Raw genomic sequence first — 115,343 nt, forward strand, 5'->3', positions numbered from 1 at the left:
CACGCCTTCGCCCACGTACAGGAGGACACCTCCCCTCACGTACGGAGCAGGGTGCCCCACCGGCCGCCCCCGGGGCCCTCCGCGGCCGGGCGGTACGGCGTCGGCGTGACGCGGGGCACAGTCGGTGCGGGTGTGCCGCGGGCCGCCGTCACCCTTGACCGGGACCCTACGGAGGCTTTTGCCTTCCTTTACTTCTGCAAGCCCATTTTCGTTTGCCTGCGGCAACCAACGAATCTATGGTTGCCCTAAGCAACAAGATGTCGGTGAGTCTGTCTGGGGGTCCCGTGGCCAAGCGGAGCCAGTACGAAGAACTGGCCCGGCAGCTCAGCGCCGTCGGAGCCGTCAAGCGCGGACTCGCCCGGATTCTTCCCTCCGAGTGTCCCGGTGGCTCCGCCGCCGTGCTGGCGCTCCTGGCTCAGCACGGCGAGATGCGCATCAGCAGACTCGCCGAGCTGCTGGCTGTGGACATGTCGGTGACCAGTCGTCATGTCGCCCATGTGGCAGAGCACGGCTGGATCGAACGGTCTCACGACCCTGCGGACAAGCGGTCCCGCATCCTGCGGCTGACCCCCGCCGGCAACGAGCAGCTCGACGAGCTGACCCGGCGGACCACCGAAATGTTCGCCCGCAATCTTCAGGACTGGTCCGACGAAGAAGTCGGACAGCTCAACTCGCTGTTGGCCCGGCTGCGCGACAGCTTCGCCTGTCGCGGCTCCGGCGGATGCGCCCCCGGGACACACACCGGTGACTGCCGCACCCGGCCCTCCGACGACGCGCACACCCGTACACCTGTGTAACAGAAGCAAAGAGAAGGAACTCCATGGCTACGACCACACCAACCGGTGTGCGGGGCGGCCACGCCAAGCACGGCGGCGCCGACGCCGCCGACGGCACGCCGATGACACACCGGCAGATCATGGAAGCGCTGACCGGGCTCCTGCTCGGCATGTTCGTCGCGATCCTGTCGTCGACGGTCGTCTCCAACGCCCTGCCGGAAATCATCTCCGACCTCGGCGGCGGCCAGAGCGCATACACCTGGGTCGTCACGGCCTCGCTCCTGTCCATGACCGCCACCACTCCCCTGTGGGGCAAGCTGTCCGACCTGTTCAGCAAGAAGCTGCTGGTCCAGATATCCCTGGTCATCTACGTCGCGGGCTCGGTCGTGGCCGGCATGTCGACCAGCAGCGGCATGCTCATCGCCTGCCGTGTCGTGCAGGGCATCGGCGTCGGCGGCCTCTCCGCCCTCGCCCAGATCGTGATGGCCGCGATGATCGCCCCGCGTGAGCGCGGGCGCTACAGCGGTTACCTCGGCGCCGTCTTCGCCGTCGCCACCGTCGGCGGCCCGCTCCTCGGCGGTGTCATCACCGACACCAGCTGGATGGGCTGGCGCTGGTGCTTCTACGTGGGTGTGCCGTTCGCGGTCATCGCTCTGATCGTGCTCCAGAAGACCCTGAAGCTCCCGGTCGTCAAGCGCGAGGTCAAGGTCGACTGGTCGGGCGCGTTCTTCATCAGCGCCGCCGTCTCGCTGCTGCTGCTCTGGGTGACCTTCGCGGGCGACAAGTACGACTGGGTCTCCTGGCAGACGTACACGATGCTCGGCGGCACCGTCGTCCTCGTCGGCCTCTTCCTGCTCATCGAGTCCAAGGCCAGCGAGCCGATCATCCCGCTGCGCCTCTTCCGCAACCGCACGATCACGCTGGCCTCGGTGGCCTCGCTGTTCGTCGGTATCGCGATGTTCGCGGGCACCGTCTTCTTCAGCCAGTACTTCCAGCTGGCGCGCGGCAAGTCGCCGACGATGTCCGGCGTCATGACGATCCCGATGATCGCGGGTCTGTTCCTCTCCTCGACCGTCTCGGGCCAGGTCATCACCAAGACGGGCCGCTGGAAGGCCTGGCTGGTCAGCGGTGGCTTCCTGGTCACCGCCGGTCTCGGGATGCTCGGCACCATCCGGTACGACACCGAGTACTGGCACATCGCCGTCTACATGTTCGTCATGGGTCTCGGCATCGGCATGATGATGCAGAACCTGGTCCTCGCCACTCAGAACCAGGTCGCCCCCAGCGACCTCGGCGCGGCCAGCTCCGTCGTCACCTTCTTCCGTTCGCTCGGTGGCGCCATCGGTGTCTCGGCGCTCGGTGCCGTCATGGCGAACCGCGTCACCCACTACGTCAAGGACGGCCTCGCGGACCTCGGTCCCGAAGGTGCCGCCATGGGCCACGGCGGCACCGGCGGCGGGGGCATCCCCGACCTGGACGCTCTGCCCGGCCCGATGCGTACGGTCGTCGAGGCCGCGTACGGCCACGGCGTCGGCGACGTCTTCCTCTACGCCGCTCCGGCCGCGCTCATCGCCTTCATCGTGACGATCTTCATCAAGGAGGTCGCGCTGAAGACGAGCGCCGCGAACGACGCCCCGGCCACGGCCCAGTCCTCCGCGCCGGTGCCCGCCCGGTCCTCCGCCCCGGTCCCGGCTCCGGTCCCCGCCCACGCCCTGGTCGGGGCAGACGCTCCGGCGCCGGCCACGGCCTCGGCTACGGCACCGGCCCCGGCGCCCCTCGCCGGTACGGGTCCGGCGGCGGGCTCGCCCGAGGCTCCCACGGCCACCGTTCAGGGCATTGCGGTGCGCGGTGTGGTGCGCGGCGCCGAGGACGCACCGGTCGCCCGCGCCGCCGTCACCCTGATCTCGCTGGACGGCCGGCAGCTCGGCCGCTCCGTCGCCCGCGCCGACGGCGGCTACACCCTGGACGCGCCGGGCTCCGGCAGTTACGTCCTGATCGCGTCCGCCGACGGTTTCCAGCCGCAGGCGACCACCGTGGTCGTCGGCGAGGAGCCGCTGGCCTTCGACATCCTGCTGGTCGGTACGAGCGGCCTCGCCGGAACCGTCAGGGCCGCCGAGTCCGGTACGCCGGTCGAGAGCGCCATGGTCATCGTGACCGACGTGCGCGGCGACGTGCTGGCCACCGGCACGTCCGGCGGGACGGGCGAGTTCGCGTTCGGCGAGCTGGTTCCCGGTGCGGTGACCGTCGCGGTCAACGCCGCGGGCTTCCGCCCGCTCGCCCTGCCGGTGGAGATCGGCGGCCAGGGTGTCACCCGGGTCGACGCCGCCCTCCGGGCCGGTGCGCTGGTCCAGGGTGTCGTACGGGCCGGTGCCGCACGGGCCCCGCTGCCCGACGCACGGGTCACGCTGATCGACGCGGCGGGCAACGTGGTCGCCACCTCGACGACCGGCCAGGACGGGGCGTACGCCTTCGCCGACCTGGACGCGGGCGAGTACTCGGTCATCGCGACCGGCTACCCGCCGGTGGCCGGCTCGCTGACCGTGGCCGGTCACGGGGTCGACGGCCACGACATCGAGCTCGCCCACCCCGGCGAGTGAACCGGTGGCCCGCGGCGACGCGGGCACCCCGGGATCAGAGGTAACCCGGGTGACAAGACCCCTGGCGGTACGGCACTCCCAGCGGAGAGGCTGTCCCGGCCGGTGGAAATGGGCCCCGGCGGTGGGGACGGCAGGCAGGGGACGGCCTGCCGCCCCCGCCCCGGGGCCCGACTCATTGACCCACCGGGTCAAGAAGCAAGGAGAGAAAACGGGATGGCACTTCGCGCACAGGTACGGACGCGGGACGGCTGGGCGGTCCAGCACGCGATCGTCACGGTCACCGACATGACCGGCACCCAGGTGCTGCGGGCCGCCGCCGACGAGAACGGTGCCGTCCGTACCGACGGCACCCTGCCGGCCGGCGCGTACACGGTGATCGTCACCGCGGTCGGGTACGCCCCCGCCGCCTCCACCGCACTCGTCACGGCCAGTGGCCTGATCTCCGGCGGGCAGATCGTGCTGGCCCGGCAGGGCGGCGTGGAGCTTCCGCCGCCGGGCGCCTGGTCGCTGGACCCGGCGCACTGCTCGGTGGCCGCGGTGGCCCAGCACCTGGGGTTCTCCAGCGTGCACGGCCGGTTCACCGAGTTCGGCGGCCGGATCGAGATCGCCGAGGACGTCTCCCGGTCCCGGGTGGACGCCGTCATCGGTGCGGCCAGCATCGAGACGGGCAACGGCATGCGGGACAAGCACCTGCGCTCGCCCGACTTCCTGGACGTGGACCGGTTCCCGGAGATCACCTACCGCTCCAGCGGGCTGTCCCCGGCGGGGCCCGACCGCTGGACCGTGCACGGCGAACTGTCGATGCACGGCGTCGCGCGGGCCATCGACCTGGACCTCAGCTACCTGGGCACCGGCCCCGACCCGTGGGGCGGGGTACGCGCGGCCTTCCACGCCACGGCCGAACTGCGCCGCGACGACTTCGCCATGAACTACAACCAGGTGGTGCAGGCGGGGATCTCGGCGATCGGAACGACGCTGCGCGTGGAGCTGGACATCCAGGCCGTACAGGGCGAGGTCCTGCCGTCGTAGAACGCCGCCACGGCGGGAGGCGGCCCCGCGTCGCGGGGACCGCCGCCGCGGGGGACCGCATCCGGCCGGGGCCGCCGCCGGCCGGGGCCGCCGCCGTAGGGTTGGCCCCATGGCACCCGCACCCGACATCGCGACCAACACCGCCGTGGAACTCGACGAGTTGCTGGCCTTCGTACGGCCCAGGCACCGGGCGGTCCTGCTGACCACCCGGTCCGACGGCCGCCCCCAGGGATCCCCGCTGACCTGCGGCGTCGACGACGCGGGCCGGATCGTCATGTCGACCTACCCCGAACGGGCCAAGACCCGCAACGCGAAGCGGGACGACCGGGTCAGCGTGATCGTCCTGTCGGACGAGTGGAACGGGCCATGGGTGCAGATCGACGGCTCGGCCGAGGTGATCGACTCACCGGAATCGGTCGAGCCGCTCGTCGAGTACTTCCGGAACATCTCCGGTGAGCACCCCGACTGGGACGAGTACCGGGCGGCGATGGTGAAGCAGGGCAAGTCGATCATCCGGGTCACCCCGGAGCGCTGGAGTCCGATCGCCACGGGCGGCTTCCCCGCCCGTCTCGCCCCGGGAAACTGACGCTCGCGTGGCTGTTCCTCCCGGTGGCGTCCCGGATCCGGACCTGCTCGCGCGGGCCCGGCTCCTCACCGCGCCGTCCCTCGGCGCCTCCCTGGTACGCGAGGTGGAACGGATCACCGGGCGCCGCGCGGAGCCGATGGGCAGTGCCCCGCCGGACGGTCCCCATCTCTGTGTCGGCGCCTCGCTGCCGGACGCCTGGCGCACCGGACGTCTGGTGTGGTTCCACAGCGTCAACGCGGGGACGGACGCGCTGCTCGCCGCCGGCCCCTGGCCCGCCGGGGCACTGCTGACCCGGACGGTCGGGCGGATGGGCGAGCGGATCGCCCAGTACGTGCTGGCCTGGATCCTCGCCGAGTGCCAGTCCGTACCCGAGTTCGCGGCGCAGCACGCGCGGGCCGAGTGGCGTCGTCTGCCGTCCGAACTCGCCGCCGGGCAGACGGCCCTGATCTACGGGACCGGCCGGATCGGTGCGGCCGTCGCCGGGCTGCTGCACGGGTGCGGAATCCGGACGGTGGGCGTGGCCCGTACCGCGCGCGCCGTCCCGCCGCCGGGTTTCGACCGGGTGATCGGGACCGGCGGGGACACCGGCGCACTCGCCACCGCGCGGTGGGTGGTGTCCGCCCTGCCGCTGACCGGGGCGACGGCAGGGTTCTTCGGAGCGAACCGGTTCGCGGCCGTGCGGGGGGCCACGTTCGTCAATGTGGGCCGGGGCGCGACGGTGGACATGGGGGCGATGGAGGCCGCGCTGCGGGACGGCTCGGTGCGGCGGGCGGTGCTCGACGTGCTGCCCGAGGAGCCGGCCGCGCCCGGGGACCGGTGCTGGCGGCTGCCCCGTACGGTGATCACCTCGCACTCCGCGGGGATCACCGCCGACGAGGACGTGGCCACGGACTTCGGCACCTGCTGGAGCGACGTCCGCGAGGGCCGCGTACCCCGCCTGGCCGTGGACGTGGGCCGGGGGTACTGAGAAGCGCCTCCGGGCGGGGAGGTCACGGGGATGCCGTCGCCGCGTCCGCGTCCGTATCCACCGCCACGTTCCTGTCCACCGCCACGTCCGTGCCCGTGCCCCTGCCCGTGCCCGCGCCCTTACCCGCGTCGGCGCCGGCCTCGGCGCGGTCGCGGTCGCGCATCGCCTCGATGCCCGCGATCAGCATGTCCATCGCGAACGCATAGTCCAGTTCCCGCATGTCCGCGACCGTGTCGCCGCCGCGGGCGTCCATCAGATCCTGCGAGTGGGTGACGATCTTCCTCAGATCCGGCTGGGCCCGGACAGTGCCCATGGCCTGCTGGTAGTAGGCGTCCTCGGTGAGCCCGGCACCCCTGGCCCGCTCGACGAAGTGGCCTTCGATGGTGCCGAACCCGTGCACGAACTGGAAGACGGCCGACAGCGCGCCGGACTGGTGCTTGAGGGGCAGGCCGGTGGCCCGGATGACGTCCTGGACGGCGTACGAGAAGAGCATGGCGTGCGGGCCGATGTTGAGGAAGTGGCCCGCCAGTGGGGACAGCCAGATGTGGCGGACGATCAGTTCGCGGTAGCTGCGTGCCAGCGCACGCAGCCGGTCGCGCCAGTCGCCGTCCTCGGACGGGCGCCCGATCTCGGCGTAGACCAGGTCCATGGCCAGCTCCAGCAGGTCGTCCTTGGTGTCGACGTACCAGTAGAGGGACATCGCGGTGACGTCCAGTTCGGCGGCCAGCCTGCGCATGGAGAACTTGGCCAGGCCCTCGGCGTCCAGCAGCCGGATGGTCGCCGCGGTGATCTTGTCCCGGTCCAGGCCCGCCGGGGAGTCGGTCCTGCGGGCGCGCGAGGTGTCCCGTTGGTCCAGCCATACGCTGGTCCTCGCGGGGTTGTTCGCACGATCGGCCGCGGACACCATGGCGCACTCTCCTCGTCTTGCCGGCGGAACGAGCCGGTGGCGGAGGCATGAACCGGAAAGTGAACGTCCGGTCCATGCGTCCCATCCGATGCTATGCCGCCGGCCCGGTCGAGTCTGCCTGGGCGGATACCTCCCGGTCAGCACCGGTACCGGAAGCGGCACCGGAACCGGAACCGGAGGCAGGACCCGAGGCGAAACCGGAACCGGAAGCTGAACCCGCTCCCGCGCCCGCGCGCGCCGCTTCGGCACGTTCGGCCCGGCGCAGCAGGTACGCGGCGGTCAGTCCGCCGATCAGCACCGCCGCGGCACCGACCAGCTGGCTGGTCTCCAGACCCGAGGCGAAGGCGTCCCTGATGCTCTGCGCCTCCGACTCGCTGTCGGCGGCGGCGAGCGCGGCGGGCAGCGAGGCCGCGCCGACGGCGGCGGGCACGAGAGCGGCGAACCGGGAGTTGAGCACGGCGCCGAGAACCGCAACCCCGAGCCCGTTGCCGAACTCGCCGAGGGTGCCGTTGACCCCGGCGCCCACCCCCGCCTTCTCCGGTGGGATGGCGCTCATGATGGCGTTCGCCATCGCTGGCATGGCGAACGAGATGCCCGCCCCCATCACGACCAGGCCGAGCAGCATGCCCGCGTAGTCATGGCCGCCGAGCAGGGCGATCGCCGCGAGGCCGGCCGCAAGGCAGGTCATCCCGGCGGCGATGGTGAGCGGCGTCCCCAGCTTGGGTACGAGCCGGGCGCCCACGCCGGCGAGGTTGAGGATGACGACGGTGATCGCGAGCGGAGCCGTACGGAGACCGGCTTCCAGGGGCTCGTACCCGAGCACGAACTGAAGGTGCTGCGTGAGCAGGAAGAGCGATCCGCTCATCCCGAAGGCGACCAGGATCGAACCGCCGACCGCGCCGATGAACCTCTGGTTCCGGAAGAAGTGCATGTCGAGCATCGGGTTCGGGATGTGCAGCTCCCACAGGACGAACCCGGCGAGGACGGCGGCCCCGATGGACGCGGTCAGCAGCACCTGGCCGGAGGCCCAGCCGTGTTCCGGCCCGGAGATGATCGCGTACACGACCGCGGTCATCCCGATGGTGGAGAGCACCGCGCCCAGCAGGTCGGGGCGGTCGCCCTGGGAGTTCTTGGACTCCGGTACGAGACGGACGACGGCGATCAGACCGATCACCGCGACCGGGATGTTCACGAGGAAGATCGCGCCCCACCAGTAGTGGTCGAGCATGAACCCGCCGAGGAGCGGGCCGACCGCGAAGCCGAGCGAGCTGACGGTCGCCCAGAGACCGATGGCCTTCACCCGCTCGCTGTCGTCGAAGATCTGGACAATGACGGCGAGGGTGGTGGTGATCAGCAGCGCACCGCCGATCCCCATCCCGGCACGGGCCGCGATGAGCTGCCCGGAGGACTGCGAGAGCCCGGCCGCCAGCGAACCGATCCCGAACAGGGCGAGACCCGCGACCAGCATCTTCTTGCGCCCGTAGCGGTCGGCCGAGCTGCCCGCGGTGAGCAGCAGACCCGACTGCACGAGCGAATAGGCGTTGATCATCCACTGCACATCGGCCGTGGAGGCGTCCAGTTCCGTGGTGAGGGAGGGGATCGCGACGTTCAGAACGGTGTTGTCGAGCAGCACGGTGAGCTGGGCGAGGCAGATGACGCCGAGGATCAGCCAGCGCTGCGGGTGGCCCCGGGGGGCAAGGTCTTTGGGCTCGGCGGCGGTTGCCGTCATGCGGGCTCCTTGGGCTCCAGCGCGACTTGTACAGCGTATGGGAGGGACGTCATACACCGTATGGGATGCCCTGTACGCCGTACAACTCGATTTCGCGTGAGCGCGCCGGGCCGGCGGGGAGCGCCTGACCCGGAACCGATAGGTCCGGCTCCGGGTCAGGTCGTGGGAGGGGGCAGGTTGTGCCGTGGGCCGGGTCAGGTGGCGGGCTCGGTCAGGTCGTAGAAGGTGGCGCTGCCGACGGTGACCTCCTTGAAGTTCTCCGTCACCCATGAGGAGATCTGCGAGGACGTCCCGGCGCCGCCCATACCGCCGCCACCCATACCGCCGCCTCCGCCACCTCCCGAGATGAAGTAGTGGATCCTGCCGTCCGTCACGTACTTCTTGAACTGTGCGAGCGTCGGGGAGGGGTCACTGCCGTTGAACCCGCCGATCGCCATCACCGGGTCCCCGGTGGCGAGTTGATAGCTCGCGGCGTTCTGGGATCCGATGGCGGCGGCCGACCAGGTGTAGGCGTCGGCGCTCTTCTCCAGGAGTTTCCTGGCCTCGGCGCTGACGGACGCACCGTTCAGCAGCCCACCCATGCCACCGCCGCCCATGCCGTCCATGCCGCCCGGACCGGCCGGGCCGCCCTCGCCCATGGCCCCGGGCGGGGTGCCGGCAACAGTGCCCTGACGACTGTTGCCCTGGTTCTGGCCCTGTCCCTGGTTCTGGCCCGGACCGCCGCCGGTCGGTGGCTGTCCCACACCGCCACCCCGCTGGTTCGGCTGTCCCGGAGGCTGCGTACCGCCGCGCATTCCACCGCCGTCGCCCCGGGCACCGCCGCCACCGGGACCGCCCCGGCCGCCTCCGCCCGGCCCGCCGAAACCGCTCGCGCCCGACGGTCCCGCCGTGACGATCGACCCCTGGTGCCCGGTGTTCAGCGTGCTGACCGTGTACGCGGCCGGCCCGGCCAGCGACGCGACGGAGCTCAGCGCCACCGCGGCCAGCGCGAGCCGGCGCCCGGCCCGTCCGGCGAGCAGCAGCCCGGCCGCACCCACCAGGCCGGCGGTCAGGACGGCCCACCGCAGCCAGGGCAGATGGTCCGGGGTGCGCCCCAGCAGGACGTACGACCAGATCACCGTGACGGCGACGGTGGCGGCGAGCCCGCCGCGCGCCCACCACCTGGACCGTTCCTCCCACAGGACCGTGGCGCCCATGCCGACGAGAGCGGCGATGTACGGCGCCAGCGCCACCGTGTAGTACTGGTGGAAGATCCCCGCCATGAAGCTGAAGACGACCGCGGTCATGAGCAGCGATCCGCCCCAGGCGAGGAAGGCCGCACGGGCCGTGTCCGTCCGCTTCGCCTTCCAGGTCAGCCAGACACCCGCGGCCAGCAGGATCAGCGCGGCGGGCAGCAGCCACGAGATCTGGCCGCCGATCTCGGAGTTGAACATCCGGCCGATGCCGGTCTCCCCCCAGCCGCCGCCCTGGCCGCCGCCCTGGCCGCCGCCTCCGACGCCGCCTCCGACGCCTCCGACGCTGCCGGTCTCCTCGCCGTTGATCCGGCCGAGACCGTTGTAGCCGAAGGTGAGTTCCAGGAACGAGTTGTTCTGGGAGCCACCGACGTACGGTCGCGAGGAGGCGGGCCACAGCTCGACGATCGCCACCCACCAGCCGCCCGCGACGACCACCGTGAGGGCGGACAGGGCGAGTTGGCCGAGCCTTGCGCGTACGGAACCGGGCGCGAACACCGCGTACAGCACCGCCAGCGGCGGCAGGACCAGGAAGGCCTGCAGGGTCTTCGTCAGGAACGCGAGCCCGACGGCGGCCCCCGCCCGGACGAGCCACTTCGTGCTGCCGTTCTCCATCGCCCGCAGGACGCAGCAGACGGTGACGGTCATCAGGAGCGCGAGCAGGGCATCCGGGTTGTTGAAGCGGAACATCAGCGCGGCGACCGGGGTCAGTGCGAAGACCACCATGGCGGTCAGCCCGGCGGCAGCGCCGAAACGGCGTCGTACGGCGGCGTACAGCACGGCGGCCGTGGCCACGCCCATCAGCACCTGCGGGACGAGGATCGCCCAGGAAGTGAGTCCGAAGAGACGCACGGACAGGGCCATCGGCCAGAGGGTCGCCGGGGGTTTGTCGACGGTGATGGCGTTGGCGGCGTCCAGCGAGCCGAAGAAGAACGCCTTCCAGCTCTGGCTGCCGGCCTGAACGGCGGCGGAGTAGAAGGAATTGGCGTAGCCGGAGGCGCTGAGATTCCACAGGTACGCCAGCCCCACGAGAAGCAGCAGACCGAGGAACGCGGGCTTCACCCAGCGGGCGTCGGCGGCCACCGGAGGGCTCGGTGCGGACGGCGGCGCGGGGAGCGGTGGGGGAACCGGCGGGGTGGTGCTCGTGGTCATCGGGTGTTCCTCATGTCATCCGTACGCGGGTCGGCGCGCCGGTCCGGGAAGACCCAGGCGCGGAAGAGCAGGAAGCGCAGCACCGTCGCCGCGAGGTTGGCCGCGATCAGCACGGCGAGTTCCGTGCCGTGCGAGGGCGAGCCGGTGGCCGCCCCCAGCGCGGCGAGCGAGCCGCTGGTCAGCGCGAGGCCGATGGCGAAGACCACGAGCCCCTGCGCCTGATGGCGTACGGCGCCGCCCCGGCCGCGTACGCCGAAGGTGAGCCTCCGGTTGGCCGCCGTATTGGCGACGGCGGCCACCAGCAGCGCGCCGCCGTTGGCGGTCTGCGGGCCGAGACCCACCCGGAACAGCGAGTACAGGGCGAGGTAGAAGAGTGTGGACAGGACGCCCACGACGCAGAACCCGACCAGTTGGCGGGCCAGTCCGCCCGGCACCCCGGGCAGTGCGCGGTCGCGCGGGTCGTCCCCGAAGGGCCGGGCGAGCCGGTCCAACGGCAACGCGCCGACGGCCAGCGCCCGCCCCACCCGCCACACGCCCTTCAGGTCCTCGGTCGCCGTCCGCACGATGTGGACGCTGGAGTCGGGGTCGTCGACCCAGTCGACCGGCACCTCGTGGATGCGCAGCCCGGCCCGCTCCGCGAGCACCAGCATCTCGGTGTCGAAGAACCATCCGGTGTCCTCGACCATCGGCAGCAGCCGTTCGGCGACCTCGCGCCGTACGGCCTTGAATCCGCACTGGGCGTCGCTGAAGCGGGCTGCCAGCGACGAGCGCAGGATGAGGTTGTAGGCCCGCGAGATGAACTCCCGCCTCGACCCGCGCACCACCCGCGAACCGCACGCCAGCCGCGAACCGATGGCCAGGTCGGAGTGGCCCGAGATCAGGGGGGCGACCAGCGGGAGCAGCGCGTTGAGGTCGGTGGAGAGGTCGACGTCCATGTAGGCGAGGACCGGGGAGTCGGAGTGCGACCACACGGTACGCAGCGCCCGGCCGCGCCCCTTCTCCTCCAGCCGGTACGACCGCACCTCCGGGAGGGCCGCGGCGAGGGCCGCCGCCACCTGGGGCGTGCGGTCGGTGCTCGCGTTGTCCGCGACGGTGATACGGAAGCGGTACGGGAAGGTGCGGGCCAGATGGTCGTGCAGGCGCAGGACGCAGGGTTCGAGGTCCTGCTCCTCGTTGTGGACGGGGACCACGACGTCGAGCACGGGGACACCGGCCGCATCAGCCTCGCCGGCCTCGCCGGCCTCGCCGGCCAGGAGATGCTCTCTCGCCGGCAGGCTGCCGGTGCCTCTGCCGATACTGCCGCTGTTGCCGCTACTACTGCTGCTGCTGCTCCGGAGGCTGTCGGTTCGCATGTCATCGACAGTCGCCAACCGCCCTGTCACACCGGTGTGCTGAGCCTGTGCCCATCCTGTGAGTCACCGGCTCCGGACCGCGTGCCCGCTCCGTCGCCCGGTCCCGCGTCCGCCGGGCCGGCCGGCAGCTCGACGGCGAAGACCGTGCGCCCCGGCTCCGAACGCACCCCCACCCGCCCGCCGTGCGCGGCCACGACGGCCCGCACGATGGCGAGCCCCAGCCCGGTGGAACCCGCGCCGCGCGAGCGGGACGCGTCGCCCCGGGCGAAGCGTTCGAAGACGTGCGGCAGCAGCTCGGCCGGGATACCGGGACCGTCGTCCCGGACCTCCAGCGTCACCCGGGGCCGTTCGGCGGAGGCCGCCAGCACCCGGACGGTGACGGTGGTCCCGGGCGGGGTGTGCGTACGGGCGTTCGCCAAGAGGTTGACTAGCACCTGCTGCATACGGGTCGGATCGGCCCGTACGGCCGTGGGAGCGTCCGGCAGCTCCAACCGCCATTGATGCCCGGCCCCGCCCCCCTGCCCGGCGCCCCCTGCCTCACGTGCCTCGTCCGCCATGCGCACCCCGTTCACCTCACGCGCCCTGTCCGCCACGCGCGCATCGCTGACCGCGTCGACGACGAGCGGCAGCAGATCGGTGCTCTCATAACTGAGCGGCCGCCCGGCGTCGAGCCGTGCCAGCAGCAGGAGATCCTCCACCATCCCCGTCATCCGCCGCGCCTCGGACTCGATCCGCCCCAGCGCGTGGCGGGTGTCGGGGCCGGTGTCCTCGCGGCCCCGCCGGGTCAGCTCGGCGTACCCGCGGATCGAGGCCAGCGGGGTGCGCAGCTCATGGCTGGCGTCGGCGACGAACTGCCGTACCCGTGTCTCGCTCTCCTGCCGCACCGCCAGCGCCGAACCGACGTGCCCCAGCATCCGGTTGAGCGCGGCGCCCACCTGCCCGACCTCGGTACGGGGGTCGGCCTCGGTGTCCGGGACCCGGTCGAACAGGGCCACCTCGCCGCTGTGCAGGGGGAGTTCGGAGACCCGGGTCGCGGTGGCGGCGACCCGGCGCAGCGGTCGCAGGGCGACCCCGACCATGGCGGCGCCCGCGATCCCGGCGGCGATGAGCCCGGCGGCGGTGACGCAGACCTCGACGAGAATCAGGGTGGTGAGGGCGCGGCTCACCTCGTCGCCGGGTATGCCGACCAGGACGGTGTGCCCGTCCGAGGTGGCGACGGCCTCCACCCGGTACGCGCCGAGGCCGGGCAGATCGATGCCGCGCGCCTCCCCGCCGGCGCCGGGCCCGGCGCTGTCCGTCCCGTCCGGCAGCCCGTCCATGAGCCCATCGGCCAGCGCGTTCTCCAGCGCGGCCCGCTGGGCGCCGGTCAGCGGCTCGGCGCTCTCCTGGGCGCGCTGACCACTGTCCTCGACCACCTTCGAATCGGTGACGGTCCCATCGACGATCACGGCCCCGAAGGTGCCGAAGGGCTGGCCGCCCCCGCCGATGAAGCCCAGCGTCCGGGTGCCGCGCGGACCGGCGGGAAGCGGCGCGGGGCCGGGCGGCCGCTCCGCGCGTACGGCGATGGAGTGCAGCTGCTCGTCGAGCTTGCCGTACATGTAGCTGCGGAAGGCGATGGCGGTGACGGAGCCGATGACGGCGGCGACGACCGCGATGAGGGAGACGGCCGACACCACGAGCCGGGTCCGCAGCGTCCACGGCCTCCGCACGGCACGGCCGACCGGCCGCACACGTCTCCGCACGGCACCACCGACCGGCCGCACACGTCTCCGCACGGCACCACCGACCGGCCGCACACGTCTCCGCACGGCACCACCGACCGGCCGCGCACGTCTCCGCGGAACACCGCCCGCCCACCGCGCCCGTCCACTACTCACCGGGCTTGATGAGATACCCCGCCCCGCGCCGGGTGTGGATCATCGGCGTCCGTCCGGCATCGATCTTCTTGCGCAGATACGAGATGTAGAGCTCGACGACGTTGGCCTGGCCGCCGAAGTCGTAGTTCCACACCCGGTCCAGGATCTGGGCCTTGCTGAGCACCCGGCGCGGATTGCGCATCAGGAAGCGCAGCAGCTCGAACTCGGTGGCCGTGAGGTGGATCGAGTCCCCGCCCCGGCTCACCTCGTGGCTGTCCTCGTCCAGCAGCAGATCGCCGACGGTGAGCGTCGACTCGGCGCGTACGGTCGCCGCCGCCGTGCCCGACCTCCGGATCAGCCCGCGCAGCCGCGCCACGACCTCCTCCAGGCTGAACGGCTTGGTCACGTAGTCGTCGCCGCCCGCGGTGAGCCCCGCGATCCGGTCCTCCACCGCGTCCCGGGCGGTCAGGAAGAGGACCGGGACGTCGGAGTACTCCCGCCGCAGCCGGCCGAGGACGGACAGGCCGTCCATGTCGGGGAGCATCACATCGAGCACCACCGCGTCGGGGCGGAAATCGCGTGCCGTGCGTACGGCCCCGGCACCGTCCCCGGCGCTGCGCACGTCCCAGCCCTCGTAACGCAGGGCCATGGAGAGCAGCTCGGCGAGCGGCGCCTCGTCGTCCACGACCAGTACGCGCACGGGGCTGCGGTCCGGCCTGAGCAGTTCGGTACGCCCCTGGGGCGAGGTCGTCGTCGTCATGACCCCACCCTGTGAGGCGCGTCTGAGAGACGCCTGACCCGTTCCTGTGAATTCCCTGAGAAGCCCCGCCGGTATCCGCGCGCGGTCTCAGCCGAACAACGCGCTCGCGTTCCCGTGGCACACGCCCCGCAGCCACGCGTCCCCCAGGTCCAGCCGCTCCAGTGCGTGCAGCTGATGGACGTACGGATAGGGGATGTTCGGGAAGTCGGTCCCCAGCAGGACGCGGTCGCCGAGGTCCGCGAGCCGCGCCCGCTCCGCCGGCGGGAAGGGCGTGAAACCCTCGGTGAAGTCGGTGAACGCCATCGTCGTGTCGAGCCGCACCTCCGGGTACGCCGCGGCCAGCGCCAGGAACTCCGCGTACTCCGGCATCCCCATGTGCGCCACCACGAGCCGCAGCCGGGGGTGCCGTGCCAGCAGTCGGCCGATCGGCTCGGGTCCGGTGTACGCCCCCGGGGCGGGCCCGGACCCGCAGTGCATGACCACCGGGACCCCGGCCTCGGCCAGCAGCCCCCAGACGGGTTCCAGGAGCGGGTCGTTCGCGTCGTACGCACCGACCTGGAGGTGCGACTTGAAGACCCGGGCCCCCGCCTCCACGGCCTCCCTCACATACGTCTCCACGCCCTCCTCGGGGAAGAAGGTGGCGGTGTGCAGGCAGTCGGGCACCCGCGCGGCGAAGTCCGCGGCCCAGCCGTTCAGCCAGCGGGCCATCCCCGCCTTGTGCGGATAGAGCATCGAGGTGAACCGGAGGACACCGAACGACCGCAGCAGGGCGAGCCGTTCGTCCTCGTCGTGCCGGTAGGTGATCGGCCACTCCATGCCGGTCAGCGGCCCGGCGGAGTCGAAGTACGCCCACACCTTGCGCAGCACCCGCTCCGGCATGAAGTGCGTATGGACGTCGATGATCCCGGGGAGCCCGAGCCGCTCCCAGAAAGCCACGACCTCGTCCCGTTCCTGCCCCACGCGCGCACTCCCTCGCCCTTCACCGGCCGCGGACCGGCCTGCCTTCAGAACAACCCACCCTGCACGCCGCCGCCCGTAATGTCGATGAGTGGGACACGTACTTCGCTTCCCACGAGGCGCTCCGGGTCCGCCGAAGCCGCAGAAGTCAACGAGCCCGCCGTGGAAGTCGAGGCCCCTGAGGCCCCCGGAGCCGCCGGAGCCGCCGGAGCCGCCACGAGATCCCAGCCGGTGATCAGCCGGGTGTCCAGCACCACCACCCCGCCGGCGCCCGCCCCGGCCGGCGCCAGATGCAGATCGGGTCCGGCCGCCGCGACGAGCCGCCCCGCGACGACACCGCCGTCCACCAGCGCGCTCACGGCCCTGACCGCCGCCGGCGCCCCCTCCAGCCCGAACACCCCCACCTGGTCGACCGCCTCGAACGGCAGCCGCTCCAACGACTCCGGCCAGCCGCCGCCCTCCAGCGCGACCGCCCGCCCGTACAGCTCCGCCACCTCGGCGGCCCGCTCCGCCGCCCCCGGCAGGGCCCCGCGCACGGCGCGCTTCCTCGCGTACGGAATCCGGTCCGGCACCCCCAGCGCGGCCCGCAGCAACTCCTCGGTACGCCGCGCCGCCATCAACGGCCCGCGCCCCAGCCAGCTGAACACCACGGCCCCCTGCTCCCGCAGCCGCGCCGCCCCCCGCTCCTCCCCGGTGATCCCGACCTTGACCATCCCGGGCCCGAACCACGCGAGATAGACGCGGTACGTGCGCGGGTCATCGGCGATCGTGTCCGCGGCCACCGAATGCGCCCGGTCCAGCCGCGCGCACTCCGCGCACCGCGCACCGGTACTCCGCGCCGGCACCACCGCCCCCACCGGACACACGTTCCCCCGTGCGCCCACGCAGTACCGCTCCCCCACCGCACGGAACCCGAGCTCCGCCCCGTACACGAGCACACTCACCCGCCGGGCGTCCCCTCTGCGCCACCCCAGCTCGGGACTCTCCCCCGGCCACCGCAGCCCGGTGCACAGCCACCCCATGAGCCGATACCTGCCCTCCACGGATCAAACGCGAGAGGCCCCCAGGATTTCTCCTGGGGGCCTCTCGCCTGCTGTGCACTCGGCAGGATTCGAACCTGCAACCTTCTGATCCGTAGTCAGATGCTCTATCCGTTAAGCTACGAGTGCTTGGCGTTCCGGGCTTTTCTGCCTGGTCGGCGTTGCGAGAACAACATTACATGACCTGTGCCGTGACGCGAAATCCATTAGCCATACCGCCTCCGACCTGCGAAAACGCTGTTTCGAGGCGGATCTCGGCCACCTTCTCGCGCGCTTGCGCCCCCTGCGCCACTGGGGCGACGGCCCGAGGACGACCGAAGCCCCGTGCCGGTGGCACGGGGCTTCGGTGTTCGAGCGGAGGCGGAGGGATTTGAACCCTCGATGGGCTTTAAAACCCAAACCGCATTAGCAGTGCGGCGCCATAGACCGGACTAGGCGACGCCTCCAGCACACCCCGCGCGGACGCGAGTGGTGCGTGCAGATGATGACACAGACGAGCGCGCTGTCACCAATCGCCGCCCACGGTACTAGGCATGCGGGTGCCAGGGCAAAGCATCTTCCCCGCACCGGTGCGCAACGTCGGGGCCCGCGGCGCGTTAGAGGAGACGGGGTCACGGCCGCCGACGGCTGTCCGCCGTCCACCGCCGCCCTCCACCGAGTCCGTCGAGTCCACCAAGCCCGTCGAGTCCGTCGAGTCCGTCGTGTCAGAGCACAGGAGCCCCGCATGCTGCGTCGTCTCACCCTCACCGCCGCCATTTCCCTCGCCTCCCTCGCCGCGCTGTCCGCCGGCGCTCCCGCCGCGACAGCCGCGGGGCCGCTGTCCATGCCGATCCCGCCGCTGCCGGTGTTCCACGACCTCGGGGACGGGCTGGGGAACGGGCTGGGCGGTGGCCTGGGCAACGGGCAGGGTGCCGGGGCCGGGCTCGGCCGCTGGCTGGACGGGGCCGGTGCCGCGGAGCCGACCCGGCTGACCGTGACGGTCTCGGAGTCCGGCGACCGGGCGGCCGACGGGGTCTTCGAGCTCCAGTGCGCGCCGACCGGGGGCAGCCACCCGCAGCGTCAGCAGGCCTGCGACCGGCTGACGCAGGCGGCGGGGGCGGACGAGGAGCTGTTCGCGCCGACACCAGCGGACGCGATGTGCACCCAGATGGACGGCGGGCCCGCCGCCGCGCGTGTCGTCGGGACCTGGCGCGGACGCCACATCGACACGACGGTGAGCCGGAGCAACGGCTGCGAGATCTCGCGCTGGAACAGGCTCGTTCCACTGCTGCCGACGGTCAAGTAGCCGCCCCGGCCCGGCCCGCCGCCCTGTGTCCGCGCACGTCACAGGGCGTGCGGTCGGGCACGCCACCGGCCCCCGGCGTACACGGCGCGCACAGAACCTTGGTGAGAGCTCCCCCTCATCCGCCGCCCCTCGGCGCTCCTCAGCCTTTAGACTCCTCCAGTGACAGCCTGCGGCCCGAGGGGCAAGATGGGGCCCGCTGTCGGCAAGGTGCGGTAACCAGGGAGGAAGCGTCGTCGTGAGCAGCAGGCCATCCCGAGGCGCTGCTCGCCTCGCAGCCATACTCGACGCCCTCCCGGACGGGCTTCTGCTCGTCAATTGCAACGGCACGGTCGTCAACGCCAACACCATCGCCCTCGAAATGTTCGAGACCCCGGGCACCGCGCTCGTCGGGCGCGGACTGCTCGATCTGCTTCCGGAGTTCGACTCCAAGCTGATCCCGGGGTCGATGCGCCGGCCGGAGGCTGCGGACGAGCAGGGCAGGACCAAGCCGACGCGGATGACCGCGCGGCGCACCGACGGCAACGAGTACCCCGTCGAGGTCACCAGCGCGAGCCTGGACAGCGGACAGGCCGAGTACAACGACATCCACCACTCCAGCTACACGGGCGACGAGCTGCTGATGCTCGTCGTACGGGATCTGTCGGGCACCGTCGACACCGAGGCCGAGCTGGCCCGTTCGCAGCGCCAGACCGAGATGATCCTGCGGGCCGCCTCCGAAGGTGTCGTGGGCACGGACACGGACGGCAGGGTCGTCCTGGTCAACCCCGCCGCCGCGCAGATCCTCGGCTTCCGGGCGAGCGACCTGGGCGGCCAGGAGCTGCACCCGCTGATCCTGCACTCGCGTGCGGAGGGCGAGCCGTTCCCGTACGAGGAGTCGCCGCTCGCCGACACCCTCAGGTCCGGGCGCAAGCACCGGGTGCGCGGGCAGGTGCTCTGGTCCAAGAGCGGCGCCCAGGTGCCGGTGGACCTGACGACCGCACCGGTGCGGGACGGGGACCAGCTCGTCGGCGCGGTGATGACGTTCACCGACCGCAGGCCGCACCAGGAACTCACCGAGCAGCACACGGCGTCCGTCGCCGAACTGACCGCGAGCCACACCGCCGAGGTCGAGGCGCTCACCGAGCGGCATGCGGCCGAGGTCGCCGCCCTCACCGAGGCACACGCCGCCGAGCTGGCCGACCGGACCGAGCGCTACGCCTCCGAGCTGGAGGAACAGGCCGAGCGCATCGCCGCGCTGACCGGCCGGCACACCCAGCTCACCGCCGTACTCGGCGAATCACTGCGCGGACCGCTGGAGGAGCTGCGCGGCGAGCTGTCCACGCTCGCCGCCGATCCGGCGGGCCAGCTCTGGCCCGAGGCCAACCAGATCCTGCATCACCTGGCCGCCGGATACGCCCGGATGACGACACTCGTCGACAACGTGCTGGGCTACCAGCGGCTCGACGCCGGTACGGAGGGCCTTGCCAAGGTCCCCGTGCTGCTCGACGCCATCGTGGCGGCGGGCGTCGACGGGGCGGTCGAGCTGATCGGCCCGGGGCGCGCGCAGTTCGCGGTGCACGCTCCGCCGATCGAGGCCGAGGTGGACGCGCGACAGCTGGCGACGGCCCTCGCCCATCTGGTGGCGGACGTGGCCGGTGTCGACTCGACCGGCAAGACACGGCCGGTCCCGGGCGGCGGCTACGTCGACTCGACCGTGGTCGTGGCCGCGGCGCAGCGCGGTGACGTCGTACGCATCGAGGTGCGCGGGCCGTTCGCCGGTGGAGACCCGGTGCATGTGCCGATCGTGCGCGGGATCGTACGGGCGCACGGCGGCGTGCTCCAGACGCACGAGGTGCCGGGGATGAGCGGCAGCGCGTACGTGCTCGAAGTGCCGCTCGGCTCCGGTTCGGGGACAGTCACGTCCCCGGCCGCGTCCCCGGTCGCCCCGGAGGAGTTCGGCGCGCAGGTGGCCGGTGCGGGGACGGGTGCTCCGGAGAGCGTTGTTCCGGAGGCCGGTGCTCCGGAGGCCGGTGCTCCGGAGGCCACGAGTGGGGGGCGGCGACGGGCGCGCCGGTCGTCCACGGACGCGTTCCTGGAGAGTCCCGTGGGAGCGGCGCAGGCCGAGGACACCGCGGCTGCCGAACCGACGGGGCGGCGCAGGGCGCGTCGCGGGCCCGCCGCGACGGACGAGCAGCAGCAGGCCCAGGAGCTGATCCCGGCTCAGCAGGGCGAGGGTTCAGGCCGCAGGCGCGGCCGTCCCAGCCCGGCGGAGACCGGAGCGGTGCAGACCGGGGCGGCGGAGACCGGATCCGTGGCGACCGGAGCGGCGGAGACCGGAGCGGTGGCCGTTCCCGGAGGTCCGGCCGGGCAGTCGCCCCAGCAGACACCCCAGCAGTCGCCCCAACCGGCACAGCAGCCGGCAGGACAGCAGGGGCAGGCCCTCGCGTTGCCCGCGGCGGCCTCTGCGGCCCCGTCGGCCGCCGTCTCCCCCGCACCCTCCGAAGGGTCCGTCGTCACGGCGGCCGAGGGGGCCCAGGCCGGCGGCGGGCGCCCGCAGCGAGGGCAGACCGTACCGCCGCAGGGCGTGCCGTCCGAGGCGCAGCAGCCGGTACCGCCCACGGGGCGCCGCGCGCGCCGCGACGGGGAGAACCGGCCCGCGCTCCCGGCTCTCACCTCCGGCGGCCAGGACGCCGAGGTGCCCGGCAACGCCCTCGCCGAAGCTCCCGTCCCTGCCGACGCCGATGCCGGGCAGCACTCCGCGCAGGCCCAGCAGCCGGGTGGGCGGCGGGCCCGGCGGGCGCTGGCGGCGGCGCAGGAGCGTTCCGCGCAGGCCGAGGCGGCCGGGCCGCGCACCACGTTCGCCCTTCCGCCCGCCGATGCCGACCGGGTCCCGCCGGTTCCGCCGGTTCCCTCCATGCCGTCCGTGCCGCTCGCGCCCCAGGAGGTCCGGGAGCCCCGGGTGGGCCAGGAGCGCCACGATGCCGTCCGCACCGCGCCGGACGCCGACCACACCCCGCCGCAGGCACACCCCGCGCAGTCCGACTGGGGGCGTGGCGGTACGTCCGGTCAGGGACTGGCCGCGCTGACGGTGTACGACGACGTCGACGTACCGGAGAGCCGGCCGTCGGCACCGCCCGTCGCGCCGCCCGCCGCACAGCCCACGGCCACACCGCCCGGAGGAACCCCCTCCCCGGGGACGCCTTCCGCAGGGACGCCGTCCGCGGGCGCACCGAGTCAGGCGCCGGACGACGTGTCCTGGGCCGCTCCCGGCCGCACCACGCACACCACGGGCACCACGGGCACCCCCGCCCCTCCGCACCCGGCCGACAGCGGCGCGGGCGCCCCCGTACCGGACGCGCGACGGCAGCCGCTGCCCGCGGAGGCACCGATGCCCGGCGCGTCGTCGGATTCGACGCAGGGGCGGGCGTTCAGCGTGCGGACCCTGGGGCAGGGTGTGCCCTTCGCGCAGCACCTCGCGCACCAGCAGAACCAGAGCCTCGGCGGTGCGGGACGGCGCCGTAAGCTCGCCGCCCCTCCGGAGGCCGACCCCACGGCCGCCGACCAGCCCGGCACGGTCCCCGCGGGCGGCACCCCGGCAGGCGGTACCCCGGCGGCCGGCGCCCACCCCGGCGCCCCTCAGGCCGGTGGCACCCACTCCGGCGGCCCCCGCCCCGCTGGTGGCCCCCAGGCCGCCGCCACCGGAACCGGAGCCGGTTCCGGCTCGGGCCGGCTGCTGGCTCCCCCGGCCGCCGAGGGGCGCGCGTACGCCATAGGCGCCCCCGACGAGGGTGCCGAGGGGCCGGAGCCGCTGGACGGCCCCGGTGGCGCGGTCGAGGTCGCCAACCGCCCCCAGCCGCGACCGGTCGACGACGAGCTGCCCCCCGAGCCGCTGGACAATCCGCGCCGGCTGCTCGTCTGGCCCGCGCCCGACGTCTCCACCCAGCAGGCGCTCAGCGACCGCGGCTACCGCCCGGTGATCGTCAACTCCCGCGAGGAGGTCGACGCCCAGATCGCGGCGTTCCCCGCCGCGCTGTTCGTCGACCCGCTGACCGGGCCGATCACCCGTACGGCCTTGCAGTCGCTGCGCCAGGCGGCGGTGGCGGCCGAGGTTCCGGTGCTGGTGACGGCCGGACTGGGGCAGGCGACCCGGGAGGCCGCCTACGGCGCCGACCCCGCCGTACTCCTCAAGGCACTCGCCCCGCGGGACAGTGAGCAGCATCCGCCACGGGTGCTCCTGATCGAGGAGCACGAGGAGATCGCGCTGGCCCTGACGGAGACGCTGGAGCGGCGCGGGATGCAGATCGCGCGGGCCTCGGCCGACAGCGAGGCCGTCGAACTCGCCACCCGGATGCGGCCGAACCTGGTGGTGATGGACCTGATGCAGGTACGCCGCCGGCGCGCCGGGATCATCGACTGGCTGCGCGCGAACGGCCAGCTGAACCGCACCCCGCTGGTCGTCTACACCTCGGCCGGTATGGACCGGGCGGAGCTGCCGAGGCTCAGCTCCGGCGAGACCGTTCTCTTCCTGGCGGAGCGGTCCACCAGCGACGAGGTGCAGTCCCGCATCGTCGACCTGCTGGCGAAGATAGGGACCAACTGAACAACGGGTACAGCAGGTACACGAGGTACAGCAGGTACAGCGGCGTGGGACGAGGGCGGTACGGAGCAGGCTCCCGTACCGCCCTCGTCCCTCTGTCCCTCGTCCCTCTGTCCCTCGTCCCTCTGTCTCGCTGATCCGCGCTTCCGCTGTCGCGTCAGAGCTGGGTGATGTCCAGCTCGCCGTCCGCGTACTGCTTGCGGATCACCTTCTTGTCGAACTTGCCGACACTCGTCTTCGGCACCGCCGGAATGATCGTCCAGCGCTCCGGCAGCTGCCACTTGGCGATGCCGGACTCCGCGAGAAACGCCCGCAGCGCCTCGTACTCGGCGACGGCCCCCTCCTTGAGGACCACGGTCGCCAGCGGACGCTCGCCCCACTTGTCGTCCGGGACGGCGACGACGGCGGCCTCGGCCACATCCGGGTGGGCCATCAGCGCGTTCTCCAGCTCCACGCTGGAGATCCACTCACCGCCGGACTTGATGACGTCCTTGGCCCGGTCGGTCAGGGTGAGGAAGCCGTCGGCGCTGATCACGCCGACATCGCCGGTCTTGAGCCAGCCGTCCTCGCTGAACTTGTCCTCGGGGCGCAGGTGTCCGCCGTCCGCGCCGCCGTAGTACGCCCCCGCGATCCAGGGACCGCGGACCTCCAGCTCACCCGCCGCCTCGCCGTCCCACGGCAGGTGCTCGCCGCCGGGGCCCACCAGGCGCGCCTCGACTCCGGCCGGGAAGCGGCCCTGGGTGACGCGGTAGGGCCACTCGGCCTCCTCGTCGAGCCCGGCGGGCGGGTTGGCCATGGTGCCCAGCGGCGAGGTCTCCGTCATTCCCCAGGCGTGGCAGAGGCGGACGCCGAGCCTGTCGTACGCCTCCATGAGGGAGGGCGGACAGGCGGCGCCGCCGATGGTGACGTTGGTCATCGAGGTGAGGTCGCGCGGGTGGGCGGTGACCTCGGCGAGCAGGCCCTGCCAGATGGTGGGCACCGCGGCGGCGTGGGTCGGCCGCTCACGCTCGATCATGTCGGCGAGCGGGGCGGGCTGGAGGAAACGATCCGGCATCAGCATGTTCACGCCGGTCATGAATGTGGAGTGCGGCAGCCCCCAGGCGTTCACATGGAACTGGGGGACCACCACAAGGGTGGTGTCCTTGTCGGTCAGTCCCATGGACTCGGCCATGTTGACCTGCATGGAGTGCAGGTAGATGGACCGGTGGGAGTAGACGACGCCCTTGGGGTCACCGGTGGTGCCGGAGGTGTAGCACATGGCCGCGGCCTGGCGTTCGTCCAGCTCCGGCCAGTCGTACGTGGTGGGGCGGCCCGCGATCAGTTCCTCGTACTCGTGCACGCGCGGCGCGACCCCGGCGAGGGCCGCACGGTCACCGGGGCCCGAGACGATCACATGCTCGACGGACGGCAGGTGGGGAAGCAGCGGTACGAGGAGCGGCAGCAGCGAACCGTTGACGATCACCGCCTTGTCGTCCGCGTGATTGACGATCCAGACCAGCTGCTCGGCGGGCAGCCGGAGGTTGAGGGTGTGGAGCACGGCGCCCATGGAGGGGATGGCGAGATACGCCTCCACGTGTTCCGCGTTGTTCCACATGAGGGTTCCCACCCTCTGGTCGCCGTCGATTCCCAGCTCGTCGCGCAGGGCGTTGGCCAGTTGCGCGGCACGTGCGCCGACCTCGGCGAAGGTGCGTCGTTGCGGCTCGGGTTCGCCGGTCCAGGTCGTGACCTGCGACTTCCCGTGGATGGTCATCCCATGGGTCAGGATGCGGGTCACAGTCAGCGGTACGTCCTGCATGGTGCTCAGCACGGCGTCCTCCCGGTGGGCGCTACGCGGCAGTAAGGTTCCGCTGATTCTGCTCACATACCACTCGGTATGTCACTACTTCCGGGAGTACGAATCGGTGTCGGCCGAAGGAAGCCGAAGAAAGCCAAAGGAATCGGACGGTTCGGACCCGCCCGCTCTCGCCGGACCGCCGGATCAGCGGACCGCCGGATCACCGGACCGCCGGATCACCGGACCGGCGTCAGCTCCGGGTCCTCGCGGAGCTTGCCGAGCGCCCGTGACACGGCGCTCTTGACCGTGCCGATGGAGACCCCGAGCACCTCGGCCGTCTGTGCCTCGCTGAGGTCTTCGTAGTAGCGCAGGACGACCATCGCACGCTGCCGGTCCGGGAGCTTCAGCACGGCACGCCACATCGCGTCGTGCAGCGTCTGCTGTTCGGCGGGATCGGCCGCCGGGACGCCCTCCTGTTCGGGCAGCTCGTCGCAGGCGAACTCGTCGACCTTGCGCTTGCGCCACTGCGAGGTACGCGTGTTCAGCAGGGCCCGGCGGACATAGCCGTCGAGCGCCTGGTGGTCCTCGATCCGCTCCCAGGCGACGTACGTCTTGGTGAGCGCGGTCTGCAGCAGGTCCTCCGCGTCGCAGGGATTCGCGGTGAGGGAGCGGGCGGTGCGCAGCAGTACGGGACCCCGCGCCCGTACGTACGACGAGAACGACGCGTAGGGCGGGTGTCCGGCGGCGGCAGTGGCTGCCCTGGAGGCGCCCGTGCAGACTGGCGTGGTCATGGCTCCACGCTAGGAGCGGGGGCCGCCCTGGGGATCGCCCCCAGGTCCCGAAGCCGGGTCCGCCTCAGGTTGTAGGGGCGGGGTGGACTACACCTCCTGTAGGTGGAGGGGCCGCTACCGCCGGTCAGGGTCCACCCCTGAGACGGGGGCCGGACACCCGGCCGTACGTTCCCGGGGCCCGCGCACGCCGGGCGCTCAGCCGTCCCGGCCCAGGATCAGCCCCGATGTGGGGACGCCGGTGCCCGCAGTGACCAGGGTCCTGGCCGCGCCGGTGACCTGGTTCACCGAGGTGGAACGGATCTGCCGGACCGCCTCCGCGATGCCGTTCATCCCGTGCAGATACGCCTCCCCCAGCTGGCCCCCGTGGGTGTTGAGGGGCAGGGCGTCGTCCGCCACGAACCCGGCGGCCTCACCGGGCCCGCAGAAGCCGAACTCCTCCAGCTGCATCAGCACGAACGGGGTGAAGTGGTCGTAGAGGATGCCCACGTCGATGTCGGCGGGGGAGAGCCCGGAGGTCCGCCAGAGCTGCCGGGCGACCACACCCATCTCCGGCAGCCCGGTCAGCCCGTCCCGGTAGAAGCTGGTCATCTGCTCCTGGGCCCGCCCCGCCCCCTGCGCCGCGGCGACGATCACCGCGGGCGGCCGCGGCAGGTCCCTGGCACGTTCGGCGCTCGTCACGACGATCGCCTGACCGCCGTCCGTCTCCTGGCAGCAGTCGAGCAGCCGCAGGGGCTCCACGATCCAGCGCGAGGCGGCGTGGTCGGCGAGCGTGATCGGTTTGCCGTAGAAATAGGCCGCCGGGTTGCGCGCCGCGTGCCGCCGGTCGGTGACCGCGACATGGCCGAAGACCTCCGGCTCCAGTGTGTACGTGTGCAGATACCGCTGGGCCGCCATCGCCACCCAGGAGGCCGGGGTGAGGAGCCCGAAGGGAAGGTTCCAGCCGAGCGCCGCGCCCTCGGCGGTGGGCTCGCGCCGCTGCACCCCGGAACCGAACCTGCGCCCGGAGCGCTCGTTGAAGGCGCGGTAGCAGACCACGACGTCGGCCACCCCGCTCGCCACGGCGAGGGCCGCCTGCTGCACGGTGGCGCAGGCCGCGCCGCCGCCGTAGTGGACGCGGGAGAAGAACGACAGCTCGCCGATACCGGCCGCCTGGGCGACGGTGATCTCCGGACTGGTGTCCATCGTGAAGGTGACGAGACCGTCGACGTCGGAGGGCGACAGCCCGGCGTCGTCGAGCGCGGCCCGCACGGCCTCGACGGCCAGGGTGAGCTCGCTGCGCCCGGAGTCCTTGGAGAACTCGGTCGCCCCGATGCCGACGATCGCGGCCTTCCCGCCCAGCGAATCGGCCCTGCGCACGCTCATGCCGCACCTCCGGGCAGGGCGACGGTGACCGTTCCGGCGACATGCCGGCCGAGGCCGTTCGTACCGACGACCGCCACCTCGGCCACCGGGTCCGGGCCGGGGGTGAGTGCGGTGACGGTACCGGTGAGCACCATCGTGTCCCCCGGGTAGTTGGGGGCGCCCAGCCGGATCGCGACCTTGCGGAGGACGGCCGAGGGGCCGAAGTGGTCGGTGATGTACCGGCCGACGAGGCCGTTGGTCGTCAGGATGTTCATGAAGATGTCCGGCGAGCCCTTCTCCCGCGCGAGCTCCGCGTCATGGTGCACGTCCTGGTAGTCCCGGGAGGCGACGGCCCCCGCGACGATCAGGGTCCGGGTCACGGGGATCTCCAGCGGTGCCAGCTCCTCGCCCACCCGCGTACCGCCGTCTTCCGCCCGCTTCACGACGCCTCCCTCTCCTCGTCGGCCAGTGACTCCCCCAGCTCCTGGAGCACTTCGCCGCCACCTCCCAGATACGCGTCGAGCTGACGGCCCCAGAGGAAGTGCCGGTGGACGGGATGGTCCAGGTCCGCGCCCGTCCCGCCGTGCAGATGCTGCCCGGCGTGCACGACCCGCCTACCGGCCTCCGCGGCCCACCAGGCAGCCGTCAACGCCTGTGTGAGGCACGGCAGTCGCTGATCCCTGCGCCAGGCCGCCTCGTACGCCGTCACGCGGATCGCCTCGACGTCCATATGCGCGTCGGCCGCGCGCAGCAGGACCCCCTGGTTGGTGGAGAGCGGGCGGCCGAACTGCTCGCGTGTCGCGGTGTGTTCGACCGCACGTGCCAGTGAACCGGCGCACACTCCGGCCTGAAGTCCGGCGAAGGCGGTACGGGCGGCGGCCAGCACGGAGGCGTACGCACCGGAGCGCGCCCTCTCCGTACGCTCCCCGGCGCCCGAACTGCCCCCGACGGCCGAACTCCCCCCGGCGCCCGCCTCGCCCAGCCGTTCGCCACGCGCGCCGTCGAGGACGAGCCGCGCCGCGGACCACGGTGCCGTGGTCTCCACCGGAAGCACCGTCGCCCCCGGTTCACCGGTCCGTACGATCCACAGGACCTGGTCCGCGTCGGCCACCAGTACGTGGGTCGCGTCCCGCAGCCACGGCACGTACGGCACCACGCCGGAGAGTTCCGCGTCGGCACCACCGGCTCCGGCCGAGCCCGCGCCGACCGCACCCGCGCCCCCTCCCGCTCCCGCGCTCACCGCCGCCGACCGCACCCCGCTCCGCGCCGGGAAGGCGCCGGTCGCCACCGCCGTACCGTCGCGCAGCGCGGGCAACAGCCGCTCCCGCTGCTCCGCCGTACCGTGCTCCGCGACGGCGAGCAGCCCATAGACACAGGTGACCGCGAACGGCACCTGCGCCGTGGTCCGGCCCTGCTCCTCCAGGAGCAGTACCAGGCCGAGCAGCCCGATGTCCTCGACGGCGGCGGGCAGCCCCGCCGCGCACAGTGCCTTCCACAGCTCCGCGTCCGTCCCGGTACCGGACGCCGCCAGCCGCTCGGGCGTCGACAGATCACCGAAGATCCGCGCGGCGAGCCCCTGTGCCTCGGCCTGCTCCTCCGTGGGCGTGAAGTCCATGTCAGGCCTCGCTCTCCCGGAAGCTCTCCTCGGACCGCTCCCGTACGTCGCCGCGGAAGACGGGCAGTTCCAGTTCGGGGTCCGTACGCAGGAACTCCAGCCGTACCGGCATGCCCGTGCGGACCTCGTCGTACGGCACACCGATCACATTGCTGACCATGCGGACGCCCTCGGCCAGTTCGATCAGGCCGACGGCGTACGGGCCGCCCTCGGCGGACGTGCCGAAGGCGGGAAACGGCGGGTGGTGCATCACCACATGGCTGTAGACGGTCCCCTCACCGCTCGCCTCCACGGTGTCCCAGTCCCGGCCGCCGCACGCGTTGCACCCCGGCAGCCAGGGAAAACGCAGGGTCCGGCAGTCGCCGCACCGCTGGATCAGCAGCTTGTGTTCGGCGACTCCGGCCCAGAATCCGGCGTTGTCCCGGTTGATCACCGGCCGGGGCCGCAGCTTCGCCCCGGCAGCCCCGGCAGCCCCGGACTGTTCCTTGTCCGCGGGCTGCGTGGCCGTCGCCGCGGTCCGTGTGGCCGTCGCCGTGGGCCGCGTGGCCGTCGCCGTGGGCCGGCCCGCCGCCGCGGGCGCGTACTTGAGGATCCGGAACCGGTGCGTCCCCGCCGGCTCCCCGTCCGCGCGGACGTCCATCCGGGTCGTGACGAAGTAACCCGCCCCGAGCTTGGTGGACTTGCATCGCGACACCGCCTCGATGACCGCGTCGAAGGTGATCCGGTCGCCGGGGCGCAGCGGTCGCAGATACTCCTGCTCGCAGTCGGTCGCGACCACCGAGGTGTACCCGGCGCCATCGAGCAGGCCGAACAGTTCCTCGTACGCCGGTGAGCGGTCCGAGTGCCCCGAGAGCCCGCCCATCGTCCAGGCCTGGAGCATCGTCGGCGGGGCGATCGCCCCGGGCCCCCGGTAGGCCGGCCCGCTGTCCCCCATGGCCTCGCACCAGTGCCGGATCATCGCCTCGTTGACCAGGTCCTTGCCGACGCCCGCCGTGGCGGCGGAGCACCCCTCGTACGCCTTCAGCCGCTCGTACAGCCCCTCCGGCCCGGCAGCCGCGCTCATCGGTTCCGCCCGGCCGCCCGTCATCGTTTCCCCCGCTTCATGCCGAGCCGCATCGTCGCGACGATCTCCCGCTGCACCTCGCTGACACCGCCCCCGAAGGTGTTGATCTGTGCCGCCCGGTTCATCCGCTCCAGTTCACCGTCACCGGCCCCGGCCCCGGCCCCTTCGTCGGTACCGGCCCCGGCGTCGGCCCCGGCCCCGGCATCGGCACCGAAGGAGCCGAGGGATCCGCCCCGGATCAGCCCGGCCTCGCCCAGGACCTCCTGGCAGATCCGGTACACCTCGACGGCGCTCTCGGTCCCCGCGAACTTCACGCCGCTCGCCTCGCCCGGCGCCAGCGACCCCGCCCCCACCGACCCCACCAGGCGCCAGTTGAGCAGGCGTGTCGCCGCCAGCCGGGCATACGCCTCGGCCAGCCGGGACCGCACCCACGGCTCGTCGATCCGGCGCCGCCCGGTCACGGGGTCGGGGGTGCGGGCGTGCGCGAGCGCCGCCCCGTAGAAGTCCTCGGCCTGCATCCCGATCGCGGCGAGCGCCACCCGCTCGTGGTTCAGCTGGTTGGTGATGAGGCCCCAGCCGGCGTTCTCGGCGCCGACGAGGTGGGTGGCGGGCACCCGGATGCCGTCGTAGTACGTGGCCGTCGTGGTCAGCCCGCCCACCGTCTCGATGGGCGTCCAGGAGAAGCCCGGGGCGTCCGTCGGCACCAGGACGATCGAGATGCCCTTGTGCTTGGGCGCCGCCGGATCCGTACGGCAGGCGAGCCAGATCCAGTCGGCGTGCTGGGCGTTGCTGGTGAAGATCTTCTGGCCGTCGATCACCCAGTCGTCCCCGTCCCGGACGGCTCTCGTCCGCAGGGACGCCAGATCCGTACCGGCCTCCGGCTCGCTGTAGCCGATCGCGAAGACGAGGTCTCCGCTGAGGATCCGGGGCAGGAAGTACGCCTTCTGCTCGTCGGTCCCGTACTTCATCAAGGTCGGCCCGACGGTGTTGAGCGTGACCATGGAGACGGGGGCGCCCGCCCGGTAGGCCTCGTCGAAGAAGACGAACTGCTCGTCGGGGCCTCGGCCCTGTCCGCCGTACTCGACGGGCCAGCCCAGCCCGAGCATGCCGTCGGCGCCGATCCGGCGCAGCAGGCCGCGCTGCTCGGCGCCTTCCCCGGGCCTTCGGCCGGGCATCACATCACGGAAGTACGTGCGGAGTTCGGCGCGCAGCCGCTGCTGGCGCTCCGTCGGGGCGAGGTGCACGGCGGCGGCCTCCCGGGCGTACGGCTCAGGGCGGATCAAGGGACCTGACAGGATTCTGACTGTCCGTCAGATTCAGGTGTCCTGTCAACCCCGACACCACAACGCCCGCACCCGCGCCCACCTCCGTCGCGCACCCCACCCCACGCCTCGCGCCCCCCGAAGCGCCGCATCACCACCCTCGCGCCACCCACCCCCCTTCCCTTCTTCGAACGCTTGTACGAAAATGAAGGCATGGCCACCATCGACCGGCAGACCGCCACCCTGGCCCTGGCCCACGCCCTCTCCGCCGCCGGGCGCGGGCTCCCCGTCTTCCCCCTGTCCGCCACCAAGCTCCCCGCGCTGCGCTCCCCCCACCGCGGCGAGACCCCGCCGGTCCTCTGCCGCGGCGCCTGCGGCCTCCCGGGCCACGGCGTCCACGACGCCACCACCGACCCCGCCGCCGTCCGCGCCCTCTTCGCCGCCGCTCCCCGCGCCACCGGCTACGGCATCGCCTGCGGACGCGCCCCGCACCGCCTCATCGGAGTCGATCTCGACATCGACACCACCGGCGGCAACGACTCCCTGGCCGCACTCCACCAGCTGGCCTTCCAGCACCTGTTCACGGTCCCGCCGACCGTCACGGTGCTCACCCCGAGCGGCGGCCGCCACCTCTGGCTGACCGGGCCTCCCGACGTCTCCGTGCCGAACTCGGCCGGACGCCTCGCCCCGGGCATCGACATCCGCGGGGCCGGCGGGTATCTGGTCGGCCCCGGGTCGGTCACCACCCACGGCATGTACCGGCTCGCCCCCGGCGCGGCGGCGCTCGCCCCCGCCCCCTGCCCCCGAGCCCTCCTGCGCCTGCTCACGCCCCCCTCACGCCCCCGCCGCACCACCGGCCACGCCTCGCGCAGCCGGCAGGGTCAGGGCCTCATCCAGTTCGTGCTCGCGGCGCACGAGGGACAGCGCAACACCCGGCTCTTCTGGGCGGCCTGCCGGGCGTACGAACACGGCTTCGGCGACGAACTCGCGGACGCCCTCACCGACGCGGCCGTCCGCACCGGTCTCACCGCACACGAGGCCCGAGCCGCCATCGCCTCCGCCGCCCGCCTCACCGCGGGCCGCCCCGAACACGCCTGACAGCAGGGCCCATCCGGGCTCATCGAGCAACCGGCGGAGGCCGAGCGGACACCCGGCTGTCGGCTCCCGGTGATAGAACGCACGTATGACGTACAGGTTCACAGCACGGATCGCTTGCGGACTCGACGATCCGGACGCCGACGATTGTGTGATGGCGGGCGTGGCCGAGTCGGACGACGAGGAGGGGTTCTCCCTCCTGTTCATGTGCGACTTCGAGGAGCCCGATTCCCAGGAAGTGGCGCTCGGGATGGACACGCACTGCCTCGTCACGCCGGACCAGGGCACCGCGTACGGCTGCGTACGCGAAGTGGAGTTGAGCGGTGAGGTGCTGCGGGTGACCCTGGACCCCGCGTCCTTGGACGCGCTCGGCCTGAGCGACCCCGTCGTCGAGGCGGTGCTCCACGCACCACCGGCGGACGTGGCCCGCCTGCGCGAGGTGCTGCCACGCGTCCTCGCCTTCGGGCGCCCGGACGCCCGCCCGGCCCTGATCACGCGGTAGCCGAACCGGCGGCCGGCACGCATGAGTACGGCCCCTGACCGTTTCGACCGGTCAGGGGCCGTACTCATGGCGGTGGGTGTGGGATTTGAACCCACGGTCACATCGCTGCGACGACGGTTTTCAAGACCTCTTGCCGATCACGGGCGGTGGGGACTCCGCTGCAGTTCAGATGAGCATCGAAGTGCCAGTGGAGCCGTTGTCATCGCCGTCGTGCCCCTTACGTGCCCCATCGGCAGTGTTGCGGCCATCGTCATGCTCCTCACTGACCGACCGCTGGTCCGCCTTCAGGCCAGGCGCACACACAGACCGGATCGAGATGCAGTTAGTTTGGGCCCATGCAGTCGGCCGCTCAGGCGGCCAGGCAAGAGCCGCAGAAACCTGCCAGGTTGGGGCCGCGAGGGCCAGCGGGCCGGCAGCGACTTCGCCAGTTGCCCCCGAGCTGGGCGGGTTTGAGACGTGGCAGGACATCGTCCGGGTGGACGACGAAGCTGCCACGACACCCGGCGGATACTGAGCTCATTCCAACCTGGCATTTGTGCCGGCCAGCGACCCGCTAACGACTGAACACGCCACCACACAGTGAGGCCATGATCAGCGGTGCCGAAGGTCAGACCGAAAAGAATCACTACCGCGACAAAATTCACCTGCAGACCATGGATGAAAACTCGCAGGCAAGGATTCAGCCGCGCGGAAATTTCCATTTATCACTCACCGCAGAAAATTCGATCACACCCTCTCATCGAGATGCGCGGCAGCGACTCTAACAAAATCCCTGACCTTTACTCCAAGACACTCCCAGGCATCCTTCATGCCCGAATAAGCAGGAGGTTCCAGACTGATCCCCAATTCTTCATTTTCGCAAAATTCCCACGCCTGAATCCAGAAACCTCCCAGCGCTTCAGCGCTCACCGATAGCTCGCGAGCCGCCTTACGCACATCCCCCGGCCCTTCCAGCTCTGCATGCAGAGCGGCATTTTTCAGTGGATCCAAACCCCTGACGGCAGGCATAAACTGCCCATATGGCTCCCTTTCTTCGTTATCCAATTCCCAATCCCCTGGATTTGCATATCCACCCCATTCGATCTCCATAGCCATCTCCAACTTTTCCAAGGAATCGAGAGCCGTTGACGCGTCGCGTGAGAATTCCTGCGCTTTACCTAGCAGACTTCCGTAAACAGCCCGCCGGGCCGCGCGATGCGCCTGTTCCAGCACCGCCATATGATTCCTGCGTGAGGTCTCTAGCGCCGCCTCCAACGCTTTCACCCCTGTCGCCTTTGCGGCACTTGAGGCTGCTTTCCATGCCCCAAATCCGCCAATCAAAGCGCCAACCAAACTGGCGGAGCCACCGACCAAAGCCGCAGCCATTTCTCCACTCATGCAGCGATTATTTCAACCCCGCAGGAGAGGGGGCGACAGATTGCCAAATCTTTGCTAAAGTTGACTTGTTTGCGACGCTCCGGGCGCCCACTCATATGCAGGATGAGTGATAGTGCGGCTCCCATGCTCTTGCTCTGCGTCATATCATTGGCTGCTGGCGCCGCCCTCATCACGACTACGCGATCAGCAGCCGAGATTGCGGAGATCTTCAAGGGCGCGAAACGCTTCCAACCGAGAGCCGGCGAGATTCATCAGCGACGCCAATGGCGCACCTCATGGCTTCGGATCCACGAAGGAATGTCCGCGGGGAACGGTGGAAGCCCGACTGGTCTTCTTGTCCCGACCGTGATCAAAATCGTCAACCGGCGGATCGGCCAGCATCCCCACCAGCTCACCGGCGAGCACGGTCCCGCACTTGGCACAGCAGAAAACGGTCACACATCTGGTTAAACCGCGAGTCAGGCCGAGACGTCCGAGAGCGGGCAAGAGGGCAACCCCCGACCAGGTGCATGGTCAGGGGCCGTTCAGCTGGGTGCCACAACAGTCAGTCCTCAGCGGCGTCTCTAGAGCCGCCTTCAGTATCCACCTCCGTGAGCCAGGTATCCGCTGCTTCCGCCACTTGGTCGTCGCGTCCGGCAACCGGCCGGGCGTAGTGCCGAGTCGTCACGCTGGCGTTCGAGTGCCCGAGCCGGTGCGCGGCGGTCATCACCCCGTACCGGTCGGCGACCCACGTCCCGTGCGAGGCACGCAGGTCGTGCGGCGTGACGTCAGTGAGCCCGGCCGCCGTCACAGCGGGATCGAAGTACGCCTTGCGCCACTGGTTGTAGCGCAGCGGCTTGCCGCCGGGTGTGATGAAGAGGAGAGCGTCCTCCCCACCCGACAGCGTCTCCAGGTGCTGGCCGATCCGCGTCGCGAGTGACGGCCCGATCCGCAGGACCCGTTTCTGATGGGACTTGGGGGTGTCGAAGACGAGGGTGCCGTTCGCTTCGGCGAGGTTCTCATCGACCAGGACCAAGCCGCCGGACACATCAATGTCCGCCCGCCGCAGCGCGAACGCCTCACCAACCCTCAGACCCGCGTAGGCGAGCAAGGAGATCAGCAGGTCATGCGGTTTCGTCGCGCTCCGCACAATCCGTGAGGCTTCCAGCGGGGTGAGGATGTGCGGTTCGGTCTGCGGCATTCGAGGCAGCTTCACACCCCTGCACGGGGTCTGCCCGATCATCTCGTTGTCGACGGCCGCCCGCATGATCTGCGAGAGCACCCGGTAGGCCTGCCTGATCCGCGATGCGCTGAGACCACGGGTCTTCATCGCCCCGACCCATTCGACGATGGTGATCGGCCGGAGGCTGGAAAGCTCACGATCACCGAGCGCCGGAACGATCAGCGAGTTGATCAGGGATCGGTACGACGCCTGTGTCTTGTGCTTGAGCTGCGGGGAGACCGCGGTAAGCCATCGTGCCGACCAATCGCGGACGGTGGTCCGTCCCTCGGCGGGGTCGAGCCAGCGGCCCTCCTCCATCTCGATTCGCTTCCGTGCCAGCCAGCGATCGGCGTCCGTCGTTGTGGCGAACGTCTGATCAGCTGCACGCAGCACGCCGTCAGGCCCCGGATACCGAGCCTGGAACCGGCCGGACGGCAGCTTCCGGATCCGGCCGAAGGCGCGGCGGGCCTTACGCTTGGCGGCCATCAGGCAGCCCTCCGGTACGAGTACGCCGAGGTGGGCCGTAGGACAATCGGCGCCACCGTGTGGGCACTGACGTACTCCTCCACGGCGCTCTCGGGGATGCGGACGTGTCGGCCGACCTTGACGAACGTGATGCGGCGTTCCTCGATGAGCCGGCGAGGGAAGCGGAGACCGGTGCCGAGGCGTTCGGCGACCTGATTCACGGTAAGCAGTCGGTCCGCCACGGTCACCACTCCCCCTCGTCGGTAGTGCGCCCCTTCAGCACATCGCGGGCGGTCTCGCGGTTGGTCTGGAGGTCACGGGCGATGGTGGCGGCGAGAGCTCCTTCGCCGGGGGTGTGCCCGTGGCCGACGTACTGCCAGTCCGCCAGGACGAGGACGGTGTCCGGTTCACGGTCGGCCAGACCGAGGACGGTCGCTTCCTGTGAAGCGCGATAGTCGGCGCGTTCCTGGCGGAGGGCACCGAGGGTGGTCGAGTAGGTGCGGGACTTGGACGAGAAGTGGCCGCGAAAGCCGAGCATGTGAGCCCAGGCCCAGAGGCGCCGGTCCGGATAGAGGCTGTCGAGCTCACGGCATGCGGTGATGAGCCGCCGGGTGTGCTCGGGAACGCGGTGGCGGTCGAGTTCGGCGAGTTCCCCGATACGGCGGTCCAGGGTGCCGGTGTTCTCGGCGGCTTTGGTGGCGTACTTGGCCACGTACGAGGCGACTGCCTGCTCAGTGACATCTGAACCGTCGCCGAAGGCCTTGACCGGGCGAACGTCGAGCTGTCGGCCCCACCGAAAGGTCCGAGACGACTGTTCACCGGCAGCCGGGACGGAGACCGACGTGTACGAGTGCGCGGCTGCGGCGCGTATCGCGTCGGTGAGGAGATCGACCGTGGCCCAAGAGGGCGGCGGAGTACAAGGTCCCTCCGGGCCGTCGAGACGTACGACGGCATGGAAGTGGAGGGCTCCACGCTTCTGGAATTCGGCGACCTTGCCGAAGGAGACCCGGAGATGGTCACCCAGCTCACGGCGTGGGATTCCTGCGTGGATGGCGAGTTCGCGGCGGAGTCGAGTGGTGAAACGCTGCCAGAGTTCCCCGGCATGGTTGTTGAAGAGCGCCGCGCCCGCGTAGTCGTAGGTCTCCGGATCAAGGGCGGAGCCCAGGTCCCCGGAGTCCGAGCCATGCGCCGTACCGCACCGGCAGGTGCCCCGGTCGGGGCGGTTGTGGACAGGGCCGAACGAGGGTGCGGTGAGGGTGGCGAAGACGCGCGGGTGGTCGCGGACGGCGGCGGTGATGTCGCGGCGGTCGTCTCCGGCGAGGCCGGCACGGATCAGGTGGTAGGTGTCGCCCGCGTAGGTCCAGGCGCAGGAGGGGCAGCGGGAGGCACGGCGGTTGCCGCAGGCGAGGCGGAGACGCCCGCCCGGCTCGTACGCGGTCGAGTAGCGGTGCAGGGTCTCGCCGGTGGTCTTGTCCTTGTGGGTTACCCAGCCGCTCAGATGGACGGGGTCGGCACAGCCGCCGGTGCGCCGGATCTGGTCCTCCCAGCGGGCGTAGTCGGAGGCCGAGGCCACCCGGAGGACGTCCCCGAGGACGGTCGGGTCGAGCTGTGGTGCGGGCATGGACCGCTTCTGTTTCGAGGGTGAGGGCGGGTGGGCCATGCTGGGGGTTCCTTCCGGTTGCGAGATCGATCGGTGGGCACGGCTCCCGGGCGGCGGATGCTTGGCGGTATCGAGGCTGCCCGGGGGCCGGTCAGCGGCGTTTGGCGTCGGACGCGATCAGGGAGCGCAGGACGACCGTGCAGACGGCGACCGAGGCGCTGGTGACGGCGACCGCCAGGAGCAGCGAGACCAGGACGGTGCCGACGACCAGGACGACGGCAGTACCGGCACCGACGAGCGCGACCGCGGTGCCGGGGGTGAGCTGTACGACCGGACGGGACGGCGCAGGGGCGGCGGCGGGTGCCGGGGCAGGCGTGCCCGGCGTGATGGTGGTCGGCTGGACGACGGCGGGCGGGGTGACCAGGCCCGAGGGCTGCGGCATGGTCGGGATCTTGGGCTGGAACATGGGTGGTTCTCCTCTCCCGGGCGCGGGTTACTTGACGGCGGTGTCGATGACGGAGGCGAAGAGGCTGTCGGCGAGGAAGTAGCCGCCGAGGAGGAGCACGCAGATCAGCCACACCGGCGGGCGGAAGAGCTTGATGCCGAGGTAGCCGACAACCAGCAGGGCGATCCAGAGGGGAACGTCCATGGACGCTGTCTCCTAACGGACGGTGCAGCGGTGGGTACGGGCGGCGAGTTGGGCGGCGGTCCGGCTGGAGTAGTCGGCGGACCAGCCGCAGCGGTCGGCGGTGCAGACGGCGGCGTGGGCAGTGCGGCCGGTGCGATCGCGGCGGGTGCCGATCTGCACCGGGCCGATGCGCATCAGGGAGTGGAAGCTGTCGCGGGCGGGCATGCCGGTCAGCCCCTGTCGGTCGTCGGGTCGGTGTACTGGGCGCGGATGCTGCGGGCGTTGGCCGGGTCGTCGACGCGTCGTGCGGCTTCCTCGGCGAGCAGGTGGGCGAGGAAGGGGCGTCCGGCTGCGGCCATCTCACGCGCTCCGTCGAGGTAGTCGGCCACGGTCAGGTCGGCGGGATCGTGGGTCATCTCAGTTCTCCTTTGCGGTCAGCTGAGGCGGGCGGCGATAGCGTCGGCGAGGTGGGGCGGAACGCCGAGGCGGGAGCGGAGGGTGTCGGTGTCGATCGGTGATCCGGTGCGGGTTCGGTACTCGTCGGCGACCTTGCGGGCGTGGTCGATCAGCACGGCGGGGACGGGCGGATCCGGGTACGGGGCCGGTGGCGAGGACAGGGCCGTTGTCGCAGGGAGTTCATCGGCCGGGGATGGGATCGGGGCGGCGTCAGGCACACGCGTCGGCCCGACATCCTTTGTCTCCGTGACGGCGGCTGACGGAACCGGCACCGGCTTCCCCGGCGAATGGGCGAGGAGAGTGCCGCCGAGGAACGCGAGTGCGGGCCATCCGGCGATGCCGAGCCGGAGCGGAGCCGGCGGGTCGGCCAGGTCGAGGAACCCGGCGGTGGCGACGTTGGCGCCGAGCGACGCGAACAGGGCGATCAGGAACCAGCACCAGGCCAACCGGGACGGACCCTCGCTGCGCAGCCGACGCCAGGCGGCGACAAGGAGCAGGTCAACGCTGACCGGGTAGGCCCATGCCTTCCAGCCGTCCTGTCCGGCCGCGGCGGCGAGGTCGTGCAGGTGCGCGAAGGACAGAGCTCCGGCGATAACCGCCTGGATCAACACCGCGTCGATCCGGAGACCGTGCCGGGCGCCCATCAGGAGTCCTCAGCGGGGTCGGAGTCGTCCGGGAACGTGCCCGGCGGCGGCTCCGGCAGCGACACGGCGAGGGACGGGCTGACGACGTCCACGAAGTCGAGGTCGGCGCCGGCCATGTCGGCGTACAGAGCGAGTTGGCCGAGCAGAAGCACGGTCCGGGCGAAGTCCTCGCAGTCGGGGCACATGGCGGTTCTCCCTTCTCTGGGCATGGCAGTGGTAGGGACTCGGCGCGAAGACGGTCACGCCTACCGGGTGGGGGGAGAGATCAGGCGCTGGCCGGAGAGGCCTTCGCCGACGGCACAAGCTCGGTGGCGGTACCGGTCGTGGCGGGCCGGAAGGGGGCCAGCTCGGGCAGGTCCGGGGTCCTGTCGGCGTACCGGTTGCAGAGGTTCACGGCCTGGCGGAGCGAGGTGTGCGGAGCGCGGATGCGGTGCCAACCGCCGGACGCGTCTCCCGCGATGGCGAGGCCTCGCAGTTCGGCGGGAATCTGGATGGCGGCGAGGACCGCGTCCGGGGCGATGTCGCCGAAGGCCATGTTGGCGGAGGTCTCGTCGTTGAGACGGTGGGCGGTGCGGCCGGTGAGTTGGGCGCGGAGCATGGTGATGCCCTTGCCGAGTTCGGAGCCGAAGCGCTGTCCGCAGATTTCGAGGTAGATACCGGCGGCGCGGCCGAGCTGCGCGAGACGGACCAGGGCGGTGATGATGCGGTCCCGCCGCCTCTCCTCCTCCTTCGTTGCGTACAGCGCGAGTTCGGCCACCTCGTCGACCAGGACGACGACCGGGGTCGGGCGGAACTCATCAGGCAGGTCCCAGATGTCGGCGGCGATCTCCGCGTCCGGCACATCGACGGTGATGCGCTGCTGGGTACGGATGAGGCGGTAGACGTCCGCCATCCGCGCCACGAGTGCATCGAGGAGTTCGGCAGCGGTGTCCGGGCTGTCGGCCAGCGCTGAGAACCGGCGCGCCAGCGGGAAAAGTTCGACCCCTTGCTTGCAGTCGATGCCGACGAGGGCAACGTTCAAAGGAGCAAGGCCGGCGACCAGGTTGCGTTGGTAGACCGACTTGCCGGACTCCGTGGCGCCGAGGGTGAGGGCGTGAGGTATCGCGCGGTAGTCGCGGTAGTGCACCGACCCGTCCTCCCGAAGGGCGACCGGTACCCGCATCGCCCGGGTCTCCGTCTCAGCAGGCATCTGTACCCGCTTGAGCACGTCGTATCCGGTCATCCGCACCTCGACGACACCGGACCGCACCTCACGCGAGGTCACGCCGAACATCGAGAACGAGTGCCGAAGCCGGTCCGAGGCCGCAGCGATGTCGAAGACGTCCTGCCCGGGACGGAGCTTGAGTCGGAGGACCAGGCCGGTGCGAGTCGGCCGCAGTCGCCGGATACGCGGTGGGCGGGGCTCAGGTATCGGCTGGTTGGTGGCCCGAGCCAGAGCTAACCGCCACCGCGCCGGCGGAACGGTCAACCCGCACGCGTCCATGACCGAGCGGTACCGGACCAAGACCCGCAGCGCGGCCAGAGTGACCCCGAAGGCCAGCCAGTACCAGGCGGGCCGCCGCCACCGCAGGAGACCCGCAGCGGCGACGACCAGCACCAGAGCGACCGTGAAGGCGGTCATGATCAGGCCGCCTTCGACCCTGCGGCGGCGACGTCGGCGAGCGAGGTGACCGCGACCGCGCGGAACGCGATGCCGTGCCGCCGCTGACCGTTGAAGTCGTTCTCCCACGGACGTGCGACCAGGCCGGTGAGCGCGACCGGCGTACCCATGGACAGCTCACCGGTGATCCCGGGCTCCGGAACGGTGACGGACAGGATCTCCACCTCCTCATTCGCCGCGAACATCACGTCCACGGTCATGAGCTGAGCACCGGTCTCCATGTCGGTGGCGATCTCACCGGTGCGGCGGTCACGGACCTTGACCTGCGGAATCTTGGCGACCATCACGACAGCGCTGGAGGTGTCTACGGGAATCTGACGCACAGCAGATCACTCCTCTATAGATGCTGAACTCCGCCACTCATGTACATGAGTGACATGAAGAAGAGTGCCTGACTCCTGTACATGAGTCAACCCGCCGCGAAGAAGAACTCACGACGGGTTGCGGGAAGTTGAGCGGACGTCAGTCGTCGGCAGGGATCCGATACTCGAAAACGAACTGGTCAGCGGCCATGAGCGTGTCGCACACCTCGACCACCCGACCCGCAGTCGTACGGGCCTCCCGGATCAGGTGAACCACGGGCGCACCGGGACTGAGCGCCAGTTCCGACGCCTCCGACTTCGAGGCCGGGCGCGCTTGCAGCGTCTCGACGAACTCTGCGAACTCATGCCCGTGGTCTTCGAGTCGGGCGTAGATGCCACCGCCCCCGGGGTTCTCGGCGAACAGCTCGGGGATCTCCTTCACCACGTCCCAGGGCAGGTACGACGAGGCGGTTTCCACCGGCGTGCCGTTACGGAAGTAGAGGCGCCGGCGGGCCAACACCTGTGTACCGGCGGGAACTCCCAGACGCTCGGCGGCATCCTCGGGCGCGTCCATGGGACCGATGTAGAGGACGCTGACTTTCGCGGTGGCGCCGGACTGTGTGGACTCCGCGAGGTAGGCCGCCTGGCCACCTCGCCGGAGCGAGCGCCGGAAGCGATCGGAGGAGCGGTGCCGTACGGGGGGCCGGTTCTTCACGATCGAGCCCTTGCCATGCCTGGTCTCGACGAGCCCACTCGCTCGTACCTCGACCATGGCCTTACGGATCGTCCCGCCGGAGACGCCGTAGCGGTCCACCAGCTCGGATTCGCTCGGCACCATGTCGCCGGCCTTGAGAACCCCCGCCCGGATCTGCTGCACGAGGTCATCAGCGATCTGCACATACCGAGGACCGGAACCGGCCCCTCCCGCCGCAGTTCCCATAGCCCTTTCCTGCCTCCTATGCTCCTCTACATGAGTCAACCACAGGAAGCGGCACCCACTCCCCTGCACTCCGTGTCCGTCGCCGGAGTAGTGGTGCGCGAGGACGGCCGTCTCCTGGCGATCCGCCGAGCCGACAACGGCACCTGGGAGCTCCCCGGCGGCATCCTCGAACTCAACGAGACACCGGAAGCCGGCGTTGCCCGCGAGGTCTGGGAAGAGACAGGCATCCACGTCGAGGTGGACCAGCTCACCGGCGTCTACAAGAACACGACCCGAGGCATCGTCGCCCTGGTCTTCCGCTGCAAGCCCTCCAGCGGCACCGAGCGCACATCAAGCGAGTCGACAGCCGTCTCCTGGCTCACACCCGACGAGGTCAGCGAGCGCATGGCTGAGGTCTACGCGGTCCGTCTCCTGGACGCCCTGGATGGCAACGGCCCTCACGTGCGGAGCCACGACGGCAAGCAGCTCATCACAGCGGGATAAGACTTTCTCTACTTCATCAAGGCACCCGGCTGCGCTCCGCTCCGCCGGGCGCGCTTCCCGGCTCTGGCTGCGCCCGCGCTCCTGCCTTCGGCCCGCTCGGCGCTGCCGCCGCCGACGCGCGCCCGCAGTGGATAGGCCCGTGGGGCATGAGACGAGAACCAAGCCCGCGGCTTCAAGACATGCCCCCGGCGGGGGCGCGAAGACCCCGGGATGGTGGGGGCGCCGTTCGCGAGTGCCGGCCGGAACGTGGCGAGCGTCGTGGGCTCCCATCCCGACCACCTCCGACCCAGGCAGAGCCGAGCAGTCACGGCCCAGGGCGTCAAGGTCGTTCGTACAGTGGCGCGCTCCACCTTGACGCCCTGAACCGCGACCGCTCCACCGTGTGTGGGTCGGAGGCGGACGGGATGGGAGCTGGGGTGAGTGGTGAGTTAAGGCACCCCCAAGCATCACCCCACGGGTCAGTATGAAGATGGCACGAGCGCACCCGGTCGAGGAATCGACCGATACACAGCAAACGGAATAAGAGAAAATCCAGGGTGCTGCGGAAGATCAATGAAACCGATCCTGCCCAGATTACGCATCTGCGAGTTCATGACCTCCGCAAAAGCCCCTCGACTTACGGTGTCATTCTTCTTCATAAAATCCTGGTCAGGAAGATCTGTTTCCTCAGACCCATAGCTACCAACGCTACCAACGAGCGTGAGTTCCTGATTCTCCGCCCCATAGCGAGCAAGAAGGATATCGGCTTCACTGTCGAGGTACTGCCTCCCCTCCTGAAGGCGAGCACTAATCAGAACATCTTCTGCCGGAGTCAAGTTGATGTGAAGCCCTGGACTGAACATCCCCTTAGATACTTGAACAAAGGATCGAAGCATCTTTGGGGTAATTCCAGCCATAGGGGGAAAGTCGGGGATCAGGTCTTCCAACTGTTCGGTACTCGATGAAACTGCACCCTTACCCGTCGGAGACTGCTTACCTCCCCCTGGCCTCCCCTGCCCCTGCTTGCCCTTTTGGGGCGCGGGAGTGGTTCCGTCGAGAGAGAAGCCAAGTCCAGCCAGGCCAGCGTTGACAGACGCGAAGGCCGCAAATGAGGCAGCCACATAGCGTGCATCAAAGAAGGAACCCATCGCTGTGACTCTAACCAAAGAGCCAGGCGGATATGACTTCTTAAGCCCGCCGGAACTCCATTGCCCCAAGTCGGATACCTCAAGCGAGATATCATGAAGAATCCCTTCCGTCTCAAGAGATTCCTCAAGCATAGGGAACAGGGCGTCACCCATCGATTTATTCGTATACGTCTCATCCGAAGACCCTTGAAAATGTTGGGCAGCAACCCGAGGTCCCACTGTGGTCCTCTTCTCGGTTCGCCCCGTCTGCCGCGATTCTTCCGCAACACCCCCATCCAACTGGGCCAACATCGCACGCACCTTATTGGTGTCAACGTAGAGAAATTCCCGCAGGATCACTTGGCCCCTCCAAGGTCAGATGGGCCAACCTTAAGGCTCTGGAGCGAGCGGTGGAGCAGTATCGGCAGCACGGCAGTCGATCGAGGGACAGCACTCCGCGGTCGCGCCTGGGAACGCGGATTGGCTCGCCCCATGATTCGGAGGCGGGGCCGTCAGGGGTCCGTGCGAGGGTTCACGATGGCGACTAGAGATGACAACTGGCGACCCAGCAACCGCCAGGTCAGCGCGTTGAGCGCAAGAAGGGGCGCAGGTCAGCGACCCCGCCCCTCACTTCTTCGGCCATTTGATGGAACTCGACCTGGCCATTGAGGCTCCGCCCGACCGTGCAGGCCCCTTGAGGTCGCAGTCATGACAAGCCCCCTGGTGCCTGACGATCACCTTGGCGATCGCGAGGCCTTCGGCGCCTTCCTGGCGCGTCTTCGTGCCAACTACGCAGCCAGCGGCCAGCAGTGGGAGAACTTGACGCTGGACAGGTTCCTGGAAGCCCTAGAAGCGTGGGTCGCTGCGTCTCCGGGGCTCTACCGGAACTTCGGGTACGACCTGCCCCCCGAAAGTGACTGGAGGTTCTTCGCTCGTGCCCTAACTGCCGCTCGGATCTACGAATAGCCCTGATTGGCACCGTGCCCATGGGGTGCCCGACCGAGCGGCGACCGATACAGCACCGCAGGCCCCATCGACCTTGGCGCCAGCGGTTGACCAGGGGGCGTCGCACCATCCCCGGTTGCACAACTCTCGTGCCAGAACGGGCGGGGACTCACGGGGAACAGCGGTCCAGAGGAGTGCTTCCGCCGACTGGCTGTCAGGCTGGAGAACGCGCAGGTCATGTCCACTCTTGCCCCTCTCGCCCCTAAAGCAGTGGTCGGCAGCCGCCGCGAGCTTCGCGTGCCCACTCAGAGGGACTTGGGCAGCGCGCTTGGTCAGGTCATCGAGACTCCGCACGCCGAGCGAGTGGGCGCCCCTTCGGAAGCGATCCGCGCGCTGAGACGTCACCAAAGCTCAGGGGGGCTGGCCAGTCGGGCGGCAGGTTGCAGAGAGCGCCCGTTCCGTCACCTTGAGTGACGACATTGTCCAGCCATGGAAAAAGATCAGGCCATAATGCAAAACAGCAGGTCAGATAGGTGGGCCCCCTTGATCTAGGGGCTGGTTAGGCCTCGAATTCAGCCTCCACGGAAAACGCCGCCGGCGCTAGCACGCTCTTGCCCCGCCACGGCGATGCGCCTCTCACGCATGATGACTGCAACAAGCAACCCACCTGGCCGCTCAGGCTTCCCGGCGAGTGCGGCAGGTGGGCTGGAACTTCCCTAAGGAGGCTCATCATGAGTTTTTCCCTGTCCCCCCAGGGCCTGTCAAGCCAGGGCCGCCGTCTCTGGGTCATCACGGTCATCGTGATCGTCTCGATCGCGTGGCGGCCGGTGGGCGATCTCGTGAGCGCATGCGCGGCCGCAACAGGAGTGCTCGGGCTGGCTACCGCACTGCGCCAGCGAGAAGCGACTCAAGAACGAGGGGCAGTGACCACCGCTCATGGTGCCTGAACCACCGCAACGGGGCACTCTCAGCCGCACCCGATAGCGGAGCTGGTACCGACGGCGACAGGGCTTGGCGGTGGTACAGCAGCGAAGTACAGCAACCACGGCAACCGGCCCCGTCTGGTGGCGGCGCCGAAAGGCTGTAGCGCAACCGACTTGACCGTCATCAACCGATCCACATAGAGCTACGGATCAGAAGGTATCCGTGCCCGACCGAGCGGGGAGCCACGGTCAATCACGGGTGCCACGGCGAACCCTAGGGTTCGCCGTGGCACCCGATTCTGCTGGTCAGCGCGCCGATATGGGCACAATGCCCGCTGATTCCCAAGCTCAGCGGACATCTATTCAAGTATGAGCCTCAGTCCGATGTCGGTACCCCAGGCTACGGTTCGCAGCGTGGATGAACTCTTGAGCGTGGTACTCGACCTTCAGAAGGTGTGGCAGGCCAAGAACACCGAACCGATGAAGCGCCGCGGTGTCGTCATTCGGACCGAGATCCGCACGTGGCTGGCTGAGCACGCCAAGGCTCTTGCCGTAGCCATGGGCATACCGCTCGACGATGTGGGAGTGGAGGGGAAAGATGGGGCTGGCCAGAGGGCCGAAGTCGCATGGGCCCGGGTCTACTCGAAGAGCAGGACCCCGAGCGCAACCGAGGGCTGGTACATCGTCTATCTGTTCAGCGGTGACGGCGAACGCGTCTACCTGTCGCTCAACCAGGGCACGACCGAGTGGATCGCCGGCGAGCTCAAGCCCCGTGAGCCCGCTGCCCTGAAGAAGCGCATCAACTGGGCCCGCCCGCTCATTGGACAAGTGGCCGGCGAGCGCTCCGACTTGCTGACAGAGATACGTCTCAACGCACGCACGAAGCTTGGCAAGGGCTATGAGCCTGGCAACGTCGTGGCCATCGAGTACCAGCGCGATGCCATCCCCGACTCAGATGTCCTGAGCGAAGATCTGCTCTTCATGGCACGGCTCTTGGGGCCCCTCTACAAGGCCGCGGACAACGCAACCTACGTTCCTGGCGACCTTCCGGTGGAGGTCCGAGAGGCAACCCAGAGTGCGGCGACCACTGCGAACCGCAGGAGCGCTCGCAAGGGAGGTCAAGGGTTTCTCCTGACCGCTGTCGAGCGCAGGGCCATCGAGAGGCACAGTGTCCTGCTTGCCACGGAGCACTTCGAGGCCCAGGGATGGACTGTGAAGGACGTTGGCGCCAGCAAGCCGTACGATCTGCACCTGGCGCGAGGGGACGAGAAGCTTCACGTAGAGGTGAAGGGGACCACGTCCGACGGTAGCCAGGTCATCCTGACGAGGGCCGAGGTCGAATGGCAACGCAAGTTCGCGCCAGACAACGCCCTTGTGATCGTCCACTCCATCGAACTGGATCGCACCATTGAGCCTGTGACCGCGACCGGTGGAGTCCTCCACTGCACCTCGCCGTGGATCATTGAGGAGGAGACCTTGACCGTCATCTCCTATATCCACCGAACCGGACTCTGAGGCGGCTGGTGAGCACGCGACTTTCTGACGCGGTCGGTATGGCGCCGGAGTGCAGCAACCGGCCCGACCACAGCCAGCCGCCCGCGCACCTGGGAGCCCGTCCTGCTGGCCCGGCGACCATCAGTGACCCTTCGCATCGAGTGACAGTCAACAGCAACGACAGAGCGCCTTTTGGAGCCGTCTCGGGGCCGTGAAGGGGCGCTGAACGATGACCGACACTGACAACAGCCGACAGCTCAGCCGCAGGTCACGGCGTTGATCAATTGGGTGACCGCTGGTCGGGAACCCGGCAAGTCACTTCCTGTGCAACAAGAAGCAGCGGCCTTCTCGGACCTCATGGCGGTGTCGGACTGGGGAGGCAGGCATGCGAAGCACGGCGCATGGGGAGGGTGCCAGGCGGGCAACCGTGTCTAGCTTAGGAGGGGCCGTGTCGAAGGATCGTGCAGCTTTGGAGCACGAGGAACAGATCGTCTGGACCGAGGACGTGGGCGGCTTCGACTACGTCCGCCAGACAGTAGCCCGCTTGTCCACGACTCGGCAGAAGCCGGTGGCATGGCGCGGAACGGGCCGACGGGTGGGCTACTCCGTGCTCAAGTCGGATGCTCCGAGCGAGGACATGCCCGGCAGGTTCGTCCGCCGGGTGTTCTGGGTGAAGGACTACGATCGTTCCGAGCTGCCCAACGGTACGTACGGGACGTCCGCGCCCAGTGAAGCCGTCGATCCGCGGACGGTCGCGCCGGGGGTATGGGGCGAGCTGACCGAACGCGCCTGGGGCGGTCCGCTGCCCGACTGAGCGGGCATCCGGGGTGGCGCGAGCCACGACGATGACTGCTGCTGACGTAGTCGGGAAGAGACCACCGCGCCGCGTGGTGGTCTCTTCTGCGTTTGGGAGCTGAGTCGCGATCTGAGACGCGATGAGCCACGATGCTCACCTTGAGGGCACTCCCTCTGACCTGCACTGAGACGCAGTGAGTCGCGATGAGTCACGGTAAATCAGAAACTAGTGGTGTTCCTGCCCCGGAAAGGCGATCACCGACGAGTGGACACAGGACAGCGGCATCCTTCGGCACATCAAGGACGTCCGTCAGCTGCCCTCGCCCCGCGTCTCTGTATCGCGAGGCCTGTCCCACTGCTCCTCCCTTCGCTGGCATCCGCGCCCGAGGAGGCCAGCCCTAATGTCTGTCTGTCCCACACGCACGCCCTCGGGAGCCAAGGCCTCTCATGTGGCGGGGTAGACAGAGGCCCGACAGCTGTGCCGTGTCCTGGTTGGCCATTACTGTGACTCCAACGGCAGCTCACCAGCACATGCCTCGCCGGAAATTACTTAGAAGATGTCCCACGTGGTGAGCTTCGCGAGTCTCTTGTAGCAGGTCAGGGTTGTGGCGAGGCCGAGGAAGGCAAGGAAGTGGCTGCCTTTTCGTTCGTACCGGACGGTGAGGCGGCGGTAGCCGAAGAGCCAGGAGATCGACCGCTCGCTCTTCCAGCGGTGCCGGCCGAGCCGCTCGTTGGCCTCGATACCGGGACGGGCGATCCGCGCGATGAGGTTCCGGCTGCGGAGCCAGCGAAGGTGCTCTGCGGAGTAGTACGCCTTGTCCGCGCGGACCTTCACCGGCTTCCTCCGACGTGGTCCGCGCCGGGAGCGGACGGCGGGAATGCCGAGAATCAACGGCTTGAACGCCTGGCTGTCGTGCACGTGCGCGCCGGACACCGCGACGGCCAGCGGCAGGCCCTGGGCCTCAGACAGCACGTGCAGTTTGCTGCCCTTCTTGCCGCGATCGACCGGATTCGGCCCGGTCAGCGAGCCCCCCTTTTCGCCCGCACCGAGGCGGCACCGACGATCGCGGACGTCCAGTCCAGCTCGCTCACACCAGATGCGCACCAGTTGGCACAACCACGAACAACCATGGACGCCAGCGGACCATCAACGCAGGTGGCAGATACGGCAGCCACGCACTGCGGTCATCCCAAGTTGGTTCGGGATGATGCAGTCCTCAGGCCGTCCAAGGTCGACGGATGTCGGCCAACACAGCCAGAAGCCTATGGCGCCTGAGCTGGTCAGAGCCATGGGCCTCTCTTGCTGTGCTGGTCGGCGGAATCGTAGATCAATAGGCGGACTCACGCGGATCGCTCGTTGCCCGGAGGTGGCCGCGGCTCGTTGCCACGCGGTAGACGTCCCTCAGAGCCTCGGTCAGCTCTGTGATCAGGCACCGCATCTCGTCGAGCGACGTGGCCTGGTTGTCGAGAGCTTCTGAGGCTTCTTCCAACAGTTCACTTGCGGTGCCGAGTTGCGCGGCTTCGATGCCGTCCGCAAGGCGGGACATGTAGCTGGCCGGGTCGTCAGTGCTCAGGTAGCAAGGCTTGTCCCCCGGGCCCGACCACGGGAGGAGCCGAAGCTCGTTCGGTGTTGTCATCCTTGGGCTGGCCTCTCATTGAGCACGTGGTGGGCGGTGAAGACGGCGTCGACTCGGTCTCCTGGAAAGGCCAGAAGCGCGGCTTCAACGACGCGACCGGTGGCGTCGGTGGCGATGCGCGTGATCGCGAGAACGGCCATGTTGTTTCCGATCCGGAGGGCCGACGCTTCGTCTGGGGTGGGGGAGCGGGCGCAGACTGTCTCTCGGATGGTGGCCGGCGACGGGCCGAGGACGGCGAATCGCGTGGCTGCCTCCCGGCACACGGAGTCGTCGTCGAGGACTCCGGCCGGGGCCAGGTCGCGCGGGATGTAGATGCGGGCCAGGCCGTGCGGCGACCCGTGTTCGAGGCTGAGGCAGGTGTACTCAGCGAGAGGGCTGCCCGTTGGCACCTTCAGCAACGTGGTCAGGTGCACGGAGGCCGGAACCGTGGTGCTGCGAACCGTGATGCGCAACGTTGGCTCAGCGGCGGTCCAGGGGTCCAGCGTGCCCCAGCCTCCGACGTACATGATCTTGCGGCGGGGGTGACGTACGTAGTTGCCCTTTCCGTGGATCTTCTCGACGAGGCCTTCGCCCTGGAGCACGGCGAGAGCGCGTCGCAGGGTCACCGTGCTGACCCTGTAACGGGCGGCCAGGCCGGCTTCGGACGGGAGACGTTCGCCGGGCTTGATACTGCCCGTCGTGATCTGGTGGCGTAGGTCGTCGGCGATGTCGTGATGGCGTCGGGACACGGAGCCGGTCACCGCCTTCTCAGCAGTCGCAGGGCGATGAGCCGGGTACGGGCGTGTATGGCCAGCAGTTCGCCCGACTCGAAGACCAGTTGCTTGGCTCCGTGGGGGAGCTGGAAGAGGTCTCTCACTCGGCAGGCCTGACCGCCGAGTTGGATGATGTCGCCGCGCTGCACGGTGGCCGCAGTGACCTCGACGGTGGAAACCAGTGCACCACCGGGGGCTGGGGCCCTCATGCCATCACCTTCACGGGCACGGACGGGTCTGGGGTCGAGTGGCACGGGCAGATGCACACTTCGTAGATCACCGGTACCTCGTCCGTCGCCGCAGGCGGGGACGGCTCGTTGCAGGAGTGGTGCGTGCCAATCCAGCAGGCGATCGAGCGGTAGGGGACGGAAGTCGTGCCCGTCGGGTGCGGTTGTCGGCGAGGAGGCATCAGTGGGCCCCCGCGAGGGCCGACCAGGCATCGGCCGGCAGGTGCGGGGCAACGAGCACAGTGCGCGTCCGTACACACTCCTCCCACGCCAGCAGGTACGGCCGGACAAGCGCGACGTCCTCTCCCCTCAGCGAGTAACGATGGACCGTGCCGACCGGAGTCCGCCCCAGGGCGACGGTCGAAGCGTCAGCGGGTGCGAGGCAGGCGCGAGGGGCCAGCGGCCGGGAGGGTGTTAGGGGGCGACGATGCCGACCCTTGGGGAAGCACCGCTCTCTGGCAAGCGAGGCGGCACGGCGGATACGGTTGAGCACGCTGTTCAGCTCCTATCGCTGATAGCCCGGGCCCCCGACATCGCCCGTCGTGGGGACCGTTTTGCGTACGACCGCCCATAAGGTGCGGCCGTTCAAGCTGGTGGCCAGGAGCCCGAATCGATCGGCCTCAGCCACCGCCTCCAGGACCTCCCGCCATGAATCGGCGGAGAGCGTGTCCGGTACCTCTGCCTCGACCGTCGTGAACCGGGTGTGCTCCTCCACGCGCGGGCGGAGGCCAGCAGCAGACAAGCGGGCGGCGAGAGCCGCCGCGGTCACTCCCGAAGCGGACACAGTCCACCCTCCGTCGCCAGCGATCACGTTCAGTAAAGCTAGTTAACTAGGTTAGAGCTAGTGGACTAGATTTTCCATATGTCTGAGCAACCGCCGTACCTCCGCATCGCCGACGAACTCCGGCGGCGCATCGCGGAGCACGTCTGGGAACCGGGTGACCGCCTCCCATCCCGCGCCCAGATCGGCCAGGAGTGCGGCGTGGGCGAGAACGTGGTGCGCAGGGCACAGGAGTTGCTGATCTCCCAAGGAGTGCTGGAAGGCCGGGCAGGATCGGGGACGTACGTCGCCGAGCCCCGGCAGCGCGTGAGAGTCGTCCGGTCGTCGGCACGTGAGCAGTCCAGTGGATCCCCGTTCCGCCAGGACATGAAGGCCCTTCGCCGACAGAGCGACTGGGAGAGCCGGACCGACGCGAAGGTGCCGGCCCCAGCGGAGATCGCGTCGCGGCTCGGGGTCGCCGAGGGCGAGCTGTGCGTGCGTACGACGTACGAGTTCCTTGCGGACGGGAAGCCGGTCCAGCTGTCGACGAGTTGGGAGCCGTACGCCGTCACTGGCGGCACCCTCGTCGTTCTCCCCGAGGGAGGGCCCCACGCGGGGGCCGGGGTCGTGAACCGCATGGCCGCGATCGGAGTCACCGTCAGCCACGCGGTGGAACAGCCCGAGCCGCGGCGCGCGACCGCCAAGGAAGCATCGCTACTCGGCATCCAGAAAGCCGCACTCGTGACGCACATCCGGCGGACGTACTACAGCGACCAAGGCCGACCCGTAGAGACGGCGGACATCGTCGTGCCCGCAGCACACTGCGAGATCGTCTACGAGATCCCGATCAGCCGCTGACGAGCTGACCCCGGCAGCTCCAAAGCCGTGCCCCAGCCGTGCCCCCCGCGTGCCCCTGCCGTGCCCGATGGAGCGGGAAACCAGAGGGAAGAGCGGTGACCGGCAGGACCGGGCATGGCAAAGGCCCCCGACCATACGTACTGGTCAGGGGCCTCTCGCCTGCGGTGGGTGTGGGATTTGAACCCACGGTCACATCGCTGCGACGACGGTTTTCAAGACCGTTCCCTTAGGCCGCTCGGGCAACCCACCCCGCGTCATCGGCGCGTCGGGCCCCGGGGCCCGACGGTTCGACCAGCCCTTCAGGGGCGGTTCGACGCGTGGGACAGCCTAGCCGGTCAGCTGTCGCCCTTGCGCTCGCCCAGGGTGACTTCGGCCGTTGCCGTTCTGCCGTCGCGCTTGTAGGTCAGCGTGACCTTGTCACCCGGCTTACGGGTCCAGATCTCGCCGATCAGGGTCGGGCCGCTGTCGACCACGGTGTCGTTGAACTTCGTGATGACGTCGCCCGCCTTGAGGCCGGCCCTGGCGGCGGGACCGTCCGGGGTGACCGCCGGAGTGCCGCCCGCGCCCGCGGCCGAGATGGCCGCGCCGCCGGTCTTCTCCTCCATCGTCACCGTCGCGCCGATCACCGGGTAGACCGGCTGACCGGTCTTGATCAGCTGCTCGGCGACGTTCTTCGCCTGGTTAATCGGGATGGCGAAGCCGAGGCCGATGGAGCCGGCCTGGGACTGGCCGACACCGCCTCCGCTGGTCGACTGGATCGCCGAGTTGATCCCGATGACCGCGCCGCCCGCATCCAGCAACGGGCCGCCGGAGTTGCCGGGGTTGATGGAGGCGTCGGTCTGCAGGGCGCTCATGTACGAGTTCTTGTTGCTGGAGCCGTCGCCGGAGGCCACCGGGCGGTTCTTCGCGCTGATGATGCCCGTCGTCACCGTGTTGGACAGGCCGAACGGCGCACCGATCGCGATGGTCGAATCGCCCACCGCGACACTCTCCGAGTTGCCCAGGGGCAGCGGCGCGAGACCCGACGGCGGCTTCTTCAGCTTCAGCACGGCCACGTCGTAGCCCTGCGCACGGCCGACGACCTCGGCGTCGTACTTCTTGCCGTCGGAGAACGTCGCCGACAGCTGGCCGCTGTCCGCCGCGGAGGCGACCACGTGGTTGTTGGTGAGGATGTGGCCCTCCTTGTCGTACACGAAGCCGGTGCCCGTACCGCCCTCACCGTCGCCGCCCTGGGCATCGATGGTGACCACGCTGGGCAGCGCCTTCGCGGCGACTCCGGCCACGGTGCCGTCCGCGCGCTTGAGGTCCTTCGGGGTGTCGGAGGCGGCGACCGTGGTCGACCCGGAGGAGCCGCCGTTGCGGTCGGCCGCCCAGAAGCCGAGGGCTCCGCCGATGCCGCCCGCGACGAGCGCCGCCACGACCACGGCCGCGATCAGACCGTTCGCGCGGGGCTTGCGCGGCGCGTCGGACGACGGAGCGACCGGAGCACCCCACACCGGGGCACCTGTCCCGCCACCGGCGTACGACGGGACCGCCGGAGGGGGAGGGGGCGGCCAGGCACCCGCGGCGGCCGGGGGCTGCGGCGCGGGGTACGGCTGGTGGTGGGGCGGCTGGGGCGGGGGCTGCGCCGACTCCGGCCGGGTCGGCACCGGCTGCGCCGGCGCCTGGTCCTGGTACGTGGTTTCCGCACCGGGATCCGCGACGGGCCCGTCGGCCCGCGCCGCGGGCGTGACTCCGTCAGGGGTGCCCTCAGGAGTGGCGGCCGGCACTGGAGGTGCGGACGGAACGGACGGTACGGCCGGAACCGCGTTGCCCTCGTTGCCCTCGTTCTCGGTGCTCACAGCTCTTTTACTCCTCGGTTCCACTCGGCATTCGGCAAGAGATCCGCTGTGCACGTGTCTGCGGTCAGCTTTTCCCACAGCACGTCGGGCCACTGTAAGCAGGACCTGTGCATCCGCACACCAATACTTACATCAGACAAAACAGTCCTCCGTGACGACGTGCCCGCGCCCGACGCGTCACGGTGACACCATGACGCGGTGACCCACGCACGGCAGCACACCCCGCAGACGCCCATCCAGGTCATCGCCCACCGCGGAGCCTCCGACGACGCACCCGAGCACACCCTTGCCGCCTACCGCAAAGCGATCGAGGACGGCGCCGACGCCCTGGAGTGCGATGTCCGGCTCACCGCGGACGGCCAGCTCGTCTGTGTGCACGATCGCCGGGTGAACCGTACGTCCAACGGCCGCGGCGCCGTCTCCGCCCTGGAGCTCGCCGATCTCGCCGCTCTCGACTTCGGTTCCTGGAAGGACCGCGAGGAGTCGCCCGACTGGGATCCGGTGCCGGGCGAGCTCACCTCCGTACTCACCCTGGAACGGCTTCTGGAGCTGGTGACCGAGACGCGGGCGGCCGGGCGGCCGCTGCAACTGGCCATCGAGACCAAGCACCCCACCCGCTGGGCCGGGCAGGTGGAGGAACGCCTCCTGCACCTGCTCAAGCGCTTCGGCCTGGACGAAGCACCGGCCGAGGGCCCGTCCCCGGTACGCATCATGAGCTTCTCCGCCCGTTCGCTGCACCGCGTCCAGGCCGCCGCGCCCACGCTGCCCACCGTCTATCTGATGCAGTTCGTCTCCCCGCGGCTGCGCGACGGGCGGCTGCCCGCCGGGGCGCGGATCGCCGGACCGGGGATGCGGATCGTACGCAGCCACCCCGGTTACATCGAGCGGCTCCACCGCGCGGGACACCGCGTGCACGTCTGGACGGTGAACGAACCGGCGGACGTCGAGCTCTGCGCGCGCCTCGGCGTAGCCGCAATCATTACGAATCGCCCGAAACAGGTCCTGTCGCAACTGGGTCGTCTTTAAGATCAGTTACGGGGAGTGCACCGGCGCACTCAGCGAGTGCCCGATCGTTACGAGTGCGTCACCGGGAGGGCTTTGACCGGTTTCCGGTTCAGCCCGGTGGGGCATCCAATCCGTGGCGTGGGGCAAAGGAGGTCTCGGGGGTGGCGTTTGTGGTGGCACAAGAAGTGCCCACGTCGTCGAGCATGGCCGTTCCCCATGGCCCTGCCGGCGTGGGCAAAGCGCGACACCGTATGCGTGAGCAGCTGCGCAGCAACGGGGTGTCGGACGCGGTCGTCGACGACGCGGTTCTGATCCTCTCCGAACTTCTCAGCAACGCCTGCCGGCACGGCAGGCCGCTGGGGTGGCAGACGGAGATCGGTGACGGCGATGTCCGCGCCGCATGGCACATGGACAGAACCGGCGGACTGACCGTCGAGGTGACGGACGGCGGCGGGCCGACCCGGCCCATCCCCTCCACCCCCTCGGTGACGGCACGGGGCGGCCGCGGGCTCAACATCATCAGCGCCCTCGCACAGGAGTGGGGCGTGCGGGACGACTCCTCGGGCGAGGTCACCGTCTGGGCCCTCGTGTCCGCCGGGCGGCACCGCTTCAACGGACTGGGCGGGCTGGCCGGCTTCGACGGACTGGAGTTCGCCGAAGCCTTCGACGACGCGAGCTGACGACACGGGCCGAAGGCGCGGGCCGAGGGGGCGTGGGCCGGGACCGGCGTACGCGCGCGGCGTCGGCGGGGCGCCCTGTGAGAGCCGGCCGGGCCGCACACCGGCAGGGCCCGGTGGCGGCAGTCGTACAGGCGGGTGTGACCCGGGGAGGCAGCGGCGGGCTAGGCTCGCGCCGAGACCGCACTGTCGCAAACGGGAGAATGCCCACCATGGCCAAGAAGCGCCCTCAGACCAAGGCCGGGAAGCAGCAGCTCAAGGACGGTGAGATCCCGGTGGTCGGGGCCCGTGAGCCCTGCCCGTGCGGTTCCGGCCGCCGCTACAAAGCGTGTCATGGACGCGCCGCCGCCCAGGCCGTGACCGAGCTCGTCCACCGTCCGTTCGAGGGCCTGGCCGGTGAGTGCGACTGGGTGTCCCTGCGCGAACTGGTGCCCGCCGCCACCGTCGCACTGACGCTGAAGGACGGGCTGCCCGAGGGCGTGCCGTCCGTGACGCTCGCGACCGTCCTGCCGATGGCCTGGCCGGCCCTGCGCCGCGACGACGGCTCCGTCCTGCTGGCCCTGCAGAACGACACCTCCTCCGGCGACCTCAGCCGGGACCTGGCGGACACCCTGCTGCGGGCGCTGGAGACCGAGCCCGGTTCTCCGGTCACCGCCCGGCGCGTGCCCGCGGACGGACCTCGGCTGCAGGACCTCCTCGACCCGGGCGCCGCGTTCGCGCCGGTCGTCCACTCCGGCTTCGAGTTCTGGGTGCCCGACGCGGAGAACGCCACCCCCGAGGTGTCCGCGTCCCTGGAGCGCGCCAACGCCGCCGCGATCCCCACCACGCTGCTCTCCGGTGTGGACGCCGCGTACTGGTGCGAGACCCCGGAGAAGAACCACCTGCGCTGGGTCATGCCGCACCCCGAGGAGCAGCTCCTCGACGCCCTCGCCCGGCTGCACGCCGCGGGCACCTCCTCGCTCGGCGAAGGAACCAGGCTGGTCGGCTCGTTCCGGGCGCACGGGCTGATGGTCCCCGTCTGGGACCTGCCGACCTCGATGGGCGCCGAGGCGTGCGAGAAGCCCGCGGTCGAGTTCGCGGAGCGGCTCGCCGCGGCACTCGCCTCGGACGCCCCGCTCACCGCCGAGGAGCGGCGGGCGCGCGGCGGGCTCACGAACCGCCAAGTGACGCTCAGCTGACAGTGACGAAACCTGCGACCGCTTGGTGACTCGCGTCACAACTCCTCGTACCCGCAGGTAAATCACTGTCCGAATAGGCGAGATCGAATTTGCGAACGGCAGATCTCTTGTTACCGTTCTAAAAGCCCGGTCGCTGGTGCATCCCCCGTCGCCAGCGATCGGGCGTCCTCATTTTCCGGACGCGTTCTGCGTACGACCAACGCGCACACGGTATGTTCCGCCCACCGTAGTGCGGCGACCGGCCGAACGGCCCTGGCCTACCGGCCACGAGAGGCCGCCCGGAACCATCGAGGCACTTCCTCTTCTCCATCGGTCCGATGCGCGGAACGGCTGATTCGGCCCGGAACGCGACAGCGGCGGAGCCCCGCTCCCCGGAAAGCTCACCCCGCGCACCCCGCCCCGCACTCCTGTCCCGTACCCGGCACCGCCGGCCAGGGCGCGGGCGGGACCTCGGGGTGGTTCCCGGCGCACGGACGGCCGAACGCGGCGCCCCACCGGCGGTGTTGCGGCGGCGGGGCCGGCGTCCGGGTCCTGCGCACCGGCCTGACGCGCGTCCGCGCCCCGGGGCCGTACCGGCGGCGTCCGCGATCCCGGACCGTTGGAATTCAGACAATGGTCCGAGTCCGGAAATCCTTTTCGACGGCTGTGAAGAAGGGCTGCCGGAAAGGGCACGGGAAGGGTTCGCCGGGAAGCTCTTCCGGAAGGATCGTCAGAATGCCCGCCCTCAGCGGATTTTGCCTCTCCGGCAACGGTCTCCGTATCCGCCGATACCGGATCCGCGCCGTCCGCCGACCGGACGCGAACACTCCGCGGAAGCCGTCCGGCGGAGATCGCCACAACCATCGCGGTCGATCACGCGGAGATTCCCGGCGGTCCCCCACCTGTCGATTGCACGGGAATTTCTGACGGTGAGCCGAGATATCGGCGGAATACATGACACCGGTACGCCGAGCACCCGTTTACCGCAGAACTCGGGCGGCCCACACCCGTACGAGCGAGCCGCCCGGATCTCCGCCGGCACACGGACCGTCAGCGCGGCCGACGACAGCACCCGCCAGGCGCCCGCGGCCCGCGGGCGCCCTCCCACCTGGTGCCCTCGCACCCGGCGCCCGCGCCTCGGCCAGCCGGGCACCCGCGTCCCGCCCGGTGCCCGCGCCGACGTCCCGCCCCGGTCAGTACGCGAGCCGGCTGCCACCGTCGGGTGCGCTGTTGCTCGCCTCGACCAGGGCGTCCAGGACCGCCTCCACGTCCGGCAGCCAGGGTGCCGCGGAGCCGGGGCCCGGCGGGCGCTCCCAGCGCACCTGGCCCGTACCCGCCTCGGACGGCGGCAGGACGAGATAGCCGCCCTCGCCGTGGAACCGCAGCGAACTGGGCACCCAGTCCTTGGCGTGCAGCATCTCCCCGAGCCGTTCCAGGGTGTACGGGGCCACCAGCAGCGACCACCGGGTCGGCGTCGCCACCACGGGGCCCAGGCGCATCCCCATCCGGTCGAGTGCGGTCAGCGCTCTCGCTCCGGCCACGGCGGGCAGGCTGACCGCACAGGGCGCACGGCCGCCGGTGGCCAGCAGGAGCGGGGCCGCGGGGCGGTTGCCCCACCACCAGCGCACCATGCGTTCGTCGGTGGTGGCCGCCAGGAGACCGGGATCGAAGGGGTGCGCGCCGGGTACGGCGCACTCGGGGTCGGGGCAGGCGCAGCCGCGGCCGCGGTCACCACGCGGGCCGGCCGGCGCCAGACCGGCCCCGGGGAGCACGGGCCACTGCCAGGCGGTGGCGCAGGTCAGCGCCGCGTCGAGCTGAGCGGGGCCCCCCTTGCGCCGGAGCCGGAGCCTGCGTCGCCTTCCGAGGATCTCGCGCATGAGCGCTCGTTCCTTTCCGTTGAACGCCGAGGTCCACATCACACCACGTGCGGGTCACACCACGTGTGCGTCTCTTCGCTGTGCGTACACACTCATCAGTTCTGCGGTACGGGCAAGCCCTCGATACCGAGCGTGAGCCGAGCCGAGCGGAGTGGAGCCGATCTGAGTGGAGCCGGGCAGAGTCGAACTGAGCAGAGTCGAACCGACCCGGCGGAGCCGAACGGACGGCGCCGGATCGGGGGGTCAGCCGGTGGCCGGCCACATCATGGCGAGGGTGGCACACGCCCCGCGCTTGCCGTCCCTGGTGCAAACCCCGCCACTCGGGGGCGGAGGTGTAACCGTCACGGATAAGGACGTCCAGGCCCGCTGCCAGGTTCCGGGGCTGATCACAACTGCCCCTGCTCATCACCGATTAGGTACCCAGCACGCCCGGAATGACGCTCCCTCCGGCACTTCACCCCGAGGGCACCCCCTGTCGAGCACGACCAGTCGACCGCAATTTGCTGCCATAGGGTGCATTTTTTGGCCAAGTTAAGAAGGCCCCGGACACCACGAATCCTCCGGGGGCAATGCTGGACATCAGCTTACTTGTGCGTGTACATGTGGATGCATTGATAGCGGCGCAGAATGACATGGGGGTTTGCGATGCTATTCGACGAATCGCACCGGCCGGAAAGCTGGCTGCCATGAGCTCCCTCCACCCGCCGAAAGTGGCTGGAATCGACCCCACAGTTCCGGTTTCAACGCACACTGCCGCACCTCTGGCAGAAGTACCGGCCGCTCCCGGAGCCTTCATCCAGGACCGGCTGGCGAGCTGGGTCTCGGACCTCACCACGCTCCACGAACTCACCGAGCGCCTGGCCGGAACGAACACGCTCGACGACGCCCTCCACGAGCTGCTGTGCGCCGGAGCCGCTCTGGTCGGCGCCCGCCGCGGACTCCTCGTGCTGGAACCCCCGGACGGCTCCGTACCCTCCACCACCGTCGGCCTCGGACTCGCCCACGCCGAACTCGGGCACATCGAGACCGTGCCGCGCGGCGCCACCTCCTACGGCCGGATCCTCGACGGGCTCCCGGACGCCCAGGGCCCGCTGACCCACCCCGACCTGCTCGGCGACAAGAGCCTCGACCCCCGCCTGCGCGAGGTCGCCGCCCGGCTCGGCTACGCCGCCAGCTACGCACTGCCGCTCGCCACCGAGGCTGCCGGACGCCTCGGCGCGGCCGTCTGGCTGTACGACGAGCCCGCCGAACCCCTGGAGCGCCAGCGCCACCTCGTCGGCCTGTACGCCCGGTACGCCACCGAGCACCTGGCCCGGCTGCTCGAACTGGAACGGGCCAGAGCGGCGGTGGCGACCGTCGCCGAGGAACTGCTGCCCAGCCGGCTGCCCCGGATCCCCGGTGTCCGGCTGGCCGCCCGCCGCCGGACCGCCGTCAGGGGCGGCGGCGACTGGTACGACGCGCTGCCGCTGCCGGACAGCGCTCTCGGCCTCGCCGTCGGGTCGGCCGGTGGATCGGGACCGGGCGCCATGGCCGCCATGGGCCGGCTCCGGGCCAGTCTGCGGGCGTACGCCGTGATGGAGGGCGAGGACCCCGTCGCCGTACTCTCCGATCTCGAACTGCTGCTCCGGCTGACCGAGCCGGCCAGGACCGCGACCGCGCTCTTCGCCTACTGCGAGCCCGCCGCCCGCAGGATCGTGCTGGCCGGAGCCGGACACGCGCCGCCGCTGGTCATCGGCGACCGCCGCACCGAGTTCGTGGAGACCACGCTGTCCGCGCCCCTGGGCATGCTCGCCTGCTGGGAGGCGCCGAGCGTGGAATTCACGCCCGGCCCCGGCGAGACCGTGCTGTTCTACACGGACGGGCTGCTGCGCCGCACCGGCGACGCGATGGACCGGGCCTTCGCACGGCTGCACTCCGCGGCGGCCGGAGTGCCCATGGCCGACCGCGACGATCCCGGCGCCGTCGCCGACCACGTCCTGCGGACCATGCTGCCCGACAGCCTCGACCTGAACGACAGCACCGAGGACGTGGTGGTGCTGGCCGCGCGCTTCGACTGACGCACGCCCACCGCCGCGTACGCACGGACGGTCCGCCCCTGTCCGCGCCCAAGCCTGCGCCCCATGCCCGCGTCCGTGTTCTCCGCGCCCGCGTACTTCCCTGTGCCGCGCCCGTCGCCGGGCATGTAACAGGTCATTCGCCCCTGGGCCCCCTTACGCACACCCGTACGATGGAGATGGTCCAGTGTCGTATCAAGGAGAGACAAATCGTGTCCGATGAGCTCACCCCGGAGAACCCGGAGCCGGAGACCGAAGAAGCAGAGCCGATCAAGCAGCGGAAGAACGGCCTGTACCCGGGCGTCTCCGACGAGCTCGCCGACAGCATGAAGTCGGGCTGGGCCGACACCGAGCTGCACGGCCTGGAGCCGATCGCCCAGGCCGGGCACACCGCCGCCCGCCGCGCCGCGCTCTCCGCGCGCTTCCCCGGCGAGCGCCTGGTCATTCCCGCGGGCAACCTCAGGACCCGCTCCAACGACACCGAGTACGCCTTCCGCGCCTCCACCGAGTACGCGTACCTCACCGGCGACCGGACGCACGACGGCGTGCTCGTCCTGGAGCCGAAGGACGGGACCGGGCACGACGCGACGGTCTACCTCCTGCCGCGCTCCAACCGTGAGAACGGCGAGTTCTGGCTCGACGGCCAGGGCGAGCTGTGGGTGGGCCGCCGCCACTCCCTCGCCGAGGCCGAACAGCTGCTGGGCATCCCGGCCAAGGACGTCCGTGAGGTGGCCGCCGCGCTGACCGAGGCCACCGGCCCTGTCCGCAACGTCCGCGGGCACGACGCGGGCATCGAGGCCGCCCTGACCGACAAGGTCACCGCGGAACGCGACGAGGAACTGCGCGTCTACCTCTCCGAGGCCCGCCTCGTGAAGGACGACTTCGAGATCTCCGAGCTCCAGAAGGCCTGCGACGCCACGGCACGCGGCTTCGAGGACGTCGTCCGGATCCTCGACAGGGCCGAGGCGACCAGCGAGCGCTACATCGAGGGCACCTTCTTCCTGCGTGCCCGCATCGAGGGCAACGACATCGGCTACGGCTCGATCTGCGCGGCGGGCCCGCACGCCACCACGCTGCACTGGGTCCGCAACGACGGCGCCGTCCGCGCCGGTGAGCTGCTGCTCCTGGACGCCGGTGTGGAGACCCATGACCTCTACACCGCCGATGTGACGCGGACGCTGCCGATCAACGGCACGTTCACGCCGCTCCAGCGCAAGATCTACGACGCCGTGTACGAGGCCCAGGAGGCGGGAATCGCGGCCGTCAGGCCCGGCGCCGGCTTCCGCGACTTCCACGACGCCGCACAGCGCGTACTCACCGAGAAGCTCGTCGAGTGGGGCCTGCTGGGCGACCTGTCCGTGGACAAGGTCCTGGAGCTGGGTCTCCAGCGCCGGTGGACCCTGCACGGCACCGGCCACATGCTCGGCATGGACGTCCACGACTGCGCCGCCGCGCGCACCGAGTCGTACGTCAACGGCACCCTGGAGCCGGGCGTCTGCCTGACGGTGGAGCCCGGACTCTACTTCCAGGCCGACGACCTGACGGTGCCCGAGGAGTACCGCGGCATCGGCGTCCGGATCGAGGACGACATCCTCGTCACCGAGGACGGCAACCGGAACCTCTCCGACAAGCTGCCGCGCCGGGCCGACGAGATCGAGGCATGGATGGCCCGGCTGAAGAGCTGACCCCCGCCCCACCCGTCCGGCGACGGAGGGCGCGCCGCTCAGGACACCATGAGCAGCGCGCCCTCCCGCCATTTGAGGACCTTGTCGAAGCTCACCACCGCGCCCCGCCCCGGCCGGTTGCCGAAGTGGACGTGGTCGGCGAGCTGCTCGATGAGACCCAGGCCCCGGCCGCTCTCGGCGGTGGGCAGGGGTTGTGCGGCAGGGCGAAGCACGCGCCGGGCGGGAAAGCCCGGCCCCGAGTCGGCGACTTCGATACGGCACTTCTCGCCGTCCAGATACGCCGTGACGCGGTACTGCCCGGAGTCCGTACGGGGCTGCCCGTACCCGGAATCCTCCCGGCCGCCGCCATGCTCGACGGCGTTCGCACAGGCTTCGCTGAGCGCGACCGACAGGTCGTAGGAGATGTCCGGATCCACCCCGGCCGTTTCCATGGTTCCGAGCAGAAAACGACGGGCGAGCGGAACGCTCGCAGCTTCGCGCCGCAAATGGAGTGACCACCAGATGCTCATGCTCCAGCCTCCTGGCTGCGGCTCGACATACCGATACGTATTGCCGCACAGGGCGCCCTGTAAGCACAGAACGACTGTGAGAGCCCTCATTCGGCGGATGCGAATATTCCGCTCAGGGGTGTATGTCCGGCCCGCCGCCGCCGTTCCGGTCCCCTCGGCAGCCTCCGCGAACAGGTGCAACAGCCGCCCTTGCGGACGGAAGTAGATCTTCCGGACCTGCCGTACGCGGGCATGGGGCGCAGTGCGATGATGTCCCGGCCATGTCCACGCCTGTCGCACGTGCCGGAGCCGGTCTGCGGCTCATGAGGGCCGCGGTGTTCGCCGCGGTCTGCGTCGTGCTGTCCGCGGCGGGGCATACGTTCGCGGCCGGTGCCGCGGTGCCGGTCTGGACCGTGCTCGCGGGCTTCCTCGGAATCCTCGCGGCCGCCGCGCTGCTCGCCGGGCGCGAACGGTCGCTGCCCTCGATCGCGGGTGCGCTGGCCGGCGGCCAGATCGCCCTGCACACCCTCTTCGGAATCGGCGGCCACACGACGGCCGGCACCATGAACACGGGCACGAGCGGTGAGGGCAGCCTCGTCCGGTTCGCCGCCGGACTCGTGTGCGGCATGGGGCCGTCCCAGCTGAACGCCGCCGAGGCCCATCGCATCGTCACCACCGCGGGCATCGACCCGGCGACCGTCGCCCCGGGTCACGACCACCTCGCATCGGCCGGAGCGGACGCCACCGCACCCGGCCCCGTCCCCGGCGGCGGACTGTACGCGCCGGTGATGGACCTGCTGCCCAGCCTGCCCATGTTCCTCGGCCACCTGCTGGCCGCGCTCGCCACCGGCTGGCTGCTGCGGCGGGGCGAGGCCGCCCTCTTCCGGCTCGCCCGGCTCTCGGCGCACGGCGCCCAGCAGCTCGCCGCCGGCGCCCGGCTGCGCTCCCTGCGCGCCGCCCTGGCTCTCGTACGCGCCCTGAGCGCGGGTCTGCCCGGACAGCGCACGACCGGGCCGCTCACTCCCCGTACGGCCGACGACGCCCCGGCGCCCGCCCCGGGGGAACACCTGCAGCACCTGGTGACCAGGCGCGGGCCTCCCGCCGCGTACGCACTCGCAGCCTGACGCGACACCTTCTCCGTCTCACCGCCTTCCGCGCGGCCGGGGTGTCGTGATGCCGTCGCGCACCCGCGCGCCGGAACACCTTTCCTCGTTCTCCTGTGGAGTGATCCCTGCCATGAACGTTTCACGCATCGCCATCGCGGGCGGCGTCGCCGCGTCCACCGTCCTGCTGCTCGCCGGTCCGGCCGCCGCGCACGTCGGCGTACAGCCGCAGGGCGAGGCCGCCAAGGGCGGTTACGCCACCATCAACTTCAAGGTGCCCAACGAGCGCGACAACGCCTCCACGGTCAAGGTCGAAGTGAGCTTCCCGGCCGACCACCCGCTCTCCTCGGTCACCCCGCAGGCCGTGCCCGGCTGGAAGATCAAGGTCGACAAGACCAAGCTGGACAAGCCGCTCGACGTCCACGGCAAGAAGATCAACGAGGCCGTCTCCAAGGTGACCTGGACCGCGGACGGCGGCAAGATCGAGCCCGGCTACTTCCAGCAGTTCCCGCTCTCGGTCGGCCAGCTCCCCGAGGACACCGACCAGCTCGTCTTCAAGGCCCTCCAGACGTACGACAACAAGGAAGTCGTCCGCTGGATCGAGGAGCCCAAGGAGGGCGCGGCCGAGCCCGAGAGCCCGGCCCCCGTCCTCAAGCTGACCGCGGCGGCGTCCGATGCCCACGGCGGTGCCGCGGCCGGCAAGGGAGCCGACGAGCACAAGAAGGACGACAAGGCCGCGTCCTCCGAGGAGACCGCGGCGGCCGAGTCCGCCAGCGACAACACCGCCCGCACCCTGGGCATCATCGGCATCGTCATCGGTATCGCGGGAGTCGCCTTCGGCGTCCTCGCAGGCCGTCGCCGTACCGCCTGACCCGCCGGTTCCACCACCCGCACCACACTCAGGAAACAACTCTCCATGCGCAACAAGAAGATGGTGCCGGCCGTGGCGTTCGCCGCCGCGGCCGCACTGACCCTGTCCGCCTGCGGCAGCAGCGACGACTCGGCGAAGAAGCCCGTCGCCGATGTCAGCGCCGAGGCCAAGACCCAGGCCGCGACCGTGCTCGACCAGCCGTTCACCAAGCCGAACCTCGTACTCACCGACACCGGGGGCAAGAAGTACGACCTCCGCGAGGAGACCAAGGGCAAGCCGACACTCATCTACTTCGGCTACACCAAGTGCCCCGACGTCTGCCCGCTGACCATGAGCAACATCTCGCTCGCCAAGCGGGCACTGCCCAAGGCCGACCAGGACAAGCTCCAGGTCGTCTTCATCACCACCGACCCCGAGCGGGACACCCCGTCCTCCCTCGGCAAGTGGCTCGCGGCGCAGGACCCGTCCTTCACCGGGCTCACCGGCGACTTCCCGGCCATCCAGGCGGGAGCACGGCAGATCGGCATCGGCATCGACGCGCCGAAGAAGGAGAAGGACGGCACCGTCGTCTCGATGCACGGCGCCCAGGTCATCGCCTTCTCCCCGAAGACCGACCAGGGTTACCTGCTCTACGGCGAGGACACCACGTCCGAGGACTACGCCAAGGACCTCCCCAAGATCCTCAAGGGGGAGACCCCGTGAACCGCCGCACGACCCTCGCCGCCGTTCTGGCCCTCACCACCGGGCTGACGCTGGCGGGGTGCTCCACGGACAGCGAACCCGAGCTGAAGGTCGTCGGAGGGTTCATGCCGCAGCCCGTCAGCGACATGGCCGCCGCCTTCCTCGTCGTGCAGAACAGCGGCGACACGGCCGACCGGCTCACCTCGGTGACCAGCCCGCTCTCGGACGACGTCACGATCCACGAGACGAAGAACCAGAAGATGCGCGAGGTCACGTCCTTCGAAGTGCCCGCCGGCGGCGAGCTCGATCTCGAACGCGGTGGCAACCACATCATGTTCATGAAGCTCAAGCAGAAACCCGAGCAGGGCGACAAGGTCTCCGTGGAGCTGCACTTCGAGAAGGCCGACCCCATCAAGGTCGACCTTCCCGTGAAGGAGACCACCCACAACCCGAAGAAGCAGTGAGGGACTGACACCCATGACCGCCACCGCCCCGCGCTCCGGGCCATCCCCGATACGACGGCCGCTCGCCGCGGCCGCGCTCCTCACCACACTGATCAGCCTGCTGTTCGGTCTGGTGCTGGCCGGCGCGAGCCCCGCTTCCGCGCACGCGGCCCTCACCGGGAGCAACCCGCAGGACGGGGCGGTGGTGGACACGGCCCCCGGGGAGATCACGCTCACCTTCTCCGAATCGATCGCCATGGGCGACGACTCGATCCGCGTCCTCGACCCCACCGGCAAACGTGTCGACGACGGTGCTCCGCGCGACATGAACAGCCCCGGCACCGTGCGGTACGGCGTCAAACTCCACTCCGGTCTGCCCGACGGCACCTACACCGTGGCCTGGCAGGCCGTGTCCGCCGACAGCCACCCCGTCTCCGGCGCCTTCACCTTCTCCATCGGCGCCCCGTCCGAGACCACGGTCGCGCTGCCCTCCACCAGCGCGGGCGGCGGTCTCGTCGGCACCCTCTACAGCATCGCGCGCTACGCGGCGTACGCCGGATTCATCCTGCTCGTCGGCGGAGCCACGTTCGTCCTCGCCTGCTGGCAGCGCGGCGCCGCCGCCCGCCCGCTGCAACGCCTCGTCGTCCGGGGCTGGCTCACCCTCACCGCCGCCACCCTGCTCATGCTGCTGCTCCGCAGCCCATACACCGGCAGCGGAAAGCTCGCCGACGCCTTCGACCTCAACGGCCTGCAGGCCGTCCTCGACACCAAACCCGGCGCCGCACTCGTCGCCCGGCTGCTCCTGCTCGGCGCAGGCGCCCTGTTCATCGCCGTCCTGTTCGGGGCGTACGCGAAGCGCGAGGACGAGAAGGAGAAGAAGGACCTCACCTTCGGACTCGCCATCGGGGGCGCGGTCATCGCCGCGGGCATCGCCGGTACATGGGCGCTCTCCGAGCACGCGTCGACCGGTATCCAGGCGGGCCTCGCCATGCCGATGGACGTCCTGCACCTGCTGGCCGTCGCCGCCTGGCTCGGCGGGCTCGCCGCGCTGCTCGTCGCCCTGTACCGGACACCAGGCATCGGCAGCGCGGCGGTCCGGCGCTTCTCCCGGATCGCGTTCGGCAGCGTGCTCGTCCTCACCGCGACCGGCATCTACCAGTCCTGGCGCCAGGTCGGCTCCTGGTCGGCGCTGACCGGCACCCGGTACGGACAGCTGCTGATCATCAAGGTGGGACTGCTCGCCGTGCTCATCGGCCTGGCCTGGATCTCCCGTCGGTGGACGGGCCGGCTGACGGACGGGGCACAGCCCGGGACGGAGACCTCGGAGGAGGGACGGACCGACGGGGCGGCAAAGAGCCCCGAAGAAGTCGAGGGTCCCGACGACGGGGCGGACCGCGGGGAGGCGAAGAGCGGTCAGGAGCCCGCGCCGGAGGTCGCACCCGAGCGCGCCGCGCAGCTCGCCCGGCAGCGGGCCGTCCTGACCGCCACGAAGAAGAAGCGGATCCGCGACGCCGACCCCGAGCGTTCCGGGCTGCGCCGCTCGGTGCTGGCCGAGGCGGCCGTCGCTGTGGTGCTGCTCGCCGTGGCGACGGTCCTGACGTCCACCGAACCGGCACGCACCGAGGAGGAGGCCGCCCGCGGCACCACGGCGGCGACCGGTCAGGGCGCCTCCGGCCCCGTCAACCTGAGCATGCCCTTCGACACCGGCGGCCAGAACGGCAAGGGGACCGTCCGGATCGACCTCGACCCCGGTGGCACCGGCTCCAACGAACTGCACATCTGGGTCGACGGCAGCGACGGGAAGCCGATGGACGTTCCCGAGGTGAAGCTCGCCCTCACCCTGGAGTCCAAGGACATCGGCCCGCTGCCGGTCGTCCCCGACCGGCTCGCCGAGGGGCACTGGACGGCGAGCGGTGTCCGGATCCCGATCGCGGGCGACTGGAAGATCGCTGTGACGGTGCGTACGTCGGACATCGACCAGGCCACCATCGACAAGAACGCAAAGATCGGCTGAGCACGGTGAGCAAGAGCACGAAGAGTGTGAAGGGCGCGGGGAACGCGAGGGGTACGAAGGACACCTCGGGCTCCGCACGAACGACTGCGGGCGCGGGAACGGGTGCCGGAGCGGGAACAGCGGCCGGCGCGAGTGCCGGCTCGCAGGGCCGTACCGGCACGGATGCCGTCGGCGTCTCGCGGCGGCGGCTGCTCGGCAGTGCGGGGGCCGCCGGGGCCGCCGGCCTGGTGCTCGGCGCCGCGGGGGGCGCGGCCGGGTACGCCGCGTCCCGCCCCGACGAGCCGGCCGCGCTGACCGCCATCGGGGCCACCGAGGCGATGTTTCACGGGAAACATCAACCGGGGATCACCACTCCGCTTCAGGCCCGGGGTCATCTGATCGCCTTCGACCTGGCACCGGGCGCGGGCCGCAAGGAGGCCGCCGCGCTGATGCGCCGCTGGTCGGCCGTGGCGCGGGAGCTCATGGCGGGGCGCCCGTCCACGGCCGGCGGCACGGACGGGCCCGGCCATGACACCGGCATCGCCCTCGACGCCGGGCCCTCCTCACTGACCGTCACCTTCGGCTTCGGCCGCACCTTCTTCGACCGCACCGGTCTGACCGGCCGCCGGCCCGCCGGGCTCGACCCGCTGCCCCCGTTCTCCGCGGACCAGCTCGACGCCAGGCGCTCCAACGGCGATCTGTGGGTGCAGATCGGCGCCGACGACGCGCTGGTCGCCTTCCACGCCCTGCGCGCCATCCAGAAGGAGGCCGTGGGGGCGGCCGGGGTGCGCTGGCAGATGAACGGCTTCAACCGCACTCCCGGTGCCACCGGGCGTCCGATGACCGCGCGCAATCTGATGGGCCAGATCGACGGCACCGGCAATCCGAAGCGGACCGACGACGACTTCGACACCCGGATCTTCGTACCGTCCGCTGCGGATGCTGCGGATGCTGCGGGGGCCTCGGGGCCTCCGGATGCCTCGCAGGACTGGCTGGCCGGTGGCTCCTACGCCGTCGTGCGGCGCATCAGGATGCTGCTGGACGACTGGGAGAAGCTTCCGGTGGACCGGCAGGAGCGGGTCATAGGGCGGCGCAAGTCGGACGGGGCCCCGCTCAGCGGCGGCACCGAGACCACCCCGATGGACCTCGGCAAGGCCGGTCCCGACGGCAGGCTCGTGATCCCGGACAACGCCCACGCCCGGATCTCCTCGCCCGAGAAGAACGGTGGCGCCGCCATGCTGCGGCGCCCCTTCTCGTACCACGACGGCATCTCGGCGGACGGCACCCCGGACGCCGGGCTGCTGTTCATCTGCTGGCAGGCGGATCCGTTCCGGGGCTTCGTCCCGGTGCAGCGCAAGCTCGACCGGGGCGACGCGCTCTCGCCGTTCCTCCGGCACGAGGCGAGCGGCCTCTTCGCCGTGCCGGGCGGCGCCGCGAAGGGTGAGTACGTGGGTCAGCGGCTGCTGGAATCCTGAGACTCCGGCCATCGGGGCCGAGGCTCCGGGCGCTGGAATCCTGAGGCTCGCTGCCGGGGGGCGAGGCTCCGGCCATCGGGGTCCCGCGGCTCCGGATGCCGGCCGGACCGCATTCCGAGACGGCCCGGCACCAGGCGTACGGCGCATTAGGGTGACCGTATGTCAGCCACGCGCTACGCCTATCTCGGCCCCGAAGGCACCTTCACCGAGGTCGCCCTCCGCACGCTCCCGGAAGCCGCCACCCGGGAGCTCGTCCCGATGGTCTCCGTACCGGCCGCCCTGGACGCCGTACGCAGCGGGGCGGCGGCGGCAGCGCTCGTACCGATCGAGAATTCCGTCGAGGGCGGCATCACCGCGACGCTCGACGAGCTGACCTCCGGCGAACCGCTGATGATCTACCGCGAAGTGCTGCTCTCCATCACCTTCGCGCTGCTGGTGCGCCCCGGGACCAAGCTGTCCGACATCAAGACGGTCACCGCGCACCCGGCCGCCCAGCCGCAGGTGCGCAACTGGATGGCGGCCCATCTCCCGCAGGCGGCATGGGAATCGGCCGCCTCCAACGCGGACGGGGCGCGGCTGGTCCAGGAGGGGCGCTACGACGCCGCCTTCGCGGGTGAGTTCGCCGCGGCGACCTACGGCCTGGAACCTCTGGTGACGGAGATCCACGACGCGGAGAACGCCCAGACGCGCTTCGTCCTCGTGGGCCGGCCGGCCCGGCCCTCGGCCCCGACCGGTGCGGACAAGACGTCCGTGGTGATCTGGCTGGGCGACGACCACCCCGGTGCGCTGCTCGAACTCCTCCAGGAGTTCGCCGTCCGCGGGGTCAACCTGATGCTCATCCAGTCGCGTCCGACCGGAGAGGGCATCGGGAACTACTGCTTCGCCGTGGACGCCGAGGGGCACATCGCGGACCGGCGGGTCGGCGAGGCGCTGATGGGGCTGAAGCGGATCTGTCCGAACGTGCGGTTCCTCGGTTCGTACCCGCGGGCCGGAGTGACGCCCGACGAGGTGGGGCCGCTGCGGGCGGGGACCTCGGACCGGGAGTTCACGGACGCCTCGGACTGGCTGGCGCGCAGCCAGGACGGCCGGGTCTGACCCCCGTCGGCCGTACGGGATCGCCGGGGCGAGGGCCGCACGGGTTTTCCGCTCCGGTCCGACCTGCAGATTTTCATGTACCCACAGAGTTATCCACAGGGTGGCGGCTCGACCTGGGGATAAGTCGACACCGCAATGCGACATCGTCGACAAATCGCCCAGCGATCCCAGATGTACCCGGGGAAGCCCAGGGGCTCCAATGTCAGCCCAATTCCCTTGATCAACTCTTTGGGGCGAGGAATTCCCACCCGAATGAGCGTGTGGGGCGGGTTTGGGAGGAGATTCCATGAGCCTTCACCCAGCCCCCGGAACGACTCCTTCCAGCATCCACAGAACTTCTTCACAGCCTGTGGATAACTAATTCTCCACAGACCCCCTGTGGACAACACCGGGACGACCACTCCCCAACTCCCCTTACGGGGAAGGCCAGTACGTCAAGACAAGCCACCCCTTCTGCCCTGTTTAGGGGAATACACTCCCCTAATTGACGCCCCCGCTCACCCCTGTACCCGACGATTCCTCCCCAGGAATATCAATTCCGGCAATACGGGCAAAGTGACACGCACGGCAATATCGGTTCGAGCGCCAGAAGCGCGCACCGGTAGCCTGGAGGGGTGATTGACCTTCGCCTGCTCCGTGAGGACCCCGACCGTGTTCGCGCCTCCCAGCGCGCCCGTGGAGAGGACGTCGCGCTCGTCGACGCCCTGCTCTCCGCCGACGAGCTGCGCAGGTCGTCCGGCGTCCGCTTCGACGAACTCCGCTCCGAGCAGAAGTCGCTCGGCAAGCTGATCCCCAAGGCCTCCCCCGAGGAGCGCGCCGAGCTGCTGAAGAAGGCCGATCAGCTCAAGGCCGACGTCAAGGCGGCCGACGCCGCCCAGGACGCGGCCGACGCCGAGGCCAAGCGGCTGCTGCTCCAGCTCGGCAACATCGTCCACGAGGACGTGCCGGTCGGCGGCGAGGAGGACTTCGTCGTCCTGGAGACGCACGGCACCATCCGCGACTTCGGAGCCGAGGGCTTCGAGCCGAAGGACCACCTGGAGCTCGGTGAGAAGCTCGGCGCCATCGACATGGAGCGCGGTGCCAAGGTCTCCGGTTCGCGTTTCTACTACCTGACGGGGGTCGGCGCGCTGCTGGAGCTCGCCCTCGTCAACGCGGCGATCGCCCAGGCCACCGAGGCGGGCTTCGTCCCGATGCTGACCCCGGCGCTGGTCCGTCCGCGCGCCATGGAGGGCACCGGATTCCTCGGCCAGGCCGCGGAGAACGTGTACCACCTGGAGAAGGACGACTACTACCTGGTCGGGACCTCCGAGGTACCCCTCGCCGCGTACCACATGGACGAGATCATCGACGCCGACAAGCTGCCCCTGCGGTACGCGGGCTTCTCCCCGTGCTTCCGCCGCGAGGCCGGTACGTACGGCAAGGACACCCGGGGCATCTTCCGCGTCCACCAGTTCGACAAGGTCGAGATGTTCTCGTACGTCGACCCGGCGGACGCCGAGGCGGAGCACCGCCGGCTCCTGGACTGGGAGAAGCAGTGGCTCACCGGTCTCGGGCTGCCCTTCCAGGTGATCGACGTCGCCACCGGTGACCTCGGGTCCTCGGCCTCGCGCAAGTTCGACTGCGAGGCCTGGATCCCGACCCAGGGCAAGTACCGCGAGCTGACCTCCGCGTCGAACTGCGACGGCTTCCAGGCGCGCCGTCTCTCCGTCCGGATGCGGGACGGCAAGAAGGTCCAGCCCCTCTCCACGCTCAACGGCACGCTCTGCGCCGTACCGCGCACGATCGTGGCGATCCTGGAGAACCACCAGCTGGCCGACGGTTCGGTCCGGGTGCCCGAGGTGCTCCGTCCGTACCTGGGCGGGCGTGAGGTTCTGGAGCCGGTCTCCAAGTGACCTTCCCCTACAAGCTCGTCGCGACCGACCTGGACGGCACGCTGCTGCGTGACGACGACACGGTCTCGGAGCGCACACGTGAGGCGCTGGCCGAGGTCACCGCGACCGGGGCCGCGCACATCATCGTCACCGGACGCGGCGTCCCGTGGACCCGGCACATCCTGGACGACCTGGGATACGACGGTCTCGCGGTCTGCGGGCAGGGCGCGCAGGTCTACCACGCGGGCGAGCGCAGGCTGCTGACCTCCCTGACCCTGGACCGGCAGCTCGCGGGGCTCGCACTGTCCAGGATCGAGTCGGAGATCGGCCCGCTGGCGCTGGCCGCGAGCCGGGACGGGCTCGACGGCGAGGTGCTGTTCGGCCCCGGCTACCGGATCCAGGAGGGCCCGCTCCCGGCCGTCTTCGTGGACGATGCGACCGAGATGTGGGCCGCCCCGCTGAACAAGATCTACATCCAGCACCCGGAGCTCGACGACGACGCCCTGGCACGGTCCGCCCGGGAAGCCGTCGGCAGCCTGGTGGACGTGGTCATGGCCGGTCCCGGTGTCGTGGAGATCCTGCCACTGGGACTGAGCAAGGCCACCGGCCTCTCGCTGGCCGCGCGACGGCTGGGCGTGAAGGCCGCGGACACGCTGGCCTTCGGCGACATGCCGAACGACATCCCGATGTTCGGCTGGGCCCAGCACGGCGTGGCGATGGCCAACGCGCACGACGACCTGAAGGCCGTGGCCCACGAGGTCACGGCCTCGAACCAGCACGACGGCATCGCTGTGGTGCTGGAGGAGTTGCTGAGGACGTCCCGCCCGTAACGGAGCCTGTTTCGCGGTGCTGCCCGTATCGGTGCCCGTCCCGCAGCCACGCCGTTCCGACTGCCCGCGACCGCGAAGGTCGCGGGCAGTCGTCGTCCCGACCGGCCTCGCGGGCCGAGGGGTCAGCGGCGCCTGTTACGGCGCAGATCCTTCAACCGGTGGACGAGAGCGTCCATGCGGGCGTCGATACGCGTGATGTCCTGCGAGACGTCCGACAGCCGGACACTGATGGCTCCGACCACCTGATGCGTCGCTTCCACTTTCCGGTCGAGGCTGTCGAACCGCTCCGACATCCGGCACAGCACCGGGCCGAGCTCCTGGAGCGCGCTGCCGACTCCGGCGAGGCAGCTCTCGATGCGCGTGACGCGCCGGTCGAGCGAGTCGTACCTCGACCGCAGGTCCTCCTCCGCGTCGAGAAGGTACGTACGGACGCAGCGGGCGATGTCGCTGTCGCGAAGAAGCATGGCGACGTTGAGCACGGTACGGCGGGTGTAGAGCCGCAGTTTGGCGGCGGCCTGTGGATAACTCTCCACCCCCTCGACCTTCCATAGCGACAGCATGTCGCTATGGAAGGTACGCAGCTCAGAGCCGCACAGAAGTCGCATCCCATTCTCGGCGAGCTCTTGCTGATGCCGGTCTGTCAGCCTCCTGACCGAGGCTGTGGATACTTCGAAGTAACGAGCGACGTCCTCTGTGCGAACGTGAATTCCGTCCGGGAGCATGACAAGGCTCTTGACCTTGTCGAGGATGTCGACGCGCCCCATCCGCTCGACGCGCAGCGCGCGCGATTCGAGCAGGGCGAGTTCCGTGGGCATGGGCATGCCTTTCGTATGCGGGAACGACGACGGACTGCCCAGTCCCCGGGCTCCAGGGGTGGAGAACGCTCACGGTTGCCACTCACTCGATGACCGGCCCGACGGGCGGTGTCCCACCCGTGCCGGCACTCCCCGATGTCACGAAAGCTACGACGCCTCAGAATCCAGTTGCCTCCACGCACCCTGCACAACGAACCGATAACCGCACAGTTACGCGTACAACGGTCCGCTCATAGGACAACCCCCGTCCATCGGACGGGGGTTGTCGTGCGGACACCGCGAGATCCCGGGCAGGGGCTTCGCAAGGTCCCTCAGGGGCCCGCGAGGGCCCGTATCGGCCAGAGGCCCCTGCGCCGGGCACCTCCTGGGGCGTGTGTCGAAAGTAGCGCCGTCCGCCCGAAGGGCGGGGCTCACGGCGTCCGGTGCGTGCGATCGCACGGCGGAGGAGTGTCCTCGTACTGGACGTACAAGGACACTCCAACAACGCGGACAACGCCAACAACGCGGCGAGCGTGCGTGCCGGGCGTCGCGAGCCAGGCGGGACTTTCGACACACGCCCTAGACCTGGAGGAAGCCGCTCACTCCTCGCCGGCCAGCTTCAGCGCACGCAGCTTCTGGCCCGCGTACCAGGTGGCCGCCACCGTCACGGCGACCAGCAGCACCGTCGCGAGCGGCAGACCCACGTCGGAGGTGATCGCGCCTTCCCGGCCGACCTTCTCGGCGACCGCGAGGGACCACTGCTGCACGCTCAGCGTCCGCGCTCCCGGCACCAGGCTGCCGAACAGGGTCTCCCACACCAGGGCGTACACCAGGCCGAGCACCACCGCGTGGCGGCTGATCGTGCCCAGCAGCAGGAACAGCGCGCTGTAAGCGATCGAGGCGACCAGCGCCGCGATCGTGTAGGCCACGGCGATCTGCTGCCCGTTGCCGTTCAGGATCAGCCCGGCGACGAGGGTCGGCAGGGCGGAGAACACCATCGTGACGGCGATGGCCACGATCAGCTTCGTGAAAATGATCGTCGGCCGTTTCACCGGCTTGGCCAGCAGATAGACGATCGAACCGTCGTCGATTTCGGGGCCGATGGCGCCCGTGCCCGCGATCACACCGATCAGCGGCACCATCGTGGCGATGGCGAAGCCGCCGAGCACGTTCGCGGCGACCTGGTCATCGGCCCCCGCGAAGGCGCGGACGGCCACGGCGAGGGCCACCAGCAGCGCGGGCAGGACGAACAGGATGGCGGCCCGGCGCCGGCCGAGCAGGGCCCGGTAGGTGAGCCGGGCGACTGTGGGGTCGTACATGACGCTTCACAGCTCCTTTCAGGCCACTACTCAGGCCGCTACGAGATAGGAAAAGACCGATTCGAGGGACTCGTCGGACGGCGAAACGGTCAGCAGCCGGATGCCCTGTTCACGTGCCACCCTGGGCAGCAGTTCGGTGAAGCGCCCGAAGTCGACGGCCTGGATCCGCAGGGCCTGTTCGCTCAGGTCGACCTCGATCCCCGCCGTGGAGGGGTCGGCGATGAGCGCGGCCGCGAGGGCCCGGTCGTCACTGGACCGTACGAGATACCGGTGCGGCCGGTCCGTCATCAGGCGGCGGATCTTCCGGAAGTCACCGGACGCGGCATGCCGCCCCGCCACGATCACTTCGATGTGCGTGGCGAGCTGCTCGACCTCTTCGAGGATGTGGGAGGAGAACAGGACCGTACGGCCCTGCGCTCCCATCTGCCGCAGCAGCTCCATCAGCTGCATCCGCTGACGCGGGTCCATCCCGTTGAACGGCTCGTCCAGCAGCAGCACGGACGGCTCGTGGACCAGGGCGGACGCCATCTTCACGCGCTGGCGCATGCCCTTGCTGTACGTCGAGATCTTGCGGTCCTGCGCGTACTCCATCTGGACCGTGGCCAGCGCCCGCTGCGCCTCCGCCGCGCCCAGTCCCTGGAGTTCGGCGTTGGCGACGACGAACTCCTGGCCGGTCAGGAAGTCGTACATGCCCTCCCGCTCCGGGACGATGCCGATCTCCTTGTAGACCGACTCGTTGCGCCAGATCGTGCGGCCGTCGAGCGTGACCGTGCCCGTCGACGGGGCGAGGAACCCGGCCATCATGTTGATCAGCGTGGACTTCCCGGCGCCGTTGGGGCCGAGCAGCCCGGTCACGCCGGGCCCCACGGTCATGCTCACGTCGTTGACGGCGACCACATTGCCGAACCAGCGCGAGGTGTGGTCGATCTCGATGGTGGTCACAGCCCGACCCTCCGGTAACGGCGCATCAGGACGGCGTACGAGCCGGCGACGAGCGCGAGAACAACGATCAGGTAGACCACCCCGGCGCCCGCCCCCGGGCCTTCCCCTCCGGGGAAGGCCGAGGTGGCGCCGAGGAACGCGGTCTGGACGCCGTCGATCAGGGTGATCGGCGAGAAGAGCCCCAGCCACTGCACGGCTCCGGTGGAGCCCGTTTCCCAGGCGATGGCCTGGACCGTGGAGACCGCGCCGTAGGAGATGGTCAGTACGGCGATCACCGCGGCGACGCCGAACCCGCGGCGCGGGGTGAGCGCGGCCATCACCAGTCCCAGACCGGCGAACAGCACGGACAGCAGCGCCACCGACACCAGCCCCTGGCCGAACCACTTGGTCTGATCGGCGAAATCGAACTTCGCGAGCAGGGAGCCCACATACAGGACGAGCAACGGCACCCCGGTGATCACGAACAGCGCCGACGCCATGGCCGCGAACTTGGCGACCACGTAGTCGACCCGTTCGATCGGCCGCGAGAAGTACAGGGGCACGCTCTTGAAACGGAGGTCCCTGGAAACGGCCTGCGGCGCCTGTGCGGCGATGAAGAGGCCGATGACGGCCTGAAGGTAGATCGCGTACGACGTGTACTTGACCACCAGCTTCGTCGCGTCCGGGACGGCCATGGAGACCGCCACCAGGATCGCCGCGACCAGGGTCATCACACCGAACAGCAGCATCGGCAGCACCTTGGACTTGGCGGAACGGCCCAGTCCGAAGGAGCCCCGCAGGGTCTGCGAGTAGAGCGAGCGGCGGGCGTAGGCACGGCCCAGGCGCGGCCCGTCGTACGAGCGGTACCCGATGTTGTGGATCCGGGAGGTGTCGCTCCCGCTCACGGCCCCGGTCTCAGTGCTGCTCATCGCGACCGTTCCCCTTCTGCTGTACGGCCCCGGCGGTCACGGACGCGGCCCCTGCCACGTCCCGGTCCGCGGGAGCCTGTTCGGTACGGAAGACCTCGGCGATGTGGTGACGCCGCTGTTCCATCCGTACGAGGCCGAGTCCGAGCCCGGCGACGCTGTCGCGGACGATGTCGTACGTCTCCTCACCGGTCGCCTCGACCAGCAGGATGTGGCCCGCGCCGGGCAGCCCTTCCGCGTCGAGTCCGTCGTGGCCGATGAGCGTGACCCCGGCCGCGGTGAGCGCCCCGCGCAGGGCGCCCGTGCCGTCGGGGTGGGTGTCGCTGTCGGTCACCTCGACCGCGAGGGTGGTGGTGGTCTGGGTGAAGTCGCTGGTGGAGCTGGACCTCAGCAGAGAGCCGCCGTCGATGACGACGACATGGTCGCAGGTGCGTTCCAGCTCGCCCAGGAGGTGCGAGGTGACCAGCACGGAGATGCCGAAGTCGGTGTGGATGCGCCGGATGAGGCCGAGCATCTCGTCGCGGCCGACCGGGTCCAGGCCGTTGGTCGGCTCGTCGAGAAGGACCAGCTGCGGGTCGTGGACCAGCGCCTGGGCCAGCTTCACGCGCTGCTTCATACCGGTCGAGTACCCGCCGATGGGGCGGTAGCGCTCCTCGTAGAGGCCGACATGGCGCAGCGTGTCGGCGGTGCGCTCACGCGCCGCTGTCGGCGGCAGACCGGACATCCGGGCCATGTGCACGACGAACTCGGTCGCCGAGACGTCCGGCGGCAGGCAGTCGTGCTCGGGCATGTAGCCCACCCGTTCCCGGATGGCGGCGCCGCTGGTCGCCACGTCCAGCCCGAGCACCGCGGCCCGGCCCTCGGTGGCGGGGGAGAGACCCAGCAGGATCTTGATCAGTGTGGACTTGCCGGCTCCGTTGGAACCCACCAGGCCGGTCACACCGGTTCCGATGTCCAAGGAGAGCCGGTCAAGAGCGGTCACCCGGGGGAACCGCTTGCTCAGGCTTTCGGTCGCGATCACAGTCACGTCTACGAAGGTAGTGGCGCGGGCCACAGCGGTCGTCAGCCCTGGCGGCTGGTTCCGCCTCAGACTCCAGGTGTACGGACCCGTAGGGGACCCCACAGGGGAGGAGCCCGGGAGTTGTCCGGGGAGTTGTCCTGGGAGGAGCCCGGGGAGTTGTCCACAGGTCGTCGCACGCCTCTTGACGTAGCCGCCGGACATTGTCACATTCATCAGTGTCACGTTACGGGCACGTACCGCACACGGCAGGGAACGGACGGTGGCACGGCATGACCTCGGCGGTGAAGGACGGAACGGCCCCGGAACTGCGGGGGTTCAGAGAGGTGCAGCGCCTCGCCTACGACTGCGCGGAGGCGGTCGCCGCCCAGCTCCGGCCGGGGGTGACGGAGCGCGATGCGGCCCGGATGCAGCGGGAATGGCTGCGCCGGAGGGGGGTGCGGGACTGGTTCCACCTCCCCTTCGCCTGGTTCGGGGACCGCACGGCGTTCACCGGCTTCAAGGTGCCGCTCCAGTTCTTCCCGACCAACCGGAAGCTGGAGCCGGGAATGCCGTTCATTCTCGACATGGCCCCGGTGTACAAGGGGTTCACGGCGGACATCGGGTATTCCGGCTGTCTCGGTCCCAGCCCGCTTCACGACAAGCTGATGGCCGACCTGGAAGCCCATCGTGAGCTGATCCTGCGCGAGGTGCGCGAACGCCGCTCGCTGCGCGACATCTACGAGGACGTCGAACGCCTCATGGTCAGGCAGGGTTACGCGAACCGGCACCGCGCCTACCCCTTCGGTGTCATCGCCCACAAGGTGGACCGGGTGGCCGAACACCGTTGGTCCCCACAGGTGTTCGGGTTCGGCACCCAGTCGCTCAAGGGCCTGGTGAGCGACGCGCTGCACGGGCACCGGGACGGCTGGTCGCCGCTGTGGAGTCCGTACCGCTTCTCCGACCATCCCCCGCGGCCCGGACTGTGGGCGGTCGAACCTCACCTCGGATTCCGGGGTACGGGCGCCAAGTTCGAGGAGATCCTGGTCGTCACCGACTCCCGGGACCCCGAGCAGAGCGCCTTCTGGCTGGACGACGATCTGCCGCATGTGCGGCGCTGGGCCGAGGAGAAGGTGGCGGCGTGAATCTGTCAGGAGCGCGCGAACGCCGGGTGCGTACGGGCGGAATCGAGCTGTGCGTCGCCGAGCTGGGCGATGAGCGGCGGCCGACGGTGGTCCTGGTGCACGGCTACCCGGACAGCAAGGAGGTCTGGTCGGACGTCGCGGTGCGGCTGGCCGAGCACTGGCATGTGGTGCTCTACGACGTGCGGGGACACGGCAGGTCCACGGCGCCGAAGCCGCTGCGCGGCGGCTTCACGCTGGAGAAGCTCACCGACGACTTCCTGGCGGTCGCCGACGCCGTCAGCCCGGACCGGCCGGTGCATGTGGTGGGGCACGACTGGGGGTCGGTCCAGTCGTGGGAGTTCGCCACGGTCAAGCGTACCGAGGGCCGGATCGCCTCGTTCACCTCGATGTCCGGTCCCTCCCTGGACCACTTCGGACACTGGATCAAGCGGCGCATGACCCGCCCCACCCCCCGGCGCGTGGGCCAGCTCCTCGGCCAGGGCGCCAAGTCCTGGTACGTGTACATGCTGCATACGCCGGTGCTCCCGGAGCTCGCCTGGCGCGGGCCGCTCGGCAAGCGGTGGCCCCGGATCCTGGAGCGGATGGAGAAGGTGCCCGCGGGCGACTATCCGACGTCCTCCCTGCCCGACGACGCGGCGCACGGCGCCTGGCTCTACCGCGACAACATCCGCTACCGGCTGCGCAGGCCGCGTGCCGACGCCTACGCCCATGTGCCGGTCCAGCTCATCACACCGACCGGGGACGCCTTCCTCTCGGAGACGCTCTACGACGAACTGGAACACTGGGTCCCGCAGTTGGTACGCCGCTCGCTGCCGGCCAAGCACTGGGTGCCGCGGACCAGGCCGGACCAGCTCGCGTCCTGGATCAGTGAGTTCGTCACGGCCAACGAGGACGCCCGGCACGAGGGCCGGCCGGTGCGGGACACCGCGGCCAGGGGCGCCTACGCCGAGCGGTTCGGTGGTCAGCTGGTGCTGGTCACCGGCGCGGCGGGCGGCATCGGGCGGGCCACCGCCTTCGCCTTCGCCGAGGCCGGGGCCCGGGTGGTGGCGGTGGACCGGGACGGCGAGGGGGCGGCCAGGACGGCGGAGATGGCCCTGCTGATCGGTGCCCCGGCCGCCTGGGCCGAGACCGTCGACGTGAGCGACGAGCAGGCGATGGAGGAGCTCGCGGAGAAGGTCGCCGCGGAGTGCGGAATCGTCGACGTCCTGGTCAACAACGCGGGGATCGGGCTGTCCGGCCCGTTCCTGGAGACCACCAGCGAGGACTGGAAGAACGTCCTCGACGTCAATCTGTGGGGCGTCATCCACGGCTGCCGGATCTTCGGCAGGCAGATGGCCGAGCGCGGCCAGGGCGGCCACATCGTCAACACCGCCTCGGCGGCGGCCTATCAGCCCTCCCGTGCGCTGCCCGCGTACAGCACGTCCAAGGCGGCCGTGCTGATGCTGAGCGAGTGCCTGCGGGCGGAGCTGGCGGAGCGGTCGATCGGGGTCAGCGCGATCTGCCCCGGCATCGTCAACACCAACATCACCTCGACCACGCACTTCGCGGGTGCCGACGAGACGGAGGAGAGGCGTCTCCAGCAGCGGACCAGCCGGCTGTACGGGCTCCGCAACTACCCGCCGGAGAAGGTCGCCGACGCCATCCTCAAGGCCGTGGTGCGCAACCAGGCCGTGGTGCCGGTGACACCGGAGGCCCGGGGTGCCCGGCTGCTGTCCAGGATCAGCCCCGGCGTGCTGCGCGGGGTCGCCCGGCTGAAGCCGCCGCTGTGAGCGGGCCGGCCGCGTCCTCGCCGGCGGAGGTCCGGGCCGGGGCGGAGTACCGGATCGAGGATCTGGCGCATGCGAGCGGCGCCACGGTGCGCACGATCCGCGCCTACCAGGACCGGGGGCTGCTGCCCACTCCGGAGCGGCGCGGGCGGGCCAATGTGTACCGGGAGACCCACCTCGCCCGGTTGCGGCAGATCGCCGACCTGCTGGACCGCGGCTACACCCTGGCCAGCATCAAGGAGCTGCTGGAGGCCTGGGACGCGGGGCGCGGCCTCGGCGGGGTGCTCGGGCTGGTCGCCGAGGTGCACGGCCCATGGACCGACGAGGAGGCCGACCGGATCACCCGGGCCGAGCTGGAGGCGAGGTTCGGCGGAGCACAGGACGACGAGGCGGTCGCCGAAGCGGTGGAGCTGGGCATCCTCGAACGCGTTCCGGGCCGGGAGGACGAATTCCTCGTACCGAGCCCGCAAGAGCTGGCTGTGGCCGTGGAGTTGCATGCCGCAGGGGTTCCCCTGCCCGCAATCTCCGGACATCTGCGGGAGCTTCGCGGGCAGGTCGAGCACATAGCGTCCCGCTTCCTGGAGTTCACCACCGAGCACGTCTTCGCCCGCTACCTCGGCCACCGCCCTCCGGAGGACGCCGACGCGGCGGAAGCCGCCTCGATGGTGCGAAGGCTCCGCCCGCTGGCCCAGCAGACCGTCGATGCCGAACTGGCCCGTGCCATGCGGACCTTCGCCACCCGGCATCTGCACCACCACCTCGGCGCCGAGGGTGACGTCACCGACCCGCAGGAGCCGCGTCCGGTCCTCGTGCCCGCTCGGACAACGCAGGCGGTCCAGGCACTCGTTGGTCCACAGAACGTAGCCGCGTTTGTCACTGCCGCGACCGAACGAGAGGTACAAGCACGGACATTGGACGCACTTACCCCATCAAGCCCAAAACATAAGGAGATTGACCAAATGGATTAAATCCAAGGTGACTTGTCCACAGAATCGCCAAATTACCTGTGGATAACCCTAGTTGGCTGTGGATCAAACCTGGGGAAAGAAATTACTGCCTGAACGCTGGGAGAAATCCTGATGCGCCGGAAAGCGGGTTGCGGGCACCCTGGCACGATGGACGGACAACGCACCGTGAAGGTGTCGAAGTACCTCTCGAAACATCTCCGGCACCAGCCCGAACGGATCGGCATCACCCTCGACGCCCACGGCTGGGTGACCGTCGATGAACTGCTGCGCGCGACCGCCCGGCACGGCCTCGCCCTCACCCGCGCCGAACTCGACCATGTCGTCGCCGCCAACGACAAGCAGCGCTTCACCCTGGACGGAGACCGCATCCGCGCCAATCAGGGCCACACCGTCGCCGTCGACCTGGACCTCCCGCCGGCCGAGCCGCCCGCGTACCTCTACCACGGCACGGTCGCCCGGGTCCTGGACGTGATCCGCGCCGAGGGGCTGCGCCCCATGGACCGCCACCACGTCCATCTTTCCGCCGACCGTGAGACGGCCACCCGCGTGGGCGCCCGCCGGGGCCGGCCCCTCGTCCTCTCCGTGGACGCGGGAGCCATGCACCGCGCGGGCCACACCTTCCGTGTCAGCGCCAACGGCGTCTGGCTCGCGGACGCCGTACCCCCGGAGTTCCTGCGCCTGCCCGGCTGACGCGTCCACACCGCGGTAGAGGCCGTCGCGCCTACCGCGCCAAATTCGACAGACCGGTACGGAGATCGTCGAGGTTCATGACCGGCTGCAGGCTCACCTTGGCACCGGCCTGGAAGAACCGCTCGCTGATCGGCGGCATCTGCGCGGACTCCTGCATGTCGAAGACGAGCATGCACGTACGTACGCCGTCCACGGGGGCGAAATACGCCGCTTCGGGCTTGAGGTGCTCGACGACCTCATTGATGATCTTGGTCATCGTCCCGTCGTTGACCGCGCGGTTCGCGGCCTCGGTTTCCATCCGTGCGGTGAGCAGCATCCTCATGACGTCTCATCCTTCCGGCGAACCACGCCCCGGCGCCGCGCACTCGCGCGCGAAGATCCCGGGCGGGCTCGACACCAGCCTCTCGCCGGCAATGCCCCGCGGCAACCACTGTCGCCGGACCCCGCCACGTATTACGGCGCGGCCCCACCGCGCGGGACGAAGCCCGGAAATCAGGGCGGCCGCGCCCCGAGGAGATGGGCTTCCGCGTCGCGTCGCACACCTGCGACCACCTGTCCTGTCGAACCTTCCGTGACGGCCCGCGGATCAGCGCGGTTCCGACCCCGGCCATGACAGAGACCGGTCAACTCACGCTCCTGCCACGGTCCGGCCACTGGCCGCGCTCCTCACGCAGCGCGTTGATCTTCCGGGACGCCTTGAGGAACGAGTAGTCCGTCCGGCCGTCGTCGGCCGACGACGTGCGGGGTTCCTTGTTCATGGTCAGGTGTCGCGAAAGCTGTCCGGACCGTCCCCGAACTCGTAGCGGACCAGCTCCGCGTCCTCGGAGATCTTCCGGAAGCAGACGAGTGCGGCCACTACCACTCCCCCGAAGCCTTCCCGCTTGTTCAACGGTACGGAATCCTGCCAATTGTGCGTTTCGATGGCGACCCGATGCGCTTCCTGGTAGGTCGCTCCGGGATTCTCCGGAGATGGGGCGAGCTCGGCCAGCTCGTGCTCCAGCAGGAGTCTGTCCTCGGGCAGAGAGTTCCCGGATCTCAGGCGAATCCACGCATCTGCGATCTCCGCATCGGCGTCGAACTTGCGCACGACGACCTTCCCTGTTTCGTAGTCCTTGATGGGGTGTTCCGTGTCGAAGACATGCTTCTTGATCGCCGTGATCTCCTGCGAGGAGAATCCCGTCGCTCCGTTGTCGCGAGCCAGCCCCTGCGTGTGGATGCTGATGGCGTCGATGTCCCGCGAGTCCCGCATGAAGTCCGCGTACGCGTCCTCGGCCCACCGTGTCCGGGCGGGATCGTCCAGGATGTCCCTCGGACGTCTGCGGGCGCCTGTCAGCCACTCGTCGGCATGCCGGATCCCGGATTGGGCCGTCCCTTCAAGTCCTTCCCGTGCGGCGACGCACAGTCCCGCCCGGGCCCCGCCGAATACGCGCAGGTCCAATCTGCGGGCGACATCCAGCCATACGGTCATGCCACGGTGCCGACGGGAGAGCTTTGAGAGGGCCTCGCGGGCGCTTCACAGTGACTACCGGCTGCCGGCGGCGAGCCTGCTGAGACGGTCGCCGATGGCGGAAACGCCCGGACGGGGCTCGTTCTCGTAGTACCAAGGCTTGCGTCGGCGCAGCAGCGTCTCACCATGCTCGCTCCAGGTGAAGCCGGGTTTCCGCAGGAGCTTCCGGAACACCTCGTCAGCGGTCTTCGGGTGAACGGCGGCCAGACGACGGATCGGCAATGGAGCGATCGACTCCTCACGCAGGTACGTACGCAGCAGATCCTGGTGTCGCCTGCGGCCCGTGAGGGCGGGGTCCGCGAAGAGGTCCCGCAGCATCCCGTAGTCGGCGTAGAAGTTGAGCCCGTCGATCCGGTCGTAGATGACACCGATGGTGTCCGAGTCCGCCAGTTCCGGCGGAAGTTCGAAGAAGGGCAGGTCCAGGCAAGGCAGCCGACTGCGCCGGGCACTGCCAGGCTGTGCGGCGACGGCGGCCTCCTGACGGTGGCGGTAGTAGGCGTTGAGAAGGTCCTCGGTTTCGGCAGGCGAAAGGACCAGCTCGTCGCTGCCGCAGAACTCTACGAACGCGGCCCGGTCCTCCCGCATCCGCTGCCACCCCTGCTCAATCTTCTCGGGGTTGCGGAAGACCAGCTCGGGTTGGCTGGTGGCCAGTTCGAGCGCCGCCTGTGCGATGTCGGTGGCACTGGACCTGGGGTAGTACGACATCGCCCCGGACACCAGCCACGCCCCGTCGCCCGAGTGGACGGGTACCAGGCAGGTGTGGAGGAATCCCCCCTTGGACACGCCACGGAACGCCGCCGGCCCGACATTCGAGTACGTGCGGTACTCCAGGTCGTCGACAAGGTTCAGCAGGACGACGGCATCCCCGTCCTTGCGCTGGATCTCGAAGATGCCCTCGACCGGGTCACGCCAGCCGAGCAGCATCTCCCGGTCGGCCGCGGTCAAGTCCTTCCGTCCGGCGACGAACCGGTCCACCACGCTCGAACCGTCCGGCAGGCGATACCGCAGGATGAAGTGGTCGGTGATCCGGATCGCCTCACCTTCGTCCAGTTGCCTTGCGGGCCCAGCGGCATCCAGCAGGAGGGGCGTCAACCACCGGTCGAAGCGGGCGCTCTGAGCGAAGGTGACCAGCTTCCCTTTCAACTCGGCGCTGTGCTCGATGAGATCGGCCAGCGACGGTTCACCGGCACCCTGATGCGCGCCTTGTGCGGCCTCAGCCACGTTCAGCCCTTTCGTACGAACCATTTCCGCGTGAAGTGAGAGGCGCCCGGCCTCAACCGGCCCAGTGGCGGTACGCCTCGATCCAGTCCGCCCCCTCGGGCGCCGGGCTGGGCAACGGCAGCTCCAGGATGCCGATCGACTGCCGGACACGGCCACGAGAGCACATGGCGACGATCCTGCCGTCGGGCGTGAGGTCGACGCCGTGCACAGTCACCTCGACGCCGAGAACCGCGGTGGTGAAGGGTAGGTCGAGGCACTCCTCAAGCATGGTGAACAGACCGGTCAGCTGCTCGTCCTCGTTGTGGGCGTCGACAGTCGCCTCTTCGATCATGGCCTCGAGTTCGGCCCTATCCAGCGTGCCCATGACGCCACGGTAGCGACCCCATCGCGACATCGGCGTGGCTTCCCGGATCTGCTCCGTCGGCATATCCGTGGCAGCAGGAAGCACGCGTATCGTCGGGCCATGCGTCTGAGCACTGTCATTCTGCCCATCCACCGCTGGACCGAAGGCCAAAAGGTCTGGCAGCGCGCCGAGGAGCTGGATTTCCACGCCGCGTACACCTACGACCACCTGTCCTGGCGGACCTTCCGTGACGGTCCGTGGTTCGGTGCGGTTCCGACCCTGACCGCGGCGGCCCTCGCCACCGAGCGGCTGCGGCTCGGCACCCTTGTCACCTCGCCCAACTTCCGGCACCCGGTGACGCTCGCCAAGGACCTCATGACGCTGGACGACGTCTCCGAGGGGCGGATCACCCTCGGGATCGGCGCGGGCGGCAACGGCTTCGACGCCACGGCCCTGCGCCGCGGCGGCGAGGAGCCGTGGACGCCGCGCGAGCGGGCGGATCACTTCGGGGAGTTCGTGCCGCTGCTGGACAAGCTGCTGCGCGAGCCCTCGGTGACGTACGAGGGGGAGTTCTACTCCGCGAACGAGGCCCGCAACATCCCCGGATGTGTCCAGCGCCCCCGGCTGCCCTTCGCGGTCGCCGCCACCGGTCCGCGCGGGCTGAAGCTCGCCGCGCGGTACGGCCAGGCATGGGTGACCACCGGCGACCCGAAGGTGTTCGAGACCGGGACCCCCGAGCAGTCCGTGGCAGCCATCCGCGGACAGTTCGCGAAGCTCGGGGAGGCCTGCGAGTCGGTCGGACGGGACGTGGCGGAACTGGACAAGATCCTGCTCACCGGCTTCACCCCCGACAACCCGCTGGACTCCTTCGACGCGTTCGTCGACTTCGCCGGAACCCACTTCGCGCTGGGCTTCACGGAGATCGTCCTGCACTGGCCGGTCCCCGGGTCCGACTTCGCCGCGGACGAGAAGGTCTTCGAGCGGATCGCCACCGAGGGACTGGCGCAGCTCGCCTGACCGACGGAGCGGTACAGCGATGCCACCTTCCGGCACATGCCGGAGGGATGTTTCGCAGTTCAGGGGCGCGCGTTCTCAGATGCGCGCCCCTGCGCACGCCCGTGCACCCTCGTACGCGAGAATGAACCGGTGACCCCAGCTACCGACTCGCCTCCGCCTGCCCCGACCCGGCTGATCGCCACCGATCTGGACGGCACCCTGCTGCGCGACGACAAGACCGTGTCCGAGCGCACGATCGCCGCCCTCGCCGCAGCCGAGGAGGCCGGGATCGAGGTCTTCTTCGTCACGGGCCGGCCGGCCCGCTGGATGGACGTCGTCAGCGACCACGTCCACAGCCACGGCCTGGCGATCTGCGCGAACGGGGCGGCCGTCGCCGATCTGCGTGCCGACGGCAAGCTGCTCACGGTCCACGCCCTGGAGCGCGAAGCCGCCCTCCACACCATCCACACCCTGCGCGAACGGGCCCCCGGCACCTCGTTCGCCATCGAGCTGACCACCGGTATCAACTACGAACCGGCCTACCCTCCGTTCCATCTGGACCCGGCGGCCGCGGTGGCCGTCGCCGAGAAGCTGCTCCACGAGGACGCCCCGGGCACCGGTGCCCCTGTGCTCAAGGTCCTCGCCCACCACACCGAGCTCGCCCCGGACGAGTTCCTCTCGCTGGCCCGCGCGGCCGCCGGTGACCGGGCCTCCTTCACCCGGTCCAGCCCCTCGGCGCTCCTGGAGGTCAGCGGGCTCGGGGTCTCCAAGGCCAGCACCCTGGCCGAATGCTGCGCGCGGCGCGGCATCTCCCCCTCCGAGGTCGTCGCCTTCGGTGACATGCCCAATGACGTGGAGATGCTCAGCTGGGCCGGTGCCTCGTACGCCATGGGCAACGCCCACCCCGCTGCCCTGGCCGCCGCGTCGGGCCGGACCCTCACCAACAACGAGGACGGCGTCGCGGTCGTCATCGAGCGGATCATCGCCGCCCGCTGACCTTCCCGTACGCCGCCGGGCCCGGCCCGCACCGGGTCAGATCCGCACGCCGTGCTCGCGCAGCCAGCGTGCCGGATCGACGCCGGAACCCAGCTGGGGAGTGAGACGCACCTCGAAGTGGAGGTGCGGGCCGGTCGAGTTCCCCGTGGTGCCCGACTGGCCGACCCACTGGCCCGCGTGCACCTGTTCGCCCTGGTCCACGGCGACGCCCGCCAGATGCGCGTACTGCGTGTAGTAGCCACCCGGGTGCCGCACCAGGACCTCGACGCCGAACGCGCCCCCGCAGGAGACCGACACCACCCGGCCCGCGCCCACCGAGCGCACCGGCGTGCCGATGTCCACGGCGAAGTCCTGCCCCGTGTGCCGGTTCGCCCAGTGCGCGCCCGCGCTGTCGAACCCCGCCGACAACGCGTACGTCTCCACCGGCGCGGCCCAGCTCCGCCCGTCGGGCGGGCCCTTCGGCTGCTCGACACGTACGGCACCGGCGCACTTCCCGGCCGCCACGCTGCGTTCCGCCTCGCTCTGGAGCCGCCATTGGGCCGCCTCCAGTTTGTCCGCGATGCCCCGCTTGACCTCGGCCAGCCCGATCATGCGCACGTCCAGGTCGTGCCAGGCCTTCCGCGCGCGCCGCTCGGCGGTGCTGAGTACGCGTCCGGCCCGCCGGGCGCGTTCCAGCAGCCGGGTCACCACCCGCTCCGCCTGCCCGGCCAGCCGATGGGCGCGCAGCAGCTGCTCGGGGTCATCGGCGAGCAGGAGCCGTGCGGCGTACGGGAGGCCGGCCCCCTCGCCGCGGTACTGGGCACGGGCCAGCCGCCCCAGGTCGGCGTCGATGGCCGCGAGGGTGCGCCGATGTGCCGTCAGCGCCTTCTCGTACCGCTCCGCCTCCGCCCGCTGCACGGCGGCGGAACGCCTGCCCCTCTCGTACGCCTCGGCCGCCCTCGCGGCTTCCTCGTACAGCCGGGTGACCACGGCGCCCGCGTGGGGCGTGCCGGACGGGCCGGGCGGCCGGGGAGGCCCGGGAGCGGCCGCGGCGGGCAGTGTGAGCAGGGCGAGCAGAGCACAGACCAGCAGTACGGCCGGCCGGCCACGGCCACGCCGGGGAGCAGGGGCAAAACCGGGGCCAGGGGCAGAACCCGTACCCGTACCCGTACCCGTACCCGTACCAGGACGACAGCGACTCGGTGCGGCGGAAGCCATCTCCGGATGGTCACCCCCGGCCGCCGCGATTCCCGGGACCGCGAGGTGTCGTACGGCCAACCGGCCTACTCCCGCCCGGCCGCGAGAGGTCCCGGCCGAGAGAGGCCCCGGAGCCGCGAGAGCCGCCCGACCGCGAGAGCCGCCGGGCGCGTCCCCGGAGCCGCCGGGCAGCCGGGGACGCGCCCGGCGGCCCGCCTGTCAGAGCGGGGCCTGCCACACCACCGTCGTACCGCCCCCGTCCTCGCCGATCCCCGGCCCGAACCAGCTCGCCCCGCCCAGCGACTCGGCGCGACGGGCCAGGTTGCGCAGTCCGCTGCGGCGACCGTCCTGCGGGATGCCCACCCCGTCGTCGGCGACCGAGAGGCGTACCGCGTCACGCCCGTCCGGCAGTGTGGCGGTCGCGTCGACGACCACGTCGATGAGGGAGGCGTTCGCATGCCGGAAGGCGTTGGACAGGGCCTCGCGCAGGGCGGCGATGAGATTCTTGCCGGTCAGCTCACCGACGAGTGAATCGACGGGGCCGAGGAAGCGGTGCGACGGCTTGAAGCCCAGCGGCACCGCCGCCATGTTGATCTCGCGCATGACGCGGGTGCGCAGCCCCGACGGCGCTTCGGCGGGTTCCTGCTGGAGCGCGAAGATGGCGGTGCGGATCTCCTGGATGGTCACGTCCAGTTCGTCGACCGCACGGCCGACGCCGGTCTGCACCTCGGGGACCTCCGACCGGCGCTGCGCGCTCTCCAGCATCATCCCGGTGGCGAACAGCCGCTGGATGACCAGGTCGTGGAGGTCGCGGGCGATCCGGTCGCGGTCCTCGTACACGGCGAGCCGTTCCCGGTCCCGCTGTGCCTCGGCCATCATCAGCGCGAGCGCGGCCTGGGAGGCGAACTGGGTGGCCAGCGTCCGTTCGGTCTCCGTGAACGGGCGGCCGCCCCGGGCCCGGGGCGTGGCCAGCGCACCGAGCACCCGGCCCCCGCTGTGCAGCGGCAGCAGCATGCTCGGGCCGAACCGGTCGGCCAGCCTGGTGATCATGCGGGAGTCGGTGGCCGAGTCGTCTATGAACACCGGATCGCCGTCGAGCAGCGTCGCCACCACCGAGCTCTCCGCCGGAATGATCACTCCGAGCGACGCGGTGGGATCGTCGGCGGAGACGGCGACGATCTCCAGACCGCCCTCCGCGGCCGGCAGCAGCACGATCCCGGCGGCGGAGTCGGCGAGATGGCGGGCCTGTTCGGCGACGACGGCCAGGGCGTCGTCGGCGTCGCCGCCGGAGAGCAGCGCGGTGGTCACGGCCACCGAACCGTCGATCCACCGCTCCCGCTGCCGCGCCTCCTCGTAGAGGCGGGCGTTGCCGATCGCGATCCCGGCCTCGGTCGCGAGCACCCGCACCATGTGCAGGTCGTAGTCGTTGAATTCGGCCCCGTCGTGCTTCTCGGTCAGATACAGGTTGCCGAAGATCTCTCCCTGCACCCGGATCGGTACGCCGAGGAAGGTACGCATCCGGGGATGTCCGGGCGGGAAGCCGGCGGACCTCGGATCGGCCGTCAGATCGGCCAGCCGGACGGGGACGGGGTCGTGGATCAGGGCGCCGAGGAGACCCCGGTGCCCGTCGGGCCTGCGCCCGATCGCGCGCGCCACGTCGTCCGGGACCCCGAAGGTGACGAAGTCGGAGAGCCCTTCGCCCGCTTCGTCGACGACGCCGATCGCCGCGTAGCGGGCGTGCGCGAGTTCGGCCGCGGTCTCGCAGATGCGGTCGAGGGTGGAGTGCAGTTCCAGGCCGGTGCCGACGGACCGCATCGCCTCCAGCAGCTGCGGGACACGGGCGGTGAGCTCGGTGGAGAGCCCTCGCAGGCTGCGCGTCGCCTGTGTCGCGGCTTCGAGTGAGTCCTTCGGGTCCTGCTCTGACATGCACCGAGCCTAATTAGTCCCGATTGGCAACGAAAGTCGGACCTCCCGTCCGGCCTCCGCCGGTATGGGCGCCACACCCCTCGGCGTGACGTCCGTACACGGGTCCGTACCGAGCCCCGGGGCCCAGCTCCCCCGAGTCCGCTGAGCCCCCGAGGCCCCGCTCCCCCGCTCCCCCGAGTCGCTGAGCCCCTGAGTCCCTGAGCCCCTGAGCCCTGGCTACCGGCTGCTCCCCACACTCTCCCGCGTGGACTCCCGCGCCGCCCCTTCCCCCACCGTCGTCTCCCGCTCGCGCTCCAGCATGCGGCGCAGCGGCCCGTCCTGGGCCACGAGATCGGCGTACGGGCCACGCTGCACCACCCGGCCCGTGTCCATGACCAGCACCTCGTCGACGGCCTCCAGGCCCTCGATGCGATGGGTGATCAGCACGGTCGTCCGCCCCCGGGTCGCGGCCAGCAGGTCGGCGGTCAGGGCGTCCGCGGTGGCCAGATCAAGGTGTTCGGCGGGCTCGTCGAGGACGAGCACGGGGAAGTCGGCGAGCAGCGCACGGGCCAGCGCGAGCCTCTGACGCTGCCCGCCCGAGAGCCGGGCGCCGTGTTCGCCCACCAGGGTGTCCAACCCCTCCGGCAGCGCCTCGGCCCAGTCCAGCAGCCGGGCGCCGGCCAGGGCGTCGCGCAGTTCGGCGTCGGTCGCACCGGTCCGGGCCAGGCGCAGATTCTCGCGGATGGAACTGTCGAAGACATGGGCGTCCTGGGCGCACAGCCCGACGAACGCGCGGACCGTGTCCCCGTCCAGCTCGAAGGCGTCGGTCCCGCCGAGCCGGTACGTCCCCTCCCGCGCGTCCAGGAAGCGGAGGAGAACCTGGGCCAGCGTGGTCTTGCCCGCACCGGAGGGTCCGACGACGGCCACCCGCCTGCCGGGCACCAGGGTCAGGTCGACGGACTCCAGAGCGTTCCGCCCGGCTCCCGCGTACCTGGCCGTCAGCCCCCGTACCTCCAGCGGGAAGGGCGAGGAGGGCTGCTGTGCCGGGCTCACGGGCTCCCGCACCGGTACGGGGGCGTCGAGCACCTCGTACACCCGCTCCGCGCTCCGGCGGACCCGCTGGCGGTACTGCACGGCGAGCGGCAGTCCGGCCACGGCCTCGAAGGCGGCGAGCGGGGTGAGCACCACCACCGCGAGCGCGACGCCCTCCAGCCGTCCGTCGTACACGGCGGGTACGGCGACGAGGGCGGCGGCCACCACGGTGAGTCCGCAGATCAGGGCGGAGAGCCCGCTGCCGAGCGCGGTCGCGGCGGCGGCCCGGGAGGCGATCCGGGTGAGCAGACCGTCGGCCTCGCGCACCCGCGTGTGGCGGCGGGGCAGCGCCCCGGCGACGGTCAGTTCGGCCGTACCGCCGAGCAGATCGGTGACACGGGTGGCCAGTGCGGCGCGGGCGGGGGCGAGTTGGCGTTCCGCGTGCCGGGCGCAGGCGCCGCTGACCAGCGGTACGCCCACTCCGGCGAGCAGCAGTCCGACGGCGAGCACCACGCCCGCCTCGGGGAGCAGCCAGCCGGTGAAGCCGGCCGCCCCGGCCCCGACGACGACCGCGGTCCCCACGGGCAGCAGCCAGCGCAGCCAGTAGTCCTGGAGCGCGTCCACGTCGGCGACGAGCCGGGACAGCAGGTCGCCGCGGCGCGTCGTGCGCAGACCGGCGGGCGCGATGCGCTCCAGTCCGCGGTACACGGCCACCCGCAGTTCGGCGAGCATCCTGAGCACCGCGTCGTGGGAGACGAGCCGCTCCGCGTAGCGGAAGACGGCCCGGCCGATGCCGAAGGCGCGGGTCGCGGTGACGGCGACCATCAGATAGAGCACGGGGGGCTGCTCGGAGGCTCGGGAGATCAGCCAGCCGGAGACGGCCATGAGGCCGACGGCCGAACCCACGGCGAGGCTGCCCAGCAGCAGGGCGAGCGCCAGCTGTCCGCGGCGCGCGCCGGCGGCCTCCCGGACCCGGGCCAGCACCCGGCCGCCGGGCCGGGGCTCGGTGTCGCGCAGCACGGGTTCGAGGTGATCCCCGGGGGCGACGGCGGTGAGCGGCTCGGTACCGGCGGGGCGCCGCTGCGCGGCCGCCGAAGCGGCTTCCGCCGCCCCCTCGGCGGCCGCGGCGGACCGTTCCCCGGGCTCCTTGCCAACGGCCGCCACAGACCGCTCCTGGGGCTCCCTGGGCTCCAGCGCCACCACGCGGTCGGCGACCGCCAGCAGCGCCGGGCGGTGCACCACCAGCAGCACGGTCCGCCCGGCCGCCAGCCGCCGTACGGCCTCGACGATGCCCGCCTCCGTCTCGCCGTCCAGGCTCGCGGTCGGCTCGTCGAGCAGCAGCAGCGGCCGGTCGGCGAGGAACGCCCGCGCGAGGGCGAGGCGCTGACGCTGGCCGGCCGAGAGCCCGGCACCGTCCTCGCCCAGCGGTGTCCCCGCCCCTTCCGGCAGCTCGGCGACGAAGTCGTACGCCCCGGCGTCCCGCAGTGCCGCCGCCACGGCCTCGTCGTCCGCGTCCGGCCGGGCGAGGCGTACGTTCTCGGCGATCGTGCCCGCGAAGAGGTGCGGGCGCTGCGGCACCCAGGCGATCCGCTCGCGCCAGCGCTCGGGGGAGAGCTCCGCGAGATCGGTGCCACCGACCCGTACCCGCCCCTCGTCGGGAACCTCGAAGCCCAGCACCACATTGAGGAGGGTGGACTTGCCGATGCCGCTCGGGCCGACCAGGGCGACGGTCTCCCCCGGCTCGACGACCAGGGACGCGGCGTCGAGCGACGGTTCGCCGCGGCCGCCGTGCCGGACCGTGACGTCCTCCAGCTCCAGCCGCAGCGATGCGGGGACGGCCTGTGTGCCGTCGGCCCGCGGTTCGGTCTCCAGGACCGCGAAGATCTCCTCGGCGGCCGAGAGGCCCTCCGCCGCCGCGTGGTACTGCGCCCCCACCTGCCGGATCGGCAGATAGGCCTCGGGCGCGAGGATCAGGACCACCAGTCCGGTGTAGAGATCGAGTTCACCGTGGACGAGCCGCATCCCGATGGTGACGGCGACGAGCGCCACCGACAGCGTCGCCAGCAGCTCCAGGGCGAAGGAGGACAGGAACGCGATCCGCAGCGTCCGCATGGTGGCCCGGCGGTACTGCGACGTGATCGTCCGGATCGCTTCCGCCTGCGCCTTGGCCCGCCCGAAGACCTTCAGGGTCGGCAGCCCGGCGACCACGTCCAGGAAGTGCCCGGACAGCCGGGAGAGCAGCTGCCACTGACGGTCCATGCTGGACTGGGTGGCCCAGCCGATCAGGATCATGAACAGCGGAATGAGCGGCAGCGTGACCACGATGATCGCGGCCGACACCCAGTCCTCGGTGACGATCCTCGCCAGGACCGCCACCGGCACGACCACCGCGAGTCCGAGCTGCGGCAGATAGCGGGCGAAGTAGTCGTCGAGCGCGTCGACCCCGCGGGTGGCCAGCGCCACCAGGGAGCCGGTGCGCTCGCCGCTCAGCCATCCTGGCCCGAGCCGCGTGGCCCGTTCCAGGAGCCTGCCGCGCAGTTCGGACTTGACCGCCGCGCTCGCCCGGTACGCGGCCAGTTCGGTGAGCCAGGCGACGAGCGCCCGCCCCAGCGCGACCGCGGCGAGCAGAAGCAGTGGTGTGCGGAGTTCGGAGACCGTCATCCGGCCTTCGAATCCGCCCACCACCACCTCGGCGATGAGCATGGCCTGGGCGATCACCAGCGTCGCACCGACGAGTCCGAGTGCCACCACGGCCGCCAGGAAGAAGCGGGTGGCCCTGGCGTACCGGAGCAGGCGCGGGTCGATCGGTTTCACGTGAAACATCTCCCAGAGGGCTCGGTGCGCGTCGACACGTACACGTACATACGCGTCGGTACCTCCATGTACACGCACACGTTCGTGCGGGTACGTCAGTGCGCGTCGGCGATGTGCTGCGTGCCGATGCGCTTACGGAACACCCAGTACGTCCACCCCTGGTACATCAGCACCACGGGCGTCGCGATCCCGGCGCACCAGGTCATGATCTTCAGGGTGTACGGGCTGGACGAGGCGTTGGTGACCGTGAGGTTCCAGGCGTCGTTCAGCGAGGACGGCATGACGTTCGGGAAGAGCGTCAGGAAGAGCATCGCGACCGCCGCGGTGATCGTCACTCCCGAGAGCGCGAACGACCAGCCCTCGCGTCCCGCCGCGATGGTGCCGATCGCGCCGACCAGCGCCACCACGGCGATGATCATCGCGAGCAGGCTCCAGCCGTCGCCGTTGTCCGCCTGCGTCCAGATCAGGAAGCCCAGCGCGAGCACCGCGGTGACCAGGCCCAGCTTCAGAGCGAGCTTGCGCGCCCGGGTCCGGATGTCCCCGACCGTCTTGAGCGCGGCGAACACCGCGCCGTGGAAGGTGAACAGGAAGAGCGTGACCAGTCCGCCGAGGATGGAGTACGGGTTGAGCAGGTCCCAGAAGTTCCCGACGTACTCCATGTCGGCGTCGATCTTGACGCCGCGCACGATGTTTCCGAACGCCACTCCCCACAGCAGTGCGGGAATCAGTGAGGTCCAGAAGATCGCGTTCTCCCAGTTGGTCTGCCACCTCTCCTCGGGCCGCTTGGCGCGGTACTCGAAGGCGACCCCGCGCACGATCAGGCACAGCAGGATGATCAGCAGCGGCAGGTAGAACCCGGAGAAGAGGGTGGCGTACCACTCCGGGAAGGCCGCGAAGGTCGCGCCTCCCGCGGAGAGCAGCCAGACCTCGTTGCCGTCCCAGACGGGGCCGATCGTGTTGATCAGGACCCGCCGCTCCTTGCGGTCGCGGGCCAGCAGCTTGGTGAGGACTCCGATGCCGAAGTCGAATCCCTCCAGGAAGAAGTAGCCGATCCAGAGGACGGCGATGAGTACGAACCAGACGTCGTGGAGTTCCATCTCTCAGCTCCTCTGCTCTCAGTAGGAGAAGGCCATGGGCCGGTCGGCGTCGTCATCGTCGTGACCGCCGATCCTGGTGGGCGGGTTGAGGTCGGATTCCGTGAGTTCCGGCGGTCCGGCCTTGATGTACTTCACGAGCAGCTTGACCTCGATCACGGCGAGCACCGCGTAGAGCAGGGTGAAGACGATCATCGATGTGAGCACCTCTCCCTGCGAGACACCGGGGGAGACCGCGTCACGGGTCTGGAGGACGCCGTAGACGACCCAGGGCTGACGCCCCATCTCTGTGAAGATCCAGCCCCAGGAGTTGGCGATCAGCGGGAAGAGCAGGGTCCAGAGCGCCACGATCCAGTAGAGCTTGGTGAGCCTGGGGCTCAGCGCCTTGTTCTTGAACAGGACCAGATGCGGCACTTCGTCCTCACCGGTGCGCATCCCCGGTGGCAGCATGAACTTCTTCCGGGTCAGCCACAGCCCCAGGATGCCGAGGGCGAAGGAGGCCATCCCGAAGCCGATCATCCAGCGGAAGCTCCAGAAGGCGACGGGGATGTTCGGCCGGTAGTCGCCGGGCCCGTACTTCTCCTGCTCGGCCTTGTTGATGTCGTTGATGCCGGGGACGTACGAGTTGAAGTCGTCGTCCGCGAGGAAGGACAGTATCCCCGGGATCGAGATCTCCACGGAGTTGTGGCCCTTGCTGACATCCCCGTACGCGAAGACCGAGAAGGGCGCGGCGTTCTGGCCGTCCCACAGCGCCTCGGCCGCCGCCATCTTCATCGGCTGCTGCTTGAACATCACCTTGCCCAGCAGGTCGCCGCTGACGGCGGTGAGCAGTCCGGCGATCACGACCGTGACCAGGCCCAGCCGCAGCGAGGTGCGCATCACCGGGATGTGCTTCTTTCGCGCCAGGTGGAAGGCCGCGATGCCGACCATGAAGGCGCCACCGACGAGGAAGGCGGCCGTGATGGTGTGGAAGAACTGGGTGAGCGCCGTGTTCTGCGTGAGCACGTGCCAGAAGTCGGTGAGCTCGGCGCGGCCGCGTTCCTCGTTGATGCGGTAGCCGACCGGGTGCTGCATCCAGGAGTTGGCCGCCAGGATGAAGAACGCGGAGAGGATCGTGCCGATCGAGACCATCCAGATGCAGGCGAGGTGGATCTTCTTCGGCAGCTTGTCCCAGCCGAAGATCCACAGCCCGATGAAGGTGGACTCGAAGAAGAACGCGATCAGCGCCTCGAAGGCGAGCGGCGCTCCGAAGATGTCGCCGACGAACCGCGAGTAGTCGGACCAGTTCATCCCGAACTGGAACTCCTGGACGATGCCGGTGACCACACCCATGGCGATGTTGATCAGGAAGAGCTTGCCCCAGAACTTGGTGGCCCTGAGGTACTTCTCGTTGCTCGTCCGGACCCAGGCGGTCTGCAGGCCGGCGGTGAGCGCGGCGAGCGAGATCGTCAGCGGGACGAAGAGGAAGTGGTAGACGGTGGTAATGCCGAACTGCCATCGCGCCAGGGTTTCCGGCGCCAGAGCCAGGTCCACGTCTTCTCCTTAAGTCGCCGTGGTCACAGCCGCAGTTTGCCCCGCTAATCCCATAGAACAGGGGATGAACCAGGACACGCTTGTGAACGCGTTCACATTCACAAGCATTATGGCGCACAGACTTTCGGGACCTTCGTGCGGGGTACCCCTCTTCGGGCTTTCGGCATGATCCCGCCCATACTCCGCCCAGATGACCGGGCAGGACGGTGGCCCTGGGCAGGGCGGGGGGCCCTGGGCAGGGCGGTGAGCCCGGACGATCCAGCGGCCCTGGACAGCACGTGGTCGCGGACAGCTCGGCGGTCCTGGACAGCTCGGCGGTCCCGGACAGCACGGTGGCCCCGGACAGCACGGTGGCCCCGGACCTCACCGATCGAGGTCCGGGGCCACCGGCACATACATCGCCCGTTTCACCGCCGGGTCACGGCCGCTCCCGCGACCGGGGCACGTCCACGCCACGGCGGGGCGGGGCCTACAGCCGGCTGCGGTACTCCTCCGCGACCTTCAGGAACAGGTCGTTCGCCTCGCTCTCGCCGACCGTGACGCGCACCCCCTCGCCCGCGAACGGGCGCACGACCACACCGGCCTGCTCACAGGCCGCGGCGAAGTCGACCGTGCGCTCACCGAGCCGCAGCCAGACGAAGTTGGCCTGGGACTCCGGAACGGTCCACCCCTGCCCCACCAGCCCCTCGTACACCCTGGCGCGCTCGCCGACCAGAGTGCCGACCCGTCCCAGCAGTTCGTCCTCGGCCCGGAGCGAGGCGACCGCGGCGTCCTGCGCGAGCTGGCTGACACCGAACGGGACGGCCGTCTTCCGCAGCGCGGCGGCCACCGGCTCATGGGCCACCGCGAACCCGACCCGGAGCCCCGCGAGGCCGTACGCCTTGGAGAAGGTCCGCAGCACCGCCACATTGGGCCGGTCCCGGTAGATCTCGATGCCGTCCGGCACCTCGACATCACGGACGAACTCCTTGTACGCCTCGTCGAGGACCACGAGCACATCGCCCGGCACCCGGTCGAGGAACCGTTCCAGCTCGGCCCGGCGCACGGCGGTGCCGGTCGGGTTGTTCGGGTTGCAGACGAAGATCAGCCGGGTCCGGTCGGTGATCGCGTCCGCCATCGCGTCGAGGTCGTGCACCTCACCGTCGGTCAGCGGCACCTTCACCGAGGTCGCCCCGCTGACCTGCGTGATGATCGGGTACGCCTCGAACGAGCGCCAGGCGTAGATGACCTCGTCGCCGGGGCCCGAGGTGGCCTGGAGCAGCTGCTGCGCCACACCGACCGAACCCGTGCCCGTGGCCAGGTGCGCGAGCGGCACACCGAAACGGTTCGCCAGTTCGTTCATCAGGCCGGTGCACGCCATGTCCGGGTACCGGTTGAACCGCTCGGCCGCGGCGAGGGTGGACTCCAGCACGCCGGGCAGCGGCGGGTACGGATTCTCGTTGGAGGACAGCTTGAAGGCGACCGGTCCGTCCGCAGCGGCCGGCTTGCCCGGCACATAGGCGGGAACACCGTCCAGCGCAGCACGCAGCTTGGGGCTCGTCTCGCTCACCGCAGGTCCTCCTAGGCCATCAGTACGGATCAATACTGCTCACCTTATGAGGATGGGGCGCCCCTGCGAATGGCGGAGCGAGGAATCGTTTCCTGGGGGGAGCGTTTCCCGTCCCGGCGCGCGCCGGTGGCTCACTCCGTGGCGCGCGTCCCCCGAAGAGGTGAGTTGAGACCTCTTCGAAACATCGAACATTTATGAGGCTCACACCGGTCCACGCATGACACACTTATGCCCAGGCGGCCAACACCCTTGATTTGCAAGGTATTTGGTTACGGATGACCATGCAGAAACGTGCCTGTCAACGCGTGCATATGCGACCGGACCGACCGCCCTCCGGAGCCCTAATATCGGCTCGCCATGACAGCAGCAGGGAAGCACCAGGTGAGCCGGACGGAGACACCCCGGCGCAACGGCCGGCCGGGACGAGCGGGGATCCGTGATGTGGCCGCCGCGGCCGGGGTCTCGATCACGACCGTCTCCGACGCGCTCAACGGCAAGGGCAGGCTCCCGGACGCCACCCGCCGCCATGTCCGAGAGGTCGCAGAGCGCCTGGGCTACCGCCCGTCCGCCGCGGCCCGAACCCTCCGTACGGGCAGATCCGGCCTGATCGGCCTGACCGTGACCACGTACGGGAATGAACCTTTCACCTTCACCGAATTCGCCTACTTCGCGGAGATGGCCAGAGCCGCGACCTCCGCGGCCCTCGACCGCGGGTACGCCCTCGTCATCCTCCCCGCCACCTCCCGCCACGACGTCTGGTCGAACGTCGCGCTCGACGGCACCGTCGTCATTGACCCCTCCGACCAGGACCCGGTCGTCACCGAACTCGTACGCCAGGGCTTACCCGTCGTCTCGGACGGCCGCCCGGCCGGCACGCTTCCGGTCACCGCCTGGGTCGACAACGACCACCGGGCCGCCGTGCTCGACCTCCTGGACCATCTCGCCGCCGCCGGGGCGCGCCGCATCGGCCTGCTGACCGGCACCACCACCGACACGTACACCCGGCTGTCCACCACCGCGTATCTCCACTGGTGCGAGCGGGTGGGTCAGGACCCGGTCTACGAGTCCTACCCCGCCCACGACCCCTGCGCGGGCGCGGTCGCCGCCGACCGCCTCCTCGCCCGCCCGGACCGGCCGGACGCCGTGTACGGGCTCTTCGACCCCAACGGGACCGATCTGCTGGCGGCCGCCCGCCGCTACGGTCTGCGGGTCCCGGAGGACCTGCTGCTGGTCTGCTGCAGCGAATCCACGGTGTACGCGAGCACCGAACCGCCCATCACGACACTCTCGCTCAAGCCGCGCCGCATCGGCACGGCGGTCGTCCAGCTCCTCATCGACGCCATCGAAGGCGTCGAGCACGACGGTCCGGTGGAGCAGGTGATACCGACGGAGCTCATCGTCCGGACCTCCTCGCAACGCCGTCCGCCCCGCACCACGGTCAGCGCGCCACGATCTCCCAGCGGGGACTGATCGTATTATTTCGGACCAAACGGCGGGTGAACCGTGAGTGCGCCCGGATTCACCACCCCTGGTGCGTCACACAGCACGATCCGCATTCCTATGATGGGCGCACGACACCGCGGACCACCTCTACCAGGCACGGCCCGTCAGGTGTACGGCGGCGCGACGGTGGTGGAGGGGTCGATGACTCAGGGGGCCGGTCAGGAACCCGTGGTGCGGACGGCGACGTTGCGCGACTTCCGCGTACCTCCGTACGCGCGGACACCCGTGCCCCAGCACCCACCGCACCCCGGCAACGCCGTGGTGGGCCAGGAACCGCCGGAGGGCTACACGCCCACCGAGCGCGACCTTCCCGTCATCAACCGCGGTGACACCGTCCAGGTACAGGCCGCCGTGGCCCCGCGGAGCGCCACGGAGTCGGAGCGCGGCCCGCTGTATGTCGTCGGGGACGTCCACGGCTATCTGGACGAGCTGCTGGCCGCCCTCGCCGAACAGGGTCTCGTCGACGCCGACGGCAACTGGACCGCGGGCAACGCCCGGCTGTGGTTCCTCGGCGACTTCACGGACCGCGGGCCCGACGGCATCGGCGTCATCGACCTCGTCATGCGGCTCTCCGCCGAGGCCGCGGCCGCCGGCGGCTACTGCAAGGCCCTGATGGGCAACCACGAGCTCCTGCTGATCGGCGCCAAGCGGTTCGCCGACACCCCGGTCAACTCCGGGGCCGGCACCGCCACCTTCCAGGCGGCCTGGCTGCTCAACGGCGGCCAGAAGACCGACATGGAGCGGCTCCAGGACGTCCACCTCCAGTGGATGTCCCGGCTCGACGCGGTCGTCGAGGAGGACGGGCATCTGCTGATGCACTCCGACACGACGGCCTACCTCGACTACGGGTCCACCATCGAGGACGTCAACGACACGGTCCACGCCATTCTCACGCGCAACGACGCCGACGAGTGCTGGGACCTCTTCCGCAAGCTCACCAAGCGGTTCGCCTTCCGCGACGAGGGCGGTGCGCAGGCGGTGCGGGAGCTGATGTCGACGTACGGTGGACAGCGCGTCGTCCATGGTCACAGCCCCATTCCCTATCTGCTCGGCGAGGTCGGCTCGGAGGACGGCGAGAACGGCGCGGGTCCGCTCGTGACCGGCCCGCACGTGTACGCGGACGGGCTCGCCATCGCCATGGACGGCGGAGTGACCATGGCCGGAAAGCTCTTGGTGGTCCAACTCCCCCTGCATGACTGACGGCTGCCGGGGAAGACGCATCATCGACCTGACCGCTCCGATCACCGGGCCTATTTACGGAAACACCCTGTCACCCCGTGCCGTGGGCGCTCTACCATCGGCGTATCAGTAGCAGGCTCTCCTCCGTTTCCGCCCGATCGCCCGGTCCACGCGGCAGTCAGGCCCTACGGAGCATCGGGGGATGCACATGAATAGCGCTCCGCACCTGCTGGCCGAGGACCGACCCGAGTACGAGCGGATCCTGGGCGACGCACTGCGCCATGCTCATGAACGCCCGGATCTGGACGGCGTCGGGGACCGTCTCAACACGGAACAGCTGCGCACCATGGCGCTGAACGCGACGGACCTGATCACCGAGGCCGCCGCCACCGAGTACGACCACTATGTGCGCGCCCGCGGTGAGCTGCGCAGGCCCACCGGCGCCGCGGACCTGGACCCGGACGACGAGCAGGGCCAGGACCACGCCCTCGGTGGCGCGGGGACGGACGGAACCGTGCGTACGGGCGCGGGCATAGGCGCGGTCGTCACCGTCCTGGCCCCGGTCCTGGCGGGCACGGCGGCCGCGATCTTCCTGCTGGTCGGCTATCTGCTGAAGGCCGTCAGCCCGTCCCTCGCGTTCGCCGGCACGATGGTCACGGCCGGCTGGTTCTTCGCGGCGGCCGCCGCGGCGGCCATCCTCGTCGCTGCCGTGGGGCTGCTGATCACGGCCCTGCGCAACGGGGCGACCTCGCTCTCCGCCGAGAACGAGGAACAGGAGCTTCCGGAAGAGATCGCACGGGCCCGGGAAGCCTGGCGCCACGCCCTGCTGGAGCGCGGCATCCTGCCGTTCCTGCGGGACGCCCTGGCCGATCCCACGGCCGGCCCTGCGGCGCGGACCCCGCACCGCTCCCCGAACCGCATCCCCAGGATCGGCTACAGCAGGCCGGACTTCTCCGGTCCGGAGGACGGCCCCGCGGCGGGCCCGAGGCCCACGTTCACCAGCCCGGATTTCACCAGTCCGGACTTCGGCGGCCCCGAGCACCAGCCGGAGTAACGCTCCTGCACGCGGAAGTCCGCGCGCACGGGCGGTCGCCCGCGCCTCGGACGGCGCCTCGGACGGCGCCTCGGACACGGCGAAGGCCGGGGCAGCTCGCGCTGCACCCGGCCCGTGCGGTGCTCCGGCCCGTAACGGCACCGGAGCGGTGAGAATCAGACGCCCTGCGGCGACAGCTTCGGGTTGGCGCCGTACTCGTTCGCCTCGTACTTGCCCTCGGTGGCCAGGAAGACGAGCAGGATGATGCCGCCGACCAGCGGGACGAGCGAGATCAGGATCCACCAGCCCGAGCGGCCGGTGTCGTGCAGACGGCGCACGATGACGGCGAGCGACGGGACGATGACGGCGACGATGTAGATGTAGTACGGGACCTGCGTGTCTATCGCCGCACCGATGGCCATCAGGATCACGGCCGCGATGAAGTTGAAGAGTACGAACATCCAGTACTCCTTGCGGCGTGCGCGACCGCTGAAGCCTGCGTAGTTCTTGAGTACGTCCAGGTACCAGTTCATGGTGATTCCCTCCCCGGGCCCCCGTGCGAGGGCTCACATTTTTCGGCCAGGCATGCCGGAAAGTAAGGCACAGATAAGGAAACGGTCAAGCTCTGGTGGACCCACGGCGGAACGTACATCCAGCTGCAGCACTACCGTGTCCATACCGTCGCTCAACCTGCATGAAAAACCGGGCCAGATGACCACTGACCCGCTCAAATGTCGCGTACAAGACAAACGTTGCGGCTCTCCGCACGCGGAGAACGGCGCCGTCCCCGGCGGGAGACCCGCCCGGAACAACGCCGTTCATGCCCTCCGTACGCCGTCGGAGACCCGGCCGTCCGTCAGTCCGCGATCGGCAGATAGACCCGGTTCCCGGCCGCCGCGAACTCCTTCGACTTCTCCGCCATCCCCGCCTCGATCTCCGCCCGCGAGCCCCCGTGCTCGCGCCGGATGTCCTGCGAGATCTTCATCGAGCAGAACTTCGGCCCGCACATCGAGCAGAAGTGCGCCGTCTTGGCCGGCTCGGCGGGCAGCGTCTCGTCGTGGAACTCCCGTGCCGTGACCGGGTCGAGGGCCAGATTGAACTGGTCCTCCCAGCGGAACTCGAAACGCGCGTCCGACAGCGCGTCGTCCCAGTCCTGCGCCCCCGGGTGCCCCTTGGCGAGGTCCGCCGCATGAGCGGCGATCTTGTAGGTGATCACCCCGGTCTTCACATCGTCCCGGTTGGGCAGCCCCAGGTGCTCCTTGGGCGTGACGTAGCAGAGCATCGCCGTGCCCCACCAGGCGATCATCGCCGCACCGATGCCGGAGGTGATGTGGTCGTACGCCGGGGCGACATCGGTGGTCAGCGGGCCGAGCGTGTAGAACGGCGCCTCCTCGCAGATCTCCTGCTGGAGGTCGATGTTCTCCTTGATCCTGTGCATCGGGACATGGCCCGGCCCCTCGATCATCGTCTGCACACCGAACCGCTTGGCGATCGTGTTCAGCTCGCCCAGCGTGCGCAGTTCGGCGAACTGCGCCTCGTCGTTGGCGTCGGCGATCGAGCCGGGGCGCAGACCGTCCCCCAGCGAGTACGTCACGTCGTACGCCGCGAGGATCTCGCACAGCTCCTCGAAGCGCTCGTACAGGAACGACTCCTTGTGGTGCGCGAGACACCAGGCCGCCATGATCGATCCGCCCCGGGAGACGATGCCGGTCCTGCGGCGTGCGGTCAGCGGGACGTACGGCAGACGCACGCCCGCGTGCACCGTCATGTAGTCGACACCCTGCTCGGCCTGTTCGATGACGGTGTCCTTGTAGATCTCCCAGCTCAGCTCCTCCGCCCGGCCGTCGACCTTTTCCAGGGCCTGGTAGAGGGGGACGGTGCCGATCGGCACCGGGGAGTTGCGCAGCACCCACTCACGGGTGGTGTGGATGTTGCGCCCGGTGGAGAGATCCATGACCGTGTCGGCGCCCCACTGGGTGGCCCAGGTCATCTTGTCCACCTCCTCCTCGATGGAGGAGGTGACCGCCGAGTTGCCGATGTTGGCGTTGACCTTCACCAGGAACCGCTTGCCGATGATCATCGGCTCGATCTCCGGGTGATTGACGTTGGCGGGCAGCACCGCCCGGCCCGCGGCGATCTCCTGGCGTACGACCTCGGGCTCGACGTTCTCCCGGATCGCGACGTACTCCATCTCGGGAGTGATCTCGCCCCGCCGGGCGTACGCGAGCTGGGTGACGGGCCGTCCGTCCCGGCTGCGGCGCGGCTGGCGCGGGCGGCCCGGGAAGACGGCGTCGAGGTTGCGCAGCCCGCCACGCGGCGAGGTGTGCTTGAGCCCGTCGTCCTCGGGGCGGGCCGGACGGCCCGCGTACTCCTCGGTGTCACCGCGGGCGATGATCCAGTTCTCCCGCAGCGGTGCGAGCCCGCGGCGGACATCGGTGTCGACGGACGGATCGGTGTACGGCCCCGACGTGTCGTACAGCGTCACGTCGTTGCCGTTGGTGAGGTGCACCTGGCGGACCGGCACCCGGAGGTCCGGGCGCGAGCCCTGGACGTATCCCTTGTGCCAGCCGATGGACTTCCCGGCCTCGTCGTTCGGTGCGTCCTGACCGATGCGCACATTCCGCGCTTCCTGGTCATTCCGCTTCGAGGCAGGCGTGCGTGCGTCCGATGTGGTCATGAGACCTACTCCCTACGCCGGCATTACCCGGTAACAGGTTCGGCGGTCGACGCAGCATGTCCCGTACAGATGTACGGAGATCAGCGTCCTCTCAGCCCGGTGCTCCGAGCTCCCGCGTGTGCAAAGGTGCCACCACGCTAGCGTCCTTCCTGGCGAGCTGAACAGAGGCCCCCTCCCGTTCTTGCGATGATCGCCCCGTGACTTCCCCCCAAAGCGACCCCGCATCCCAGGGCCACGCACATGGCCACTCGCACAGTCACGGCCCCGCCGCGCCCGTCTCCAAGCATCTGCGCAAGGTCATCGCGGCCGTGCTGATCCCCTTCGCCACCGCGGTCGTCGTCGGTCTCGTGGTCTTCTGGCCCGGCGGCGTCCCGGCGCACGAGCGCACCGGCGTCGGCTTCGACCGGCAGACCCAGGAGGGCACGGTGGTGCGGGTCGACAAGGTCGACTGCAAGGACGTCAACGCCGCACAGGTGCCGCCGACCGGGGGCACCTCCACTCCGTCCGGGCGGGAAGCGGTCAACGAGCAGTCGGGGCAGTGCGAGAAGGCCACGATCGAGGTGACCACCGGCAACGACAAGGGCCGTGAGTTCGTCGAGGTGATCCAGCCCGACGCTCCCCGGCAGCTGCGCGAGGGACAGGACGTCGTCGTGGCGTACGCGCCCGACGCGCCGCACGACCTCCAGTACTCGGTCATCGATGTGGACCGGACGGTCCCGATGGCTCTGCTGGCCGGGATCTTCGCCCTCGCGGTCGTCGTCGTGGGCAGGCTGCGCGGGGTGATGGCGCTGGTGGCGCTCGCCGTGTCGTTCGCCGTACTGACCCTGTTCATCCTGCCGGCGATCCTTCAGGGGTCGAATCCCCTGGTCGTCGCGGTGATCGGGGCCAGCGCCATCATGCTGGCAGCCCTCTACATGTGCCACGGGCTGACGGCACGTACGTCCGTCGCGGTCGTCGGCACACTGATCTCACTGCTGCTGATCGGGCTGCTCGGCTCGCTCTTCATCGACTGGGCGAGCCTGACGGGCAACACCGACGACAACACCGGCCTCATCCACGGCCTGTACCCGGACATCGACATGAGCGGCCTGCTGCTGGCCGGGATCATCATCGGCTCGCTCGGCGTGCTCGACGATGTGACCGTCACCCAGACCTCGGCCGTCTGGGAACTGCACCAGGCGGACCCGCGGATGGGTTGGCGGGCGCTGTACCGGGCAGGGATCCGTATCGGAAGGGACCACATCGCCTCGGTCGTCAACACCCTGGTGCTCGCCTACGCGGGCGCGGCACTGCCGCTGCTGCTGCTCTTCACCATCGCCCAGAGCAGTGTGGGATCGGTCGCCAACAGCGAGCTGGTGGCTGAGGAGATCGTCCGGACGCTGGTCGGATCGATCGGACTGGTCGCCTCGGTACCGGTGACCACGGTGCTCGCCGCTCTGGTCGTCTCCGCGGACCGCACAGGGCTCGGCGCGGAAGCCGGAGCTCCTGCACCCGTACGGACCGGGAGAGGCCGTCGTCGCAAGGCATGACCGCGAACGACCGGCGTACCACCCGCTCAACCGGCACTCAACCGCGCTTCAACCGACACCTCGCTTCCGCCGGCGACAACCACCCCGCTTCCTCCCACGGACGCCGCGCCGCTCCTCGGCAGGCGTCGCGCCGCTCTCCTGAACCGGCAAGGGGCCTGTCCGTCTCAACCGGCGTTCTGCTCCTCGGCGAGGATCCGGCCGAGCGCCTCTTCGAGGTTTCCGTCGAAGTCACCCAGCGTGTGCTCCTGGCCCAGCGGCACCAGCTTGTCCGTCCGGTCGAGAAACGCCACGAGGGGCGCCGTACCGGCCCGGAACAACGCGCGGTCCGCGCCGACCTGCAAACGGATGTGCACATCGCTCAGCCCTTCGGGCTCGGTCGGCCCGATGTGCACATCACCGTCCCCACTGGGACTGTTCAGACCGTCCAACAGCAACTCACGGCCGAACGCCCAGGTCACAGGGGCGTCGCCAGGCAAGTGGAACGTCATTCGGATCGCGTACGGATCACCGACCTCGTACCTGAGCTCCACCGGAATTCGGAAAGAGAGCTCCTCGGAGACGAGAAAGCTCATCATGACCTCTGCTTGAACCGACTCGCGCATCGTTCAACCCCGCAGTAGATGAAACTGGCCAGGAATGATCCCCCATGGCCCTATTGACGCCATCGTGGTGCACGCGATAGCAGATCACAAGGAGTGATTTTTCAGATACTGATAGAGAACACGAACGAACGCAAGAGGCTCGTCACTTCACCACGTAGCTGTTCGACTGCGGGGAGCAACCGATCCGCCTGGTCAAGGGGTAAGGAAATGGCCACTGCGGCGACCGTGGAACCTGCGGTGATCGGGATGGCGGCGCAGACCGTGCCCAGTGCGTACTCCTGTCGCTCGATGACAGGTTCCGTACGCTCCATCGTTCTGAACCGCTCAAGAAGCGACTCGCGATCTCGCACTGAGTAACGGGTGAGCGGTTGGACCGGATGGCGGTCGAGATGTTCCTCGCGGGCCTTCTCGTCCAGCTGGCTCAGCAGACACTGGCCGATCGCATGCGCGTGCCCCGTCTCCCGGAACGCGGCCCACTCGTTCACGGCGGGAGCGGCCGGGGTGTCCGCGACCGCGATGAGTTCGATCTCACCCTCGCGGTAGACGGCGCAGTACACCGGGGCACCGATGACGTCGCGCAGATGCGCGAGCGAGTCGGTGACGGAGCTGCGACGATTCTGCACCGCCGGCAGCCCGGTCAGTTTCTCGGCGGCCGCGCCGAAGACGAAGACGCCTTTCTCCCTGCGGAGATAGCCCTCATGGGTCAGGGTGCGCAGCAGGTGGTACGCGGTGGGAAGCGGAAGACCCGCCTCCCGCGCTAGCTGCTTCGCTGGTGCCCCGTCCCGATGGGTGCCCACAGCCTCCAGCAGCCTCAGCGCCCGCTGAACCGAACCGATCAGCGTCGGGACAGCGGCATTCGTTGCCGTGGTCAAAGGTCACCCCCAGGCATGGTGACGGGCGGTCAGCCCTCCCGTGGGGGCCGCCCCCACGGGCCTGCCGCGATCTTGGGGTCCGGCAAACGGACTGTCATACAAACCACTGGTCAGGGTGGTGACGGACGGTTACATCCCAGATGGCGGCAGCGGTACCCCACTGTATCCGTACCGCCCGTTTCGGGATGCGGTTTCCTGGGGGACTTAGCTCAGCTGGCCTAACCTTCGTCGCTCTGCGTGTTCATCGGACCTGCGCCGCGCCTGCCGCCGCGCGGCGCCCGCGTTCCTACCAGTCGCCGCGCGACGAGGACGACGACATGAACTTCCGGACGATGAAGACGACACCGCCCACCAGGACGACGAAGACCAGCACCTTGAAGAGCAGGCCGATGACGAACCCGACCACGCTGGCGATGAGCCCGCCGAACACGACGATCGCGATGACGGGCACCGCGACCCACTTCACCCACCACGGCATCCCCGCGAATATCTCCCGCACGGCCATCGCTCTACCTCGTCTCTGTGAGTTCCTGCCTCGATGCTAGAGGCGCGAGGTGGCCCGGCGGGGGCTCCGCAGCCCTTGGAGTCCCCTGATCGAACCCCTAGGGAACCCGGGGTTCCGGGCTCAGCTCTCGGGCGGCGAGAAGACCACCATCACCCGGAGGTCCTCGGTGATGTGGTGGAACTTGTGGGCCACCCCGGCGGGGACGTACACGACGCTTCCCCGGCCGACCGGGGTCGTCTCCATGCCGACCGTGATCGCCGCCCGGCCGCTGACGACGAAGTACACCTCGTCCTGCTGGTGCGGCTGCTGGGGGTCGAGCTCACCGGCGTTCAGCGCGTACAGGCCGACGGACATGTTGCGTTCCCGCACGAACTGAAGATACGCACCGTCGTTGGCGGCCCGCTCCGCCTCCAGCTCGTCCAGTCTGAATGCCTTCATGGCCCGTCCGCCCCTTTGTACCTGTCGTGCCGGTGTCAGCCACCGATCGTGTCTGCCACGATCAGACACATGAAGAATTTCCTAGTCAAGACGATCGCCAACGCGGGTGCGCTGGCCGTGGCCATCTGGCTGGTCCAGGACATCACGCTCGACGGAGGGAGCACCGGGCGCAAGGCGCTCACCCTGATCGTGGTGGCCCTGCTCTTCGGGCTGGTGAACTTCCTCGTCAAGCCCGTGGTGAAGCTGCTCACGTTTCCGCTGTTCATCCTGACGCTCGGGCTGATCACCCTGGTCGTCAATGCCCTGATGCTGATGCTGACCTCATGGCTGGCCGGCCTGTTCGATCTCAGTTTCCATGTCGACGGGTTCTGGACCGCCGTACTCGGCGGCCTGATCATCTCCGTCGTGTCCTGGGCACTCAACGTCGTCCTGCCCGAAGAGGACTGACCGAGGGGCCGCCGAAGCCCGCTCCGGGGCCCCTGGAACAGTGCTGGGCGGACCGGTGACGCCGGGAAGAGAAGCGAGGAATCAACATGAGCACGATGGGCGACGGGACACGGGCGGTACGGGCGGGGCTTCCCGAACCGGAGCAGTACGAACCCACCCTGCCCGGTCCGGTCTTCGCCGCGCACTTCCATCTGTCCGGCGAACCGGTCGGCCCGTACACCTACGGCCGGGACTCCAACCCTACGTGGACCCATCTGGAGCGGGCCATCGGCGAGCTGGAGGCGCCGGGGGAGGACGTCGAGACCACGGTGTTCGCCTCCGGAATGGCGGCCATCTCGGCGGTGCTGCTGTCCCAGACGCGCACGGGTGACACCGTGGTGCTGCCGGACGACGGCTACCAGGCGCTGCCGCTGGTGCGTGAACAGCTGGAGGCGTACGGCGTCGGGGTACGGACCGCGCCGACGGGAGGCGACGCCCAGCTCGCCGCCCTGGACGGCGCCGGGCTCCTGTGGATCGAGACCCCGTCCAACCCGGGCCTCGATGTCTGCGACGTACGACGGCTCGTCGACGCCGCGCACGCGGCGGGCGCGCTGGTCGCCGTCGACAACACCCTGGCCACCCCGCTCGGCCAGCGCCCGCTGGAACTGGGAGCCGACTTCTCGGTGGCCAGTGACACCAAGGGCATGACCGGACACGGCGACCTCCTCCTCGGCCATGTGACCTGCCGTGATCCCCGGCTGTCGGCAGGGGTACGGCGCTGGCGCAAGGTCGTCGGAGCGATTCCGGGGCCCATGGAGGCGTGGCTCGCGCACCGCTCGCTGGCCACCCTGCACCTGCGGATCGACCGGCAGTGCAGCACCGCACTCGCGCTCGCCGAGGCCCTGGGCGAGCGTCCGGAGGTGACCGGGCTGCGGTATCCGGGACTGCCCGGCGACCCCTCGTACCCCAACGCCGTGCGGCAGATGCGGCGCTTCGGTTCCGTGGTCTCGTTCGTGCTGGCCGACCGGGAGACCGCCGAGCGCTTCCTGACCGCGCTGCGGCTGGTGGACGACGCGACGAGCTTCGGCGGCGTGCGCTCCACCGCCGAACGCCGGGGCCGGTGGGGCGGCGACGCCGTACCGGAAGGCTTCATCCGCTTCTCGGTCGGCGCGGAGGACCCGGAGGACCTGCTGGCCGATGTGGAGCGGGCACTGGACGAGGCGGTGCGCTGAGGACCGGCGGAGCAGAGCGTCGACCGGCGGTCCGAGCCTCCCCCCTCGTGGCTCGGACCGCCCCGGTTCTCCGCGCGAAGAACCTTCTGGACAAGGCTAGTTGACTCTGCGTCAGTGTCCAATCACAGTAGCGGCAGCGACCTATCGACAAATCTATCGTTGTCCGGATCCACAGGTGCACGGCTGGGAGGGGACGGGACATGGACCTGGCCCTGCTCCGCACGTTCGTCACCGTGCACCGGGCTGGCTCCTTCACCCGGGCCGCAGCCCTTCTGGGGCTTTCCCAGCCCGCCGTCACCTCACAGATCCGCACCCTGGAACGGCAGCTGGGCCGCCCCCTCTTCCTGCGCAGGGCCCGTGGAGTCACCCCGACCAGCATCGGCGACGAACTCGCCCACCGGGCGGCTCCCCATCTGGACGCGCTGATCGAGATCGCCGAGACCGGGCTCGACGAGGAGTCGGGCGTACGCACCCTGCATCTGGCCGGTCCGCCGGAGTTCACCTCCGTACGCGCGCTGCCCGCACTGACACCACTGGTCTCGCAGGGCCTCGCACTGCGGAGCGCCTTCGTCCCGAACGCCGAAGAGACGTTGGAGGGCCTGGCCGCCGGCCATCACGACCTGGCCATCACCACGGCCCGGCCGCGCGGCGGTCTGCTCACCTCGACAGCCCTCTGCGACGAGGAACACGTCCTGGTGGCCGCACCGCGCTGGGCCGGACGGCTGGGACCCGGGACACTGCGCCACAAGGGCCCCATGGTGCTGGAGCAGTTGCCGGTGGTCGAGGTGCACGAGAGCCTGCCGCTGGTCTCCCGCTACTGGGCCGCCGTCTTCGAGAGCCGGCCCGCCGCGTCCGCCGCCGTCGTCGCTCCGGATCTGCGGGCGGTCCTGGAGTGCGCGGTGGCAGGTGCCGGGCTCGCCGTCCTGCCGCGCTACCTCTGCGAGCGCGCACTGGAACGGGGCGAGGTCGTGGCCCTGCTCGATCCCCCGGTGCCACCGCTGCGGACGTACTTCCTCGCCGTACGGACCGGCACACTCGCCCTGCCGCACCTCGCGCGGGCGCACGAATCGCTGGTGCGTGCTGCCGTCGCCTGGTGACCCGGCGGGCCCGGGGAGTTTCGGAACGCGTTTCCCGGGCCACGCTCTTGCCATGACCGAACGTCCTGTGGTCAAGCGCACCGCACGCGCCATCCTGCTCGACGGCGAGGACCTCGTCCTCATCAAGCGCACCAAGCCGGGGGTGGATCCGTACTGGCTGACGCCCGGCGGCGGGGTCGAGCCGGAGGACGCGACCGTGGTGGACGCCCTGCACCGCGAGGTCGACGAAGAGCTCGGCGCCAAGATCGTCGACGTGGTGCCGTGCTTCGTCGACACCGTCGAGCACATCGCGGACGGCGGGGTGACGGGAGTGAAGGTCCAGCACTTCTTCGTCTGCCGGCTGGAGTCGATGGACCTGTCACGACGCCACGGCCCCGAGATCGACGACCCCTGTGGGGAGTACGAGATCGTCCGGGTGCCGTTCAGCAGGGTCGGGATCGCGGCGGTCCATCTCGTACCACTGTCGCTGCGGCACTATCTGGACGGCAACATCGAGGGTGTACGGGCCATGCACGCACCGGACCTCGGCTGACACACCCGACGGCCGGCACGGGGCTTCAGGGCTTCAGGGCTTCAGGGCTTCAGGGCTTCAGGGCTTCAGGGCTTCAGGGGGATGGTGCGGCCGCCGTCAGTTCCTCGACCGCGTCGTGGCGTATGCGCTCGGCGGGCAGGCCGATGTCCCTGAGCACCTGCACGCCGCTGCGGATCATGCCCGGCGGGCCGGACAGAAAGGCCTCGTACTCCCGCCATCTCCATGCACCGCCCTCCCGCACCGCGTCGGGCAGCAGTCCCGCCGTCCCCCGCCCCGGGCCCCCGGGCACCACCGGGTGGACCGCGAGCCACGGGTGGGTCCGCTGGAGGCGCATCATCGTGTCGAGGTCATAGAGGTCGCGTTCGCTGCGCGCCCCGTAGAAGACCTCGACCGGACGCCGGTCACCGTATTCGGCGACGCCCTCGACCAGCGCCCTGATGGGCGCGATGCCCGTACCGCCGCCCAGACAGAGAAGGCCGTGGTGCGTGGTGTGGTCGACCGTCATCGAACCCGTCGGCGCCCCCAGCCGCAGGATGTCGCCCGGCCGGGCGCGGTGCACCAGCGCGTTGGACACCCAGCCCGCCGGGACCGCCCTGACGTGGAACGAGAGCAGTCCGTCCCTCCGGGGCGCCGACGCGAACGAGTAGTGCCGCCATATTCGTGGCCACCAGGGCGTCTCCAGGGCCGTGTACTGCCCGGCCAGAAACGGATAGGCCTGGTCGGGACGGACGGTGAGCACCGCTATGTCCGGCGTTCTCCGGTCGTGCGAGACCACCTCCGCCTGCCACCAGGCGGGCGCCCGCCTCTCGTCCTCGGCCGCCGCGTCGATCATGATCTGCGAGATCCCGGTGTAGGCGCGCACCCAGGCCGCCTCGGTCTCGCCGTCCCAGGTGGTGAGCGCGTAGCGGCTCAGGGCTCCCAGCAGGGCCTCGCCGACAGCGGGATAGTGCGCGCTGCGTGTGCCGTACTTCCGGTGGCCGCGCCCCAGCCCGCCGAGGTACTGGACGAGCGCCTCCTGTTCGTCCAGCAGGCCGGCGGCGGTGAGGATCGCCCGGAACAGACGGTCGCGCTGGGTGTCCATCGCCACCGGGAACAGGTCCCGCAACTCCGGGTGCCGGATGAACAGCAGGGCGTAGAAGTATGAGGTGGCCCGGTCCGCGACGGGCCCGACCTCCGCGAGAGTGCGGTGGATCAGGACCGCATCGGCTGACGGGGAGGGCGCCGTGGGTCCTCTTGTCCCCGCGGGTCCGCTCGTCCCGGTGGTGTCGGCCGATGTGGTGGCCGGAGCGTCCATATCTGTGCCTCGCCTCGAACGTCTGCTGATGACCGGACCCACAGCGCGGAGTACCGGGCGGAACTGTGGAGTACCGGGCGGGACTGTGCGACACGGTTCAGGCTCTCCTGCCCCATGGCCGTGCGGGTAGCCCCCCGCGCACCCGGGAGCCGAGGGCAGCGGTTCGTACTCCGAGGCCAGTATCGACGGATACTCCCCGCGGCAGACGACCCGTCGCCTCTCGCTTGGCACCGTGTTTCACGTGAAACCACTCAAGCGTCCCGTCCGCCGAGGTCTCCTCGTCGCCCATATCGCCGTCTCAGTGAGCTGGCTCGGCCTCACCGTCGGTCTGCTGACCCTCGGTCTCACGGCCTTCCTCACGGGTGACGCCACAACCGCCGAGGCGGCCACCCGCGCCATGAAGATCTTCGGGGACTGGCTGGTCGTCCCCGTGGCCCTTCTCGCGCTTCTCAGCGGCTTGGTCCTCGCCCTCGGCACCCCATGGGGACTGGCGCGGCATCGCTGGGTCTGGACGAAGTTCTGGCTGACCCTCATCACGGCGGGACTGTCGATCTTCTCGCTGCGCCCCGGGATCGATCACGCCGCGGCGAGCGGCACCGTGGACATCGATCTGGTCGTCGCGCCCGCGGTGGCCACGGCGACGTATCTCTTCATCACCGCCGTCTCGGTGCTCAAGCCGTGGGGCCCGACCCGGCGCGGCCGACGGCCGCGCGTCTCGGCGAGTTCCGTCAAAGGGGTGGACGGGCGATCATCGCGTCGGACAGCCTGACCTCTATGCACCGCCCACAGCCCCGGCCGCTCGCCGAACTGCCCATCCGGCGTCTCACCCGGGAAGACCTGGTCGCCTGCGCCGATCTCTGCGAGGACCGCGGCTGGCCACGCGATGAGCCCCGATGGGGCCTGCTGCTCTCCGCCGGGACGGGATACGGCATCGACGACCCCGACGGCAAAGGTCTGGTGGCAGCCTGTGTGGTGACCTCGTACGGGCCTCGGCTCGCCGCCATCGGCATGCTGCTCGTCGCCGGGCGCCACACCAGGCAGGGCGTCGCGCGGAGGCTGATGGAGCATGTCATCGAGGCCGCCGACGGCACGCCGCTCTCGCTGTACGCGACAGCTCAGGGACAGCCTCTCTACGAACAGCTCGGCTTCGGGCTCCTGGGCTGGTCGAACCGCGTCGGCGGACAGTTCCGCCCGCGCGGTGACGCGCACGGTGCCGCGGCTTCGGCGTCCGTGACCACCCGCCCGGCCGCGGCCGACGACCTTCGGACGATGATCCGGCTGGACCACACGGTCTTCGGGACCGACCGGACACATGTGCTCGCCCGGCTCCCGGCCTTCTCCGACAGGCTCCGGGTCGCGGAGGCCGACGGCGAACTCGTCGGTTACGCGGCGCTCTGGCCCAGCGGGAACGCGCATGTGGTCGGCCCGCTGATCGCGCGGGACACGGCCACGGCCAAGGCCCTCGTCGCCTCGCTGGCCGCGACGACGGACCGTCCGCTGCGGGCGGACATCGACGCGCGCCACAAGGAGCTGCTGGGCTGGTTCGAGGAGCACGGCCTGGAGCCGGGCTCCCGTACGGCTGTGATGACGTACGGGAGCCACGACCTGCCGGGGGACTGGACCCGCCGGTTCGCCCCGCTGACCGTGGCGACGGGCTGACCCCGCGCGGTCACACGGTGCCACCCGTCCGGTCGGGCCCGGAGGCAGGGTGTTCAGTCCCGGGCCGCCGCGACGGACGCCGGCTCGGGAATGTGCGAGGCGACGATCCGGCCTCGGACGGCCGTACGCCGCTCCAGGGTGCTGGAGACGACCGCGAGCACCAGCGCCGAGGCAGCCAGGGCGGCTCCGACCCAGTTGGGCGCGGTGTAACCGAATCCCGCCGCGATCACGATGCCGCCGAGCCAGGCGGCCAGGGCGTTGCCGAGGTTGAAGGCTCCGATGTTGACGGCGGAGGCAAGGGTGGGCGCACCCGCCGCCTGGTCGAGCACCCGCTTCTGGAGCGGCGGTACGGTCGCGAAGCCCAGGGCGCCGATCAGGAAGATGGTGACGGCTGCGGCGGTCTTGTCGTGGGCGGTCATGGTGAAGAGGC

At 70.2% G+C, this 115,343-nt stretch carries 104 protein-coding genes, 3 tRNA genes, 1 pseudogene and 1 riboswitch (1 of these 109 only partly in view); of the genes and pseudogenes, 44 read left to right on the forward strand and 64 right to left on the reverse strand.

The window, feature by feature from the left end; translation table 11 throughout:
• Positions 1-284: 284 nt before the first annotated feature.
• The 5 genes from OHA98_RS00255 (at position 285) to OHA98_RS00275 (ending at position 5,955) form a co-directional block, all read left to right on the forward strand.
• The gene (locus OHA98_RS00255) at positions 285-797 is read left to right on the forward strand and encodes a MarR family winged helix-turn-helix transcriptional regulator (RefSeq protein WP_266922060.1); all 513 of its coding nucleotides are present in this window, start codon (positions 285-287) and stop codon (positions 795-797) included.
• 23 nt (positions 798-820) lie between these two features.
• Positions 821-3,373, forward strand: coding sequence for an MFS transporter (locus OHA98_RS00260; protein ID WP_266922061.1), 2,553 nt, complete (start codon positions 821-823; stop codon positions 3,371-3,373).
• Between the two features lie 213 nt (positions 3,374-3,586).
• Positions 3,587-4,402 carry a YceI family protein gene (locus OHA98_RS00265; RefSeq protein ID WP_266922062.1) on the forward strand — a complete coding sequence of 272 codons (816 nt, stop codon included), beginning with the start codon at positions 3,587-3,589 and terminating at the stop codon, positions 4,400-4,402.
• Positions 4,403-4,511: 109 nt separating this feature from the next.
• The gene (locus OHA98_RS00270) at positions 4,512-4,988 is read left to right on the forward strand and encodes a PPOX class F420-dependent oxidoreductase (RefSeq protein WP_266922063.1); all 477 of its coding nucleotides are present in this window, start codon (positions 4,512-4,514) and stop codon (positions 4,986-4,988) included.
• A 7-nt stretch (positions 4,989-4,995) separates the two neighbouring features.
• The gene (locus OHA98_RS00275) at positions 4,996-5,955 is read left to right on the forward strand and encodes an NAD(P)-dependent oxidoreductase (RefSeq protein ID WP_266922064.1); all 960 of its coding nucleotides are present in this window, start codon (positions 4,996-4,998) and stop codon (positions 5,953-5,955) included.
• 22 nt (positions 5,956-5,977) lie between these two features.
• Here OHA98_RS00275 and OHA98_RS00280 read toward each other — a convergent pair whose 3' ends face one another.
• The 10 genes from OHA98_RS00280 to OHA98_RS00325 form a co-directional block, all read right to left on the reverse strand.
• Positions 5,978-6,862 carry a TetR/AcrR family transcriptional regulator gene (locus OHA98_RS00280; protein WP_266922065.1) on the reverse strand — a complete coding sequence of 295 codons (885 nt, stop codon included), beginning with the start codon at positions 6,860-6,862 and terminating at the stop codon, positions 5,978-5,980.
• Positions 6,863-6,953: 91 nt separating this feature from the next.
• Positions 6,954-8,591: a DHA2 family efflux MFS transporter permease subunit gene (locus tag OHA98_RS00285; protein ID WP_266922066.1), complete on the reverse strand. Its 1,638-nt coding sequence runs from the start codon at positions 8,589-8,591 to the stop codon at positions 6,954-6,956.
• Positions 8,592-8,785: 194 nt separating this feature from the next.
• Positions 8,786-10,975, reverse strand: coding sequence for a glycosyltransferase family 39 protein (locus OHA98_RS00290; protein ID WP_266922067.1), 2,190 nt, complete (start codon positions 10,973-10,975; stop codon positions 8,786-8,788).
• Positions 10,972-12,249, reverse strand: coding sequence for a bifunctional glycosyltransferase family 2/GtrA family protein (locus OHA98_RS00295; RefSeq protein ID WP_266927614.1), 1,278 nt, complete (start codon positions 12,247-12,249; stop codon positions 10,972-10,974). Before OHA98_RS00295 ends, OHA98_RS00290 begins: the two co-directional genes overlap by 4 nt.
• 104 nt (positions 12,250-12,353) lie before the next feature.
• On the reverse strand, positions 12,354-14,036 hold the full coding sequence (locus OHA98_RS00300; protein WP_266927615.1) for a cell wall metabolism sensor histidine kinase WalK: 1,683 nt from the start codon (positions 14,034-14,036) through the stop codon (positions 12,354-12,356).
• A gap of 160 nt (positions 14,037-14,196) precedes the next feature.
• Positions 14,197-14,943: a response regulator transcription factor gene (locus OHA98_RS00305; RefSeq protein WP_266922068.1), complete on the reverse strand. Its 747-nt coding sequence runs from the start codon at positions 14,941-14,943 to the stop codon at positions 14,197-14,199.
• Between the two features lie 87 nt (positions 14,944-15,030).
• A complete protein-coding gene (locus OHA98_RS00310) occupies positions 15,031-15,903 on the reverse strand; it encodes an amidohydrolase family protein (protein WP_266922069.1) in 873 nt (290 codons plus the stop codon).
• Positions 15,904-15,947: 44 nt separating this feature from the next.
• Positions 15,948-16,922, reverse strand: coding sequence for a DUF2797 domain-containing protein (locus OHA98_RS00315; protein ID WP_266922070.1), 975 nt, complete (start codon positions 16,920-16,922; stop codon positions 15,948-15,950).
• Positions 16,923-16,996: 74 nt separating this feature from the next.
• Positions 16,997-17,069 (reverse strand) — tRNA-Arg (locus OHA98_RS00320).
• 226 nt (positions 17,070-17,295) lie between these two features.
• Positions 17,296-17,386, reverse strand: a tRNA-Ser gene (locus OHA98_RS00325).
• A 278-nt stretch (positions 17,387-17,664) separates the two neighbouring features.
• Between OHA98_RS00325 and OHA98_RS00330 the strand changes: the two genes are divergently transcribed.
• Both OHA98_RS00330 and OHA98_RS00335 read left to right on the forward strand, forming a co-directional pair.
• Positions 17,665-18,225 (forward strand): SSI family serine proteinase inhibitor, encoded by a 561-nt coding sequence (locus OHA98_RS00330; protein WP_266922071.1) that lies wholly within the window; start codon positions 17,665-17,667, stop codon positions 18,223-18,225.
• Positions 18,226-18,460: 235 nt separating this feature from the next.
• Complete coding sequence (locus tag OHA98_RS00335) at positions 18,461-22,804, forward strand: PAS domain-containing protein (RefSeq protein WP_266922072.1); 4,344 nt, start codon at positions 18,461-18,463, stop codon at positions 22,802-22,804.
• Between the two features lie 154 nt (positions 22,805-22,958).
• Here the strand turns inward: OHA98_RS00335 and OHA98_RS00340 are convergent, their stop codons facing one another.
• The 7 genes from OHA98_RS00340 to OHA98_RS00370 all read right to left on the reverse strand — a co-directional run bounded on the left by OHA98_RS00340 (position 22,959) and on the right by OHA98_RS00370 (position 30,629).
• Positions 22,959-24,608: a long-chain fatty acid--CoA ligase gene (locus OHA98_RS00340; protein WP_266922073.1), complete on the reverse strand. Its 1,650-nt coding sequence runs from the start codon at positions 24,606-24,608 to the stop codon at positions 22,959-22,961.
• 203 nt (positions 24,609-24,811) lie between these two features.
• Positions 24,812-25,366, reverse strand: coding sequence for a SigE family RNA polymerase sigma factor (locus tag OHA98_RS00345; protein ID WP_266922074.1), 555 nt, complete (start codon positions 25,364-25,366; stop codon positions 24,812-24,814).
• A gap of 195 nt (positions 25,367-25,561) precedes the next feature.
• Complete coding sequence (locus OHA98_RS00350; RefSeq protein ID WP_266922075.1) at positions 25,562-26,728, reverse strand: lipid-transfer protein; 1,167 nt, start codon at positions 26,726-26,728, stop codon at positions 25,562-25,564.
• A complete protein-coding gene (locus OHA98_RS00355; RefSeq protein ID WP_323179470.1) occupies positions 26,725-27,150 on the reverse strand; it encodes a MaoC family dehydratase in 426 nt (141 codons plus the stop codon). The genes OHA98_RS00350 and OHA98_RS00355 overlap by 4 nt, the downstream gene beginning before the upstream one ends.
• Positions 27,147-28,322 carry an acyl-CoA dehydrogenase family protein gene (locus tag OHA98_RS00360; RefSeq protein WP_266922076.1) on the reverse strand — a complete coding sequence of 392 codons (1,176 nt, stop codon included), beginning with the start codon at positions 28,320-28,322 and terminating at the stop codon, positions 27,147-27,149. The genes OHA98_RS00355 and OHA98_RS00360 overlap by 4 nt, the downstream gene beginning before the upstream one ends.
• 1 nt (position 28,323) lies before the next feature.
• On the reverse strand, positions 28,324-29,409 hold the full coding sequence (locus tag OHA98_RS00365; RefSeq protein ID WP_266922077.1) for a bifunctional MaoC family dehydratase N-terminal/OB-fold nucleic acid binding domain-containing protein: 1,086 nt from the start codon (positions 29,407-29,409) through the stop codon (positions 28,324-28,326).
• A complete protein-coding gene (locus OHA98_RS00370) occupies positions 29,406-30,629 on the reverse strand; it encodes an acyl-CoA dehydrogenase family protein (RefSeq protein ID WP_266927618.1) in 1,224 nt (407 codons plus the stop codon). Before OHA98_RS00370 ends, OHA98_RS00365 begins: the two co-directional genes overlap by 4 nt.
• Before the next feature lie 231 nt (positions 30,630-30,860).
• Here OHA98_RS00370 and OHA98_RS00375 point away from each other — a divergent pair, with 231 nt between their 5' ends.
• Positions 30,861-31,745, forward strand: coding sequence for a bifunctional DNA primase/polymerase (locus OHA98_RS00375; protein WP_266922078.1), 885 nt, complete (start codon positions 30,861-30,863; stop codon positions 31,743-31,745).
• An 85-nt stretch (positions 31,746-31,830) separates the two neighbouring features.
• Positions 31,831-32,244, forward strand: coding sequence for an Imm10 family immunity protein (locus OHA98_RS00380; RefSeq protein ID WP_266922079.1), 414 nt, complete (start codon positions 31,831-31,833; stop codon positions 32,242-32,244).
• Between the two features lie 726 nt (positions 32,245-32,970).
• Here OHA98_RS00380 and OHA98_RS00385 read toward each other — a convergent pair.
• The 13 genes from OHA98_RS00385 to OHA98_RS00445 all read right to left on the reverse strand — a co-directional run bounded on the left by OHA98_RS00385 (position 32,971) and on the right by OHA98_RS00445 (position 41,517).
• Positions 32,971-33,621: a hypothetical protein gene (locus OHA98_RS00385; protein WP_266922080.1), complete on the reverse strand. Its 651-nt coding sequence runs from the start codon at positions 33,619-33,621 to the stop codon at positions 32,971-32,973.
• A 544-nt stretch (positions 33,622-34,165) separates the two neighbouring features.
• A complete protein-coding gene (locus tag OHA98_RS00390; protein ID WP_266922081.1) occupies positions 34,166-35,308 on the reverse strand; it encodes a site-specific integrase in 1,143 nt (380 codons plus the stop codon).
• A complete protein-coding gene (locus OHA98_RS00395; protein WP_030123122.1) occupies positions 35,308-35,529 on the reverse strand; it encodes a helix-turn-helix domain-containing protein in 222 nt (73 codons plus the stop codon). The genes OHA98_RS00390 and OHA98_RS00395 overlap by 1 nt, the downstream gene beginning before the upstream one ends.
• Before the next feature lie 2 nt (positions 35,530-35,531).
• Positions 35,532-36,947: a replication initiator protein RepSA gene (gene repSA / locus OHA98_RS00400; protein ID WP_323179471.1), complete on the reverse strand. Its 1,416-nt coding sequence runs from the start codon at positions 36,945-36,947 to the stop codon at positions 35,532-35,534.
• A 91-nt stretch (positions 36,948-37,038) separates the two neighbouring features.
• Positions 37,039-37,353 carry a SpdD-like protein gene (locus OHA98_RS00405; protein WP_266922083.1) on the reverse strand — a complete coding sequence of 105 codons (315 nt, stop codon included), beginning with the start codon at positions 37,351-37,353 and terminating at the stop codon, positions 37,039-37,041.
• A 27-nt stretch (positions 37,354-37,380) separates the two neighbouring features.
• On the reverse strand, positions 37,381-37,536 hold the full coding sequence (locus tag OHA98_RS00410) for a hypothetical protein (RefSeq protein ID WP_266922084.1): 156 nt from the start codon (positions 37,534-37,536) through the stop codon (positions 37,381-37,383).
• Between the two features lie 12 nt (positions 37,537-37,548).
• Positions 37,549-37,740, reverse strand: a complete 192-nt coding sequence (locus OHA98_RS00415) for a mobile element transfer protein (RefSeq protein ID WP_266922085.1) — start codon at positions 37,738-37,740, stop codon at positions 37,549-37,551.
• A gap of 5 nt (positions 37,741-37,745) precedes the next feature.
• Complete coding sequence (locus OHA98_RS00420) at positions 37,746-37,931, reverse strand: hypothetical protein (protein ID WP_266423594.1); 186 nt, start codon at positions 37,929-37,931, stop codon at positions 37,746-37,748.
• Positions 37,932-37,949: 18 nt separating this feature from the next.
• Positions 37,950-38,615, reverse strand: coding sequence for a DUF2637 domain-containing protein (locus tag OHA98_RS00425; RefSeq protein ID WP_266922086.1), 666 nt, complete (start codon positions 38,613-38,615; stop codon positions 37,950-37,952).
• The gene (locus OHA98_RS00430) at positions 38,615-38,800 is read right to left on the reverse strand and encodes a hypothetical protein (protein WP_015577979.1); all 186 of its coding nucleotides are present in this window, start codon (positions 38,798-38,800) and stop codon (positions 38,615-38,617) included. The genes OHA98_RS00425 and OHA98_RS00430 overlap by 1 nt, the downstream gene beginning before the upstream one ends.
• An 80-nt stretch (positions 38,801-38,880) precedes the next feature.
• A complete protein-coding gene (locus OHA98_RS00435; protein ID WP_266922087.1) occupies positions 38,881-40,236 on the reverse strand; it encodes an FtsK/SpoIIIE domain-containing protein in 1,356 nt (451 codons plus the stop codon).
• A gap of 2 nt (positions 40,237-40,238) precedes the next feature.
• Positions 40,239-40,598, reverse strand: a complete 360-nt coding sequence (locus OHA98_RS00440; RefSeq protein ID WP_097894091.1) for a hypothetical protein — start codon at positions 40,596-40,598, stop codon at positions 40,239-40,241.
• 139 nt (positions 40,599-40,737) lie between these two features.
• Positions 40,738-41,517: a GntR family transcriptional regulator gene (locus tag OHA98_RS00445; protein WP_266922088.1), complete on the reverse strand. Its 780-nt coding sequence runs from the start codon at positions 41,515-41,517 to the stop codon at positions 40,738-40,740.
• An 18-nt stretch (positions 41,518-41,535) separates the two neighbouring features.
• Between OHA98_RS00445 and OHA98_RS00450 the strand changes: the two genes are divergently transcribed.
• A complete protein-coding gene (locus OHA98_RS00450; protein WP_266922089.1) occupies positions 41,536-42,000 on the forward strand; it encodes an NUDIX hydrolase in 465 nt (154 codons plus the stop codon).
• A gap of 458 nt (positions 42,001-42,458) precedes the next feature.
• Here OHA98_RS00450 and OHA98_RS00455 read toward each other — a convergent pair whose 3' ends face one another.
• Positions 42,459-43,466, reverse strand: coding sequence for a hypothetical protein (locus tag OHA98_RS00455; RefSeq protein ID WP_266922090.1), 1,008 nt, complete (start codon positions 43,464-43,466; stop codon positions 42,459-42,461).
• Between the two features lie 1,316 nt (positions 43,467-44,782).
• Between OHA98_RS00455 and OHA98_RS00460 the strand changes: the two genes are divergently transcribed.
• The 3 genes from OHA98_RS00460 (at position 44,783) to OHA98_RS00470 (ending at position 47,282) form a co-directional block, all read left to right on the forward strand.
• Positions 44,783-44,998 carry a hypothetical protein gene (locus OHA98_RS00460; RefSeq protein ID WP_266922091.1) on the forward strand — a complete coding sequence of 72 codons (216 nt, stop codon included), beginning with the start codon at positions 44,783-44,785 and terminating at the stop codon, positions 44,996-44,998.
• Between the two features lie 390 nt (positions 44,999-45,388).
• Positions 45,389-46,489: a DUF3578 domain-containing protein gene (locus OHA98_RS00465; RefSeq protein WP_266922092.1), complete on the forward strand. Its 1,101-nt coding sequence runs from the start codon at positions 45,389-45,391 to the stop codon at positions 46,487-46,489.
• A 427-nt stretch (positions 46,490-46,916) separates the two neighbouring features.
• On the forward strand, positions 46,917-47,282 hold the full coding sequence (locus OHA98_RS00470) for a DUF6009 family protein (RefSeq protein WP_266922093.1): 366 nt from the start codon (positions 46,917-46,919) through the stop codon (positions 47,280-47,282).
• Positions 47,283-47,813: 531 nt separating this feature from the next.
• On the opposite strand, the gene OHA98_RS00475 is transcribed toward OHA98_RS00470, so the two are convergent.
• The 5 genes from OHA98_RS00475 to OHA98_RS00495 form a co-directional block, all read right to left on the reverse strand.
• Positions 47,814-48,368 carry an IS5 family transposase gene (locus tag OHA98_RS00475; RefSeq protein WP_266922094.1) on the reverse strand — a complete coding sequence of 185 codons (555 nt, stop codon included), beginning with the start codon at positions 48,366-48,368 and terminating at the stop codon, positions 47,814-47,816.
• Between the two features lie 223 nt (positions 48,369-48,591).
• The gene (locus OHA98_RS00480; RefSeq protein ID WP_266922095.1) at positions 48,592-48,900 is read right to left on the reverse strand and encodes a hypothetical protein; all 309 of its coding nucleotides are present in this window, start codon (positions 48,898-48,900) and stop codon (positions 48,592-48,594) included.
• A complete protein-coding gene (locus OHA98_RS00485; protein WP_266922096.1) occupies positions 48,897-49,640 on the reverse strand; it encodes a GntR family transcriptional regulator in 744 nt (247 codons plus the stop codon). The genes OHA98_RS00480 and OHA98_RS00485 overlap by 4 nt, the downstream gene beginning before the upstream one ends.
• Positions 49,637-49,861 carry a hypothetical protein gene (locus tag OHA98_RS00490; RefSeq protein WP_266922097.1) on the reverse strand — a complete coding sequence of 75 codons (225 nt, stop codon included), beginning with the start codon at positions 49,859-49,861 and terminating at the stop codon, positions 49,637-49,639. Before OHA98_RS00490 ends, OHA98_RS00485 begins: the two co-directional genes overlap by 4 nt.
• A 523-nt stretch (positions 49,862-50,384) precedes the next feature.
• The gene (locus OHA98_RS00495) at positions 50,385-50,663 is read right to left on the reverse strand and encodes a hypothetical protein (RefSeq protein WP_266927619.1); all 279 of its coding nucleotides are present in this window, start codon (positions 50,661-50,663) and stop codon (positions 50,385-50,387) included.
• Between the two features lie 78 nt (positions 50,664-50,741).
• Here OHA98_RS00495 and OHA98_RS00500 point away from each other — a divergent pair, with 78 nt between their 5' ends.
• A complete protein-coding gene (locus OHA98_RS00500) occupies positions 50,742-51,497 on the forward strand; it encodes a GntR family transcriptional regulator (RefSeq protein ID WP_266922098.1) in 756 nt (251 codons plus the stop codon).
• A 162-nt stretch (positions 51,498-51,659) separates the two neighbouring features.
• Here the strand turns inward: OHA98_RS00500 and OHA98_RS00505 are convergent.
• Together OHA98_RS00505 and OHA98_RS00510 are read right to left on the reverse strand one after the other, a co-directional pair.
• Positions 51,660-51,746 (reverse strand) — tRNA-Ser (locus OHA98_RS00505).
• Between the two features lie 86 nt (positions 51,747-51,832).
• Positions 51,833-53,338 (reverse strand): S1C family serine protease, encoded by a 1,506-nt coding sequence (locus tag OHA98_RS00510; RefSeq protein ID WP_266922099.1) that lies wholly within the window; start codon positions 53,336-53,338, stop codon positions 51,833-51,835.
• Positions 53,339-53,536: 198 nt separating this feature from the next.
• Between OHA98_RS00510 and OHA98_RS00515 the strand changes: the two genes are divergently transcribed.
• The 3 genes from OHA98_RS00515 (at position 53,537) to OHA98_RS00525 (ending at position 56,198) form a co-directional block, all read left to right on the forward strand.
• A complete protein-coding gene (locus OHA98_RS00515; protein WP_266922100.1) occupies positions 53,537-54,364 on the forward strand; it encodes a glycerophosphodiester phosphodiesterase in 828 nt (275 codons plus the stop codon).
• A 53-nt stretch (positions 54,365-54,417) separates the two neighbouring features.
• Positions 54,418-55,023 carry an ATP-binding protein gene (locus tag OHA98_RS00520; RefSeq protein WP_266922101.1) on the forward strand — a complete coding sequence of 202 codons (606 nt, stop codon included), beginning with the start codon at positions 54,418-54,420 and terminating at the stop codon, positions 55,021-55,023.
• A gap of 209 nt (positions 55,024-55,232) precedes the next feature.
• Positions 55,233-56,198, forward strand: a complete 966-nt coding sequence (locus OHA98_RS00525) for a DUF5926 family protein (RefSeq protein ID WP_266922102.1) — start codon at positions 55,233-55,235, stop codon at positions 56,196-56,198.
• Between the two features lie 1,172 nt (positions 56,199-57,370).
• On the opposite strand, the gene OHA98_RS00530 is transcribed toward OHA98_RS00525, so the two are convergent.
• Positions 57,371-58,054, reverse strand: a complete 684-nt coding sequence (locus OHA98_RS00530; protein WP_266922103.1) for a bifunctional DNA primase/polymerase — start codon at positions 58,052-58,054, stop codon at positions 57,371-57,373.
• A 569-nt stretch (positions 58,055-58,623) separates the two neighbouring features.
• Between OHA98_RS00530 and OHA98_RS00535 the strand changes: the two genes are divergently transcribed.
• Together OHA98_RS00535 and OHA98_RS00540 are read left to right on the forward strand one after the other, a co-directional pair.
• Complete coding sequence (locus tag OHA98_RS00535; RefSeq protein ID WP_266922104.1) at positions 58,624-60,111, forward strand: PP2C family protein-serine/threonine phosphatase; 1,488 nt, start codon at positions 58,624-58,626, stop codon at positions 60,109-60,111.
• Positions 60,112-60,320: 209 nt separating this feature from the next.
• Positions 60,321-61,793 (forward strand): aminopeptidase P family protein, encoded by a 1,473-nt coding sequence (locus OHA98_RS00540; protein WP_266922105.1) that lies wholly within the window; start codon positions 60,321-60,323, stop codon positions 61,791-61,793.
• 38 nt (positions 61,794-61,831) lie between these two features.
• Here the strand turns inward: OHA98_RS00540 and OHA98_RS00545 are convergent, their stop codons facing one another.
• Entirely contained in the window at positions 61,832-62,302 is a 471-nt protein-coding gene (locus OHA98_RS00545; protein ID WP_266922106.1) for an ATP-binding protein, read from the reverse strand.
• A gap of 260 nt (positions 62,303-62,562) precedes the next feature.
• On the opposite strand from OHA98_RS00545, the gene OHA98_RS00550 reads away from it, so the two are divergent.
• The 9 genes from OHA98_RS00550 (at position 62,563) to OHA98_RS00590 (ending at position 72,643) form a co-directional block, all read left to right on the forward strand.
• The gene (locus OHA98_RS00550; protein ID WP_266922107.1) at positions 62,563-63,405 is read left to right on the forward strand and encodes a hypothetical protein; all 843 of its coding nucleotides are present in this window, start codon (positions 62,563-62,565) and stop codon (positions 63,403-63,405) included.
• 112 nt (positions 63,406-63,517) lie between these two features.
• Positions 63,518-64,255, forward strand: a complete 738-nt coding sequence (locus OHA98_RS00555) for a YcnI family protein (protein ID WP_266922108.1) — start codon at positions 63,518-63,520, stop codon at positions 64,253-64,255.
• A 45-nt stretch (positions 64,256-64,300) separates the two neighbouring features.
• The gene (locus OHA98_RS00560) at positions 64,301-64,957 is read left to right on the forward strand and encodes an SCO family protein (RefSeq protein ID WP_266922109.1); all 657 of its coding nucleotides are present in this window, start codon (positions 64,301-64,303) and stop codon (positions 64,955-64,957) included.
• Positions 64,954-65,400: a copper chaperone PCu(A)C gene (locus tag OHA98_RS00565; protein ID WP_266922110.1), complete on the forward strand. Its 447-nt coding sequence runs from the start codon at positions 64,954-64,956 to the stop codon at positions 65,398-65,400. Before OHA98_RS00560 ends, OHA98_RS00565 begins: the two co-directional genes overlap by 4 nt.
• Before the next feature lie 13 nt (positions 65,401-65,413).
• On the forward strand, positions 65,414-67,393 hold the full coding sequence (locus OHA98_RS00570; protein ID WP_266922111.1) for a copper resistance CopC/CopD family protein: 1,980 nt from the start codon (positions 65,414-65,416) through the stop codon (positions 67,391-67,393).
• A gap of 188 nt (positions 67,394-67,581) precedes the next feature.
• The gene (gene efeB, locus OHA98_RS00575; RefSeq protein ID WP_266927621.1) at positions 67,582-68,847 is read left to right on the forward strand and encodes an iron uptake transporter deferrochelatase/peroxidase subunit; all 1,266 of its coding nucleotides are present in this window, start codon (positions 67,582-67,584) and stop codon (positions 68,845-68,847) included.
• Between the two features lie 159 nt (positions 68,848-69,006).
• Complete coding sequence (gene pheA, locus OHA98_RS00580; RefSeq protein ID WP_266922112.1) at positions 69,007-69,942, forward strand: prephenate dehydratase; 936 nt, start codon at positions 69,007-69,009, stop codon at positions 69,940-69,942.
• Positions 69,943-70,556: 614 nt separating this feature from the next.
• Positions 70,557-71,834: a serine--tRNA ligase gene (gene serS, locus OHA98_RS00585; protein WP_266922113.1), complete on the forward strand. Its 1,278-nt coding sequence runs from the start codon at positions 70,557-70,559 to the stop codon at positions 71,832-71,834.
• A complete protein-coding gene (locus OHA98_RS00590) occupies positions 71,831-72,643 on the forward strand; it encodes an HAD family hydrolase (protein WP_266922114.1) in 813 nt (270 codons plus the stop codon). Before serS ends, OHA98_RS00590 begins: the two co-directional genes overlap by 4 nt.
• Before the next feature lie 122 nt (positions 72,644-72,765).
• On the opposite strand, the gene OHA98_RS00595 is transcribed toward OHA98_RS00590, so the two are convergent.
• The 5 genes from OHA98_RS00595 to OHA98_RS00615 all read right to left on the reverse strand — a co-directional run bounded on the left by OHA98_RS00595 (position 72,766) and on the right by OHA98_RS00615 (position 77,624).
• Positions 72,766-73,458 carry a hypothetical protein gene (locus OHA98_RS00595; RefSeq protein ID WP_266922115.1) on the reverse strand — a complete coding sequence of 231 codons (693 nt, stop codon included), beginning with the start codon at positions 73,456-73,458 and terminating at the stop codon, positions 72,766-72,768.
• A gap of 578 nt (positions 73,459-74,036) precedes the next feature.
• Entirely contained in the window at positions 74,037-74,756 is a 720-nt protein-coding gene (locus OHA98_RS00600) for an ABC transporter permease (RefSeq protein WP_266922116.1), read from the reverse strand.
• Positions 74,757-74,786: 30 nt separating this feature from the next.
• Positions 74,787-75,698, reverse strand: a complete 912-nt coding sequence (locus tag OHA98_RS00605) for an ABC transporter ATP-binding protein (RefSeq protein ID WP_266922117.1) — start codon at positions 75,696-75,698, stop codon at positions 74,787-74,789.
• A complete protein-coding gene (locus OHA98_RS00610; protein WP_266922118.1) occupies positions 75,695-76,606 on the reverse strand; it encodes an ABC transporter permease in 912 nt (303 codons plus the stop codon). Before OHA98_RS00610 ends, OHA98_RS00605 begins: the two co-directional genes overlap by 4 nt.
• Positions 76,593-77,624 (reverse strand): ABC transporter ATP-binding protein, encoded by a 1,032-nt coding sequence (locus tag OHA98_RS00615; protein ID WP_266927623.1) that lies wholly within the window; start codon positions 77,622-77,624, stop codon positions 76,593-76,595. The genes OHA98_RS00610 and OHA98_RS00615 overlap by 14 nt, the downstream gene beginning before the upstream one ends.
• A gap of 269 nt (positions 77,625-77,893) precedes the next feature.
• On the opposite strand from OHA98_RS00615, the gene OHA98_RS00620 reads away from it, so the two are divergent.
• The 4 genes from OHA98_RS00620 (at position 77,894) to OHA98_RS00635 (ending at position 82,169) form a co-directional block, all read left to right on the forward strand.
• Positions 77,894-78,745 (forward strand): M24 family metallopeptidase, encoded by an 852-nt coding sequence (locus OHA98_RS00620; RefSeq protein WP_266922119.1) that lies wholly within the window; start codon positions 77,894-77,896, stop codon positions 78,743-78,745.
• Positions 78,742-80,514 (forward strand): SDR family oxidoreductase, encoded by a 1,773-nt coding sequence (locus OHA98_RS00625; RefSeq protein ID WP_266922120.1) that lies wholly within the window; start codon positions 78,742-78,744, stop codon positions 80,512-80,514. Before OHA98_RS00620 ends, OHA98_RS00625 begins: the two co-directional genes overlap by 4 nt.
• The gene (locus tag OHA98_RS00630; RefSeq protein WP_266922121.1) at positions 80,511-81,479 is read left to right on the forward strand and encodes a MerR family transcriptional regulator; all 969 of its coding nucleotides are present in this window, start codon (positions 80,511-80,513) and stop codon (positions 81,477-81,479) included. The genes OHA98_RS00625 and OHA98_RS00630 overlap by 4 nt, the downstream gene beginning before the upstream one ends.
• Positions 81,480-81,626: 147 nt before the next feature.
• Positions 81,627-82,169, forward strand: a complete 543-nt coding sequence (locus OHA98_RS00635; RefSeq protein WP_266922122.1) for an RNA 2'-phosphotransferase — start codon at positions 81,627-81,629, stop codon at positions 82,167-82,169.
• Positions 82,170-82,200: 31 nt separating this feature from the next.
• Here OHA98_RS00635 and OHA98_RS00640 read toward each other — a convergent pair whose 3' ends face one another.
• The 5 genes from OHA98_RS00640 to OHA98_RS00660 form a co-directional block, all read right to left on the reverse strand.
• Positions 82,201-82,491, reverse strand: a complete 291-nt coding sequence (locus tag OHA98_RS00640; RefSeq protein WP_266922123.1) for a hypothetical protein — start codon at positions 82,489-82,491, stop codon at positions 82,201-82,203.
• Positions 82,492-82,792: 301 nt separating this feature from the next.
• Positions 82,793-82,927: a hypothetical protein gene (locus OHA98_RS00645; RefSeq protein ID WP_266927966.1), complete on the reverse strand. Its 135-nt coding sequence runs from the start codon at positions 82,925-82,927 to the stop codon at positions 82,793-82,795.
• A 2-nt stretch (positions 82,928-82,929) separates the two neighbouring features.
• On the reverse strand, positions 82,930-83,637 hold the full coding sequence (locus tag OHA98_RS00650) for a hypothetical protein (protein ID WP_266922124.1): 708 nt from the start codon (positions 83,635-83,637) through the stop codon (positions 82,930-82,932).
• A 54-nt stretch (positions 83,638-83,691) separates the two neighbouring features.
• Positions 83,692-84,897, reverse strand: a complete 1,206-nt coding sequence (locus OHA98_RS00655) for a hypothetical protein (protein ID WP_266922125.1) — start codon at positions 84,895-84,897, stop codon at positions 83,692-83,694.
• Positions 84,898-84,949: 52 nt separating this feature from the next.
• Positions 84,950-85,261, reverse strand: coding sequence for a hypothetical protein (locus OHA98_RS00660; RefSeq protein WP_266922126.1), 312 nt, complete (start codon positions 85,259-85,261; stop codon positions 84,950-84,952).
• Between the two features lie 99 nt (positions 85,262-85,360).
• Between OHA98_RS00660 and OHA98_RS00665 the strand changes: the two genes are divergently transcribed.
• Entirely contained in the window at positions 85,361-86,257 is an 897-nt protein-coding gene (locus OHA98_RS00665) for an LLM class flavin-dependent oxidoreductase (RefSeq protein ID WP_266922127.1), read from the forward strand.
• 129 nt (positions 86,258-86,386) lie between these two features.
• Entirely contained in the window at positions 86,387-87,232 is an 846-nt protein-coding gene (locus OHA98_RS00670; RefSeq protein WP_266922128.1) for a Cof-type HAD-IIB family hydrolase, read from the forward strand.
• A gap of 36 nt (positions 87,233-87,268) precedes the next feature.
• Here the strand turns inward: OHA98_RS00670 and OHA98_RS00675 are convergent, their stop codons facing one another.
• The 6 genes from OHA98_RS00675 to hisC all read right to left on the reverse strand — a co-directional run bounded on the left by OHA98_RS00675 (position 87,269) and on the right by hisC (position 98,335).
• Positions 87,269-88,201, reverse strand: coding sequence for a M23 family metallopeptidase (locus OHA98_RS00675; RefSeq protein WP_323179474.1), 933 nt, complete (start codon positions 88,199-88,201; stop codon positions 87,269-87,271).
• Positions 88,202-88,627: 426 nt separating this feature from the next.
• Positions 88,628-90,334 carry a GAF domain-containing sensor histidine kinase gene (locus tag OHA98_RS00680; protein WP_266922129.1) on the reverse strand — a complete coding sequence of 569 codons (1,707 nt, stop codon included), beginning with the start codon at positions 90,332-90,334 and terminating at the stop codon, positions 88,628-88,630.
• Positions 90,335-90,550: 216 nt separating this feature from the next.
• Positions 90,551-94,159, reverse strand: coding sequence for a thiol reductant ABC exporter subunit CydD (gene cydD / locus OHA98_RS00685; RefSeq protein ID WP_266922130.1), 3,609 nt, complete (start codon positions 94,157-94,159; stop codon positions 90,551-90,553).
• 95 nt (positions 94,160-94,254) lie between these two features.
• Positions 94,255-95,256: a cytochrome d ubiquinol oxidase subunit II gene (cydB, locus tag OHA98_RS00690; protein ID WP_266922131.1), complete on the reverse strand. Its 1,002-nt coding sequence runs from the start codon at positions 95,254-95,256 to the stop codon at positions 94,255-94,257.
• Positions 95,257-95,274: 18 nt separating this feature from the next.
• Positions 95,275-96,786 carry a cytochrome ubiquinol oxidase subunit I gene (locus OHA98_RS00695; RefSeq protein ID WP_266922132.1) on the reverse strand — a complete coding sequence of 504 codons (1,512 nt, stop codon included), beginning with the start codon at positions 96,784-96,786 and terminating at the stop codon, positions 95,275-95,277.
• Between the two features lie 469 nt (positions 96,787-97,255).
• On the reverse strand, positions 97,256-98,335 hold the full coding sequence (hisC, locus tag OHA98_RS00700; RefSeq protein ID WP_266922133.1) for a histidinol-phosphate transaminase: 1,080 nt from the start codon (positions 98,333-98,335) through the stop codon (positions 97,256-97,258).
• A 357-nt stretch (positions 98,336-98,692) separates the two neighbouring features.
• Between hisC and OHA98_RS00705 the strand changes: the two genes are divergently transcribed.
• The 3 genes from OHA98_RS00705 to OHA98_RS00715 all read left to right on the forward strand — a co-directional run bounded on the left by OHA98_RS00705 (position 98,693) and on the right by OHA98_RS00715 (position 102,071).
• Positions 98,693-99,805, forward strand: a complete 1,113-nt coding sequence (locus tag OHA98_RS00705) for a LacI family DNA-binding transcriptional regulator (RefSeq protein ID WP_266922134.1) — start codon at positions 98,693-98,695, stop codon at positions 99,803-99,805.
• A gap of 174 nt (positions 99,806-99,979) precedes the next feature.
• The gene (locus OHA98_RS00710; protein ID WP_323179475.1) at positions 99,980-101,038 is read left to right on the forward strand and encodes a metallophosphoesterase; all 1,059 of its coding nucleotides are present in this window, start codon (positions 99,980-99,982) and stop codon (positions 101,036-101,038) included.
• 181 nt (positions 101,039-101,219) lie between these two features.
• Positions 101,220-102,071 carry a hypothetical protein gene (locus tag OHA98_RS00715; RefSeq protein ID WP_266922135.1) on the forward strand — a complete coding sequence of 284 codons (852 nt, stop codon included), beginning with the start codon at positions 101,220-101,222 and terminating at the stop codon, positions 102,069-102,071.
• A gap of 155 nt (positions 102,072-102,226) precedes the next feature.
• Here OHA98_RS00715 and OHA98_RS00720 read toward each other — a convergent pair whose 3' ends face one another.
• A complete protein-coding gene (locus OHA98_RS00720; RefSeq protein WP_266922136.1) occupies positions 102,227-102,583 on the reverse strand; it encodes a DUF805 domain-containing protein in 357 nt (118 codons plus the stop codon).
• A gap of 323 nt (positions 102,584-102,906) precedes the next feature.
• A complete protein-coding gene (gene thiC, locus OHA98_RS00725; RefSeq protein WP_266922137.1) occupies positions 102,907-104,727 on the reverse strand; it encodes a phosphomethylpyrimidine synthase ThiC in 1,821 nt (606 codons plus the stop codon).
• A riboswitch (TPP riboswitch) is annotated at positions 104,720-104,853 on the reverse strand. Its footprint overlaps the gene before it by 8 nt.
• 71 nt (positions 104,854-104,924) lie before the next feature.
• On the opposite strand from thiC, the gene OHA98_RS00730 reads away from it, so the two are divergent.
• A complete protein-coding gene (locus OHA98_RS00730; RefSeq protein WP_266922138.1) occupies positions 104,925-106,256 on the forward strand; it encodes a YibE/F family protein in 1,332 nt (443 codons plus the stop codon).
• Positions 106,257-106,420: 164 nt separating this feature from the next.
• Here OHA98_RS00730 and OHA98_RS00735 read toward each other — a convergent pair whose 3' ends face one another.
• The 4 genes from OHA98_RS00735 to OHA98_RS00750 form a co-directional block, all read right to left on the reverse strand.
• Positions 106,421-106,858 (reverse strand): SsgA family sporulation/cell division regulator, encoded by a 438-nt coding sequence (locus OHA98_RS00735; RefSeq protein WP_266922139.1) that lies wholly within the window; start codon positions 106,856-106,858, stop codon positions 106,421-106,423.
• A gap of 101 nt (positions 106,859-106,959) precedes the next feature.
• Complete coding sequence (locus OHA98_RS00740; protein ID WP_323179476.1) at positions 106,960-107,730, reverse strand: helix-turn-helix domain-containing protein; 771 nt, start codon at positions 107,728-107,730, stop codon at positions 106,960-106,962.
• Between the two features lie 286 nt (positions 107,731-108,016).
• A complete protein-coding gene (locus tag OHA98_RS00745; RefSeq protein ID WP_266927630.1) occupies positions 108,017-108,229 on the reverse strand; it encodes a DUF5326 family protein in 213 nt (70 codons plus the stop codon).
• A 126-nt stretch (positions 108,230-108,355) separates the two neighbouring features.
• A complete protein-coding gene (locus tag OHA98_RS00750; protein ID WP_266922140.1) occupies positions 108,356-108,673 on the reverse strand; it encodes a cupin domain-containing protein in 318 nt (105 codons plus the stop codon).
• A 69-nt stretch (positions 108,674-108,742) separates the two neighbouring features.
• Between OHA98_RS00750 and OHA98_RS00755 the strand changes: the two genes are divergently transcribed.
• From OHA98_RS00755 to OHA98_RS00770, 4 genes are all read left to right on the forward strand, one after another.
• On the forward strand, positions 108,743-109,120 hold the full coding sequence (locus tag OHA98_RS00755) for a phage holin family protein (RefSeq protein ID WP_266922141.1): 378 nt from the start codon (positions 108,743-108,745) through the stop codon (positions 109,118-109,120).
• An 86-nt stretch (positions 109,121-109,206) separates the two neighbouring features.
• Positions 109,207-110,331 carry a cystathionine gamma-lyase gene (locus OHA98_RS00760; protein ID WP_266922142.1) on the forward strand — a complete coding sequence of 375 codons (1,125 nt, stop codon included), beginning with the start codon at positions 109,207-109,209 and terminating at the stop codon, positions 110,329-110,331.
• Positions 110,332-110,531: 200 nt separating this feature from the next.
• Positions 110,532-111,428 carry a LysR family transcriptional regulator gene (locus OHA98_RS00765; RefSeq protein ID WP_266922143.1) on the forward strand — a complete coding sequence of 299 codons (897 nt, stop codon included), beginning with the start codon at positions 110,532-110,534 and terminating at the stop codon, positions 111,426-111,428.
• Between the two features lie 52 nt (positions 111,429-111,480).
• Positions 111,481-111,960: an NUDIX domain-containing protein gene (locus tag OHA98_RS00770; RefSeq protein ID WP_266922144.1), complete on the forward strand. Its 480-nt coding sequence runs from the start codon at positions 111,481-111,483 to the stop codon at positions 111,958-111,960.
• Positions 111,961-112,033: 73 nt separating this feature from the next.
• Here the strand turns inward: OHA98_RS00770 and OHA98_RS00775 are convergent.
• Positions 112,034-113,176, reverse strand: a pseudogene (locus tag OHA98_RS00775) (globin domain-containing protein); the annotation flags it as partial.
• A gap of 319 nt (positions 113,177-113,495) precedes the next feature.
• Here OHA98_RS00775 and OHA98_RS00780 point away from each other — a divergent pair.
• Together OHA98_RS00780 and OHA98_RS00785 are read left to right on the forward strand one after the other, a co-directional pair.
• The gene (locus OHA98_RS00780; RefSeq protein WP_266922145.1) at positions 113,496-114,023 is read left to right on the forward strand and encodes a DUF2269 domain-containing protein; all 528 of its coding nucleotides are present in this window, start codon (positions 113,496-113,498) and stop codon (positions 114,021-114,023) included.
• A gap of 5 nt (positions 114,024-114,028) precedes the next feature.
• Positions 114,029-114,913: a GNAT family N-acetyltransferase gene (locus OHA98_RS00785; RefSeq protein WP_266922146.1), complete on the forward strand. Its 885-nt coding sequence runs from the start codon at positions 114,029-114,031 to the stop codon at positions 114,911-114,913.
• Between the two features lie 53 nt (positions 114,914-114,966).
• Here the strand turns inward: OHA98_RS00785 and OHA98_RS00790 are convergent, their stop codons facing one another.
• Positions 114,967-115,343, reverse strand: partial view of an MFS transporter gene (locus OHA98_RS00790; protein WP_266922147.1) — the 3' end only. 835 nt of this gene lie beyond the right edge of the window; the window shows 377 of its 1,212 coding nt (coding positions 836-1,212); the start codon falls outside the window, past its right edge; the stop codon is at positions 114,967-114,969.

Source organism: Streptomyces sp. NBC_00654 (genome assembly GCF_026341775.1).
GTDB lineage: Bacteria > Actinomycetota > Actinomycetes > Streptomycetales > Streptomycetaceae > Streptomyces.

Excerpts from the sequence above, each read along its gene's own strand:
- OHA98_RS00260 (WP_266922061.1), top strand. The coding sequence starts at position 821 with ATGGCTACGACCACACCAACCGGTGTGCGGGGCGGCCACGCCAAGCAC.
- OHA98_RS00265 (WP_266922062.1), top strand. The coding sequence starts at position 3,587 with ATGGCACTTCGCGCACAGGTACGGACGCGGGACGGCTGGGCGGTCCAG.
- OHA98_RS00270 (WP_266922063.1), top strand. The coding sequence starts at position 4,512 with ATGGCACCCGCACCCGACATCGCGACCAACACCGCCGTGGAACTCGAC.
- OHA98_RS00280 (WP_266922065.1), bottom strand. The coding sequence starts at position 6,862 with ATGGTGTCCGCGGCCGATCGTGCGAACAACCCCGCGAGGACCAGCGTA.
- OHA98_RS00285 (WP_266922066.1), bottom strand. The coding sequence starts at position 8,591 with ATGACGGCAACCGCCGCCGAGCCCAAAGACCTTGCCCCCCGGGGCCAC.
- OHA98_RS00290 (WP_266922067.1), bottom strand. The coding sequence starts at position 10,975 with ATGACCACGAGCACCACCCCGCCGGTTCCCCCACCGCTCCCCGCGCCG.
- OHA98_RS00305 (WP_266922068.1), bottom strand. The coding sequence starts at position 14,943 with ATGACGACGACGACCTCGCCCCAGGGGCGTACCGAACTGCTCAGGCCG.
- OHA98_RS00315 (WP_266922070.1), bottom strand. The coding sequence starts at position 16,922 with ATGGGGTGGCTGTGCACCGGGCTGCGGTGGCCGGGGGAGAGTCCCGAG.
- OHA98_RS00330 (WP_266922071.1), top strand. The coding sequence starts at position 17,665 with ATGCTGCGTCGTCTCACCCTCACCGCCGCCATTTCCCTCGCCTCCCTC.
- OHA98_RS00345 (WP_266922074.1), bottom strand. The coding sequence starts at position 25,366 with ATGACCACGCCAGTCTGCACGGGCGCCTCCAGGGCAGCCACTGCCGCC.
- OHA98_RS00350 (WP_266922075.1), bottom strand. The coding sequence starts at position 26,728 with ATGAGCGTGCGCAGGGCCGATTCGCTGGGCGGGAAGGCCGCGATCGTC.
- OHA98_RS00360 (WP_266922076.1), bottom strand. The coding sequence starts at position 28,322 with ATGGACTTCACGCCCACGGAGGAGCAGGCCGAGGCACAGGGGCTCGCC.
- OHA98_RS00365 (WP_266922077.1), bottom strand. The coding sequence starts at position 29,409 with ATGACGGGCGGCCGGGCGGAACCGATGAGCGCGGCTGCCGGGCCGGAG.
- OHA98_RS00375 (WP_266922078.1), top strand. The coding sequence starts at position 30,861 with ATGGCCACCATCGACCGGCAGACCGCCACCCTGGCCCTGGCCCACGCC.
- OHA98_RS00380 (WP_266922079.1), top strand. The coding sequence starts at position 31,831 with ATGACGTACAGGTTCACAGCACGGATCGCTTGCGGACTCGACGATCCG.
- OHA98_RS00385 (WP_266922080.1), bottom strand. The coding sequence starts at position 33,621 with ATGAGTGGAGAAATGGCTGCGGCTTTGGTCGGTGGCTCCGCCAGTTTG.
- OHA98_RS00390 (WP_266922081.1), bottom strand. The coding sequence starts at position 35,308 with ATGGCCGCCAAGCGTAAGGCCCGCCGCGCCTTCGGCCGGATCCGGAAG.
- repSA (WP_323179471.1), bottom strand. The coding sequence starts at position 36,947 with ATGGCCCACCCGCCCTCACCCTCGAAACAGAAGCGGTCCATGCCCGCA.
- OHA98_RS00405 (WP_266922083.1), bottom strand. The coding sequence starts at position 37,353 with ATGTTCCAGCCCAAGATCCCGACCATGCCGCAGCCCTCGGGCCTGGTC.
- OHA98_RS00410 (WP_266922084.1), bottom strand. The coding sequence starts at position 37,536 with ATGGACGTTCCCCTCTGGATCGCCCTGCTGGTTGTCGGCTACCTCGGC.
- OHA98_RS00415 (WP_266922085.1), bottom strand. The coding sequence starts at position 37,740 with ATGCCCGCCCGCGACAGCTTCCACTCCCTGATGCGCATCGGCCCGGTG.
- OHA98_RS00420 (WP_266423594.1), bottom strand. The coding sequence starts at position 37,931 with ATGACCCACGATCCCGCCGACCTGACCGTGGCCGACTACCTCGACGGA.
- OHA98_RS00425 (WP_266922086.1), bottom strand. The coding sequence starts at position 38,615 with ATGGGCGCCCGGCACGGTCTCCGGATCGACGCGGTGTTGATCCAGGCG.
- OHA98_RS00430 (WP_015577979.1), bottom strand. The coding sequence starts at position 38,800 with ATGTGCCCCGACTGCGAGGACTTCGCCCGGACCGTGCTTCTGCTCGGC.
- OHA98_RS00435 (WP_266922087.1), bottom strand. The coding sequence starts at position 40,236 with ATGACCGCCTTCACGGTCGCTCTGGTGCTGGTCGTCGCCGCTGCGGGT.
- OHA98_RS00445 (WP_266922088.1), bottom strand. The coding sequence starts at position 41,517 with ATGGGAACTGCGGCGGGAGGGGCCGGTTCCGGTCCTCGGTATGTGCAG.
- OHA98_RS00450 (WP_266922089.1), top strand. The coding sequence starts at position 41,536 with ATGCTCCTCTACATGAGTCAACCACAGGAAGCGGCACCCACTCCCCTG.
- OHA98_RS00460 (WP_266922091.1), top strand. The coding sequence starts at position 44,783 with ATGAGTTTTTCCCTGTCCCCCCAGGGCCTGTCAAGCCAGGGCCGCCGT.
- OHA98_RS00480 (WP_266922095.1), bottom strand. The coding sequence starts at position 48,900 with ATGACAACACCGAACGAGCTTCGGCTCCTCCCGTGGTCGGGCCCGGGG.
- OHA98_RS00490 (WP_266922097.1), bottom strand. The coding sequence starts at position 49,861 with ATGAGGGCCCCAGCCCCCGGTGGTGCACTGGTTTCCACCGTCGAGGTC.
- OHA98_RS00500 (WP_266922098.1), top strand. The coding sequence starts at position 50,742 with ATGTCTGAGCAACCGCCGTACCTCCGCATCGCCGACGAACTCCGGCGG.
- OHA98_RS00525 (WP_266922102.1), top strand. The coding sequence starts at position 55,233 with ATGGCCAAGAAGCGCCCTCAGACCAAGGCCGGGAAGCAGCAGCTCAAG.
- OHA98_RS00530 (WP_266922103.1), bottom strand. The coding sequence starts at position 58,054 with ATGCGCGAGATCCTCGGAAGGCGACGCAGGCTCCGGCTCCGGCGCAAG.
- OHA98_RS00535 (WP_266922104.1), top strand. The coding sequence starts at position 58,624 with ATGCTGGACATCAGCTTACTTGTGCGTGTACATGTGGATGCATTGATA.
- OHA98_RS00545 (WP_266922106.1), bottom strand. The coding sequence starts at position 62,302 with ATGAGCATCTGGTGGTCACTCCATTTGCGGCGCGAAGCTGCGAGCGTT.
- OHA98_RS00550 (WP_266922107.1), top strand. The coding sequence starts at position 62,563 with ATGTCCACGCCTGTCGCACGTGCCGGAGCCGGTCTGCGGCTCATGAGG.
- OHA98_RS00555 (WP_266922108.1), top strand. The coding sequence starts at position 63,518 with ATGAACGTTTCACGCATCGCCATCGCGGGCGGCGTCGCCGCGTCCACC.
- OHA98_RS00560 (WP_266922109.1), top strand. The coding sequence starts at position 64,301 with ATGCGCAACAAGAAGATGGTGCCGGCCGTGGCGTTCGCCGCCGCGGCC.
- OHA98_RS00570 (WP_266922111.1), top strand. The coding sequence starts at position 65,414 with ATGACCGCCACCGCCCCGCGCTCCGGGCCATCCCCGATACGACGGCCG.
- pheA (WP_266922112.1), top strand. The coding sequence starts at position 69,007 with ATGTCAGCCACGCGCTACGCCTATCTCGGCCCCGAAGGCACCTTCACC.
- OHA98_RS00595 (WP_266922115.1), bottom strand. The coding sequence starts at position 73,458 with ATGCCCACGGAACTCGCCCTGCTCGAATCGCGCGCGCTGCGCGTCGAG.
- OHA98_RS00600 (WP_266922116.1), bottom strand. The coding sequence starts at position 74,756 with ATGTACGACCCCACAGTCGCCCGGCTCACCTACCGGGCCCTGCTCGGC.
- OHA98_RS00610 (WP_266922118.1), bottom strand. The coding sequence starts at position 76,606 with ATGAGCAGCACTGAGACCGGGGCCGTGAGCGGGAGCGACACCTCCCGG.
- OHA98_RS00620 (WP_266922119.1), top strand. The coding sequence starts at position 77,894 with ATGACCTCGGCGGTGAAGGACGGAACGGCCCCGGAACTGCGGGGGTTC.
- OHA98_RS00635 (WP_266922122.1), top strand. The coding sequence starts at position 81,627 with ATGGACGGACAACGCACCGTGAAGGTGTCGAAGTACCTCTCGAAACAT.
- OHA98_RS00640 (WP_266922123.1), bottom strand. The coding sequence starts at position 82,491 with ATGAGGATGCTGCTCACCGCACGGATGGAAACCGAGGCCGCGAACCGC.
- OHA98_RS00645 (WP_266927966.1), bottom strand. The coding sequence starts at position 82,927 with ATGAACAAGGAACCCCGCACGTCGTCGGCCGACGACGGCCGGACGGAC.
- OHA98_RS00650 (WP_266922124.1), bottom strand. The coding sequence starts at position 83,637 with ATGACCGTATGGCTGGATGTCGCCCGCAGATTGGACCTGCGCGTATTC.
- OHA98_RS00660 (WP_266922126.1), bottom strand. The coding sequence starts at position 85,261 with ATGGGCACGCTGGATAGGGCCGAACTCGAGGCCATGATCGAAGAGGCG.
- OHA98_RS00665 (WP_266922127.1), top strand. The coding sequence starts at position 85,361 with ATGCGTCTGAGCACTGTCATTCTGCCCATCCACCGCTGGACCGAAGGC.
- OHA98_RS00680 (WP_266922129.1), bottom strand. The coding sequence starts at position 90,334 with ATGTCAGAGCAGGACCCGAAGGACTCACTCGAAGCCGCGACACAGGCG.
- cydB (WP_266922131.1), bottom strand. The coding sequence starts at position 95,256 with ATGGAACTCCACGACGTCTGGTTCGTACTCATCGCCGTCCTCTGGATC.
- OHA98_RS00705 (WP_266922134.1), top strand. The coding sequence starts at position 98,693 with ATGACAGCAGCAGGGAAGCACCAGGTGAGCCGGACGGAGACACCCCGG.
- OHA98_RS00710 (WP_323179475.1), top strand. The coding sequence starts at position 99,980 with ATGACTCAGGGGGCCGGTCAGGAACCCGTGGTGCGGACGGCGACGTTG.
- OHA98_RS00715 (WP_266922135.1), top strand. The coding sequence starts at position 101,220 with ATGCACATGAATAGCGCTCCGCACCTGCTGGCCGAGGACCGACCCGAG.
- OHA98_RS00720 (WP_266922136.1), bottom strand. The coding sequence starts at position 102,583 with ATGAACTGGTACCTGGACGTACTCAAGAACTACGCAGGCTTCAGCGGT.
- thiC (WP_266922137.1), bottom strand. The coding sequence starts at position 104,727 with ATGACCACATCGGACGCACGCACGCCTGCCTCGAAGCGGAATGACCAG.
- OHA98_RS00735 (WP_266922139.1), bottom strand. The coding sequence starts at position 106,858 with ATGCGCGAGTCGGTTCAAGCAGAGGTCATGATGAGCTTTCTCGTCTCC.
- OHA98_RS00750 (WP_266922140.1), bottom strand. The coding sequence starts at position 108,673 with ATGAAGGCATTCAGACTGGACGAGCTGGAGGCGGAGCGGGCCGCCAAC.
- OHA98_RS00755 (WP_266922141.1), top strand. The coding sequence starts at position 108,743 with ATGAAGAATTTCCTAGTCAAGACGATCGCCAACGCGGGTGCGCTGGCC.
- OHA98_RS00760 (WP_266922142.1), top strand. The coding sequence starts at position 109,207 with ATGAGCACGATGGGCGACGGGACACGGGCGGTACGGGCGGGGCTTCCC.
- OHA98_RS00765 (WP_266922143.1), top strand. The coding sequence starts at position 110,532 with ATGGACCTGGCCCTGCTCCGCACGTTCGTCACCGTGCACCGGGCTGGC.
- OHA98_RS00770 (WP_266922144.1), top strand. The coding sequence starts at position 111,481 with ATGACCGAACGTCCTGTGGTCAAGCGCACCGCACGCGCCATCCTGCTC.
- OHA98_RS00785 (WP_266922146.1), top strand. The coding sequence starts at position 114,029 with ATGCACCGCCCACAGCCCCGGCCGCTCGCCGAACTGCCCATCCGGCGT.